This window comes from Dermatophilaceae bacterium Soc4.6 (genome assembly GCA_039889245.1).
Lineage (GTDB): Bacteria > Actinomycetota > Actinomycetes > Actinomycetales > Dermatophilaceae > Lapillicoccus.
In genome coordinates this window covers 2343719-2459061 of sequence record JAZGVH010000002.1, presented here as the reverse complement: position 1 = coordinate 2459061, position 115343 = coordinate 2343719, and the positions used below count along the sequence as shown (strand labels likewise).

100 protein-coding genes and 4 pseudogenes (2 of these 104 running past the window's edge) are annotated in these 115343 nt (G+C 72.2%); 53 read left to right on the top strand and 51 right to left on the bottom strand.

Annotation, left to right across the window (positions count from 1 at the left end; all coding sequences use genetic code 11):
• Together V3N99_11340 and V3N99_11335 are read right to left on the bottom strand one after the other, a co-directional pair.
• A protein-coding gene (locus V3N99_11340) for a DUF6049 family protein (GenBank protein MEO3937339.1) crosses the window boundary here: on the bottom strand, window positions 1-1726 show its 5' portion. Its footprint begins 479 nt before the window's first position; only the first 1726 of its 2205 coding nucleotides appear in the window; it begins with the start codon at window positions 1724-1726; its stop codon lies off the left edge, out of view.
• Window positions 1723-2208 carry an NUDIX hydrolase gene (locus tag V3N99_11335; protein ID MEO3937338.1) on the bottom strand — a complete coding sequence of 162 codons (486 nt, stop codon included), beginning with the start codon at window positions 2206-2208 and terminating at the stop codon, window positions 1723-1725. The genes V3N99_11340 and V3N99_11335 overlap by 4 nt, the downstream gene beginning before the upstream one ends.
• A gap of 164 nt (window positions 2209-2372) precedes the next feature.
• Between V3N99_11335 and V3N99_11330 the strand changes: the two genes are divergently transcribed.
• The 3 genes from V3N99_11330 to V3N99_11320 all read left to right on the top strand — a co-directional run bounded on the left by V3N99_11330 (window position 2373) and on the right by V3N99_11320 (window position 5223).
• Entirely contained in the window at window positions 2373-3815 is a 1443-nt protein-coding gene (locus tag V3N99_11330) for a CCA tRNA nucleotidyltransferase (protein MEO3937337.1), read from the top strand.
• A gap of 314 nt (window positions 3816-4129) precedes the next feature.
• Window positions 4130-4735, top strand: coding sequence for a sigma-70 family RNA polymerase sigma factor (locus tag V3N99_11325; protein ID MEO3937336.1), 606 nt, complete (start codon window positions 4130-4132; stop codon window positions 4733-4735).
• A complete protein-coding gene (locus tag V3N99_11320) occupies window positions 4735-5223 on the top strand; it encodes a carboxypeptidase regulatory-like domain-containing protein (GenBank protein MEO3937335.1) in 489 nt (162 codons plus the stop codon). Before V3N99_11325 ends, V3N99_11320 begins: the two co-directional genes overlap by 1 nt.
• A gap of 16 nt (window positions 5224-5239) precedes the next feature.
• On the opposite strand, the gene V3N99_11315 is transcribed toward V3N99_11320, so the two are convergent.
• Window positions 5240-7891, bottom strand: coding sequence for a CHAT domain-containing protein (locus V3N99_11315; GenBank protein MEO3937334.1), 2652 nt, complete (start codon window positions 7889-7891; stop codon window positions 5240-5242).
• A 58-nt stretch (window positions 7892-7949) separates the two neighbouring features.
• Here V3N99_11315 and V3N99_11310 point away from each other — a divergent pair, with 58 nt between their 5' ends.
• Window positions 7950-9296 (top strand): S8/S53 family peptidase, encoded by a 1347-nt coding sequence (locus V3N99_11310; protein ID MEO3937333.1) that lies wholly within the window; start codon window positions 7950-7952, stop codon window positions 9294-9296.
• A gap of 526 nt (window positions 9297-9822) precedes the next feature.
• Here the strand turns inward: V3N99_11310 and V3N99_11305 are convergent.
• The 3 genes from V3N99_11305 to V3N99_11295 form a co-directional block, all read right to left on the bottom strand.
• On the bottom strand, window positions 9823-10914 hold the full coding sequence (locus V3N99_11305) for an inositol-3-phosphate synthase (protein MEO3937332.1): 1092 nt from the start codon (window positions 10912-10914) through the stop codon (window positions 9823-9825).
• 71 nt (window positions 10915-10985) lie between these two features.
• Window positions 10986-11549, bottom strand: a complete 564-nt coding sequence (locus tag V3N99_11300; protein ID MEO3937331.1) for a PadR family transcriptional regulator — start codon at window positions 11547-11549, stop codon at window positions 10986-10988.
• Window positions 11550-11649: 100 nt separating this feature from the next.
• Window positions 11650-12507, bottom strand: a complete 858-nt coding sequence (locus V3N99_11295; GenBank protein ID MEO3937330.1) for a hypothetical protein — start codon at window positions 12505-12507, stop codon at window positions 11650-11652.
• 327 nt (window positions 12508-12834) lie between these two features.
• Here V3N99_11295 and V3N99_11290 point away from each other — a divergent pair, with 327 nt between their 5' ends.
• The 6 genes from V3N99_11290 to rplI all read left to right on the top strand — a co-directional run bounded on the left by V3N99_11290 (window position 12835) and on the right by rplI (window position 18586).
• Window positions 12835-15063, top strand: coding sequence for a transglycosylase domain-containing protein (locus V3N99_11290; GenBank protein ID MEO3937329.1), 2229 nt, complete (start codon window positions 12835-12837; stop codon window positions 15061-15063).
• A gap of 25 nt (window positions 15064-15088) precedes the next feature.
• A complete protein-coding gene (locus V3N99_11285) occupies window positions 15089-16570 on the top strand; it encodes a hypothetical protein (protein ID MEO3937328.1) in 1482 nt (493 codons plus the stop codon).
• Window positions 16571-16773: 203 nt separating this feature from the next.
• Window positions 16774-17061 (top strand): 30S ribosomal protein S6, encoded by a 288-nt coding sequence (gene rpsF, locus V3N99_11280; protein ID MEO3937327.1) that lies wholly within the window; start codon window positions 16774-16776, stop codon window positions 17059-17061.
• A 31-nt stretch (window positions 17062-17092) separates the two neighbouring features.
• Window positions 17093-17731 carry a single-stranded DNA-binding protein gene (locus V3N99_11275; GenBank protein ID MEO3937326.1) on the top strand — a complete coding sequence of 213 codons (639 nt, stop codon included), beginning with the start codon at window positions 17093-17095 and terminating at the stop codon, window positions 17729-17731.
• A 145-nt stretch (window positions 17732-17876) separates the two neighbouring features.
• Complete coding sequence (rpsR, locus tag V3N99_11270) at window positions 17877-18113, top strand: 30S ribosomal protein S18 (protein ID MEO3937325.1); 237 nt, start codon at window positions 17877-17879, stop codon at window positions 18111-18113.
• Between the two features lie 26 nt (window positions 18114-18139).
• Window positions 18140-18586: a 50S ribosomal protein L9 gene (rplI, locus tag V3N99_11265; protein ID MEO3937324.1), complete on the top strand. Its 447-nt coding sequence runs from the start codon at window positions 18140-18142 to the stop codon at window positions 18584-18586.
• 181 nt (window positions 18587-18767) lie between these two features.
• Here rplI and V3N99_11260 read toward each other — a convergent pair whose 3' ends face one another.
• Entirely contained in the window at window positions 18768-21353 is a 2586-nt protein-coding gene (locus V3N99_11260; protein MEO3937323.1) for a hypothetical protein, read from the bottom strand.
• Between the two features lie 196 nt (window positions 21354-21549).
• On the opposite strand from V3N99_11260, the gene V3N99_11255 reads away from it, so the two are divergent.
• The 4 genes from V3N99_11255 to trpS all read left to right on the top strand — a co-directional run bounded on the left by V3N99_11255 (window position 21550) and on the right by trpS (window position 27977).
• Window positions 21550-23427 (top strand): hypothetical protein, encoded by a 1878-nt coding sequence (locus tag V3N99_11255; GenBank protein MEO3937322.1) that lies wholly within the window; start codon window positions 21550-21552, stop codon window positions 23425-23427.
• A 58-nt stretch (window positions 23428-23485) separates the two neighbouring features.
• Window positions 23486-24379 carry an SMP-30/gluconolactonase/LRE family protein gene (locus V3N99_11250; GenBank protein MEO3937321.1) on the top strand — a complete coding sequence of 298 codons (894 nt, stop codon included), beginning with the start codon at window positions 23486-23488 and terminating at the stop codon, window positions 24377-24379.
• Window positions 24380-24490: 111 nt separating this feature from the next.
• A complete protein-coding gene (locus tag V3N99_11245; protein MEO3937320.1) occupies window positions 24491-26338 on the top strand; it encodes a hypothetical protein in 1848 nt (615 codons plus the stop codon).
• A gap of 484 nt (window positions 26339-26822) precedes the next feature.
• Window positions 26823-27977: a tryptophan--tRNA ligase gene (gene trpS, locus V3N99_11240; protein ID MEO3937319.1), complete on the top strand. Its 1155-nt coding sequence runs from the start codon at window positions 26823-26825 to the stop codon at window positions 27975-27977.
• An 835-nt stretch (window positions 27978-28812) separates the two neighbouring features.
• Here the strand turns inward: trpS and V3N99_11235 are convergent.
• Window positions 28813-29718 carry a hypothetical protein gene (locus V3N99_11235; GenBank protein MEO3937318.1) on the bottom strand — a complete coding sequence of 302 codons (906 nt, stop codon included), beginning with the start codon at window positions 29716-29718 and terminating at the stop codon, window positions 28813-28815.
• A 197-nt stretch (window positions 29719-29915) separates the two neighbouring features.
• On the opposite strand from V3N99_11235, the gene V3N99_11230 reads away from it, so the two are divergent.
• Both V3N99_11230 and V3N99_11225 read left to right on the top strand, forming a co-directional pair.
• The gene (locus V3N99_11230) at window positions 29916-31892 is read left to right on the top strand and encodes a glycosyltransferase (GenBank protein ID MEO3937317.1); all 1977 of its coding nucleotides are present in this window, start codon (window positions 29916-29918) and stop codon (window positions 31890-31892) included.
• A 15-nt stretch (window positions 31893-31907) separates the two neighbouring features.
• Window positions 31908-32153: pseudogene (locus V3N99_11225) on the top strand (helix-turn-helix domain-containing protein).
• Window positions 32154-32761: 608 nt separating this feature from the next.
• Here the strand turns inward: V3N99_11225 and V3N99_11220 are convergent.
• Entirely contained in the window at window positions 32762-33646 is an 885-nt protein-coding gene (locus V3N99_11220) for a hypothetical protein (protein ID MEO3937316.1), read from the bottom strand.
• Between the two features lie 853 nt (window positions 33647-34499).
• Between V3N99_11220 and V3N99_11215 the strand changes: the two genes are divergently transcribed.
• A complete protein-coding gene (locus V3N99_11215; GenBank protein ID MEO3937315.1) occupies window positions 34500-34691 on the top strand; it encodes a hypothetical protein in 192 nt (63 codons plus the stop codon).
• Between the two features lie 217 nt (window positions 34692-34908).
• Here V3N99_11215 and V3N99_11210 read toward each other — a convergent pair whose 3' ends face one another.
• Complete coding sequence (locus V3N99_11210; GenBank protein MEO3937314.1) at window positions 34909-35637, bottom strand: phosphatidylserine decarboxylase; 729 nt, start codon at window positions 35635-35637, stop codon at window positions 34909-34911.
• Window positions 35638-35703: 66 nt separating this feature from the next.
• Window positions 35704-35975, bottom strand: a pseudogene (locus V3N99_11205) (phophatidylserine decarboxylase associated domain-containing protein).
• An 858-nt stretch (window positions 35976-36833) separates the two neighbouring features.
• Between V3N99_11205 and V3N99_11200 the strand changes: the two are divergent.
• Complete coding sequence (locus tag V3N99_11200; GenBank protein MEO3937313.1) at window positions 36834-37313, top strand: hypothetical protein; 480 nt, start codon at window positions 36834-36836, stop codon at window positions 37311-37313.
• 493 nt (window positions 37314-37806) lie between these two features.
• Here the strand turns inward: V3N99_11200 and V3N99_11195 are convergent, their stop codons facing one another.
• Both V3N99_11195 and V3N99_11190 read right to left on the bottom strand, forming a co-directional pair.
• Complete coding sequence (locus tag V3N99_11195) at window positions 37807-38592, bottom strand: tyrosine-type recombinase/integrase (protein MEO3937312.1); 786 nt, start codon at window positions 38590-38592, stop codon at window positions 37807-37809.
• A gap of 24 nt (window positions 38593-38616) precedes the next feature.
• Window positions 38617-38757, bottom strand: coding sequence for a hypothetical protein (locus V3N99_11190; GenBank protein MEO3937311.1), 141 nt, complete (start codon window positions 38755-38757; stop codon window positions 38617-38619).
• Between the two features lie 533 nt (window positions 38758-39290).
• Here V3N99_11190 and V3N99_11185 point away from each other — a divergent pair.
• The 5 genes from V3N99_11185 (at window position 39291) to V3N99_11165 (ending at window position 44815) form a co-directional block, all read left to right on the top strand.
• Window positions 39291-39674 (top strand): hypothetical protein, encoded by a 384-nt coding sequence (locus V3N99_11185; protein ID MEO3937310.1) that lies wholly within the window; start codon window positions 39291-39293, stop codon window positions 39672-39674.
• A 103-nt stretch (window positions 39675-39777) separates the two neighbouring features.
• Window positions 39778-40452: a response regulator transcription factor gene (locus tag V3N99_11180; protein MEO3937309.1), complete on the top strand. Its 675-nt coding sequence runs from the start codon at window positions 39778-39780 to the stop codon at window positions 40450-40452.
• Window positions 40449-41825 carry a HAMP domain-containing sensor histidine kinase gene (locus V3N99_11175; protein MEO3937308.1) on the top strand — a complete coding sequence of 459 codons (1377 nt, stop codon included), beginning with the start codon at window positions 40449-40451 and terminating at the stop codon, window positions 41823-41825. The genes V3N99_11180 and V3N99_11175 overlap by 4 nt, the downstream gene beginning before the upstream one ends.
• Window positions 41826-41978: 153 nt before the next feature.
• The gene (locus V3N99_11170; GenBank protein MEO3937307.1) at window positions 41979-42431 is read left to right on the top strand and encodes a cupin domain-containing protein; all 453 of its coding nucleotides are present in this window, start codon (window positions 41979-41981) and stop codon (window positions 42429-42431) included.
• A 665-nt stretch (window positions 42432-43096) separates the two neighbouring features.
• Window positions 43097-44815, top strand: coding sequence for a sialidase family protein (locus tag V3N99_11165; protein MEO3937306.1), 1719 nt, complete (start codon window positions 43097-43099; stop codon window positions 44813-44815).
• 989 nt (window positions 44816-45804) lie between these two features.
• Here V3N99_11165 and V3N99_11160 read toward each other — a convergent pair.
• Window positions 45805-45999, bottom strand: coding sequence for a hypothetical protein (locus V3N99_11160; protein ID MEO3937305.1), 195 nt, complete (start codon window positions 45997-45999; stop codon window positions 45805-45807).
• 180 nt (window positions 46000-46179) lie between these two features.
• On the opposite strand from V3N99_11160, the gene V3N99_11155 reads away from it, so the two are divergent.
• Window positions 46180-47664, top strand: a complete 1485-nt coding sequence (locus V3N99_11155; GenBank protein ID MEO3937304.1) for a hypothetical protein — start codon at window positions 46180-46182, stop codon at window positions 47662-47664.
• Between the two features lie 19 nt (window positions 47665-47683).
• Here the strand turns inward: V3N99_11155 and V3N99_11150 are convergent, their stop codons facing one another.
• Window positions 47684-47878, bottom strand: coding sequence for a hypothetical protein (locus V3N99_11150; GenBank protein MEO3937303.1), 195 nt, complete (start codon window positions 47876-47878; stop codon window positions 47684-47686).
• On the opposite strand from V3N99_11150, the gene V3N99_11145 reads away from it, so the two are divergent.
• Complete coding sequence (locus tag V3N99_11145) at window positions 47869-48399, top strand: DUF309 domain-containing protein (protein MEO3937302.1); 531 nt, start codon at window positions 47869-47871, stop codon at window positions 48397-48399. The two genes, V3N99_11150 and V3N99_11145, sit on opposite strands and share 10 nt — an antisense overlap.
• A gap of 58 nt (window positions 48400-48457) precedes the next feature.
• Here V3N99_11145 and V3N99_11140 read toward each other — a convergent pair whose 3' ends face one another.
• Both V3N99_11140 and V3N99_11135 read right to left on the bottom strand, forming a co-directional pair.
• Entirely contained in the window at window positions 48458-49348 is an 891-nt protein-coding gene (locus V3N99_11140; GenBank protein MEO3937301.1) for a glycosyltransferase, read from the bottom strand.
• A gap of 39 nt (window positions 49349-49387) precedes the next feature.
• Window positions 49388-50740: an MATE family efflux transporter gene (locus V3N99_11135; GenBank protein MEO3937300.1), complete on the bottom strand. Its 1353-nt coding sequence runs from the start codon at window positions 50738-50740 to the stop codon at window positions 49388-49390.
• 84 nt (window positions 50741-50824) lie between these two features.
• On the opposite strand from V3N99_11135, the gene V3N99_11130 reads away from it, so the two are divergent.
• Window positions 50825-52108 carry a hypothetical protein gene (locus tag V3N99_11130; GenBank protein ID MEO3937299.1) on the top strand — a complete coding sequence of 428 codons (1284 nt, stop codon included), beginning with the start codon at window positions 50825-50827 and terminating at the stop codon, window positions 52106-52108.
• Between the two features lie 9 nt (window positions 52109-52117).
• Here V3N99_11130 and V3N99_11125 read toward each other — a convergent pair whose 3' ends face one another.
• The gene (locus tag V3N99_11125; GenBank protein MEO3937298.1) at window positions 52118-52396 is read right to left on the bottom strand and encodes a DUF2277 domain-containing protein; all 279 of its coding nucleotides are present in this window, start codon (window positions 52394-52396) and stop codon (window positions 52118-52120) included.
• Window positions 52397-52938: 542 nt separating this feature from the next.
• Here V3N99_11125 and dnaB point away from each other — a divergent pair.
• Window positions 52939-54306 carry a replicative DNA helicase gene (dnaB, locus tag V3N99_11120; GenBank protein MEO3937297.1) on the top strand — a complete coding sequence of 456 codons (1368 nt, stop codon included), beginning with the start codon at window positions 52939-52941 and terminating at the stop codon, window positions 54304-54306.
• A gap of 59 nt (window positions 54307-54365) precedes the next feature.
• Here the strand turns inward: dnaB and V3N99_11115 are convergent, their stop codons facing one another.
• Together V3N99_11115 and V3N99_11110 are read right to left on the bottom strand one after the other, a co-directional pair.
• Entirely contained in the window at window positions 54366-56045 is a 1680-nt protein-coding gene (locus V3N99_11115) for a formate--tetrahydrofolate ligase (protein MEO3937296.1), read from the bottom strand.
• 527 nt (window positions 56046-56572) lie between these two features.
• A complete protein-coding gene (locus V3N99_11110; protein MEO3937295.1) occupies window positions 56573-56872 on the bottom strand; it encodes an antibiotic biosynthesis monooxygenase in 300 nt (99 codons plus the stop codon).
• Window positions 56873-56980: 108 nt separating this feature from the next.
• Between V3N99_11110 and V3N99_11105 the strand changes: the two genes are divergently transcribed.
• Window positions 56981-57547 carry a dihydrofolate reductase family protein gene (locus tag V3N99_11105; GenBank protein MEO3937294.1) on the top strand — a complete coding sequence of 189 codons (567 nt, stop codon included), beginning with the start codon at window positions 56981-56983 and terminating at the stop codon, window positions 57545-57547.
• Window positions 57548-57598: 51 nt separating this feature from the next.
• On the opposite strand, the gene V3N99_11100 is transcribed toward V3N99_11105, so the two are convergent.
• Window positions 57599-58240, bottom strand: a complete 642-nt coding sequence (locus tag V3N99_11100; GenBank protein ID MEO3937293.1) for a dihydrofolate reductase family protein — start codon at window positions 58238-58240, stop codon at window positions 57599-57601.
• Between the two features lie 146 nt (window positions 58241-58386).
• Between V3N99_11100 and V3N99_11095 the strand changes: the two genes are divergently transcribed.
• Entirely contained in the window at window positions 58387-60066 is a 1680-nt protein-coding gene (locus V3N99_11095) for a long-chain-fatty-acid--CoA ligase (GenBank protein ID MEO3937292.1), read from the top strand.
• Window positions 60067-60187: 121 nt separating this feature from the next.
• Here V3N99_11095 and V3N99_11090 read toward each other — a convergent pair whose 3' ends face one another.
• Window positions 60188-64378 (bottom strand): putative inorganic carbon transporter subunit DabA, encoded by a 4191-nt coding sequence (locus V3N99_11090; GenBank protein ID MEO3937291.1) that lies wholly within the window; start codon window positions 64376-64378, stop codon window positions 60188-60190.
• A gap of 87 nt (window positions 64379-64465) precedes the next feature.
• On the opposite strand from V3N99_11090, the gene V3N99_11085 reads away from it, so the two are divergent.
• Window positions 64466-64870, top strand: coding sequence for a MarR family winged helix-turn-helix transcriptional regulator (locus tag V3N99_11085; GenBank protein MEO3937290.1), 405 nt, complete (start codon window positions 64466-64468; stop codon window positions 64868-64870).
• Between the two features lie 21 nt (window positions 64871-64891).
• Here V3N99_11085 and V3N99_11080 read toward each other — a convergent pair whose 3' ends face one another.
• Both V3N99_11080 and V3N99_11075 read right to left on the bottom strand, forming a co-directional pair.
• A complete protein-coding gene (locus tag V3N99_11080) occupies window positions 64892-65815 on the bottom strand; it encodes a haloalkane dehalogenase (protein ID MEO3937289.1) in 924 nt (307 codons plus the stop codon).
• Between the two features lie 33 nt (window positions 65816-65848).
• A complete protein-coding gene (locus V3N99_11075; protein MEO3937288.1) occupies window positions 65849-66415 on the bottom strand; it encodes a pyridoxamine 5'-phosphate oxidase family protein in 567 nt (188 codons plus the stop codon).
• Between the two features lie 219 nt (window positions 66416-66634).
• On the opposite strand from V3N99_11075, the gene V3N99_11070 reads away from it, so the two are divergent.
• A complete protein-coding gene (locus tag V3N99_11070) occupies window positions 66635-67006 on the top strand; it encodes a hypothetical protein (protein ID MEO3937287.1) in 372 nt (123 codons plus the stop codon).
• 12 nt (window positions 67007-67018) lie between these two features.
• Here V3N99_11070 and V3N99_11065 read toward each other — a convergent pair whose 3' ends face one another.
• Window positions 67019-67687 carry a GntR family transcriptional regulator gene (locus V3N99_11065; GenBank protein ID MEO3937286.1) on the bottom strand — a complete coding sequence of 223 codons (669 nt, stop codon included), beginning with the start codon at window positions 67685-67687 and terminating at the stop codon, window positions 67019-67021.
• 115 nt (window positions 67688-67802) lie between these two features.
• Between V3N99_11065 and V3N99_11060 the strand changes: the two genes are divergently transcribed.
• The 3 genes from V3N99_11060 to V3N99_11050 are packed head-to-tail and all read left to right on the top strand — an operon-like array spanning window position 67803 to window position 72825.
• Entirely contained in the window at window positions 67803-69542 is a 1740-nt protein-coding gene (locus V3N99_11060) for an L-lactate permease (protein MEO3937285.1), read from the top strand.
• The gene (locus tag V3N99_11055) at window positions 69539-72370 is read left to right on the top strand and encodes an FAD-binding and (Fe-S)-binding domain-containing protein (GenBank protein MEO3937284.1); all 2832 of its coding nucleotides are present in this window, start codon (window positions 69539-69541) and stop codon (window positions 72368-72370) included. The genes V3N99_11060 and V3N99_11055 overlap by 4 nt, the downstream gene beginning before the upstream one ends.
• A gap of 44 nt (window positions 72371-72414) precedes the next feature.
• On the top strand, window positions 72415-72825 hold the full coding sequence (locus V3N99_11050) for an SRPBCC family protein (protein MEO3937283.1): 411 nt from the start codon (window positions 72415-72417) through the stop codon (window positions 72823-72825).
• Window positions 72826-72895: 70 nt separating this feature from the next.
• Here the strand turns inward: V3N99_11050 and V3N99_11045 are convergent, their stop codons facing one another.
• Entirely contained in the window at window positions 72896-73846 is a 951-nt protein-coding gene (locus tag V3N99_11045; GenBank protein ID MEO3937282.1) for a pseudouridine synthase, read from the bottom strand.
• Between the two features lie 154 nt (window positions 73847-74000).
• Here V3N99_11045 and V3N99_11040 point away from each other — a divergent pair, with 154 nt between their 5' ends.
• Window positions 74001-74531: an organic hydroperoxide resistance protein gene (locus V3N99_11040; GenBank protein ID MEO3937281.1), complete on the top strand. Its 531-nt coding sequence runs from the start codon at window positions 74001-74003 to the stop codon at window positions 74529-74531.
• 306 nt (window positions 74532-74837) lie between these two features.
• On the opposite strand, the gene V3N99_11035 is transcribed toward V3N99_11040, so the two are convergent.
• Window positions 74838-75344, bottom strand: a complete 507-nt coding sequence (locus V3N99_11035) for a VOC family protein (GenBank protein MEO3937280.1) — start codon at window positions 75342-75344, stop codon at window positions 74838-74840.
• 223 nt (window positions 75345-75567) lie between these two features.
• Here V3N99_11035 and V3N99_11030 point away from each other — a divergent pair, with 223 nt between their 5' ends.
• From V3N99_11030 to V3N99_11020, 3 genes are all read left to right on the top strand, one after another.
• A complete protein-coding gene (locus V3N99_11030; GenBank protein MEO3937279.1) occupies window positions 75568-77079 on the top strand; it encodes a DEAD/DEAH box helicase in 1512 nt (503 codons plus the stop codon).
• Between the two features lie 66 nt (window positions 77080-77145).
• Window positions 77146-77415, top strand: a complete 270-nt coding sequence (locus tag V3N99_11025) for a hypothetical protein (GenBank protein ID MEO3937278.1) — start codon at window positions 77146-77148, stop codon at window positions 77413-77415.
• Window positions 77416-77456: 41 nt separating this feature from the next.
• Window positions 77457-78449 carry a methyl-accepting chemotaxis protein gene (locus V3N99_11020; protein MEO3937277.1) on the top strand — a complete coding sequence of 331 codons (993 nt, stop codon included), beginning with the start codon at window positions 77457-77459 and terminating at the stop codon, window positions 78447-78449.
• Between the two features lie 122 nt (window positions 78450-78571).
• On the opposite strand, the gene V3N99_11015 is transcribed toward V3N99_11020, so the two are convergent.
• The 10 genes from V3N99_11015 to ald all read right to left on the bottom strand — a co-directional run bounded on the left by V3N99_11015 (window position 78572) and on the right by ald (window position 87777).
• Window positions 78572-79069, bottom strand: coding sequence for a hypothetical protein (locus V3N99_11015; protein ID MEO3937276.1), 498 nt, complete (start codon window positions 79067-79069; stop codon window positions 78572-78574).
• On the bottom strand, window positions 79066-79431 hold the full coding sequence (locus V3N99_11010; GenBank protein MEO3937275.1) for a response regulator: 366 nt from the start codon (window positions 79429-79431) through the stop codon (window positions 79066-79068). Before V3N99_11010 ends, V3N99_11015 begins: the two co-directional genes overlap by 4 nt.
• A 3-nt stretch (window positions 79432-79434) precedes the next feature.
• On the bottom strand, window positions 79435-79938 hold the full coding sequence (locus tag V3N99_11005; protein ID MEO3937274.1) for a chemotaxis protein CheX: 504 nt from the start codon (window positions 79936-79938) through the stop codon (window positions 79435-79437).
• Window positions 79935-80324, bottom strand: coding sequence for a response regulator (locus V3N99_11000; GenBank protein MEO3937273.1), 390 nt, complete (start codon window positions 80322-80324; stop codon window positions 79935-79937). Before V3N99_11000 ends, V3N99_11005 begins: the two co-directional genes overlap by 4 nt.
• A gap of 8 nt (window positions 80325-80332) precedes the next feature.
• Window positions 80333-81223 carry a protein-glutamate O-methyltransferase CheR gene (locus tag V3N99_10995; protein MEO3937272.1) on the bottom strand — a complete coding sequence of 297 codons (891 nt, stop codon included), beginning with the start codon at window positions 81221-81223 and terminating at the stop codon, window positions 80333-80335.
• Between the two features lie 187 nt (window positions 81224-81410).
• Window positions 81411-82643: a chemotaxis response regulator protein-glutamate methylesterase gene (locus tag V3N99_10990; GenBank protein MEO3937271.1), complete on the bottom strand. Its 1233-nt coding sequence runs from the start codon at window positions 82641-82643 to the stop codon at window positions 81411-81413.
• Between the two features lie 83 nt (window positions 82644-82726).
• A complete protein-coding gene (locus tag V3N99_10985; GenBank protein MEO3937270.1) occupies window positions 82727-83650 on the bottom strand; it encodes a hypothetical protein in 924 nt (307 codons plus the stop codon).
• A gap of 155 nt (window positions 83651-83805) precedes the next feature.
• Window positions 83806-84225 (bottom strand): chemotaxis protein CheW, encoded by a 420-nt coding sequence (locus V3N99_10980; GenBank protein ID MEO3937269.1) that lies wholly within the window; start codon window positions 84223-84225, stop codon window positions 83806-83808.
• On the bottom strand, window positions 84222-86486 hold the full coding sequence (locus tag V3N99_10975) for a chemotaxis protein CheW (protein ID MEO3937268.1): 2265 nt from the start codon (window positions 86484-86486) through the stop codon (window positions 84222-84224). Before V3N99_10975 ends, V3N99_10980 begins: the two co-directional genes overlap by 4 nt.
• 175 nt (window positions 86487-86661) lie before the next feature.
• Window positions 86662-87777 carry an alanine dehydrogenase gene (gene ald, locus V3N99_10970; protein MEO3937267.1) on the bottom strand — a complete coding sequence of 372 codons (1116 nt, stop codon included), beginning with the start codon at window positions 87775-87777 and terminating at the stop codon, window positions 86662-86664.
• Window positions 87778-87943: 166 nt separating this feature from the next.
• On the opposite strand from ald, the gene V3N99_10965 reads away from it, so the two are divergent.
• Window positions 87944-89767, top strand: coding sequence for an alkaline phosphatase D family protein (locus V3N99_10965; GenBank protein ID MEO3937266.1), 1824 nt, complete (start codon window positions 87944-87946; stop codon window positions 89765-89767).
• A 28-nt stretch (window positions 89768-89795) separates the two neighbouring features.
• On the opposite strand, the gene V3N99_10960 is transcribed toward V3N99_10965, so the two are convergent.
• Entirely contained in the window at window positions 89796-90632 is an 837-nt protein-coding gene (locus V3N99_10960) for a DNA-formamidopyrimidine glycosylase family protein (GenBank protein MEO3937265.1), read from the bottom strand.
• 109 nt (window positions 90633-90741) lie between these two features.
• Here V3N99_10960 and V3N99_10955 point away from each other — a divergent pair, with 109 nt between their 5' ends.
• Window positions 90742-91317, top strand: a complete 576-nt coding sequence (locus tag V3N99_10955; protein ID MEO3937264.1) for a DUF664 domain-containing protein — start codon at window positions 90742-90744, stop codon at window positions 91315-91317.
• A gap of 110 nt (window positions 91318-91427) precedes the next feature.
• Here the strand turns inward: V3N99_10955 and V3N99_10950 are convergent, their stop codons facing one another.
• Window positions 91428-93773 (bottom strand): transketolase C-terminal domain-containing protein, encoded by a 2346-nt coding sequence (locus V3N99_10950; protein ID MEO3937263.1) that lies wholly within the window; start codon window positions 93771-93773, stop codon window positions 91428-91430.
• Window positions 93774-94005: 232 nt separating this feature from the next.
• Between V3N99_10950 and V3N99_10945 the strand changes: the two genes are divergently transcribed.
• From V3N99_10945 to V3N99_10935, 3 genes are read left to right on the top strand one after another with little or no spacing between them, the layout of a single operon-like run.
• Window positions 94006-94368, top strand: coding sequence for a hypothetical protein (locus V3N99_10945; GenBank protein ID MEO3937262.1), 363 nt, complete (start codon window positions 94006-94008; stop codon window positions 94366-94368).
• Window positions 94369-94422: 54 nt separating this feature from the next.
• The gene (locus V3N99_10940; GenBank protein MEO3937261.1) at window positions 94423-95079 is read left to right on the top strand and encodes a GntR family transcriptional regulator; all 657 of its coding nucleotides are present in this window, start codon (window positions 94423-94425) and stop codon (window positions 95077-95079) included.
• Window positions 95076-96104 (top strand): 1-aminocyclopropane-1-carboxylate deaminase, encoded by a 1029-nt coding sequence (locus tag V3N99_10935; GenBank protein MEO3937260.1) that lies wholly within the window; start codon window positions 95076-95078, stop codon window positions 96102-96104. The genes V3N99_10940 and V3N99_10935 overlap by 4 nt, the downstream gene beginning before the upstream one ends.
• Before the next feature lie 253 nt (window positions 96105-96357).
• Here the strand turns inward: V3N99_10935 and V3N99_10930 are convergent, their stop codons facing one another.
• The 5 genes from V3N99_10930 to V3N99_10910 are packed head-to-tail and all read right to left on the bottom strand — an operon-like array spanning window position 96358 to window position 101377.
• The gene (locus V3N99_10930; protein ID MEO3937259.1) at window positions 96358-97350 is read right to left on the bottom strand and encodes a Gfo/Idh/MocA family oxidoreductase; all 993 of its coding nucleotides are present in this window, start codon (window positions 97348-97350) and stop codon (window positions 96358-96360) included.
• Entirely contained in the window at window positions 97347-98693 is a 1347-nt protein-coding gene (gene ligA / locus V3N99_10925; protein MEO3937258.1) for a protocatechuate 4,5-dioxygenase subunit alpha, read from the bottom strand. The genes V3N99_10930 and ligA overlap by 4 nt, the downstream gene beginning before the upstream one ends.
• A complete protein-coding gene (locus tag V3N99_10920; protein ID MEO3937257.1) occupies window positions 98690-99649 on the bottom strand; it encodes an amidohydrolase family protein in 960 nt (319 codons plus the stop codon). Before V3N99_10920 ends, ligA begins: the two co-directional genes overlap by 4 nt.
• Before the next feature lies 1 nt (window position 99650).
• Window positions 99651-100340 (bottom strand): 4-carboxy-4-hydroxy-2-oxoadipate aldolase/oxaloacetate decarboxylase, encoded by a 690-nt coding sequence (gene ligK / locus V3N99_10915; GenBank protein ID MEO3937256.1) that lies wholly within the window; start codon window positions 100338-100340, stop codon window positions 99651-99653.
• Between the two features lie 11 nt (window positions 100341-100351).
• Window positions 100352-101377, bottom strand: a complete 1026-nt coding sequence (locus tag V3N99_10910; protein MEO3937255.1) for an amidohydrolase family protein — start codon at window positions 101375-101377, stop codon at window positions 100352-100354.
• Between the two features lie 137 nt (window positions 101378-101514).
• Here V3N99_10910 and V3N99_10905 point away from each other — a divergent pair, with 137 nt between their 5' ends.
• Window positions 101515-102258, top strand: a complete 744-nt coding sequence (locus tag V3N99_10905; protein ID MEO3937254.1) for a substrate-binding domain-containing protein — start codon at window positions 101515-101517, stop codon at window positions 102256-102258.
• 106 nt (window positions 102259-102364) lie between these two features.
• Here the strand turns inward: V3N99_10905 and V3N99_10900 are convergent, their stop codons facing one another.
• Genes V3N99_10900 through V3N99_10890 form a run of 3 tightly spaced genes read right to left on the bottom strand, consistent with a single transcriptional unit; the run spans window position 102365 to window position 104347 of the window.
• The gene (locus V3N99_10900) at window positions 102365-103138 is read right to left on the bottom strand and encodes an IclR family transcriptional regulator (protein ID MEO3937253.1); all 774 of its coding nucleotides are present in this window, start codon (window positions 103136-103138) and stop codon (window positions 102365-102367) included.
• Window positions 103139-103157: 19 nt separating this feature from the next.
• Entirely contained in the window at window positions 103158-103520 is a 363-nt protein-coding gene (locus V3N99_10895; protein MEO3937252.1) for a VOC family protein, read from the bottom strand.
• A 35-nt stretch (window positions 103521-103555) separates the two neighbouring features.
• The gene (locus V3N99_10890; GenBank protein ID MEO3937251.1) at window positions 103556-104347 is read right to left on the bottom strand and encodes a DinB family protein; all 792 of its coding nucleotides are present in this window, start codon (window positions 104345-104347) and stop codon (window positions 103556-103558) included.
• 58 nt (window positions 104348-104405) lie between these two features.
• Between V3N99_10890 and V3N99_10885 the strand changes: the two genes are divergently transcribed.
• The 3 genes and pseudogenes from V3N99_10885 (at window position 104406) to V3N99_10875 (ending at window position 106858) form a co-directional block, all read left to right on the top strand.
• Window positions 104406-105035: a hypothetical protein gene (locus V3N99_10885; protein ID MEO3937250.1), complete on the top strand. Its 630-nt coding sequence runs from the start codon at window positions 104406-104408 to the stop codon at window positions 105033-105035.
• Between the two features lie 124 nt (window positions 105036-105159).
• Entirely contained in the window at window positions 105160-105798 is a 639-nt protein-coding gene (locus V3N99_10880) for a LysE family translocator (GenBank protein ID MEO3937249.1), read from the top strand.
• A gap of 118 nt (window positions 105799-105916) precedes the next feature.
• Window positions 105917-106858 (top strand): annotated as a pseudogene (locus V3N99_10875) (LD-carboxypeptidase).
• A gap of 26 nt (window positions 106859-106884) precedes the next feature.
• On the opposite strand, the gene V3N99_10870 reads toward V3N99_10875, so the two are convergent.
• From V3N99_10870 to V3N99_10860, 3 genes are read right to left on the bottom strand one after another with little or no spacing between them, the layout of a single operon-like run.
• Window positions 106885-108327 (bottom strand): amidase, encoded by a 1443-nt coding sequence (locus V3N99_10870; protein MEO3937248.1) that lies wholly within the window; start codon window positions 108325-108327, stop codon window positions 106885-106887.
• Window positions 108324-109286 (bottom strand): agmatinase, encoded by a 963-nt coding sequence (gene speB, locus V3N99_10865; protein ID MEO3937247.1) that lies wholly within the window; start codon window positions 109284-109286, stop codon window positions 108324-108326. The genes V3N99_10870 and speB overlap by 4 nt, the downstream gene beginning before the upstream one ends.
• Window positions 109283-110749: a cytosine permease gene (locus tag V3N99_10860; GenBank protein MEO3937246.1), complete on the bottom strand. Its 1467-nt coding sequence runs from the start codon at window positions 110747-110749 to the stop codon at window positions 109283-109285. The genes speB and V3N99_10860 overlap by 4 nt, the downstream gene beginning before the upstream one ends.
• Window positions 110750-110868: 119 nt before the next feature.
• On the opposite strand from V3N99_10860, the gene V3N99_10855 reads away from it, so the two are divergent.
• The 6 genes and pseudogenes from V3N99_10855 to V3N99_10830 all read left to right on the top strand — a co-directional run bounded on the left by V3N99_10855 (window position 110869) and on the right by V3N99_10830 (window position 115196).
• A complete protein-coding gene (locus tag V3N99_10855) occupies window positions 110869-112452 on the top strand; it encodes a PucR family transcriptional regulator ligand-binding domain-containing protein (protein ID MEO3937245.1) in 1584 nt (527 codons plus the stop codon).
• A 23-nt stretch (window positions 112453-112475) separates the two neighbouring features.
• A pseudogene (locus tag V3N99_10850) lies at window positions 112476-112799 on the top strand (alpha/beta hydrolase).
• 221 nt (window positions 112800-113020) lie between these two features.
• On the top strand, window positions 113021-113326 hold the full coding sequence (locus tag V3N99_10845) for a hypothetical protein (protein ID MEO3937244.1): 306 nt from the start codon (window positions 113021-113023) through the stop codon (window positions 113324-113326).
• Between the two features lie 28 nt (window positions 113327-113354).
• Window positions 113355-113579, top strand: a complete 225-nt coding sequence (locus V3N99_10840; protein ID MEO3937243.1) for an AbrB/MazE/SpoVT family DNA-binding domain-containing protein — start codon at window positions 113355-113357, stop codon at window positions 113577-113579.
• A 1-nt stretch (window position 113580) separates the two neighbouring features.
• Window positions 113581-114000, top strand: coding sequence for a type II toxin-antitoxin system VapC family toxin (locus tag V3N99_10835; GenBank protein MEO3937242.1), 420 nt, complete (start codon window positions 113581-113583; stop codon window positions 113998-114000).
• Between the two features lie 44 nt (window positions 114001-114044).
• Complete coding sequence (locus V3N99_10830; protein MEO3937241.1) at window positions 114045-115196, top strand: acyl-CoA dehydrogenase family protein; 1152 nt, start codon at window positions 114045-114047, stop codon at window positions 115194-115196.
• A gap of 32 nt (window positions 115197-115228) precedes the next feature.
• On the opposite strand, the gene V3N99_10825 is transcribed toward V3N99_10830, so the two are convergent.
• Window positions 115229-115343: the 3' portion of a GNAT family N-acetyltransferase gene (locus tag V3N99_10825; protein MEO3937240.1), read on the bottom strand. The gene runs 179 nt beyond the window's last position; the window shows 115 of its 294 coding nt (coding positions 180-294); its start codon lies beyond the right edge, outside the window; the stop codon is at window positions 115229-115231.

Below are 115343 nucleotides of genomic sequence, written 5' to 3'. Positions count from 1 at the left end.
GCCAGCGGCTCGAGACGACCTGGTCGAGACTGTCCTGCCAGAGCCCGAGCTCTCCCGAGCGCCGCGGGAGCAGCGTCGTGACCGCCTCGACGGCCGTCCGGGTGCCGTCGACGCTGCGGCGCAGGTCGGGGGTCAGGCCGGGCCGGGCGACCTGCCACGTGCTGGCGCCCACCGACGTGAGGGGGTCTCCCGAGGCCACCGCAGCGCTGACGAGGTCATCGGCCGACCCCATCCGCACCCACGGCACCGCCGCCAGACCCGTGAGCATCGAGCTCAGGGCCTGCGCCGACGGGTCGATGCTGCGGGGGATGGCGATGAGGAAGCTGCGGTTCAGACCGGGGCTCTGGCCGAGGAGCGTCGCGGTCTGCGCCACCAGCTCCTGCGTGGCGAGCACCCCGTCGGAGACGGTGCGGGTGCGGGTCGTGAGGCTGCTCATCACGTCGTCCCAGCCCACGACCGGCAGACCGCCGGGTGAGAGGTGGGGCGCGGTGGCGCTGAAGCCGGACGTGCCCGGCAGCGTCGACGACGAGACGAGCGCGCCTCGCAGACCGGGTCCGTAGGCCGTGCGCAGCCCAATCTCGCGGTCGGAGGGCAGGCTCCCGTCGACGGCCCAGGCGATGCCCGTGGTCACCGCTGCGCCACCCAGCTGCCCGCCCAGGGCGCCCGCCCGCCGGATCTCGGCGCTGACGAGCGGGTCCGAGGGGGAGACGAGCGTGGCGGCGAGGTCGGGGTCGGCATACGGCAGGGCCCAGACGGGGTGGCGGGTGGCGCCGTCGCGCAGGCGGGCAGCGAGCCGCTGCTGGGCGCTCGTGACGGGGTCGGGCAGGGTGGCGCCGGGAGCCTGCGCCCCCGCGTCTCCCGTCGGGCTGGTCGGGCTCGAGGTCGGGCTCGAGGTCGGGCTCGGGCTCGGTGCGGGGCCGCCGGAGCCGGTCGAGCCACCGGACGGGGCGCTCGGCCCGGGGCCGAGCACCGCGGGGTCCACCGCCCAGGTCACGGGCGCGCCCGGCGCGTCGGTGCCGCGCAGGAGGCGGTCGAGCCGGCTCCCGCTGCCGAGGTCGCGCTGCCAGGCCCGAGCCCGCACGGTGGCGTCGTCGGCGTAGAGCGAGGTGTCGGCGGGCAGGGTGACGGGTGCGACGACGGCCAGGTCGAGCTGCTCGTACTCCTTGCGGGCATACCACCCGACGAAGGTGTGCACCGACGTCGTGCCCTGGTCGGAGGTCACCTCGAGGGCCACGGGCAGCACGCCGTAGGGAGCGCTGTCGCGCAGCGTGCCCGCCGGCACCGTGAGGGTGAAGGGGATGCTGCCCCCGGACGCCAGGCGGGGCGTCGGGGTCGCCAAGGCCAGCTGGGCACCCGCGGCCGGCGCGCTCGCGGTCGACCAGTCGGTGACGTCCTGACGGGTGGTGAGCAACGAGCCCCCCCGCACGAGGCTGACCCGTGGGGCGACCATCGCGGCGCCGCCCGCCGCGAGGACCCCGGTGACGGTCAGGTCGGTCCCGCGGGTGACCACGCCCGGGCTCATCGACCGCAACGTGAGGCCCCCCGAGGCGGGGACGGCCGCCGCGCCGGTCACGGGTGACCCGACGGGGGAGGCGGCAGCCGCCGCCTCGACGGGTGGAACCGCCGTCACGAGGCCGACCACGACGAGCAGTGCGCTAACGGCGAGCGCGGGTCGTCGCCGCAGGCGCTCCCCCGCTCGGGTCGGCCGGCTGACGACTGGGCTCACGCGGTGCCCGCCAGCCGCTCCCAGGCGACCTGGGCGATGCGCCGCTCGTTGGGGAAGGTGAGGTGTCGGTGCACCTCGGCCAGCGGGAACCACGCGACGTCGATGGCCTCGTGGTCCGGGTCGTTCTCGATGGTGAGCTCGCCGCCGGTGGCCTCGAGCAGGTAGTGGTGGACGAACTTGTGGATGCGGCGGTCGGAGGTGGCGAACCAGTAGTCGATCGTGCCGAGCTCGGTCAGCACCCGCCCGACGATGCCCGTCTCCTCGGCGACCTCGCGCTCGGCGGTCTGCGGCAGGGTCTCGCCGGGCTCGATGTGACCCTTCGGGAGGCACCACTCGATGCGACCGGCCCGGTTGCGTCGCGCGATCACCGCGATGCGGGCGGCTCCTTCGTGCACGTCGATCACGACGCCGCCGGCGGAGCGCTCCTCGACGGCGGGCAGACGTCGGGCCGGCCCGGCCGCCCCTTCCGTCGTCGCACTCATCCCCCCACGATAACCAGCGCAGCCGTGGGTGTCCGCCGCACTGCTCGGGCCCCGGCCGCCACGTCGGTGGGGTGAGGGGGTCGGCTCGCCTAAGGTGGGTGGTCGTGTCCGACACCCCGACTGCTCCCACCCCGGCCCTGCTGCCCGCTGCCACCGCTGCGCGCCTGCAGGAGCAGGCCGTCGCCGGCCTGGCCGCCGACCTGCCGCTGCTGCGTGAGCTCGGCAGCCTCTTCGCGACGGCCGGTCACGAGCTGGCTCTGGTCGGGGGCCCGGTGCGCGACGCCTTCCTCGGCCGCTCGAGCGCCGACCTCGACTTCACGACCGACGCGACCCCCGACCAGATCACCGCCGTCACCAGCGGGTGGGCCGACGCCCGGTGGGACGTCGGACGCGCGTTCGGCACGATCGGGCTGCGGGTGGGGGCCACCCAGGTCGAGATCACGACCTACCGCACCGACTCCTACGACCGCACCAGCCGCAAGCCGGAGGTCGCCTTCGGCACTTCGCTGACCGACGACCTCGTACGCCGTGACTTCACCGTCAACGCGATGGCCCTGCGCCTGCCGTCGCTGGAGTTCGTCGACGAGCACGGCGGCCTGGCCGACCTCGCCGCGAAGGTGCTGCGCACCCCGGCGTCGCCCCACGAGTCGTTTGCCGACGACCCTCTGCGGATGATGCGCGCGGCCCGCTTCGCCTCCCAGCTGGGCTTCGCCGTGGCGCCCGACGTGCAGGCGGCGATGACCGCGCGCGCCGACACCCTTGGCATGGTCTCGGCCGAGCGGGTGCGTGACGAGCTGTCGAAGCTGCTGCTCTCGCGCTCGCCGCGGGAGGGCCTGGCGCTGCTCGTCGACACCGGTCTCGCGGAGGTCTTCCTGCCCGAGCTGCCGGCCCTGCGCCTCGAGGTGGACGAGCACCACCGGCACAAGGACGTCTACGACCACTCGCTGACCGTGCTCGAGCAGGCCATCGAGCTCGAGGGGCCCCGTCGCGTGACCGGGGTGGCCGAGCCCCTCGAGGTGAGCCCCCCCGACCTGGTGCTGCGCCTCGCCGCGCTCCTGCACGACGTGGGCAAGCCGGCCACCCGCCGGTTCGAGGAGGGCGGCGGGGTCAGCTTCCACCACCACGAGCTGGTCGGGGCCAAGCTGACGGCGAAGCGGCTCCGGGCGCTGCGCTACGACAAGGACACCATCACGGCCGTGTCGCGCCTGGTCGAGCTGCACCTGCGCTTCCACGGCTACGGCACCGGAGAGTGGACCGACTCTGCCGTGCGCCGCTATGTCACCGACAGCGGCCCCCTGCTCGCCCGGCTGCACCTGCTCACCCGCTCCGACTCGACCACCCGCAACCAGCGGAAGGCTGCCCGGCTGTCGCGGGCCTACGACGACCTCGAGGTGCGCATCGAGCGACTCCAGGCCCAGGAGGAGCTGGCGGCCGTGCGCCCCGAGCTCGACGGCAACGAGATCGGCGCGCTGCTGGGTGTGCCACCCGGGCGGGTCGTGGGCGAGGCCTACCGCTTCCTGCTGGCCCTGCGCCTCGACGAGGGCCTGCTGGGCCCCGAGGTCGCGGGGCAGCGGCTGCGGGCCTGGTATGCCGCGCGGGGCGAGTGACTGGCATCACCCGGGTGGGCGATCGTGACCCCGCTGTCGTGGTCGCGCTGGAGGGCCTCGACCCTCGGCCCGGGATCTGCGGCCGCCACGAGGGGCCGACCACCCGGCCCGCGGCCTCGTGGCCGGTGCCGGACTGCGTACGCGGTGGCCCTTGCCCCCGGGCGCCGCCCCAGAGGATGCTCGAAGGCACTCCCGACGGCCCGGGTGTATCACGGCCGACCTCGCTCGCTCTTGAGGGAATGAGCCTCTCCGTCGCCCGGCGGTCACCGTCGGCAAGCCACCCCCCGCTCGACCCGTCGTCCCCTGGAGCCTCCGTGCCGACCGACCTGCCGACCGACCCGCCCTCGCTCACGACGCTCGTCCACGCTGCGGCCGCCGGTGACCAGGACGCCTGGGACGCCATCGTCGAGCGCTTCTCGCGCCTGCTGTGGAGCGTCGGCCGCTCCTTCCGGCTCGGGGAGGACGACGCCGCCGACGTCGTGCAGACGACGTGGCTCAAGCTGCTCGAGAACCTCGGCCACATCCAGGAGCCCGAGGCCCTGCCCGGGTGGCTGGCGACGACGGCCCGTCGGGAGGCCCTGCGGGTGGTGCAGCGCAAGGGTCGCGACCTGACCGTGCGCGACGACGACCTGGGGGCGGGGCTCGTGGACCACCGGGCCAGCGAGCTCGACCTCGCCCTGCTCGAGTCGGAGCGCGACGCCGCCCTGTGGTCCGGCTTCACCCAGCTCACGCAGCGGTGCCAGCAGCTGCTGCGGGTGCTGATGGCCTGCGACCGGCCTGCCTACGTCGAGGTCGCCGACTCGCTCGGCATGCCCATCGGCTCGATCGGCCCGACCCGGATGCGGTGCCTCGGCCGGCTCGAGAAGATCCTCGGCAGCTCCACCTATGCCTTCGGGCCCCAGCCGGGAGGGGTGGCGTGATGGCGACCGGACGATCCTTCGGGGTGCACGACGCCGATGCCGAGCTGCTCGCGCGGCTCGGGGTGCTGCTCGACGTCGTCGACCCCGTCCCCGACGACGTCATCGCCTCGAGCAAGGCCCTCTTCTCCTTCCGCGACCTCGACGCCCAGCTGATGCAGGTGGTCGACGGGCAGGGTCTCGAGAGCGCGGTGCGGGGCCCGTCCGCCAGCCGCATCCACTTCTTCGAGCTGGGAGACGTGAGCCTCGACGTCGAGCTGGCCATCCGCGATCCCTTCGCCGAGGTGCTCGGCGCCGTCGTGCTCGTCTCCGGCGAGCCGGTCCCCGCTGGGTGGTCCGTCGTGCTGGAGACGACGTCGGCGTCGTACAGCACCGGCGTCGAGCCCGATGGGCGCTTCGCGCTCTCCCGGGTGCCCCTCGGCCTCGTCCGCTTCCGTATGGAGTGCGGCGAGCAGGCGCCGCTCACGACCCCCTGGGTCGACGCCCGCTGAGCCGACCAGGGCGCGATCAGGCGCCGAAAGCCGTGAAGGCGGCCGTGGTCGCCCGCACCACGGGGCTCGCGGACTCGTCGGTGCGGGCGTCGCGCAGCCCCTCGGCGAGCGTCCCGCCGGAGGCCGCGCCCGCGTGCACGTGGGCCATCACGCTCACCGTGGCCCGGTCGTTGACCGCCGCCACGCTGGCCACGACCGACCGGGTCCCCATCCCGAGCAGGGCGCTGACCAGCCCCAGCGCCTCGTCGGAGGTCACCGCGAGCATCCCGGCGCTCTCGCAGGCGGAGAGCACCATGGCGCCCGGCGGCCGCACCAGACGCTGGAGGTCGTGCACCATCAGGGGTCCGTCGGCGAGGTCGATGGCGGAGAAGAGCGGTGCGTCGGTGCGCAGGTGCCCGTGGGCCGCGACGTGACCCAGGCGGGCACCGTCGAGCACGGCCAGGGCCCGCTCCACCGTCGCGTCACCGCCGTCGAGGGTGACCACCCCCGCATGGCTGCTCCCGACGAGCGAGGCCTCCTGCTGCTCGGTGGTCAGGCCGGGGCCGGTGACGAGCACGACCGGGCCGTCGGGTGCCGTCGCCTCCTGGGCTCGGTGCCACGCCGACAGCGACGGCGCGACCGTGAGCACCGACCCCTGCAGGGCGGGGAGCAGGCTCCACGGTGCGCTGAGCAGGGCGGCCGGCGGCACCAGGACGACCCGCTCACCCACCCCGCCGACCTCACCCAGCAGCGCGGTCTGGAGCCGGTGCCCGGCGGCGACGGTGTCGAGGGGCCGCCCGTGGGCGGCGCGGCGCAGGGCGAAGGTCGCGTAGGCCGCCTCCGACCCGGCCCGGCCGGCCGGCCCCACCACCCGGCTGCGCACCCTGCCGTCGCGGGCGGTGAGGACGAGCAGGGAGCCGTCGACCTCGACGAGGTAGAGCAGGCTGGCGTCGCTCAGGGCGGTGAGCGCCGTTGCGAGGTCGACAGGTCCGGACGCCGCGCCCTCACCGCGGCGGTGGCGCTGGCGACGTCGTAGGGCGGCCTCGAGGCGAGCCTGCTCCCGGGCCAGGGACGGGCCCGCCTCGTCCTGGGCCGAGCCGAGCCGTCTCGTGACGTCGCGCAGGGCCGCGACGTCGGCCGCCAGAGCCGGGTCGGCCCCCAGGCCGACGTCTCCCGCGAGGGCGGTCGCCCGCCACCGCTCGGTCCACCCGAGCACCTCCCGCGGCCGTCCCGCGCGCACGGCGTCGGTGACCGCGAGCCGGGCGAGACCGAGTCCGTGGTCACCGGCGAGCGCCCGCAGCTCGAGGTCGCCGAAGGTCGCCCGGTGCTCGTCGACGGCGTCGAGGCCGCGGCGGCAGGCGTGGAGCAGCGCCCGGCGCTCACCCCGGGCGTCGGCGAGGAGCGCGGCGGCGTACCAGCCGGCTACACGGGCGAGGGGTGGTCCGCTCCGCCGGGTCCGGGCCGCAGCCTGCAGGCTGGCCCGTCCCTCCTCGTGGTGCCCGGCGAGCGGTGCGGCCTGCCCGTGGAGCAGGAGCGCGACGGGTGCCTCGGGCAGCCCCGCGTCCTGCAGCGACGCCGCGACCCGACGCGAGGCCCGGGCGACCCGTGACCACGCGGCGCGCGGGGCGTCCGGCTCGACGAGCAGCTCGTCGCGCTCGGCCTGCAGCCCGAGCAGGCGGGCCCGCAGCGCCCAGGTGGGGCGTCGCTGGCTCCCGAAGAGGTGCGCCGCGAGGGTGGCGCTGACCCTCGCCGCCCCGGGGTCGCCCGACTGGCGCAGCGAGCGGGCGGCGAGGAGCAGGGCCTCCGCCCGAGCCAGGGGTGAGAGCCGCGGGGCGTCGAGCATGCCGCGCGTCATCGTGACCGCCTCGACCGAGAGCCCCGCGACCAGCAGCGCCTCCGCCCGGTCCATACCGAGCTCGGGCGGGACGGCCCCGAGGGCGAGGTACTGGGCCCCGACCTCCTCGAAGAGCGACAGCGCCCGCGGCACGTCCCCTGCACCCATCGCCGCGTAGGCCCGGTTGTGCCGGGCCTCGGTGGCCTCGCGGAGGGACCCGAGTGCGCGGTACTGCTCCTCCGCGACGACCGCGTCGCGGTCGGCCTCGGCGAAGGCCCCGAGGGCGAGGTGCACGATGGCCCGGTTGTTGTGGGCCCTCGCCTCCCAGAGGCGGTCTGCCTGGGCCTGGCTGCCGGCGAGCGCGAGGTCGAGGTTGGCCAGGGCGTCGGTGAAGCGCCCCAGCCGGTACTCCGCGTGGGCGCGGCGCAACAGCAGGCGATGCAGCGCCCGGGGCGGGGTCAACGCGGCAGCCTCGGCGAAGGCGCGCAGTGCAGCGCCGGTCCTGCCGGCGTACTGGAGGGCCTGGGCGTACGTCGCGAGGACGTCGCCCTCACGTGACGCGGTGGCCGCGGGCACGCAGTGGCGCGCGGCCCGTCGGGCCCTCCGCAGGTGGGCGAGCGCGGCGTCGGCGTCTCCTGCGTCCCGGTGGACGATCCCCGCTGCCTGGTGAGCCACCGAGGCGTCGTACGGCGAGGGGTCGCTCGACAGGATCTCCGTGGCCCTTGTCAGCGCGAGACGGGGCTGCGAGAGTGCGAGCGGAAGCAGTGTCTCGGCCAGGTCGGCGGCGCCGTGGTCGTCGCCGTCGCCGTCGCCGTCGGTGCCCTCGGTGTCGGGTCGGGGCGGGAGAGGTATCACGAGCGTCCCGAGCTGCTCTGCCTGAATGTCACACCCCACTGCGCAGGAGGTTTGGTTGATGTCGACTCATGGTGGCAGCCGCGACGTCCCACCGGGTGACCAGCCGCCGTGGGACCCCGACGGCGATATGGCCAGGCAGCTGCGCGCGATCCAGGCGAAGGAGCTCGTCGGGGCCTTCGCCGCGGTCGGTGTGTCGATCGGGATCGGCCCGGACGACGACCGCCCCGACGAGGCGGACTACTTCTACGCCCGCGGGGTGGTGCTGGTGCGTGACCGCGACGTCGAGCGGGTGCGGCGCCTGCTGGGGCTCGAGGGCGACGTCCCGCCCAAGGGCACCGGTCAGGACGACCGGCGCACACCCGAGCGTGGGCGCGGGCGGGCCGCCGGGTCGGCGGGGCTGACGCGGGTCGAGCTCCCGGCCGGCACCGACACGCTGCGGGCACTCGACGGGATCGACCGGGTGCTCGGCGAAGGCGTCGCCACCCCCGACCACGTCGTGCACGTCTGCCCCAAGGCGAGCTCGTGCCCGGCCACGGAGCCGGTGCCCGTGCCAGCGACGGCGCCGCTCGACCCCGGGCCCACGACGGACGAGCGCCTCGGCGAGGGGGTGCGGGTCGTCGTCGTCGACACCGGGCTGATCGCCGACGTGGCCGCCAAGACCCCCTGGCTCGCCGGGGTCACCGGCGACGAGGAGCAGCAGGGCGCGGTGGGTCGCTACCGCGGGCACGGCACCTTCATCGCCGGGGTCGTGCGGTCGATGGCCCCCGCGGCCCAGGTCGACGTCGAGGGCTTCCTCTGGGTCGGTGGCGGCATCCTCGAGTCCGACCTCGTGCCCGCCCTCAAGCGCTCGCTCGAGTCGATGCCCGACATCATCAGCATGTCGGCTGGGGCGACGACTCGTCACGGGCACCCGCTGATGTCGATGGAGGTCTTCTGGGAGAGGTGGCTGCGGCATGTGAAGGGCACGGTGCTCGTGTGCGCGGCGGGCAACGACGGCAACCGGGGGCCCTTCTGGCCCGCGGCCTTCCCGTGGTCGGTGTCGGTGGGGGCGCTCGATGCCGACGGGTCACGCGCCCGCTACTCCAACTTCGGCTCGTGGGTCGACGTGTGGGCGCGCGGTTCCGACGTCGTCACCGCCTATCCCGACGGGGACTACACCTATGAGTGGCCGGCAGACCCTCCCCGCCCCCAGCCGGGCGAGACGGCCACGTTCGACACGGGCCTCGCGAGCTGGAGCGGCACCTCCTTCGCCACCCCCCTCGTCGCCGGTCTGGTGGCCGCGCGGATGTCGTGGTCGGGGGAGTCGGCCCGCGACGCGGCGACCGGCCTACTGCGACAGTCGGTGCGCGGCGCCCGCCGTGGTGTCGGGGCGGTGCTCGGGCCGGGGATGGCCGACGCGCCGTGAGAGGCGGACGGTCAAACAGGCGGAGGAGACCCTCAGGGCGCTTCATACCCGTCTGACGTGGACTTCCTGCTCGCTTCTGCCTGTTTGACTGTCCGCCCACCCCTGTGGACAACCGGCAGGGGAGCGCGCGTCCCGGCAGGCTGGGGCGATGGCCCACGACCGCGTCGTCACCGAGCTCACCCGGCTCGGTGGCTGTGCGACCCGAGGCCAGCTGCAGCACGTGGTGTCCGGCCAGCACCGGAAGGTCGCCCACCGCCTGACCGGGGTCCTGTCGCACCTCAGTGCCGCGATGGCCCACGGGCCGTGGGCCCGTGTCGACCTGGGTGACGAGAGGCTGCGGCTGGCGCTGGAAGCAGAGGGACTCGCTGCTCACAGCAGCCGGGCCGACCTCGGGCGCGACTGTCACCGATACACCGAGCCGGCGGTGTGGTGCCCGCCCAACCCCCGTGCGCACGGATGCCGCGCACCCGGGGTGGGGTGCGCGGCATCCGTGGTCGTGCGGGGTGGTGCGTGGGGACCCGGAGGGTCAGCGCTCCTCGGTGCCCGCGATGTATGCCTCGAGCCTGGCCCGGCCCTCGGTGTCCTCGCGCTGCACGGGCGGCGACTTCATCAGGTAGGACGAGGCGGAGAGCAGGGCGCCGCCGATGCCGCGGTCCTTGGCGATCTTGGCCGCCCGGATGGCGTCGATGATGATGCCGGCCGAGTTGGGGGAGTCCCAGACCTCGAGCTTGTACTCGAGGTTGAGGGGCACGTCGCCGAACGCGCGACCCTCGAGGCGCACGTAGGCCCACTTGCGGTCGTCGAGCCACGCGACGTAGTCGCTCGGGCCGATGTGCACGTTGCGGTCGCTCTTCAGGCCGGCGAGGGGGCCGGTGAGGTTGCTCGTGACGGCCTGCGTCTTCGACAGCTTCTTGCTCTCGAGGCGGTCGCGCTCCAGCATGTTCTTGAAGTCCATGTTGCCGCCGACGTTGAGCTGGTAGGTGCGGTCGAGCGTGACGCCGCGGTCCTCGAAGAGCTTGGCCATCACGCGGTGGGTGATGGTCGCGCCGACCTGGCTCTTGATGTCGTCGCCGATGATCGGCACGCCGGCCGCCTCGAACTTCGCCGCCCACACGGGGTCGCTGGCGATGAAGACGGGCAGGGCGTTGACGAAGGCCACGCCGGCGTCGATGGCGCACTGGGCGTAGTACTTGTCGGCGACCTCGGAGCCCACCGGCAGGTAGGAGACGAGCACGTCGACCTGGGCGGCCTTGAGCGCGGCGACGATGTCGACCGGCTCGGCGTCGGACTCCTCGATGGTCTCGCGGTAGTACTTGCCGAGGCCGTCGTTGGTGACGCCGCGCTGGACCATGACACCGGTCGGGGGCACGTCGGCGATCTTGATGGTGTTGTTCTCGCTGGCGACGATCGCCTCGGAGAGGTCGAAGCCGACCTTCTTGGCGTCGACGTCGAACGCGGCGACGAACTCGACGTCACTGACGTGGTAGTCACCGAACTTCACGTGCATCAGGCCGGGCACGACCGCGCTGGGGTCGGCGTCCTTGTAGTACTCGACTCCCTGGACCAGCGAGCTGGCGCAGTTGCCGACGCCGACGATGGCGACACGAATGGATCCCATGGGTACTCCTTGTGTGTGGTGTCCCCGGCGGGAGGCCGCGGGGCTGGCTGGTCGTGCTGGTGTGGATGGCTTCAGGTGGAGGGCGGGACGGCGCGCTCGGCGTGGATGAGCTCCTCGAGCCAGCGGACCTCGCGCTCGGCCGACTCCTCGCCGTGCCGCTGGAGGGCGGCCGTGTAGGCGTCGGCCCGCTCGCGGTTGCGGGCGGAGGTCTCGCGGATGGTGGCCAGGCGCTCCTCGAGCCGCGAGCGCCGTCCCTCGAGGATCCGCAGCCGCACCTCGGCGGTCGTGCGGGCGAAGAAGGCGAAGTGCACGTCGAAGCCGTCGTCCTCCCAGGCGCTCGGCCCGGCGTCGTGGGCGACCGAGGCGAAGTGCTCCTTTCCGGCGGCGGTCAGCTCGTAGACGATCCGGGCGCGGCGGCTGCCCGCCACCCCCGGCTGCTGCGCGGCCTCGGCCACCCAGCCGGTGGCGAGCAGCTCACGCAGGCAGGGGTACAGCGAGCCGTAGGACAGAGCCCGGAAGGCGCCGAGGGCGGTGTTGAGCCGCTTGCGCAGCTCGTAGCCGTGCATCGGCGACTCGTGCAGCAGCCCGAGGACCGCGAAGTCGAGGAGGTCGGCACGGCGGGCGGTGCGGGCCATGGCTTCCTTCTGCGGTAGGTGACCTGACAAAGTCGAGGTTTGTCAGGTCACCATACACAAAGATGTATCTGCGCGATACATCGAGCCACCCCCGGCGTCATCAGCGGAAGGTGGCGGCCCCGCCGTAGAGGTAGACGACGGCGCCGTTGCCGCCCGTGCAGGTGACGGGCTGGTCGCCGGTGCACGCCATCGGATAGGCCTTGCCGGTCACCGGGCTGGTCGCCGAGACGGTGCGCGGCTGGCCGGGCCGGGGCGAGCCGGCGACGAAGGCCCGCTGCACCGCCAGCGCGAAGGGACAGCTGGTCTGGCTGGTGCCGGCCGCGGTCCGGCTCCACGCGCCGGTCCCGCTGGCCCCACAGGGACTGCCGGCCAGGGACACGGGCGGGTAGGCGGTCGTCGTGGGCGACGAGGTCGCCGTCGGTTTCGCCGAGGTCGTGGCCGTCCCGGGTGTCGCGCTCGCGGCGCCGGCCCCCGGCGGTGGGGTGGCCACCGCGGCGGTGGAGGGCCGGCTGGCGGAAGCGGCGGGCGCCGTGTCGCCCGGCTTGCGCAGCACCCCGAAGACGAGGACGGCGAGGCCGACCAGCACCACGACGGTGGCCGCGACGAGCCCGGCCAGCACCCGCACCGCGATCCGCGAGGGGCTCGGGCCCTCGTCGTCGACGGCCCCGAAGGTGCGCCGGATCGGCGCCTCGCTGGGCTCGGGCTCCTCGCGCCACTGCGCCAGCTCGGGGTCGCCCTGCAGCCGCCAGCGCCCGTATGCCGCCGGGTCGTCGAGCACGCCCGCGCCCAGCGGGCCTGTCGCGGGGCCTGGCACCGGGCCCGTCACCGGGGCCGGGACGGCGAGCGACTCGGTCGGCCCCGGGGTCCATCCGGCGCCGTCGGCCGGCACGACCCGCGTCGCGCGCGGAGTCGGGTCGTCGTCGTCGAGTGCACCCCGCTCGGCGGGGGTCAGCGGCACGGGCGCCTGCCACCCACAGGTGCCGCAGCGCTGCTCTCCCGCCCCGACCGGGGCACCGCAGCGATCACAGGAGGTGGGCAATGGGGGAGCTCCCTCTGGTCGGCTCCGGGGACGGGTGCGCCCGGGGAGGCCGCCCGTGTGTGGACCCCGCAGTCTGGCACGCTCCGGCGCGCGGGGCGCCCTGCCGGCTCGGAGAGAAATCACAGATTTCAGCCGCTCGTGTAGCCCGTCGCATACTTGACGGGCACGTATCGCCGGTCTCCCCGTCAGCGCCCGCTCTCATCCCCGGTCGCGCACCGGCCCGAGCGCACCGACGAAAGCAGGACCGTGAGCAGCCCGAAATCCGCCAAGAAGCCCGAGACCCCGGCCTCCCGCCGCCCCGCGGCCGCCCCGATGTCACGCCGTCGGCGGGTCTGGCGCTGGCTGCGCTGGCCGCTCTTCGCCTCTCTCAGCCTGTTCGCCGTGGCCTGCGTCGCCGTCGCGGTCGCCTACTCCCGTGTCGACATCCCGCAGCCCAACCAGCTGGCCAACGCGCAGGCGTCGATCCTCTACTACGACGACGGCAAGACCGAGCTGGCGCGGATCAGCGCCGCCGACGGCAACCGCGAGAGCGTGGCGCTGAAGGACGTGCCGGTGACGGTGCAGCACGCGGTGCTGGCGGCCGAGGACCGGTCCTTCTACTCCAACCCCGGTATCTCGATCACCGGCATCGGCCGCGCGGTGTGGGACGCCGTCCGGGGCCGCGAGGCGCAGAGCGGGGGCTCGACCATCACCCAGCAGTACGTCAAGAACTACTTCCTCACCCAGGACAAGACCCTGACCCGCAAGGGCAGGGAGATCATCATCGCGGTCAAGATCGACCGCACGACCTCGAAGGACCAGATCCTCGAGGACTACCTCAACACCATCTACTTCGGGCGCGGTGCCTACGGCATCAAGACCGCGGCGAAGGCCTACTTCGGCAAGGACCCGAGCAAGCTGACCGTGGCCGAGGGTGCCGTCCTCGCCTCGGTGCTCAACGCCCCGTCGCTCTACGACCCGGCCCTCGGCACGAAGCAGCAGCAACGGCTCTCCGACCGCGTCACCTACGTGCTCGACGGGATGGTGTCGCAGGGCTGGCTCTCGGCCGCCGACCGCGCCAAGATCACCGGTGTCCCCAAGACCGTCGCGCCGCCCACGCGCAAGGCGCTCTCGGGCACCAACGGCTACCTCGTGGCCACGGCCCGCGACGAGCTCACGTCAGTGCTCGACCTCAGCGTCGACGACATCGACCGCGGTGGGCTGCGGGTGACGACGACGATCAACAAGGCCGCGCAGGCTGCGGCGGTCGCGGCGGTCGCCGGTGAGATCCCCGCCTCGGCGACCGAGAAGGGCGTGAGTGCCGGTCTGGCTGCCGTCCGCCCCGGCGACGGCTCGATCGTGGCGATGTACGGCGGCTCCGACTACAGCAAGCGCCCGCTCAACTCCGCGACGCAGGCGAACCTGCTGGGCGGGTCGACGTTCAAGCCGTTCGGCCTGATCGCCGCTCTCGAGCAGGGCATCAGCACCAAGACCCGCTTCTCGGGCTCCACCCCGTACGCGGTGCCCGGCACCACCGAGACGGTGCCCAACGAGTTCAACGAGTCGTTCCCCCGGGTCACCCTGCGCTACGGCCTGGCCAAGTCGATCAACACGGTCTACATGCGGCTCAACGAGCAGATCGGGCCACAGAAGACGCTGGACGCCGCCGTCGCCGCCGGCATTCCCCTGAAGACCGTCGGTCTGGTCCCGGTCCCGTCCGACGTGCTCGGGGTCGCGGCACCGCACGTCCTCGACGTCGCCAACGCCTACGCGACGATCGCGGCGGCCGGCAAGCGCGCCACCCCCCACATCGTGGCCCGGGCCACGTCGCCCATCCTCGAGGTCGACTACACCGCCCCCAAGCCGACGGTCCAGGCCTTCTCGGCCGAGGTCGCGGCCGACACCCTCGACGCCATGCAGGCCGTCACCGAGCCCGGGGGCACCGGTGAGCGCGCCTCGTCCCTCGGACGCCCGGTGGCGGGGAAGACCGGCACCACCGACAGCCGCAAGTCGGCCTGGTGGACCGGCGTGGTGCCGCAGCTCTCGGTCTCGGTCGGCATGTACCGGGACGTCGGCGGCAAGCAGGACTCCCTCTCCGGCATCCCGGGACTCAACAGCGGCCTCGCGCTCAACGGCAACTCGGTTCCCCTGTCGATCTGGCTCGACTTCATGCGGGTCGCCACCCAGAACCTCCCGGTGCAGGGCTTCCCGGCCCGCGCCGGCATCGGAGACGACAAGATCGCGGTGGCGCCGACCCAGACCTTCACCCCGCCACCGGTCACGAGCTCGACGCCGCCGCCGACGACCTCCACCCCGCCGCCGACGACCACGACGTCGAGCCCGCCCCCGGCTCCGCCGTCGTCCACGACGACGACGCAGACCCGGACCCGCACCAGCCCGCCCACGCCCAAGCCCACGCCCAAGCCCACGCCGTCGACCGCGACGACGAGCACGGGACCGGGTGCCGCCGACCTTCCGGCCGCACCCGGTGGGTAGCCCTGACCGCGGCTAGGCTGCCGACGTGCCCACGCGCCCCCCGAGCCCCGACCTGGTGACGCGCCCCTCGGAGCAGGATCCCGTCGTCCACGCGGCCTCCGAGGTCGTCGGCGGACCCATCGGCCGGTATGCCGCGCCACTCGTCCACGGCGTCCGCCAGACCGCTGCCCTCCTCGCCGCAGCCGCCGCGCTGCCGATGGGGCTGGCCGTGGTGGAGCGGGCCCACTGCCTCGGCTCGGGCTGGTCGACGCCCGACCAGTTCTGGCACCTGTGCTTCTCCGACCTGCCCGCGACCTACAAGGACAGCGGGCTCAGCGTGGGGCTGGGTCCGTTCCTCACGGGCGGGTCCGGGGCGCCGTCGGTGGGGCAGCCACCGCTGACCGCGCTCGTGATGTCGGGCCTGGCTCAGCTGGTCCCCGACGGCACCAGCGCCCAGCGGATGCTGTGGTACTTCGGCCTGTGGGCAGCGCTCGCGGCCGTGCTCATCGCGGTCAGCGTCTGGTGGACCGCCATGTCGGTGCCGCGCTTCCCCCTGCGGGCGGCCCACCTGGCGCTGTCCCCGGTCGTGGTGCTCACCGTGGTGGTGGCTCCCGACGTGCTCGGTGTCGCCCTCGTGGCCGGGGGCCTGTGGGCGTGGGGGCGCAGCCGACTGGTGCTCGCCGGGGTGCTGCTGGGGCTCGCGGTCTCAGCCCGCACCTACCCGGTGCTGATCCTGCTCGCCATGCTCCTGGTCAGCCTCCGGGCGGGCCGCCTGCGGCCGTGGCTCCAGAGCGCCGGGGCGGTGCTCGCGACCGTGGTCGTCGTGGTCGGCGGCCTGCTCGTGCTCAACCCCGCGGCCGCGCTGGCCGCCTACCGGGGCTGGGCCGGTGCGGGCGCCGGGTTCGGCTCGCTCTGGGTGCTGCCGCAGCTCGCGGGCTATCCCCTTCCCCCCGGCGCGGTGACCACCTTCGCGGTGCTGGGGTGGGTGGCCGCGCTGGTCACCGGGGCGCTGCTCGCGCTCGCTGCGCCGCGGCGGCCCACCGTGGCCGAGGTCAGCCTCGTGATGGTGACCATCGTGCTGGTCACCGGCAAGTCGGTGCCGGTGCAGAGCTCGCTGTGGCTGGTGCCGCTCGTCGCCCTCGTGGGCCTCGCCTGGCGCGACCACCTCGTGTGGGCCGGGGCCGAGACCCTGCACTTCGTCGCGGTGTGGCTCTACGTCGCCGCCATCTCGGTCCCCGACCGCGGCCTGCCGGCAGGGTGGTACGCCTTCTTCCTCGGCCTGCGCCTGACCGGGATGCTGTGGCTGGTCAACCGCACCTGGCGGATCTCGCGCAGCCGCTGGCCCGACCTGCGCGAGGAGGCCGACGGCCTGCGTCGGTCGGCGGAGCAGCAGGGCTCGAGCCTCGACCCCGGGCTGCTGGCCGCCCTCCAGGCGGCCGACGAGCAGTCGGCCCTCCAGCTGGAGCCCGACGAGCTGGCCGGTCCGCTGCGCGGGGCCCGGGACCAGCTCATCGTCCGGGTCGGCTGACGGATTTCGGGCCGGAGCCCGGCCCCGGTAGTCTGGGCCGGTTCGCCGTGCCTTGCTCGCCCTCCACTCGCGTCACCTGTGGATGACGAGAGTCGCCTGTCGCCTCTGCGTGGCAGGCTCTGGGTCACGGCGGGCTACGCAACAGCAACCCTCCTGTCACGGAGAGACCGTGACCGCCAAGACCGAAGGAGGTGGGTCACCGCATGCGTCAGTACGAACTCATGGTCATCCTCGACCCCGAGCTGGACGAGCGCACCGTCGCCCCGTCCCTGGACAAGTTCCTCGCCGTCGTGACGAAGGACGGGGGCACCGTCGACAACATCGACATCTGGGGCCGCCGTCGTCTCGCCTACGAGATCAAGAAGAAGGCCGAGGGCATCTACGCCGTCGTCTCCATGTCGGCCGAGCCCGCCACGGCCCAGGAGCTGGACCGCCAGCTCGGGCTCAACGAGTCGGTTCTTCGCACCAAGCTCCTGCGCCCCGGCGCCTGAGCGAGCCACCTTCACGAGCGGATAAGGATCCATGGCAGGCGACACCGTCATCACGGTCATCGGCAACATCACCGGCGACCCCGAGCTGCGTTTCACGCCGTCCGGGGCAGCCGTCGCGAACTTCACCGTGGCCTCCACGCCACGCGCGTTCGATCGCCAGAGCAACGAGTGGAAGGACGGCGAGACGCTGTTCATGCGCTGCTCCGTCTGGCGTGACGCTGCCGAGAACGTCGCCGAGTCGATCCAGCGGGGCACCCGCGTCATCGTCTCCGGCCGACTGAAGTCACGCTCCTACGAGACCAAGGAAGGCGAGAAGCGCACCGTGGTCGAGATGGAGGTCGACGAGATCGGCCCCTCGCTGCGCTACGCCTCGGCGAAGGTCACCAAGACCCAGCGCAGTGGCGGTGGCGGCGGCGGAGGCTTCGGTGGTCAAGGCGGTGGCGGCGGTGGTGGCGGCTGGAGCGGAGGCTCCGGTGGCGGCAACGGCAGCCCGGCCGAAGACCCCTGGGCCACCGGTCCGAGCTCAGGCTCTGGTGGCGGAAGCCCCCAGGGTGGCAGCTGGGGCGGTGGGGCACAGCCGGCTCCCGCTGGCGGTCAGGGCAGCCCTCGCGAGGGTGGCCAGGGCGGCTGGGGTGGCGGCGCGCCGAGCTATGACGAGCCCCCCTTCTGATCGACGGTCGCCGTTGATCCTGCTTTTCCCTCACGCCTGAGGTGACCTGCCGTGAGGCAGGCGCTGCACGGCCTCCTGCAAGACCAGCACCACCCCATCCCGGGGCACCCCCCCGGGCTCTCACGACACGAAGGAGAGCACCACGATGGCCAAGCCCGTTGTGCGTAAGCCCAAGAAGAAGGCGAACCCCCTCAAGGCCGCCAAGGTCGAGAACATCGACTACAAGGACACCGCGCTGCTGCGCAAGTTCATCTCCGACCGGGGCAAGATCCGGGCGCGCCGCGTCACGGGTGTCTCTGTCCAGGAGCAGCGCCTCATCGCCACGGCCGTCAAGAACGCCCGTGAGATGGCCCTGCTGCCCTACTCGAGCTCAGCTCGCTGAGACCCGAGCAGAGATAAGGACACACCATGAAGCTCATCCTCACCCACGAGGTCTCCGGCCTCGGTGCCGCCGGTGACGTCATCGACGTCAAGGACGGCTACGCCCGCAACTACCTCATGCCCCGCGGCTTCGCCACGCCGTGGACCAAGGGTGGTCAGAAGCAGGTCGACGCCATCATCAAGGCGCGCTCGACCCGCGCGATCCACGACCTCGACGCCGCGAAGCAGCTCAAGGGCCGCCTCGAGGCCAAGCCGGTCACGGTGACGGCCAAGGCCGGCACCGGTGGTCGCCTCTTCGGCGCCGTCAGTGGTGGCGACGTCGCCGCCGCGGTCAAGGCCGGCGGCGGTCCCGAGCTCGACAAGCGCAAGATCGAGGTGCTCGGTCACGTCAAGACGACCGGCACCTACCAGGCCACGGTCCGCCTCCACGCGGAGGTCTCCGCGACCGTCAACCTCGAGGTCGTCGGCGCCTGACGCCTGCACCACGAGCAGCACGACGCACGACGCCCCACCCGGTCACCGGGTGGGGCGTCGTCGTGTGTGCGGGCCGAGCCAGGCGTCCCACCGCGTTCCGGACCAGGGAAACCCGTGGTTCTGAGGGTCGGCCGCATCCCGAACAACGGGTTTCCCTAGTTTGGAACGCAAGGTCAGGGGCCTACCTCACCTGCGGCACCCACGCGGCGCCCGGGGCAGCGACGCACGTGACGACGCAGGGACTGCGCAGCAGCACGTCGGCTGAGAGCGCCCGACCGCCGGAGCGGACGGCATACGGGCTCACGAGCAGGCACCCGCCCGACCAGCACCCGACCTGGGCGGCCCCGCCCCCGCCCTCGACGTAGTCGGGGGGTGTCGGTGCGGCGCCGACGGTCCACGCGCCGGCCGTCAGGTCGAGGACGACCCCGCGGTCGTCCACCACACCCGACAGCATCGGGGCAGCGCCGGTGCACCAGTCCCTCGGGCAGGCCAGCGAGCCGAGGACGCCCGGCCGCGGTGCGTGGGTGGTCGCGAACGTGACGGGACCGCCACCGGGCACGGCTCCCAGCGACTGAGCGGCGGTGGCGCTGGCCCAGCAGCCGGTGCCGAGGCGCTGGCACGCCAGCTCACCACCGGTGAAGCCCGCCTCGGAGACGGTCGTGGCGCTCCAGGTGCCACCCGAGCGGACCGCGGTGTAGCGGGTGGTTCCGGTGCCAGGGCTGCCCGCGAGGGTGCCGGTGAGCGTGTAGTCGCCCTCGCCCCCGGCAGCCACCCGCACGGCACTGGTCGCGCCCGTCGAGCCGGGGACCGACAGCGTCTGCGTCGTCCAGACCGTGCCGTCCCAGGTGGCCACCAGGCTGGTGCCCACCGAAGCGTCGGTCGTCGACCCGACGGCCACGCACGAGGAATCGGAGGCGCAGTCGACGTCGCCGAGCGAGCCGGGCCCCGCGGTGGTCACGGGGAGCGACTGCCACCCGCCGGGCCCCCGCTGCGCGACGTAGGGGTGGGCGGTCGACGAGCCGGTCGCGTGGGCGCTGCCGCTCGCCACGCAGGTGGTGCCCCCGGGAGCGCACGCCACGGCCGTCACGTCGGGGATGCGGCCCTCCGCATCCACGGGGGGCGCCTCGACGACCCACGCACCGTCGGCCCCGCTGCTGGCGACCTCCGAGGTCGTGCCGACGGCCACGGTCGCGACACAGAGCCCGCTGTCCGAGCAGGCGGTGGCGCCACCGGGGTCGGGCTGAGGAGTGAGGGCCACGGTGGGGCCCCAGGTCGTCCCGTCCCACCGGCGCACCTGCGTCGAGAGCACGCCGTTGCCCCCCTGGGAGGTGCTGAGCACGGCGCACGTGGGGCCGTCGGCGCAGGAGACGTCGACGACGCCGGAGCTCGGCCCGGCCCCGAGGTCTGATCCGGGCACCTGCTCCGACGACCATCCGGGCGCGTCCACGATCGTGGCGCCCAGCACGATCCCCTCGAGGTCGACCACGACGTGGGTCGAGCCGCCCGAGCCGTTGCGGAGCGAGATCGTGCCGTCGGCGCCGACCGGCACGATGACCGCGGCCGAGACGGTCTGGCCGGCGAGCCAGTTGATCGCCGAGGTGTGGGGGTCTGCGGTGCCGCTGGCCCAGGCAGTGAGGTAGCCGGCCGCGGTCGGCGCGGTCACGGTGACGTCGACCACCACGGCACTGATGTCCCCCGGCAGCAGGGGCTGGGTGGGCAGGCCGGAGGGGACGGCGAGGGTCGCGAGACCCGCGAGCGGTCCTGCGCCGAGACGGGTGTCGACCAGACGGTAGGGCCGGTCCCGCGTGCTCGTCGCCCCGGCCTGCGCGAGGGGTCCGTCGGTCATGAAGCCGACGAGGTCGGCGACCAGGTGCGCCGTGCCGCCGGGCACCGTCACCTGCAGGGCGACCGTGCCGTCGGGGTCGACGGGGGCGAGCACGAGGTTGGCGACCGTCTGGCCCGTGCGCCAGTTGAGGGCCGAGCCGCCGTACGGCAGCGCCAGCGGGCCACCGACGGTGACGTAGCCGCCTCTGCTGGGCGCGGTGACGGTCAGGTTGAGCACGACCGCTCGCGCTCCGGCCGCGGCCTGGCCCCGCGTCCCCACGGGCACGTGCACCGAGGCCAGGTTGGCGAGGGGACTCGCGCTGGGCACCCCGACGAAACGTCGGGTGTCGAGGACCCGGGTCGCTGTCGTCGGCGAGAAGGCGCCCGCGACGCTCGGCTTGCCGCTGCGGTAGTAGCCCGTGACGTCGACGACGACGTGGGTGGCCCCGGTCGAGCCGTTGCGCACGACGAAGCGGCCGTCGAGCGAGACCGGCACCACCGCGCCGTTGCCGACGGTCTGACCCGCATCCCAGCTGAGGTTGCTCGTGCCGGGGTTGCCCGCACCGTCGGCGTATGCGGTGAGGTAGCCCGCGGCGCTGCTCTGCGTCACGGTGACGGTCACGGCCAGCGCCCCGATGCCCGACGCGGGCAGGTCGGCGGTGCGTGCGGCCGCGGTCACGACGACGGAGGCACCGCCGCCGACCGGGGCCGTGCCGTTGGTGCCGGTGGCCCGGCGCGTGTCGAGCAGCCGGTAGGGCGTGATGGGCACGTAGGTGCCGGCGCTGTCGGTCCCGGGCGCGCCCGCAGAGACCGCCGAGACCGCCGGCGTGGTCGTCACCGACGCGGCGACCGACGCTGATGCCGGGCCGGTCACTCCACCGACCACGAGGGCGAGCACGGCCACGGCCGCTAGGAGGTTGACCCGACGTGTGGCAGCAACCACCGTGACCTTCTCTCTGATGGGTGACGGCAGGCCGTCACGGGCCGGTCACCCTCGATGGCGGCGGCCCTCCGATTATGGGTCAATCCCGGCACGGATCGCGCCGTGTGGACCGTCCGTCACCGGGGCGCGTGCGTCCGGGGGCGGATTCCTCGCAAAGCACCGGTCGCGGTCGCCTCCGCCCCGCATCATGGGAGGCGTGTGCGACCACGACGACTGCCCTGACATCGACCTGCTGACGCTCGGCCTGAGCGATGCCGAGATCTCGGCCGCCCGGTCGGTCGGTGGCCCCTTCTCGCGGCGCCAGCTCCTGGGCGCCGGCTCGGCCGCCGCGGCGCTCGCGTGGTTCGGCTCCCGCGCCCTGCCCCGCGCGGCGGCCGCCACCACCGCGTCGACGCCCGCCGCCGGTGGTGGTCTCGTGCTGCCCGACGGCACCCGCAGCTGGCGGCACGCGATGCACGTGCACTCGTCGGCGTCGGAGGGCCCCGGCTCGTTCTCCAACCAGGCCTCCCTCGCCGACTCTGCCGGGTGCGACTGGATCTGGGCCACCGAGCACGACTGGCGGATGTTCGCCGTCCCCGGCGACGCGCGGGTCTCGCGCGGATACACCTTCACCTCGCTGGTCTCCGGCGGCTGGCGCTGGAAGCCGGTGGGCTCCGGCTCGGCGAGCAGCTCGCGCGCCGAGGTGACGCCGTATGCCGGTGGCTCGGCGCTCGCGCTCGAGGTGGCGAGCACCGGAACGGCGAGCACGGGCGTCAAGGCGACGACCGCGACGCACCTCTTCGAGGGCTCGGTGATCGGTCGGCAGGTGCTCGCGCCCGCCACGGTGACCACCCTGTCGGGCGCCGCGTGGTTCGAGGTCGTGCTCCAGCTGAGCAACCAGGGCACCCGCCCGCTGCGGCTGGTCTACCGCTACGGCGCCACCCCCGCCAAGCGCGTGAAGCAGAACGCCGTGACCGGCTACGTCTACGTCCCGGTCGGTGTCGGCGACACGATCGCTGCGCCGGTGACCCCGCTCGACGACATCCGCTACTTCTTCTCGGACGTGTGCGTGCCCGAGGACAACTCGATCCTCGCGATCCAGCTGCAGGTCACCTCGTCAGGCGGGTCGGTCGGCGTCCGGCTGCCGCGCCTCGACCTGCCCCGCACGGTCACGGGCCAGGCCGCCTTCGACGCCGTCGTCTCGATGTACGACCAGGTCATGCTCGCCCACCCCACCCTCGGCCGGCGACTCGGCGTCGAGGTCTCGGGCACCGACAAGCACCACCTCGGGTGGTACGGCGACGACGCCACCAACCTGCCCTTCACCGAGACCACCAACAGCCTCGAGGCCGCGGTCGCGCAGATCCGCGCCGGCGGGAGCATCGCGAGCTTCAACCACCCCTACGGCGTCTCCACCTCCACAGGGGTGCGCGACCCCGCCAAGATCCTCAAGGCCTACAAGGCGATCGGGCCGGTGGCGGCCTACGGCGCGGACGTCATCGAGCTCGGCTACGACCAGCGCGGGGGGATGACCACGGAGGACCACCTGGCCCTCGGTGACCTGCTGTGGTGCGACGGCCTGGTCATCACCGCCAACGGCGTGAGCGACGACCACAACGGCAACACCTGGAAGGAGACCTTCCTGACCCAGCTGTGGGGCGACGGCACGCAGACCGGCGAGCTCGACGCGCTGCGCTCGGGCCGGGTCACGGTGAGCCGGGTGGGCTGGGGGAGCGACCTGTGGCTGACCCTCGACGGCCGCCCGATGGGGTCGGTCCCCTCGACGCAGCAGCCCGGGCCCGCCGAGCTGGCGATCACCGTCACCGACCTGCCGGGCACCGCGTCGATCCAGGTCGTCCGCGGCGACATCCAGGTGCTCGGCCGCAAGCGCACGTCGGCCGCGCTGACGGTGACCACCATCCCCGCCTCGGCCGTGGTCGGCGGGGTCGCGCGGATGACAGTCAGCGGTGGCAACGCGTTCTACCGGGCGGCCGTGCTCGACAGCAAGGGCTCGATCCGCCAGTTCACCAACCCGGTGTGGTCGGGGCTGCCGAGCCTGGCCGCCGTCGGTGGGAGCAGGCTCGTCACGGTGTGACGGCGGCTCGCCCGGGCCCGGCTATCCGCAGGGCTGTCCTACGGCATACGGTCGGGGTATGGCCGACGACGTCCGCACGATCCTGACCGACCTCTCCTACACCGAGTGCCCGCGCTGGCACGAGGGGAGGCTCTGGTTCGCCGACTTCTACACGTATGCCGTCTACTCGGCGGCCGCCGACGGCAGCGACCGGCGGGTGGAGGCGCAGGTGCCGAACCAGCCGTCGGGGATCGGGTGGCTGCCCGACGGCCGGCTGCTCGTGGTGTCGATGCGCGACGCGAAGCTGCTGGTGCGCGAGGCGGACGGCAGCATGGTCGAGCACGCCGACCTCGCGCCCTTCGTCACCGGGCACCCCAACGACATGGTCGTCGACGACCGGGGTCGCGCCTTCGTCGGCAGCTTCGGCTTCGACCTGATGGCCGGGGCCGACATCGCCCCGACCGGCCTGCTGCGGGTCGACCCGGACGGCACGGTGACCCAGGTCGCTGACGACCTGTGGTTCCCCAACGGGTCGGTCATCACCCCGGACGGGACGCTGCTGGTCGACGAGACCTTCGGCAACCGCATCACCGCGTTCGACATCGGGGTCGACGGCTCGCTCGTCAACCGGCGGGTCTGGGCGCAGTTCGGTGAGATCCCGAGCAGTCGGGACATCGCCGAGGCGCTGCCGCACCTCGTCGTCGCGCCCGACGGCTGCGGTCTCGACGACGAGGGCTGCCTGTGGGTCGCCGACGCCGTGCACGGCCGGGTGATCCGGGTGCGTGAGGGCGGCGAGATCCTCGACGAGGTCGTGCCGGGCACGGGGGTCTTCGCCTGCATGCTCGGCGGCGACGACGGCCACACGCTCTTCATGTCGTGCGCGCCCGACTTCGACGAGCACGCCCGCAGCGCAGTGCGGGAGGCCGAGATCCGGGTGGTGACGGTCGCGGCCCGGCACGGCGGGACGCCCTGAGGCGGTCCCCGTCCGGCGCTGACCCCACCGTCATCCACCCTCGTCGCCCCGCCCCGTGCTGGCTGCCCCGCTCGGTGCCCACGGGGGCTGAGCAGTCGGCATACTCGTGACGTGTGCGACGACGAGACCTGCCAGCCGACCATCGACCTGGGGGCACTGGGCCTGCACCGTGAGGCGCAGCTGGCTGCGACGGTCAGCGACCCCTTCTCCCGCCGCACCGTGCTGCGCGTCGGGTCCGTCGCCGCGGCTCTCGCCGTGCTCGCGAGGGGGACCACCCGCCCGGCCGAAGCGGCGAGTGCACCGGCCGGCCGGCGCGGGCTCACCCTGCCGGACGGCGCACGCAGCAGTCGTCACGCGATGCACGTCCACTCCGTCGGCTCCGAGAAGAGCGGCTCCGTCTCGGCGCAGGTGGGGCTCGCCGAGCAGGCGGCGTGCGACTACCTGTGGATGACCGAGCACGACTGGCGGCTCTTCGCCCTGCCGGACGAGCGCAGCCCGCGGGAGTACGTCTTCACCAGCCTGACCTCGCTGGGCTGGGACTGGAAGCCGGTGCGGCTCGGCAAGGCCTCCGTGTCGCGAGCCGGGGTGAGCACCACGGGGGGTTCGACCTCGTTGTTCCTCGAGGTGGCCTCGTCCGGCGCGGCGACCGTGGGGGTGGACGCCACCACCGTGCAGAACGTCCTCGAGGGCTTCGTGGTCGGCCGCGAGGTGGTGCTGCCCCTGCAGGTCGAGAAGCTGTCGGGCACCGGCTACGTCGAGCTGGTCGTCTCCCTCAGCGTGCACGGCGGCAACCAGATCTTCCTCGTCTACCGCTTCGGCACCCACGCCGACGGACGCGTGCGGGCCACGCCCACGGTCGGTCACGTCTACCGTCGGGTCGCGGCGGGCGACAGCCTCGAGGTGACGCTCACCCCCCTCGACGACATCGAGGCGCTGTTCGGCGGCGAGCTCCCTGCGGCTGACAACTCGATCACCGGCCTGACCCTGCAGGTCACGGCCGAGCAGGGAGCGGTGCGCGTGCGAGTGCCGCGGATCGGCCTGCCCCGCCTGGTGACGGGGGTGGATGCGCTCAGTGCCCTCGTCTCGGTCTACGACCAGGTGTTCGCCACCAGCCGGGTCACCCGACGGCACGGGATCGAGGTCTCCGGGGCGGGTGACCACCACATCGGCTGGCTCGGGCCGGACGCGACCAACCTCCCCGAGCCCGGGCTCGCGGCCGCAGTCGCCCGGATCCACACCGGGCCGGGCATCGCCAGCTACAACCACCCCTTCGGGACGGTGCCGAAGCCGCGCACCGACGCCCGCTTCCTCAACATCGTCGCCAGCCTCGCCAGGAGCCGTGTCTACGGCGCCGACGTGCTCGAGCTCGGCTACGTCGAGCGAGGGGGGATGTCGCTCGACGACCACCTGCTGCTCGGTGACCTGCTGTGGAATCGCGGCTTGGTCTTCACCGCCAACGGCGTCAGCGACGACCACGGCGGCAAGACCTGGGCCGACACCTTCCTCACGCACCTGTGGGGGAGCCGCACGCAGTCCTCCGACCTCGCCGCGCTGCGCAGCGGGCGGGCGACCGTGACGCTGCTGTCCTGTGTGGGTGACCTCGCCGTCACCCTCGACGGACGACCGATGGGGTCGGTCCCGTCGACGAGCGTGCAGCGACCGGGCGAGCTGACGATCTACACCGCCGGTCTGCCGATCGGGACCACGCTCGAGGTGGTGAGCGGGCTGACCACCGTGACCGGTGGCTACGACCTCACCGCGCGCACCACCACGACCACCGGCGTGCAGGCCCCGCCGACCGGTACGGGGACGGTCTCCGTCGTCGTGCCCGGTGGTGACCGCTACCACCGGGTCGTGGCCCGCGACGGCGCGGGCACGATCATCGCCTTCACCAACCCGGTCTGGTCAGGGGTGCCCGACCCGACGAGCGTCGACCCCAGCCGTCTGGTGACGGTCTGACGCGGCCGCTGAGGTCGATGGGGGCCGGCTGGGCCCCGATGGGGCCCGGATGCGTCCGGGGAGCCGGTGGGGGCAGCTCGACCCGGACGCGTCCGGATGGGGAGGTACGACGTCCCGCTCCGCGCTGTGTCAGCGGCCCCACCGTCATGGTCCCTCCTGGCCGTGGCCGTGTGGTGTCCGTTGCGGTGGCCGCCATCCGTTCGTGGGTCTCCGTGGCTCTTCGGCCATGTTTTCGCCGTTCTGCTCAGATCCCGGCCGGGGGCGGGCCCGCCGGATGGGCCCGCCGGACCGGCCCGCAGGGTGGAGTAGCATCGCGGACGTGACCACGACCTGCCTCCCGACGCGGCCCCCCGCGACCAGGAGCTGGTGGCCGCCCTGACGGGCGGCCTACCCACGAGCACGACCACGAAGCCGCCCCGCGAGGGCGGCTTCTGCGTGTCTGCGCAGGGTCCCCCTCCGGGGCCCGACCCCGACGGAGCACGTCATGAGAGCCACCGCGACGACCACCACCGAGAGGACCGACGTGACCAGCGACGTCACCGCCGCCCCCACCGCGCAGGAGGCACCCCGCACCCGGGAGTCGGCGCCGCGCAAGCGGATGCTGACCGGCGACCGCCCGACGGGCAAGCTGCACCTCGGCCACTACGTCGGCAGCATCGAGAACCGGATCCGGCTGCAGAGCGAGTACGACGCGTTCTTCATCATCGCCGACCTGCACATGCTGACCACCAAGAACACCCGGGCCGACATCGACCAGGTGAGCAAGAACGCCCGGGACATGGTGCTCGACCAGCTCGCCGCGGGCATCGACCCGGCCCAGGCGACCTTCTACCTGCAGTCGGCCGTGCCCGAGGTGATGGAGCTCAACACGCTCTTCCAGAACCTCGTGACGGTGCCGCGGCTCGAGCGGGTGCCGAGCCTCAAGGACATGGCCCGCGCGGCGGGCAAGGACGAGATGCCCTACGGCCTGCTCGGCTACCCCGTGCTGCAGGCGGCCGACATCCTCTGCGTGAAGGGCAACGTCGTGCCCGTCGGCAAGGACAACCACGCCCATGTCGAGGTGACGCGTGAGATCGCCCGCCGCTTCAACCACCTGTATGGCGACGTCTTCCCCATCCCCGAGCTCGTGGTCTCCGAGATCACCACCCTGATCGGCACCGACGGCCAGGCCAAGATGAGCAAGTCGCTCGGCAACGGCATCATGCTCGACGACGACCCGGCCACCGTGCGCAAGAAGGTGACCGGGATGTATACCGACCCCAACCGGGTGCGCGCCGACATCCCCGGCACGGTCGAGGGCAACCCGGTCTTCATCTACCACCGCGCCTTCAACGACGACCAGGCGCAGGTCGACGACTTCGAGACGCGCTACCGCGCCGGCCGGGTCGGCGACGTCGAGGTCAAGGGGGCGCTCGCCGAGGCGATCAACCGCTATCTCGACCCGATGCGCGAGCGGCGGGCGCCCTACGAGGCGCAGCCAGGTCTCGTGGACGAGATCATCGTCGAGGGCACCGAGCGCACGCGCGCTGAGGTGCGCGTAGTGGTCGCCGAGGTCAAGAAGGCGATGGGGATCACCGGCGCCTACAACCAGCTGCGACGCAAGGCCGAGCAGGCGAGGAAGAAGCGCGGCGACGCCTGAGCCGTATGCCGGTGGCCTCCCCCTCGGCGATCTGAGTGTGACGTCTCGGCGGTGCTGGGGAAGCCGGCGCTGCCGAGCCCGAAGGTCACGAGCGGCCGGAGGCGAAGCCGAGGCAGGTGCGGCGGTCGCCGTCCGCGCACCAGGCCCCCGGTTGCCGGCGCATTCGCGGCCACCGCGCCTCGCGGCCTCCTGGAGGTCGCCGGGACGCGTGCGTCATTGGTCGGAACGAGCTCGGCCCGCGAGGTGTTGCAGGACGAGTGGATCGCAGGTGGTGAAGCGCTCGACCTCTTCCCCGCCATCGCACCGACACAGGCAGATTGTCACCCGGCCGCGAGTCCGCGAGACGGCCTTCCAGAGCCCGCCGGCATGCTCCCACCGCGTCAGCCGCTGTAGGTCCTCGGAGTCGTCCGCAGCGGCAACTGGACAGGTCACGGCACCGGTGTGACGACCGTGAGCAGCGTCACCGCGTCCTCGAGCGCGACCAACTCGTGCCTCGCGTCCGGGATAGCTTTGTGCTCGTCGACCCCGCCCTCCATAGCCACACCTCCTCCCGCGACCGTACCCGGCCACGGCTCACAGGGCTCCCCCGCCGCTCTACGAGGGGATCCCCACCCCTGAGAGCATTCGCCGAGTCACGCAGACGGTGACTTCACCCCCTACCGCCGCCGAGCCCGGACGCTCTCTTCTGCGCGCACGGGGCGCTCGGCGTGCCATCGCCAGCACGCGGCGGTGAGACGCAGCCGCTTGCGCGGCGAGAGGACACAAGTTCCCGCACCCGGGTCGAGGCGGAATCGACATGATCGGTGGGTGACGGTTGGGGCCCGCCTAGGACCTGTCAGCCCGCGGCCCGCTTGAGGATGTCGGGCGGGAACGCGCCGGCCTCGATGCAGCGGGTCGACCACTGCTCGAGCTGTGCGCACACCTGGTTGACCCTGTCGCCCAGCGCATCGACGATCGAGTGCTCCTGCGCGTCGGTGTCGGCCTCGATCGAGGCTCGCAGCGCCCGCCCGCTCTCGGTGAGCTGGTCGCCGTTGATGCAGCCGCGTGCCGTGAGCCCCTCGATGGCCGCCTGCATGGCCTCGGGCGACCAGCCGCGGGTGGCGGTGTAGGACAACAGTGGCATGCCGACCCACAGCTCGGTGAGGACGTTCATCTCGACCGGGCCGAGGCAGGCGCGGTTAGCGGCCGCAACATGGCTGTCGCCCCGGTGCTCGCGGACCAGGTCGCAGGCCCACCACAACCGGTGCACCGGGTCGCTGGGTCGACCACGCTGGAGCAGGCCGCTGAACAAAGGCCGGCCGGCGCCCTCGGCGCTCTCTGCGGCCGCCGCCAGCAGGTCGGCCTCCTGAGAGGGGTCATCGACACCCAACGCGGCGCGCAGGCTCGCGACGGTTGCCTCGTCGCGGATCGAGACCAGCTCGGCGTGGGGCAGGGCGGCGGCTGCTGCGTCATACAGCGTCGCGACCAAGGTTGGCTCGAACCACGCGAAGGCGCTGGCAACCACAGCGCCGTTCGGCTGGCCCAACGAGGTCGCGCGTCCACCGACGTAGCTGCTCATGAAGTCGAGTCCGTGCGCGGCCAGCGCGGCGTTGGTGCCGGCGCTCCACACGGCGTGCATGGCCACCGGCTCGCACGCGTCACGCAACCGCCGGGCTGGGCCGCCCCCCGAGACGACTTCAGGAACGGGGATGCCTGCCGGCCGCGGGAGGAAAGCCGTGGCAATGACGTCGCTGTAGTCCATGTCGCACTGTCTCAGAGTGGCGTCGACGCTGCCACCACAATGACCACGTCGGCAGTGCCAGACGTTGATCATGGCCAATCGGCGCCACATCCCTATCCGGGGATCACGCGTCGGGCGGGCGGCGACAGGACGCCCGACATGGATCCCAGCCCACGAGAACTTCTGCAAATTGCCGGGGCGTGGCCGATTACCGCGTCATGACCTTCACCACCCCAGCGCGGTCTGTTGTGCTCACCTCGGTATCCGTGTCGCACCAGGTCGGTCGGGCCTCGGGCCCCCGGTTGGAGCTGGCGCGCCCGGTCTCCGACACGGTTCCCACGCCGGAGTCCCACGGGCGGCGCCTGGCCGTCCGCACGGTGGCCTGTGCCGCCATCGCCGTGTCAGTCCTCTACCTGACCTGGCGTGTCCTGGCCACCATGGCCGGTGCCACCTGGTATCTGGCCGTGCCGCTCCTGGTGCTGGAGGTGCACGCCTTCCTCAGCCTGGTCCTCTTCACCCATGACCTGTGGGACGTCGACGCCCGTCCCGACCTGGGCAACATCCCCCGGGAGCACCAGCGGGACGCCTCCGACCTGCGGGTCGCGCTGCTCATCCCGACCTACAACGAGCCCCGCTCCATCCTTCTGCCCACCATTGCCGCGGCGGTGGCCACCCGGCACCCGCACGAGACGTGGGTCCTGGACGACGGGGACCGCCCTTGGCTACGGGACCTGGCCGCTGAGCTCGGCGCCCGGTACCGCTGCCGCCACCACGGCGCGCACGCCAAGGCCGGCAACCTCAACGAGGCCCTCGACGAGGTGCGCGCCGACCTGGTCGCGGTCGTCGACGCCGACCACGTGGTCACCGACCGCTTCCTGGAGGCCCTGGTGCCCTACTTTGCCGACAGCCGCACGGCAATCGTCCAGACGCCGCAGGAGTTTTACAACGACTCGTCCTTCGAGCATGTCCGTAAGCCCGACGGCGGCCTGTTCCAGGACCAGGAGATGTTCTACCGGGCGATCCTGGCCGGCCGGAACCGCTGGCAGGCCGCGTTCTGGTGCGGCACGGGCGCCATCGTCCGGGTGGAGGCGCTTCGATCCGTCGGCGGCGTCGCCACCGACAGCGTCACCGAGGACATCCAGACCACATTGCGGCTGCACCGGCACGGGTGGCGGAGCGTGCACCATAACGAGGTCCTGGCCCGCGGCCTGGCCGCCGACGGCCCCGAGGCCTTCTTCATCCAACGACGCCGTTGGGGGGCGGGCGCCATGCAGGTGCTGCGGCGCGACAACCCCTTGACCGGCCCGGGGCTGTCCCTGCACCAGCGCGTGTCCTTCTTGTCCACCCTGTTGGGCTGGTTCGACTCCTGGCGCACAGTCGGCATGGTGGTCCTGCCCATCGCCACCGTGATCTCCGGCGGCACGCCCATCGCCGCCAACTGGCGGGCCTTCCTGGTGGCGTTCGGCGGCGCGTTCTTCGCCCAACGCCTGGCCCTGACCGCCCTCAGCCGGGGCCGTGCACCGCAACTGCAAGCGATCTTCTTCGAGTTCGTGCGGCTGCCCGCCACCTTGGCCGCCACGATGTCCCTGTTCACGCGGGGGCCGGCCGGGTTCGCCGTGACGCCCAAGGGCGCGCGCGACGACCGTCGGCGGGCCGGTACGCCGGTGACCCTGACCGCGCTGATCACCCTGAGCGCGATCGGCCTTCTCTGGTACCTCCTGATCCTGAAGGGCTGGGTGCCGCTGCATCGCCCCGCCGGCTGGGTCGAGCACGCGGCCGCCGTCTGGCTCGTGATCAACGCCGCATTCCTGGTGGCCGCCCGGCGCCGGATCACCCGGATGGACTTCGCGAGCAACCGCCGCTCCGCGTGGCGCTTCCCTACCGAGGACCTACAGGTCGCGGTGAGCGTCGGTGGAGAGCAGGTCACCGCGACCCTGCTCGACCTGTCCATCACCGGGGCGTGCCTACGCTTTCGTCCAGAAGACGCCCGGCGCCTTGACGAGGGCGGCACGGTGGTCCTGGACCTACCCGTGCGCGACCAACGCGGTGACACTCTCCTGCCCGCCAGCGGAACGATGCGGACCCTGACCCTCGAGCCGGACGACCAGGTCGTAGCCGGCGTCCTGCTTACCTTGAACAGCCCCGACCAGGCACGCCTGTCCCTGGCGCTCTACCAGACGGTGGACCACCGCTAGTGTCCTGCACCGGAAATTCGCAAGTGGCGTCGTCGTTTCGTTGTGGAGCGTCTGGACGGGCTGGTCGACGAGCCGCGACCGGGTCGACCACCCTCGATCTGCGTCGATCAGGTGGAGGAGATCGTGGTCGCGACGTTGGAGTCGATCCCGACGAACGCCACGCACTGGTCGCGGGCCTCGATGGCCCAACGGTCCGGGCTGTCCAAGACGACGATCGGGCGGATCTGGAAGGCCTTCGAGCTCAAACCCCACCGGGTCGACGGGGGGTCGGCGTGCGCGTGGTTACGTGTGGACGGGCGGGTCTCGTCCGCCGCGATCGCGGTCAGGGAGGGGTTGGAGACGAACCGTGATGACGCCAGCTGCTGAACAGCTCCCCCTTGCCTGGTAGGCACCAGCGGCTGTCGCGGACGTTGAGGTGCCGGAGACGGCCCACCACCAGCCGGCAGCGCACCTCCTTCGGGGCGGACGTAACCGCGGTGAATGTGGCGACCTGCGCGACCTGCGCTTCCGGAGATCCACCGCATCTTGTCCTCGTCCCAAATTACCAGCGGCTACCTGATCCTGGTCCCCGCGTCCTCCGGGATGCCCGCACGCCCACAGGATTCATCCTCCACATCGCCGCCACCCGACATCAAGCCCAACACCCCGCCCTACTCGCCCTACCCGGGCTGACCTGCCGAAGCGCGACGTTGCCGGGGCCCTGGAGGTAGGTCGAGGTGGGCGCGGCGAGCCGGTTCGAGCGCGCAGAAGCCTGGCCCGACCAGACGCGGGTGTCCCCCTCTTCCGGCGGGTGCGAAAGAGGGGGACACCGTGGTCAGGCGTGGTTAGGCGGGTCAGATAGCCAGGTGCGATACGGCACCCATCTCGGGTCAGAACGAGAGCAGGCCCGCTGGTGTGCCGAGACCGGTCGGACCGTCCCAGCCCGTGCCGCTGGTGCACCACACCGGCGTCGGGCAGGTGCCGTTGGAGCCGCTGGTCACGTCGTTGAGGCCTCCGGTGTGGCTCCACGTATACGCGGCGGGGTAACCGGACAGGTTGCCGGCGAGGGCGTAGACGCTGGCGATGATGGGCGAGGATGCGCTCGTCCCGCCATAGACCTGCCAGCCCTTCCGGCCCTGGTAGGAGGTCGAGTCGTAGACCGCGACGCCCGTGTTGGGGTCGGCGACGGCCGAGACGTCGGCGTTGGCTTTGCCGGAGCACTGGGTGGCGGGCGTCTGCCACGCGGGCTTGGCGTTGATCGTCGAGCAGCCGCTCCCGGCGCCGCTCCACGCGGTCTCGGTCCAGCCCCGGGCGGTGCTCGACCTCTTCAGGCTGGTGCCGCCCACGGCCACGACGGAGCCGAACGACGCGGGGGACTCGATGCCGTAGCCGGCGTCACCGGTCGAGGCGGTCACCGCGATACCGGGGTGGTCGTATGCCGGGGTGCCGGCTGAGTCCGAGCCGCCGTAGCTGTTGCTGATAGCGGCCACGCCTTGGGTCGCGGCGTAGTTCACGGCCAGACCAAGGTCGCTGAAGCTGGCCGAACTGGCCTCGACAAGGAGGATCTTGCACGAAGGGCAGGCGGCCGAGACCATGTCAAGGTCGAGGCTGATCTCCGTCGCCCAGCCGGCGTTGGTGCGCGGCAAGGATGTAGTCGAGCCGGTCTGGCTCACCTTCCGGAAGCAGCCGTTCGCGGTCGTGCACGCCGCGAGACCGTACTGGGTGCGGTACACACCGAGGTCGGCCTCGGCCGTCGGGTCGTTGTAGGCGTCCACGATCGCCACGGTCGGCGTCGACGTGCTGGCGAGACGATACGCCGATTGGATGTCTGCTGGGCCTAACCCTGCCGGGGTGGCGGTCACCTGAGGCTTCCCCGTGGCGTCGACGCGGACCAGTGCGTGGCATGCTGCGCTGCCCGCCGCTGGCTTCGCGCAGGTGCGCATCGAGTGAGCCGTCCCGGTCGTCGACGGCTGGGCTGAGGCGGTCACACCTCCAGCCAGCATCAGGGCCGGGGCCGCAACGGCAGCCAAAACTGTCAGCGTGGTGCGTCTCATCAAACCTCCAACAAGGGTCGCCAGCCGGCGCGGACAGCGTTGCAAGAACCCCCTGGTAGGGGATTCCGACTGCGGCGGCGGCCGACGATGACGGATCGGACAAAACCGAACCTACGCCAGACGTCGGGATCTTGCTGCGTGAACCGACGGCGACGGCGACGGCAGCTCGGCGACGGTTGCGGGGACGTCAGGTGGTGACGGGTTGGTAGCGCGCGCGCCGTCCGTCGATGTCTGGTGCCTACCATCTGGGGGCGGCGAACCCCTCGCGGTTGTCCATGCCGCCGACGGCCTGAGAAACGCCGGGTTCAGCAGCCTTCATTCGGTGAGCCAACTAGTAGGAGGCGACGTTCCCTCTGCGGCCGGCCGACGCCGGGTCTAACAACGGGGTGCGGACCTGCGCGAACGGCAGGAAGCTGGCCCGGTGCCATGCACCCGACTATCGGTTCGGGTACACCCGGCTGGAGGCCGGTGGCGCCCCTGCCGACACGGGATCTCGCAGACCGATGTGCGGGGCGCCAACGGAAAGCGGTTCGTCGTCACAGGCAACGGGATCTTCAAGGAGTCTCAGGCCAGGATGACCGGTGACATCGCCACGTTCAACACCCGCGGGGCCGGCCAGCCGTTCGTGGTCGAGACCAGCTCCGGCAAGGTCGTCTTAAGAGACCGCGGGCTCATCGTGCAGCGCTCGTTTGTCTTCGACACCATGGGTGACAGCCAGATCGGCGGTCATGATCGTTGCCATTGTGGGCCTGCTCCGGGCCTTTAGCCTGCACGTCGTGTTCGGGACGCACGGGGTCGTGGTGATGGGCTGAAGGGCCATGCTCGCCGCGCCCTCTCGACCTTCTGACCTCAGGGACGGCGACCTTCTTCCTGCTCGCAGGACGACGACGCCATTCCACCCTGGGTCGGCAACCCCTGCGGTGACCGTGGTGAACTGCGAAGTGCAGTTCGCCGCCCCGACCGATCGCGCCCCGTGTCGAGTGTCAGGCCCGGGTGGCGGTGGCGATGGGGGAGTGGAGGAGGACGAGTGGGGCCTTGGGGTCACCGGGGAGCGGGACCGCTTGGAGTCTCACGTCGGTGATGACCCCGGGCCGGAACACGAGGCAGTGGGTGGAGCCGCCGAACTGGAAGTAGCTCAGCTCGTCGCCCTTGTCGAGGTGCTGGCCGGTTTGCACGTCGATGATGTAGGACGAGACGTCCGACATCCCCACGGCGATGAACGCCATGAGCCCGATGGCCGGGTTGTCGGCCTGGAGGAGCACGATGGCCCGGGTCGCGACGTGGGCAAGGTAGGACTGGGAGTTAGGGGACTCCGTCTCGCCTTGGCCGACGGTGTCGGCTTCGGAGTAGTAGGTGCCGTCGACGACTCGGGCGCGGACCACGGTGCCCGCGACGGGGCTGTGCCACCGGTGGTAGTTCGTGGCACTGAGGAAGGCCTGGTAGACGGTGCCGCCGGCGAACTCGGCCGCCGCTTCGTCGTGGTCGAGCATGTCATGCAGGGAGTAGGGCTGGCCCTTGAGCCAGAACCGGTCGTGCAGGCTCACGTCGGTCCGCAGGCCGCAGGGGGTGGACTCGCAGGCGCTGACGATGACCGCGTCGTCGTCCGGTGCGGCGACCGGGCGGGCACCGTCGACGAAGCGGCGGGTGAAGAAGTCGTTCCAGGAGGTGAAGCCCCAGTGCTCGTGGGTCGGGTCGTGCTGGAACTGCTCCATCGCGACGTCCGTGCGGGCCTTCGCGCTCTTCCACCCCTGTGGCGAGTCGTTGAGCACGTACAGCGAGGCGGGCGTGTTCAAGAACTTGCACCACTCCCGCAGGATCGCCTTCAGCGCGCCGTTGATGCGGCTATCCCGGTAGGCGGCTTCCCCGCCGGGGTACCCATGGTCCAGTCCAGGACCGCACCCATCGGCAAGGTAACGTTCTCGTCGTCGTACTCGGGGGCGAGGTCCAGGACCCCGTCGACCAGCGCCAGCAAGTGCTCGACGTCGCGCACATGCCGCTTGGTGTACGTCCGGGTCGCCGGTACCTGCTCGATCATCCGGTGGACCAGCATTCCCACGACGGGGTCGCTGTCGATCGGGTCCCTGAACGCGGCCACCGACGGGCGCAGCGTGCGAGGGTCACGGCCCTCGACCCGCTCCACGTGGCCGGCCAGCGACCTCTCCAAGTGCTCCTGGGCGGGAGGCAACCAGCCTGCCAACGCCCGAACATCGGTCCCGTCGGTAGACATGATCCGACTACGCGGCACAGCAGATCACATCCGCACCGCCCTCGAGAAGGAGACCCGCCGACTCGGTCTAGGAGCAGAGCTACGCGCGCCCAAGGGCGCCGCCCCGACGCGCTACTGCTGCGCAGCATGTGTGGCCAGAGCCCCCACGGCACGCACTGAGACGCGTCAAAGGGAATGACGCCATCAGCGCTGACCTACCAGGGCAACACGAGCCCGGCCCCGAAGGCGAACAGTCCCAGGTGCTCCGAGACTTCCAGCGAGCGGCAAAACGCATGCAGCGACTCGTCGCGCTCACCGCGCTGCTGAGCGGCCAAGCGCACGGCCCGCCACGCAGCGCCGGTCCAGCCCCGGTGACCATTCCGCGTAGCGGTCGTAAGGGCCCCGCTGCATCCCGCGTGGCCTCCTCGCCACGTCCGAGTGCGGTGAGCGCCTCCACGCGGTGTGGTAGCACGTATGCCTGCCCTTTGGTAGACCCACTGTCGGCGCGAGCTCCAGGGCCGACGTCGCCTCAACCGGGCCCTACTCGGGCCGCCCGGCACACACCGACGCGCGACCGGTTCTCGAACGGGAATTGCCGACCCCCACACAGATTTTCCGATACCTCAACGGGAGGCCTTGCGCCGGCGGACGATCAGGAGTTTAGTCGGGCGTACTCGCGGCAAACCCTGCTCGAGACACCTCGTGGAGGTCTACATGCTCCGCAAGCATTGGGGTCGGTCAGTGGTCGTGCTGTCTGCCGCTCCGCTGGTCCTGGGGGGGTCGGCAACGGCGCAAGCCGACCAGGTCTTTCACACCACCCGGTACACGTTGACGTCAGTGGTGGACGGGTCGGCGCACGGGTCTGTCATCGACATCCACACGCAAGGCCCACGCATCTACGCTCAGGAGCGATATTTGCTGAGTAAGGTCCGGCCGGGACAGACGTATGTGATGAACCTCTACGCCTACAGCAACCCCGGCTGCACAGACCTTGTGGTCCCCATCCCGGGTACGGCGACGATGACGGCCAACGCCGCCGGCATTGCGCACGGCGCCACGACGTTCCTTCCCGCTGCGGTGGAGGGCTTGCCTCGAACGACATACCACCTGCGTTGGCAGGTCACGGACAGTACCGGAGCCGTGGTCTATCAGACCGCGTGCGTAGCCGTGGCGCTCGACTGAAGAGCGTTGTCGGAGCTACAACCCCACCGCGATCGTCCGAACGTCCGGCGTGGCCGAACAGGACACTGGGGCAGCGTGAAATTGTCCCAGGACGCGAGTGCACTCGCTGGCGAGCTTGGTGGTGACGTCGGTGACGTCGAGAACGGCGTCGAGGCCGCGACGGTTGGTGTCGCGGATCAGGCGATCGGACCGCCCATATGTGGGGGTAACCGGCGCTGTGTGGAGGGCACGGTCAGGCAGCTGCCGACGTCGGCGGTAAGAATAGGTCGTATCGGCCGAGGTTGCCGCCGGGGCGGTCGCAGTGCTCGGTGGCGCGCGGGTGGGCGTGGCGGCCGAGGATTTGGGCGTCGCGCAGGGGGTCGCCGGTGTCGAGGGCCGTGGTCGGACCGCTCGGCGCACTGCAGGGGTCCCTCACGATCGACCCTGCCAGAAGGCTCGGTCGTGAAAGGGCGCCACAAACCGGCTTACCCGACTAGATATCCACTGCCCGCGTCTATTGGGCGGAACGGACGCTGTTGCGGAACATACCTTCAGACGCCTGCGACGTCGGCGGTGAGGAAGTGGACGCCGTGGCGGTCGAGGTTGCCGCGGGCGCGGTCGTAGTGCTCGGTGGTCCGGGGTCGGCGTGCCGGGCCAGGATCTGGGCGTCGCGCAGCGGGACGCCAGCGTCGAGGGCGTTGGGGATCGCGGCGTGCCGCAGCGAGTGCGGGCTGATGTGCCGCGGGAGGCCCGCGGCGGTGGCGATCCGGGTGACCATCCGGTAGACGTCGCGCCGGTCGACCCGGTTGCCCGAGACCGGCCACAGCACCAGCGGCCCGCTGGTGCGCTGTCCGCGGCACGCCTTGAGAACGCGCAGGACCGGGACCGTGACGGGCATCGTGGCCGGCTTGTTCCCCTCGCCGACCAGGTGCAGCACGCGGTAGCCGCGCAGGGTGTCGGCGTAGTCCTCGATCCGCACCGCGGCTGCCTCCGACGCGCGGAGGGCGTTGATGCCGAGCAGGTAGGCGAGCGCTCCGCGGTGGACCGTGAGGGTCTGGGCAACCTGGAGGAAGCGGATCAGCTCAAGCCGGTCCAGCCCCTGGGTACGGGACTCGTCACGGTGGATCTTCGGCAGCCGGGCCTGCACGGCCGGGTCGGAGCTGATGAGGCCGTCGATGTGGGCGAGACGGAAGTAGCCGCGGACGGCGTGCATCATCGTGTTGACCGAGGAGTCCATCAGCGGTCGCTCGCCGAGCTGGCGGATGTATAGCTCGACGTGGGCGCGTTGGATCCCGACCAACGGGTCCAGCCCGCTTGTCTCGCACTAGGTGAACCACTGCTGCAGCTGGTAGGCGTACAGGGCGTAGGTTCGCCCGACATAGCGGGCCAGGTAGGACGCCGCGGCCAGCTGCGCGGTGGACATCGTGGACGGTTGGTAGGGCAGGGCGGTTGTTGGTGCGGACATGGGGGCCACCTCTCGCGGCGACCTGACAGCGGCCCGAACCCCGCCCGCCGCTGTCGCGGCCGGGTACTTGGACCGCATCGACGCTAGCCCCTCCCGCAGACGTCCGCTCGCGGCGGTAGGACGCAGGGTGCGGTGCGCGTTGCTCCGCACTGGTGCATCGGTCGACGCAAGTACAGCGACACCTGCGGCCAGAGCCAACCCTAGGGCAACTGAGCCTGACTGCATCATCCGCTTCAACCCGTGGAGGGTGGGCGCTTCGAGTGTGGGGGCGCGTCATTGAGGGCCAGACGCGAGGTTGGTAGCTCCGGCGTCGGGTGAGGACACTCCTACGCCCTCCGGTCGTCGGTCGCGCTGTCCGTGTCGGTCCAGCGGCACCCTCGAGGTGGATCAGGCCGCGACCGCGCCTCGGGGTGCGCGTGGGATGGGCGCTGTGGGCAAGCCTGAATGGATCGTCAGGTGTGGTCAGGTTCCGATCAGGGGTGGGACCGCACAGTGGGGTTGTTCGCACGATCCCCAGAGAAATGGAAGACCCCATGAACATCAAGAAGATCGTCATCGGCGGCGCCGCAGCCACCGCCCTCGGGATTGCGGCTCTGGCCGGAAGCGGAGCGGCCCACGCGGCCGGTACCGCCCCGGTCGCCACCACCCAGAGCAGCAACGTCCAGCAGGGCAACCCCGACACCCCCGACACCGGGGCGGCGGCCGAGACGGCCGGCAGCGAGACCGGCGTCGCGGATGGTCCCGGCGGGCACGCGGACGCTGCGGGAGTCGACGTCCAGCAGGGTGACCAGAGCACCCCCGACACCGGGGCGTCGGCTGAGAAGGCCGGCAGCGAGACCGGCGTCGCGGATGGTCCGGGCGGGCACGCGGACGCTGCCGGTAGCAATGTGGACCACCAGTTCGAGGGCAACGAGTAACGAGAACTGAACTGTGGGCGGCCGAGCTGTTCCTCGGCCGCCCACAGACCTGTCCCCGGGCGTTTACTATGACGTCCAGCAAGCCAACGGAAGAGAGACGACGGTGCGGGTCCTGGTGGTGGAGGACGAACGCCCCCTGGCCAGAGCCCTGCGTCGCACCTTGGAGGCCGAGGGCTTCCAGGTGGTACTGGCGGCCAACGGCATCGACGGCGACTGGGCGGCCCGCGAGCAGGACTTCGACGTCATCGTCCTGGACGTGATGCTGCCAGGACTGTCCGGCTATGACATCTGCCGGAATCTGCGAGCGGCCGGCAACAACACACCGATCCTGTTCTTGACCGCCAAGGACGGCGAGTACGACCAGGCAGACGCCCTGGACATCGGCGCTGACGACTTCGTGTCCAAGCCGTTCTCCCCGGTCGTCCTGGTGGCACGGCTACGGGCCCTGCTTCGCCGCAGCAGCGCCGGCCCGGACGTCTCGCTGACGGTCGGGTCGCTGCGGGTCGAGCCCGAGCGGCACCGGGCCTGGCTGGGCGAGCAGGAGCTGCACCTGACCGCCCGGGAGCTGGGCCTGCTCAGCTATCTGGTGCACCGGGTGGACCATGTGGTGAGTAAGACCGAGATCCTCGAGCACGTCTGGGACCAGGCCTTCGAGGGAGACGCGAACGTCGTGGAGGTCTACATCGGCCGCCTGCGACGCAAACTCGCGTCGTCGGACGACGTGAGCATCGACACCGTCCGGGGCGTCGGTTATCACCTGAGCGGGCGGAAACGATGAGGTGGAGCCGACCTGGCGTTCGCGGACGTATCACGCTGGCCACCACGGCCGCGGTCGCGATAGTCCTGGCGCTGGCCGGCGTCGCGCTTGTCCTGCTGCTGCAGCGCGATCTGCTCGCCGGTGTGGACGCGTCGGCAGTGACTCGCGCCCAAGATATCGTGGCGCTGAGCAACGGCACCCTCCCTGCGGCGCTGCCCGCGAACCAGGACGACGCCAGCCTGGCGCAGGTGCTCGACAGCAACGGGCGAGTCCTGTCAGCCAGCGCCAACATCCAGGGCGAGAGCGCGCTGGTCCAGCCGAACGCGGGTCAAGGCGGCCCGCGGATCGGGACGCTGTCCGGACTGCCGATTGGCGGCGGTGAGCGCTTCCGCGTCCTGCAGGAGATCACCGGGCCCCCATCTGCGTCCCGCACGATCGTCGTGGCTGTGTCGTTGGCCCCCGTCGACGACGCCGTCCAGAGTGCGCGATCGCTACTGTTCCGCGTCCTGCCGGCGGCCCTCCTGCTGACCGCGCTGGTGACCTGGCTGGGTGTGGGCCGCGCGTTGGCGCCGGTCGAGCGCATACGCCGCGGGGTCGCCGCGATCGGCGGCGGCGACCTGTCCAAGCGGGTGCCCCTGCCGACTGCGCGCGATGAGGTACATCGCCTGGCCGAGACCATGAACTCGATGCTGGACCGGCTAGCAGCCGCCGCGGGGCGCCAGCGTCGATTTGTCGCCGATGCCTCTCATGAGCTACGCAGCCCCTTGGCCAACATCCAGGCCTCCCTCGAGGTGGCTCTTACCCGACAGGACCTCGACCTGTGGCAGGAGACCGGCCACGAGCTCCAGGGCGAGTTCGAGCGCATGCGTCGCCTGGTCGAGGACCTACTACTCTTGGCCCGCCTTGATGGCCGAATCCCTTTGGTTCACGAGGAGGTCGACCTCGATGACGTGGTCCACGAAGAAGCCGAACGGCTGCGCAGACACCCCCAGGTGATAGTCCACGTGCAGCCGTTACCGGCCCTGCGGGTCAGCGGAGATGGCGCCAGACTGGCGCAGGTCGTGACCAACCTCGCCGACAACGCGGCCCGCCATGCGACCACAACCGTGTCATTGTCGCTACACCGCGACGGCGACTGGGCGGTCGTGCACGTCACCGACGACGGCCCCGGTGTGCCGCTGGAGGACCGCATGCGGATCTTCGACCGGTTCACTCGACTCGACCACGCCCGGGCCCGCGACAACGGTGGCAGTGGGCTGGGCCTGGCAATCAGCCGGGAGATCGCCCAGGCCCACGGGGGCACGCTTGCACTGCTTCCCGGGGGCGCGGAGGCGGGGGCTGTCTTCGAGCTGCGACTGCCCCTGATACCCACAAAAGGGTCAGACCTAGCCTGACGGCGTCAACTTCCACGGTAGACAACCGTCAACGTCACCCCCGCCATACGCCAAGTCATGGCTAGAAGCCAAAGGTCTGAGAGAGTGTTGACGTGGGCTGGCGCAAAACCGCGACCATGCACGCGAGCTGCCTTCGTTGACCGGGAGAGAAGCGTGACCATCAAGGACATCGGGCCCGAACCTCAGAGCTTCGACCTCGAGCAGGCGACGCTCGAGAACACGAGCTATCGCGCCGTCGCCTGGTCCGGGAAGTACCTTCAGCTGACACTCATGTCGATACCCGTGGGTGAGGAAATCGGCCTTGAGGTGCACCCGGAGACTGACCAATTCCTCCGGCTCGACGCGGGCCGGGGCCGCGTCCAGATGGGCCGCACGAAGGATCGACTGGACTTCGACCGGGAGGTCGAGGACGGCTGGGCCATCTTCGTGCCCGCCGGTACTTGGCACAACGTCACCAACATCGGTGACGAGATCCTGCGGCTCTACGCCGTCTATGCGCCGGTCCACCACGCGTCTGGCAAGATCCATGCCACGGCCGCCGACGCGGAGCGCGACGAGGACTCAGGCGACGACGAGCCACCAAGCTGGTCGGTCCAGCCTGCCTAACAGCCGTCGGACGAGCACGCCCGACCAGCGAGGGCTTGCTCGTCGCGTCAACGTCGACCTTCGACGTCGTTCTGCCGCGCTGACGCGGCGGTTGGCCCGGAGATTCTGGCGTCGACGAACTCTTACTCCCCCAGGGCCACGTGAACCACGGCGCACCATCCCGGTTCCAGGATCACCGCCTGCACCGAGCCCTCGTTCGGCCTCGGTCGGCGTCGGTCACTGCTACCTCTCGGTCTTCCTCGGCGTCGAGCCCCTCCACGGCGAAGGCCATGGTCACCGCGTCTCGGAACGGCTCCACACTTTCGCCGCCGGCCTACGTGACGTCCAGGGGCCATGTCGGCCGGATCGAGACCGGATTCACCACCAAGGGACGTCCCGACCGCCGCCGTCTGCATGAGGCAAGGATTCTTACAGGGGCAGGCGCGGTGCAGGGATCGGCGCGCGCGCACCTTGGAGGAACGAGCACCTCGTTGCCGTGGGTCGACGGGTTGCCTGGGCCCGGCGTCGGCCACAGGTCGACCTCGTAGCACTCGCGGTTCGGACCCTCTTTCCACGAAGCGTCGCTGGGCATACGGTGATCGGGACGCCCCATCTTTGTGGGACGCAAGCGCATCGCCGTGGGCTTCGACCCGGAGCCGCGGGTCATGTCACCGTGGAGGTCTCTCATGCGTATGCACCGTCTTCTCACCGCCGGGGCCGTCGCCCTGGTGGTATCCGTTCCGGCAGGGATGGGCGTGTCGTTTGCGGCGTCGGAGCCCGATACCAGTACCCGGGTCAACGTGGGCAGCCCGACTTACCCCTTCTCCCAGAATAAGCAGAACGAGCCAGGCCTGGCCTTGGACGCCAACCGTCCCACCGTGCTGGCCGCCGGCTCGAACGACGAGATCGACATGGAGGGCTGTAACGCCGGCGCTCCCGACACGTGCCCGTTTACGCCCGGAGTCGGGGTCAGCGGCATCTATTTCTCCTTCGACTCCGGTAAGACCTGGAGCCAGCCGACCTACCAAGGTTGGACGGCCCGTGACTGCCTTGGGCCGGCGCCGTGCACTCCGCACGTGGGCCCGATCGGCACTCTGCCGAAGTACTTTGAGAACGGGCTTGTCTCCAACGGTGACCCGGAGCTGGCGTTCGGGCCCAAGCGTGGCGTGGATGGCACGTTCTCTTGGTCTGCCGGCTCGCGGTTGTACTACGCCAACATCGCCACCAACTTCGGCTCCACCCGCGATGACCAGACGTTCAAAGGCTCTGGGGCGATCGCCGTCTCCCGCACCGACAACGTGGCCGCTGCCGCGGCCGGCGATGCCAACGCCTGGCTGGACCCCGTCATCGTCACCCGGCAGAGCTCCGCGACGTTCAGCGACAAGGAACAACTGTGGGCCGACAACGCGGCCACCAGCCCCTACTTCGGCAACGTGTACGTGTGCAACGTCAGCTTCCGCAGCAACGGAAAGGGCGGTGCGCCGGAGCCGGTGATGTTCCACCGGTCCACGGACGGCGGAGACACCTGGCGCACCAGCCAGATCTCGGCGGCCACCGACAACGCGCAGACCGGTGGCCGACAAGGGTGCGCGATCCGCACTGACAGCACCGGACGCATCTACGTCGTGTGGTCCGGTTACAGTCAGCAGCTGGGTAGCGGCGTGTTTTACCAAGAGACTTCCGACAACGGGGGCGCCACCTTCACCCGCCCGCAGGTCATCACGACCACGGCAGGCATCGGCCAGCTCGACCCCGTCACCGGGCGGTTCACCATCGACGGCGTCGCGGGATCGCGCACCGACGTGTTCCCCAGCATCGACATCGCCAACGGCGCCCCAACCGGTCTGGCCGCGCCGAATACCATCGCGCTGGCGTGGTCGGACAACCGGGCCGGTCTCAACAACGAGAAGGCGTACCTGAGCTACTCACGGGACCGGGGAGCCACCTACAGCCTCGCACAGCCGGTGTCCACATCCGGCGACCGAGCCAACCAGCCGGCGGTCGCCATCGCCCCCAACGGTTCAACCGTCTACCTGACGTACAACGCGTGGCACCAGCCGTGGCAGACCACCACGGCCAACCCGCGTCCGATGGAAGGCGTCGTCCTCAGCGGACCCGCAGCAGGACCGCTCACCGAGGTCAACCGTGGACAGAGCGGAGACGCCCGCGGATCCAGCGCGAACTCGCTGACCGCCGAATTCCTCGGTGACTACAACTACGCCGTCGCGTCGAACGGCTACGGTGCCGCCGTGTGGAACGACGTCCGCAACGCGACCGACTGCCCGGCCGTAGACCTCTACCGGCAGTCCCTGGCCGGCACTCCGACATCCCGCCCGTCCCCGTGCCAAAACCCGCCCACGACGTTCGGGAACACGGACATCTTCGGCTGGTCGTCCGCATCCTGAGCCACGTGGCGCTCGGCTTCAGACGGCCGAGCGCCACGCGCGGGCGGGACCGCGGCAGGCGTTTCGAAAGGTCGGGATTGACACCTAAACGCATTCGGCTTGATGCCAGCGTCTGACGCTCCCCTGCGGTTGGGCGGCGTTGCGCCGCAATGGCGGTGTTCCGGTGGACCGAGGTGCTATGGCACCGTCTCCGACAACGCGGGACGGATTCCAGTCTGAGTCGGCCACACTCAAGGCTAGGTGTGTCCTGCCAGACCCTCACAGCCGAGGGCGAGCAGGCGGGCGAGCAGAAGGGGGATGAGGAGGGCTTCCGGATCACGCCGAGCAGGAGTCCGCGGAGGACGGTGACGGTGGTGGGACCGGCGGTCATGGCGAGTACGAAGGGCTCTACCAGTTCATGGTGCTGATCCACGTGTGGTCCGGCCCTCGCTACGAAAACCGCATCTTCCGCTCCCTTGTCGACGCACTCCTCCCGGACCAACGTTGATAGTTCCGCGAAGGAGACACACCCATCGATGCGCGACACGGCCAGCCTCGCGGCGCCTGCGACCGTGATAAGCCGGTTCGGCTACATACCGTCATCGGCTATGAGCGGTCGAGCGGAGCCGCGGTCGAGGTGCGTCTCAGTGGGCGGAGTGACGCGCTCACCAGCCGGCGCGTGACCGACCATTCCCGGGTCCAGGACTATGTCCGTACAACGGACGACCACTGACTCCGCGACGCGACGACTTCACGCCACCCGCCCCCGGCTGCGACGGATGTCGCGGTGGACACACCCTGGCCCTGGCGGGTGCCGAGTGCCCTCCTGGGCGGTCACCGCGAGGAGTGACACCACGACGGCGTCCGCCCGAGGTAGCAGCCAGACGACGGACCTGCCCGTGGACATGAGACCTCTGAGACTGCTCCGGTCGGGGCCGGTTCCAGGCCAACAGGCAACGGATGTCGCCGGATCGGGCCGAGCCCGGAGGGCCCACGGGTGGGGGGTCGGCTCAGGCCTCCGAATCGCGCGCGTCGGGCACGGGCTCGTCCTCGGGCAGCGTCATCGCTCCCGGAGCCATGGCGCGCAGGTCGGCTTCGGCTTTTTTGGCGTCGTCGATCGAGTGCTCGACGCCGTCCATCGTGCGTTGCTGCTCGTCGGTCAGGTCGTCGGAGGGGGTGGTCGGGGTGATCGGCTGGTCAGACATGGGTCTCCTGGTGGGGGATCGAGGGTGATTGGACACCTGTGTCCTGTCTACCCCCTTGTGTCGCCGACCACCACGGAGCACAGTCCCTGATGCGGAGCCCCGGCCCGCTAGCGTGTGTGCAGCCCGGCGGTGCATCTCGACCGAGAGCGCCGCCGCCGTCCCCGAAAGGATCACTCTCCGATGCCGTCCTGGCTCTGGTTCCTCCTGCTCGTCGTCGTGGCCTCCGCGGCCGTCTACCTGCTCATGCGCTCGCGCGCGGCCGGCCCCACGGGTCGCGCCCCCCGGGCCACCACCGATCCGTATGCCGCGACCTCCGGTCCGAGTGGCTCCGCCCCCACCACGGGTGGGGCCTCCGCCGGAGCCGGTGCGGCCCGGGCCTCGGAGTCGAGCGAGCGAGCTCAGGAGCGCGCGACCGACGCGGACCCGTCGGTCGGAGCGGCTGCGGTGTCCGGGGCTGCTGCAGCAGCCGGGGTCGCGGGTGGGGTCGGTGTGGCCGCGGCTGCGGCCGCGGCGTCCTCAGCGGCGGAGGCGCCCGAGCCCGCGGCGGAGGCGACCGGGGGCGACTGGGACGAGACCCCAGCGTCGGGTGGGGATGACTGGGACGAGACCCCGGCGTCGAGTGGGGATGACTGGGACGAGACCCCGGCCCCCGTGGTTGCCACGTCGGGTGGAGATGACTGGGACGACGCGAACTCTGAGGCTGCTGCTCCGGTTGCCACCTCGGGTGGGGACGACTGGGACGACGCGAACTCTGAGGCTGCTGCTCCGGTTGCCACCTCGGGTGGGGACGACTGGGACGACGCGAACTCTGCTCCTGCGGCCGAGGACGGGGCCACGCCCGCACCTGAGCCTGTGTCGGGTGGGGATGACTGGGCGGAGGCGAATGCTGCGCCTGCGGCCAAGCCCGAGCCCGAGCCCGAGCCTGTCTCGAGCGGCGACGACTGGGCAGAAGCGAACGCCGCGCCTGCGGCCGAGCCCGAGCCTGTGTCCGGTGGTGACGACTGGGCGGAAGCAAACGCCGCCCCGGCGGCCGAGCCCGAGCCCCAGCCCCAGCCCGAGCCCGAGCCTGCGTCGAGCGGCGACGACTGGGCAGAAGCGAACGCCGCCCCCGCAGCGGTGACGCCCGCCGGTGGGGACGACTGGGCTGAGGCGAACGCCGAGCCCCTGCCTGCTCCCGCCCCGGACGCGCCGAACGAGCCGACCATCTCGGCTCCCCTCTCCGAGCGCCTGACCTCGGCGTCCGCCGTCGACTCCGCTGACCCGCTCGACGCCGGCCCGTCGCAGGACCAGGCCGAGGTCCCCGCCACCGACACCGCCCCGGCCGGGGAGTCCGCGCCCGAGACCGAGGCGCGGGCGCTCGAGACTGAGGGTGTGGCCGACGACGAGGGAGCAACCGTCGGTGACACGGACCCCGACCCGGCGCCGACCGCCGACCTCGCCGACGACACCCCGGAGGGCACGACCGAGTACGGCGCGGGCTCGGCGCTGGCCACCGACGATGGCCTTGCCCCGCAGGGCTGGGAGATCAAGGGCAACGCGGACTCCATGCTGTTCCACACCCCGCAGTCGCCCTCCTACGAGCGGGTCGGCGCCGAGGTCTGGTTCCGCGACGAGGCGTCGGCCCGGGCTGCCGGGTTCCAGGCCTGGGACGACAACCGCCGCTAGCTACCGCGCCTGACCTGCCTCAACCGCGGGCTCGGGCCCGGTGGACGACGACGGCCAGGGTGAGCCCGGCGAGCAGGAGCACGACGCCGAGCCCGAGGAGCCACGCGGGGCCCCGCAGGCCCGCGGCGATGCGCTCCACCCCGGCCGCGGCGAGCAGGACGGCGGGCAGGTAGAACCGGCGGGAGAGTCGGGGAGGTGGAGGTGGTGACGTCACACCCGATGATCTACCCCGGGGGCGTCGACGCGACCCGCGACGCAGGCGGGAGCCAGCGCGGTCGCGGCTCCTTCTGGGAGGCTGAGGTCGTGACGGGATCAGAGCGGGACCGAGACCTCGAGGGCCGTGCGCGCCAGGCACGGCCTCGAGACGCGTTGGGCCGGCCGCTGCCCTATGGCGCCGAGGGGGTCGAGCCGGTGTCGGAGGAGCCCCTGCCACCGGACGAGGCGCTCGAGAAGGCGAGAGAGCTCCTCGCTGCTGGCCGCCCCTTCGCGGCCCACGAGGTCCTCGAGGCACGGTGGAAGGCCGGACCGACGTACGAGCGGGACCTGTGGCAGGGGCTGGCTCAGGTCTGCGTGGCCCTCACCCACGTGGCCCGCGGAAACCCGGTCGGGGCGGAGCGGCTCTTCGAGCGTGCCGGGGACACGCTGGCCGCGTTTGCGTCGACGGGACGCGAGTCCTACGGGGTCGACGTGACCGAGGCTGTCCGGCGGGCCCGACACCACGAGGGCGGCTTCTAGGCCCGACGACTCGCGCCTCAGTGTCGTCAGGCCCGCATCCAGCTCCCCGCTGCCGAGCTCAGGCGCCACCGAGCGCGTGCCGCCCCAGCACCGCCAGCCCCGACCACCGCCGCGCACCCGCCGCTCCCGGCACCAGCGTGAGCGCGTGGAGGCGCGACGTCGCCCGCCACCGCGCCGCGCGAGCGGCCCGCTTCCACCCCAGCGCGAGACACTGCTGCGCCGCAAGGGTGAAGTAGGCCCGCTCCGCCGCGAATCGGCTGCCGTCGACCAGCGCCGTCGACGACGCGCTCGCGCCGTGTCGGCGGTAGTGGAAGCACACCATGGGCTCGAAGACCAGCTGCTCGCCGCGGCACACGAGGTCGATGACGAGGGCCAGGTCTTGGGTGACCGGGAAACCATCACGGAAGTCCACCTCCCGCAGTGCGGCGGTGCGGAACGCGAGCGACGGCCAGTAGAGCCAGTCCCCGTGCAGCAGCGACGTCACGAGCGACTCGCCGCCGAGCACCACGGCGGCCTCGGCGCGCGGTCGCACCAGCCGCTGCTTCACCTCGTCGGCGAGGGTGCGCACGACCTGCCCCGTCTCGTCGACGACCTGCACCCCGGGCTGGATCACCGCGGCGCCGGGGAAGCGCCGGTGCGCAGCCAGCACGACGTCGACGTAGCCGGGCAGCAGCAGGTCGTCGCACCCGAGGAAGACCATGACCTCCTCCGTCGCGAGCGCCACGCAGCTGCGGTAGTTGTCGGTGATGCCGAGGTTGGTCCCGTGCCGCACGTAGCGCACGCGCTCGTCGTCGACGGTCTCGAACCACGCGGCGACGGACGGGTCGGGGTAGGCGTCGTCGACGACAGTGAGCAGCCAGTCCGGGTTGCGTTGCGCCAGAACGCTGCTCACCGTCTCACGCAGGAGCTGCGGGTCGCCCCAGTAGGGCACGAAGATGTCGAGAGCCACGATCCCACCGTATGCCGTGGGCTCCCTCCGGCAGCACCCTCACCGCTGCGCCCCGGTCACCGCCCACGCGTCGCCTCGGAAGCGCCACCACAGCCCGACCGCGCGCAGCGCCATGAAGCCGACCCCGAACCACACCCACAGCCCCGCGACCGGCGCCCCGAGGCCCCCGGGGAGCACGGCTCCCGACCGGGACAGCAGCAGCACCGACGGTGCCCACACGACCAGGGCCGTGACCATCGCCACCGCGAGCCAGAGGGTGTCACCCGCCCCCATCAGCACGCCGTCGACGACGAAGACGTAGCCCGAGAGCCACTGGGCGACGGCGATCACGACGAAGGCCCCGGCCGCCGCCGACACCACCCGCGGGTCGGGGCTGAAGGCCCGCCCGATCACCGGGCTGAGCAGCAGCACGACCGCGCCGGTCACGACGCCGGCTCCGACACCCCACCGGGCCATGGTGGCGGCCGCCTCGCGAGCCCCGGCGACGTCACCCGCCCCGAGAGCCCGGCCGGTGAGCGCCTGCGCGGCGATGGCGAGGGCGTCGAGGGCGAAGGCGAGGAAGCTCCATACGGTCAACGCGACCTGGTGCGCCGCGAGGGACTCCGAGCCGTAGCGGGCCGCGATGAGCGTCGTCGCGACGATCGACGCGCGCAGCGCGAGCGTGCGCACCAGCAGCGGCAGCCCGCCGACCGCGGCCCGCAGCACCCGCCCCGGGTGGAAGCGCAGGGGCGCCTCGAGCCGGCGGGCCGCTCGCAGCACCACGACGACGAGCGCGACCGCCATGCCGGTCTGGGCGATCACCGTGCCGAGGGCCGAGCCGGCGATGCCGAGCCCCAGCCCGTAGACCAGCACGAGGTTGAGCACGATGTTGGCGCCGAAGCCGAGCACCGCGGCGACCAGGGGAGTCCGGGTGTCCTGCAGGCCGCGCAGCACCCCCGTCACAGCGAGCACGACCAGCATGCCGGGCAGGCCCATCGCCGAGACGCGCAGGTAGGTGGCCGCCTGGGCCGCGACGTCGACGTCGGCGCCGAAGCGGGCCACCCACCAGGGGGCCGCCGCCCCGACGGCGACGGCGCTCGCGAGCCCGAGCAGCAGGGCCAGCCACAGGCCGTCGACGCCGGCAGCCACCGCGCCGCGCGGTGACCCCGCACCGACCTGACGGGCGACGACGCTCGTCGTGCCGTAGGCGAGGAAGACGAAGATCCCGGCGGCGGTCAGCAGCACGGACGACGCGACCCCCAGCCCGGCGAGCTCGGCGGTGCCGAGGTGCCCGACGATGCTCGAGTCGGCCAGCAGGAAGAGCGGCTCGGCGACGAGGGCGAGGAAGGCCGGCACGGCCAGGCGCAGGATCTCGCGGCGCACGGCGAGCGGGGTCGCGCCAGGGGTCTCCACGTCGGGAGCCTAGATGGACCGACCCCGGCGGTGCGCATCCCGGATGCCGCGCGCCGACGCCATCCGGCGGGGGAGGATGGTGGGGTGCCGACGACGCCCGCGCCCGCGAGAGCCGTGCGCCCCGTGCCCGCGCGGCTGCGGCGTCTCGCGGCCGGTCTGGCGGCGGGGCTGGCCGCCGCCGGCCTCGCCGGGTGCGGCGCCGGCGGCGCTCCATACGGTGTTCCGATCGTGGGCACGTGCCGCGGTTTCGTCTCCCAGGGGCTGGCCCTGCCCGACCGGGTGCTGCTGCTGCGGGCGCTCGGTTCCTGGCAGCACGAGGGTGGGGCGATGGCGCAGCCGGTGCCGATCGCGCCCCCGGTGGGGCCGGTCTGCGTCATCGACGCTCACCGCACGCCGGGGTCGGCGGTCGTGACCCTGGCCGACGGCAGCCACCTCGCGACCTACCGCGAGGGCGCGACCGGTGTGGTGACGCTGTCCACCGATGCGATGCCTCCCAGTCCGTCGCACGTGCTGCCGATCGTCCCCATCGGCGACGGGCGCTGGCTGCTCGCGCGGGCCGTGACCTCGGCGACGGTGCTCGTCGCCGCGCCGGGCCTGGAGTCCGTCGCCACGCCCGTGCCTGCCGGCCAGCGGGTGATCGACGTCGACGCAGCCGTCAACCGCTACGCCGTGGCCAACCCGGGGGCGCTGCCGCACCTGCTGGTGCTCGCGCATGCCGCCGGCCGCCTGTATGCCGCGACCGGTGGCGCGCCCTACGCTCCCGACCACGCGCAGGTGCTCATGGCCTCCCTCGGTCCCGACCAGGAGGAGCGCGTGGCGCAGTGGCAGACCGTGCTCGACCAGCCGTCGGGTGTGCCGCTGCTCGCCCAGTCGGTGGGGTTCACGACGACCGGGGGGTTGCAGGCGCCGGAGCAGGTCGACCGGCAGCTGACCCTCGTCGGGGTGACCTTCGTGCGGTCGGGCACGGTGCTGGTGGTGCGTCAGGAGCCGGACGACGGCAGCCACCTCGCGCCGGAGGTCGTCACCGTGGCCCAGCTCAGCCGGGCCGGGGCCGACGTGCAGCCGGCCGGGATGGTCACCAGCCCGACGGGGTCGTGGGTCGCGTCGGTGTGGTTGACGCCAGCACTCGAGGGGCTGGCCGAGGGGCGCGAGCTGCTGGTCATGGGTGAGCCGGGCAGTCTCGGGTCGATGATCGAGATCCAGGCGTCGGTCGGGTCGGACGCTCTCGTGACGAGCGGCCCGCTGCAGGTGCTCTCGAGCGCCCATCTGCCCTGGCTCGACGCGGGGAAGACCCGCCCCGAGGTCACGGTCGTGGGGCGGGTCGGCAACGCCGACGTGCTGGGCCTGACCCCGCTGGGGCTCTCCTGAGGTGTCGCCTCAGGGCTCGCGGCCGTAGCGCACCGCCGCCCGCGCTCTCGCCTTGACCGCCTCCTCCTCGCGGTTCTTCGGCGGCGCGCTCGTCGTCAGGTGCTCCAGCAGGTGCGTGGTCGCCTGCGCCACCTGCTCGACCGCCTCGGCGAAGGCGGCCTCGTTGGCCGCCGACGGCTTCTGGTTCACCCCCGCCACCTTGCGGACGTACTGCACGGCGGCGGCGCGGACCTCGTCGGTGGTCGCCGGCGGCGCGAAGTTGTTCAGCGGGCGGATGTTGCGACACATGCGACGACGGTATGCCGTCCGTCCGCCTCTCGGGGAGGGCTCAGGAGGACGACCCCGTGACGGTGGCTGGCCGCTGCTCCGGATGATGGGCGCGGCCCCGGCGACGCCCACGGCGCGTCGAGGCAGACACGCCGGGGGCTGCGGCCGCCGGACGGAAATGTTTCGTGAAGGTCACTGTCCACACGCTGTGCACAGACGTCGTCGCACGTCACCATGCTCGATGGATGGGGCCTGTCCGAGATGTCCGCTTGACTGTCCACAGGCAGTACACACCCGCACACGCTCAGGCAGGCCAAGTTGTCCCCAGGTTGTCCCCAGGTACGGGTTTGGCGGAGGGGCCTGCCCGGGCCTAACGTGACATCGCTGGCCAGCCGCTGCGGTCACCGGCTGTGCTGAGCCCGGGCACCCTCGGTCTGCCGCGGGAGCACCTCTGGGGCGGCCCTGGGCTACGGCCCTGTCGGTGGTCGATGGTGTGCTGTCTGCACACCCGTTCGAGCAGGTTCATCAGTCGGGGCGTCGAACGACGCCAGGAGAGGCGTGGCGTGACGATCCAGGAGCTGTTCCCCGGGTCCTCCCAGTCGCCCCCCGACGACCGGCTCCCTCCGCAGGACCTGCACGCCGAGCAGTCCGTCCTCGGCGGCATGCTCCTGAGCAAGGACGCCATCGCCGACTGCGTCGAGGTGCTTAAGGGCGCCGACTTCTACCGCCCGTCGCACGAGGCGATCTACGACGCCGTGCTCGACCTCTACGGGCGCGGCGAGCCGGCCGACGCGATCACCGTCGCCGACGAGCTGACCAAGCGCGGCGACCTGACCCGGGTCGGTGGCCAGGCCTTCCTGCACGGCCTCATCGCCCAGGTCCCCACCGCCGCCAACGCCGGCTACTACGCCCAGATCGTCGCCGAGCGCGCCGTGCTGCGTCGCCTCGTCGAGGCCGGCACCAAGATCGTGCAGCTCGGCTACGCCCAGGGTGGCGGCGACGTCGAAGACATCGTCAACGCGGCCCAGGCCGAGATCTACGCCGTCGCCGACAAGCGCGGCGGTGAGGACTACGTCAAGCTCGGCGACGTCCTCGAGCCCACGGTCGACGAGATCGAGGTCGCCTCCGGCAAGTCCGGCGAGATGACGGGTGTGCCCACCGGCTTCACCGACCTCGACGCGCTCACCAACGGGCTGCACCCGGGGCAGATGATCGTCATCGCGGCCCGGCCCGCGATGGGAAAAAGTACGATTGGTCTGGATATAGTGCGTTCTGCGGCGATCAAACACGGTCAGGCCGCGGTGGTCTTCTCGCTCGAGATGAGCAAGACCGAGATCACCATGCGCCTGCTCTCGGCCGAGGCCAGCATCCAGCTCCAGCACATGCGCAAGGGCACGATGCGCGAGGAGGACTGGGGCCGTCTCGCCTCGACCATGGGCCGTGTCTCCGACGCCCCGCTCTTCATCGACGACTCGCCCAACATGTCCCTGATGGAGATCCGGGCCAAGTGCCGCCGGCTCAAGCAGCGCCACGACCTCAAGCTCGTCGTCATCGACTACCTCCAGCTGATGTCGTCCGGCAAGCGTGTCGAGAGCCGCCAGCAGGAGGTCTCAGAGTTCTCCCGAGCCCTCAAGCTGCTCGCCAAGGAGCTCGAGGTGCCGGTCATCGCCATCTCCCAGCTCAACCGTGGCCCCGAGCAGCGCACCGACAAGCGTCCCGCGATGAGCGATCTTCGTGAGTCGGGCTCGATCGAGCAGGATGCGGACATGGTCATCCTGCTCCACCGTGAGGACGCCTACGAGAAGGAGAGCCAGCGCGCAGGCGAGGCCGACCTCATCGTGGCCAAGCACCGCAACGGCCCCACCGACACCATCGTCGTGTCCTTCCAGGGCCACTACTCCCGCTTCAAGGACATGGCCACCAACTTCTGAGGCCGCACCCCTCGCACCCGATGTCACCCGTGACGACGGCGCCCTCACCTCCACGCCGGTCAGCTCAGCCCCGTGACCAGCCCTGCGTCGTCGATGTCGATCCGCTCCGAGGCCGGGTGCCGGGGCAGGCCTGGCATGGTCATGACGTCACCGGTGATGAGCACGATGAAGCCGGCGCCGGCGCAGAGCCGCACCTCCCGCACGTCGATGACGTGCCCGGTGGGTGCGCCGAGGGCGGTCGGGTCCGTGGAGAACGAGTACTGCGTCTTGGCGACGCACACGGGCAGGTGTCCGAAGCCGTCCGCCCTGACCTGCGCGAGCTGCCGGCGGGCCCGGGCGCTGAAGGTGACCCCTGCGGCACCGTAGACGCGGGTCGCGAGCACCGTGACCTTGTCCTCGACCGAGCCGCTCTCCTCGTAGGCGAACCGGAAGGTCGACGGCTGGCCGGCGTCGAGCACGTCGAGGACCCCTCGGGCGAGCCCCGTGGCACCACCCCCGCCGTCCGCGACATGGGTCGTCACGTATGCCGAGAACCCGAGGTCGGCGGCTATCTGCTCGACTCGCTCGAGCTCGGCCGGTGTGTCGCTGGGGAAGCGGTTGACGGCGACGACCACGGGCAGACCGAACACATCGGACAGCGTCGCGAGATGCCTCGTGAGGTTGACGCTCCCACGATCGAGCGCGTCGAGATCCGGGGTCTGTAGGTCGGCGACCGCGACGCCGCCGTGGTATTTCAGGGCGCGCACGGTGACGACGACGACGGCGACGTCCGGGCGCAGACCACTGGAGCGGCACATCAGGTCGAGGAACTTCTCGGCTCCGAGGTCTGCGCCGAAGCCCGCCTCCGTCACGACGACGTCGGCGAGACCGAGAGCGGTGCGGGTCGCGATGACGGAGTTGCACCCGTGCGCGATGTTGGCGAACGGGCCGCCGTGGATGAACGCGGGTGAGTGCTCCAGGGTCTGGACCAGGTTGGGCGCGAAAGCCTGTCGCAACAACACGGTCATGGCGCCCTCCGCGACGAGGTCACGGGCGCGGACCGGCTCCTTGGACCGGGTGTGGGCCACGACGATGTTGCCGATCCGTCTTTTGAGGTCGGCCAGCGAGTCGGCGAGACAGAAGATCGCCATCAGCTCGGAGGCGACGACGATGTCGAATCCGTCCTCGCGGGGGTAGCCGTCGGTCGGGCCGCCCAGCCCGACGACGACCTGTCGCAGGGCCCGGTCGTTGAGGTCGACGGCCCGTTTCCACGTCACCGAGCGGACGTCGATGTCGAGGGAGTTGCCGTGGTGGACGTGGTTGTCGATGAGCGCGGCCAGGAGGTTGTTCGCGGCCCCGATGGCGGCGAAGTCGCCGGTGAAGTGGAGGTTGATGTCGGTCATCGGCACGACCTGCGCATAGCCGCCGCCCGCCGCTCCGCCCTTCATCCCGAAGACCGGCCCCATGGACGGCTCCCGCAGCGCCGCCGCCGCCCGGGTGCCGAGCTGCCGCAGCCCATCGGTGAGCCCGATCACCGTCGTCGTCTTGCCCTCACCGGCCGGGGTCGGGGAGAGGGCGGTGACGAGCACGAGCCGCGAGCCGGGCCGTGGGGTGAGCGACACGGCATACGCGAGATCGATCTTGGCCTTGTCGTGCCCGTAGGGGACAACCACCTGCTCGTCGAGGCCGAGGCTCTCGCGGGCTACTTCGGTGATGGGCAGCAGCTGCGCCGCGTTCGCGATCTCGCCGTCCGACAGCATCGTCACCCTCTCGTGGGGGCTCCCGCCGGTGGGCGCCTCCGCCCGAGCGTATGCCGAGCCCGTCGCCGCGAAAGCAGGGATCGCTGTTGTCGTGCGGACCTTCTCAGGCCCAGCACCGTCAGAACACGCGCCGAGTCGGTGGCGCACCACCCTGCGGCGCAGGGTGGGCGAGGCCTCGACCTCGTAGCCGGCCTCGAGGAAGACCTGGAGCAGGCCGACCGACGCCTCGTCCCAGATCACGGTCTTCCCCGGGATGGGCTCGGTGGGGTAGCCCTCGAGCACGCGAGCGCCGACCTGCCTGCCGTAGTCGACGGTGGCGGCGGCGAGCCCGTACATCAGTCCCTGACGGCGGAAGCCCTTGCGCACGACGAAGCAGGTGACCGACCAGACGCCCTCGAGGTCGGGGTCCATCCGCATCCACGACTTCTGCCGGGCCCAGATCCTCGGGTAGCCCTCCCGCGGCTCGACCGCGACCCAGCCGGCCGGCTGGCCGTCGACGTAACCGATGAGGCCCGAGGTCGGGCCGCTCAGGTCACCTTCTCGGCGAGGATGTCCGCCGGCATGATCTCGGGTGCGACCGCCAGCAGCGCGTCGGCGTGCTCCATCAGGGCCGCGGCGATGGGCCCGGCGAGATGGGCCTGGCGCTCGGCGTCGCTCGGGAAGGCGTCGACGATCCAGAAGGTCGTCTCGTCGGTGCGCAGGGCGAACCAGACGGCAGTGCCGGGCTCGGCGTTGGCGAGCTCGAGGGCGCCCGCGAGGAACTGCGCCACCTGCTCCTCCGCTCCCGGCTTGGCGACGAGCTTGACGACCAGGGCAACAGTGTTCATGACGCTCCTCCGTGGGATCTGTGGCCCGACCGTAACCCATGACCCCCAGCTCTTGACTGCGCCCGGGTGACCTCGCAGGCTGGTGCCCTCATCACGTCGGAGGGCTCCATGGGCAAGCTGGTCTACGCGGCCAACGTCTCGCTCGACGGCTTCGTCGAGGACGAGACGGGTGCGTTCGACTGGTCCGTGCCGGACGAGGACGTGCACGCGTTCTGGAACGAGCACGAGCGGCACATCGGCACGTCGCTCTACGGGCGACGGATGTACGACACGATGCGCGTGTGGGAGAGCGACGACTGGTTGGCGGACGAGCCGCCCGTGGTGCGCGACTACGCCAGCATCTGGCGTGACACCGACAAGGTCGTCTACTCCTCCACGCTCACCGAGGTGTCGACCGCGCGCACGAGGATCGAGCGGCAGCTCGAGCCGGAGGCCGTCCGACGGCTCAAGGAGACCTCCGACTCGGACCTCAGCATCGGAGGCGCGTCTATCGCGGCCGAGGCCTTCCGGCACGGCCTGGTCGACGAGTGCGTGCTGCTGATGTCCCCGGTCCTCGTCGGCGGCGGCAAGCCGGCGCTGCCGCGGGGCATGCGCGTCGACCTCGAGCTGCTGGACCACCGACGGTTCCCGGGCGGTGTGGTCTACCTCCGCCACGCGGTCCGTCACCCAGTCTGAGGGCGCTCGCCCTGGCCGTCGGGGCAGCCGCGATCGCAGGTCGCAGCGGGGTCAGCGCCGAAACGTCACGTGGATGGTGCCGCTCTCGGCCGTCTCGCTCGTCGCTGTGTAGTCGCTCCCGAGCAACCGCAGGTCGTCCCAGAGCCGCCCGCCCCGGCCCAGCACGACCGGCGCGATCGCGACGTGCAGCCGGTCGACGAGCCCAGCGCGTAGGAAGTCGCGCACGACCCCGGTGCCGCCGCCGACGCGCACGTCGTGCCCGTCCGCGACCGCGACGGCCCGCGCGAGAGCCTCTGCAGGGCTGACCGAGAGGAACTCGAACGACGTCCCGTTCCCCGTGGTCAGCGTCGGCCTCGCTGTGTGGCTCAGGACGAAGACGGGGCACCGGAACGGCGGCTCGTCACCCCACCACCCCGCCCAGTCGGGGTCGTCGGGGAAGGTGTGCAGACCGAACATCGCGGCCCCCATGATCTCGGCGCCGACACCTTCGAAGTAGGCGGCGGCATACGCGTCGTCGAGGCCGGACGTGCCCGCCCCGCTGGTGTCGCCGAGCACCCGCTCGCGGAAGGTGCGGGTCGCGGTGTAGGCCGCGGTCAGCAGGCCCCAGTCGGCGCCCATGGGGTTGTCCGGGGTCGGGTCCGACGGCGACGCCACGCCGTCGAGGGAGATGTTGAGGTCGACGCGCACAGACATGGGGAGACTCCTCGGGGTCGGTGCCCCATGCAAGCACACGGGACGCCCGGCGTGTCGCCCCCAGATCGGGAGGCGATGGTCGTCGACCCGCGCGGTAGCGTGACACCGTCCGCGCACCCCCAACCGCGGCAGTGAGGAAACCCGCCATGTCGGCTGACGAGCCCCGCTGGGCGGCGTCGTACGGGGCGGGTGTGGCGCTCCACCTCACCCACGACGGCACCACGCTGACCGACCACCTCGATGCGACGGTGGCCGCGTGGGGGGACCGGCCGGCGCTCGACTTCCTCGGGGCGGCGACGAGCTGGGCGCAGGTCGGCGAGCAGGTGAGCCGGGTCGCGCAGGGGCTGCGCGAACTCGGCGTCGGACCCGGCGACACCGTCGCCGTGCTGCTGCCGACCTGCCCGCAGAACGTCGTCGCGTTCTTCGCCGTGCTGCGCCTCGGCGCCACCGTCGTCGAGCACAACCCGCTCTACACCGCCGGCGAGCTGCGCCACCCCTTCACCGACCACGGCGCCCGCGTCGCGATCGTCTGGGACAAGGTCGCTCCGGTCGTGGAGGAGCTGCGCGACACCTGCGCCGTGGAGCACGTCGTGGCCGTCGACCTCACCACGGCGATGCCCCGGATGAAGCGTCTCGCCCTGCGGCTCCCCATCCCGAAGGCCCGCGCGGCCCGCGCTCAGCTCACGAGCCCCGCACCCGGCGCGATCGCGTGGGGCGACCTCGCGGCCTCCCCGTCGCTCGACCCCTCGCACCCGCGGCCCGTCGCCGACGACGTCGCCCTCCTGCTCTACACGTCGGGGACCACGGGGGTGCCCAAGGGCGTGCCGCTGCGTCACCGCCACCTCGTGGCCAACGTCGAGCAGGGCCGCGCATGGGTGCCCGGCCTCCAGCCGGGGCGCGAGGTCTTCCTCCTTGCGCTGCCGCTCTTCCACGCCTACGGCGTCACCATCGGGATGCTCGTCGGCACCCGCCTCGGCGCCACCCTCGTCCTGCTGCCCCGCCCCGAGATCGGTCTACTCATGGAGGCGATCGAGCGCCGGCCGCCGAGCTTCATCCCCGCCGTGCCACCGCTCTACGAGCGCATCGTCACCGAGGCCGAGCGAAAAGGCCTGTCGCTGCGAGGGATTCGCTACGGCCTCTCGGGTGCGATGCCCCTGCCGGCCGCGCTGGTGCAGCGCTGGGAGGCGGCGACGGGCGGCCTGCTGGTCGAGGGCTACGGCCTCACCGAGACCTCTCCGGTCATCGTCGGCAACCCCATGTCGAGCGACCGTCGCCCCGGGTGCATCGGTGTGCCGTTCCCCGACACCGACGTCCGCGTCGCCGACGCCGACGACCTCGACCGCGAGGTCGCGCTCGGCGAGCGCGGTGAGCTGCTCGTCCGCGGCCCGCAGGTCTTCGACGGCTACCGCGGTATGCCGCAGGAGACGGCCGCCGCCTTCCACGACGGCTGGTTCCGCACCGGCGACATCGTGACGATGGACGAGCGAGGCTTCCTCACCGTCGTCGACCGGCTCAAGGAGATGATCATCACCGGCGGCTTCAACGTCTACCCCTCCGAGGTCGAGACCGTGCTGCGCGCCCACGACGCGGTCGCCGACGTCGCGGTCGTCGGGATCGCGCAGGCCAGTGGGAGCGAGGAGGTCGTGGCCGCAGTCGTGCTCGCCGACGGCCACGACCGCGTCCCCGACGACCTCGCCGCCCACGCGCGGTCGTCGCTCACCGCCTACAAGGTGCCGCGTCGCTTCGTCGTCGTCGACGAGCTGCCGGTCAACGCGATGGGCAAGGTCGTGCGCCGCGAGGTGGCCAAGACGCTGTCGCTGCCCTGAGCGCGCCCACCGACTGGCACGAGTCCGGTTCTGGCGCCGATCGGTGGTGCACCGGGCTCGTGCCGTTTGGTCGGTGCAGGCGAGCTAACCCCAGCCCGGGTGGGTGCCCGGCGACATCCGGTCAGCGGTCGTCGTGCTGCGACAGCAGGGCCGCGTCGACCGCCGGCACCGCCTGCGCGGCGCTGGCGAGCCACCTGCCGTCACGAGCTCTGGTCAGGATGCGCCCCCCAACCGGCTCCACGGCCGACAGGGTGATCCACCCGCCCGCCACGAGACGGGCCACCGACGGTTGCCGGGCGAGGATGCGCTCGATCGTGGCCGGCTCGGCGCACACGATGGCCAGCAGGCGGACCGGCTCGTGGTGGGTCGCCGCCCGCCAGGGGTCGACGTGGCCTCCGCGCTCGGCTCTCGGGGCGGTCGCCGAGACGGCCTGCCAGGGGAGGCCGATCCGCAGGTCGCCGTGGGCCCCGGAGAGCACCGCCGACAACGCGTGCCCGTCACCGACGATGTTGTGCGTCGTCTTGTCCCCGGCGCCGAATCGGTGGGGGTCGACGGTCGAGGCCCAGTACTGAGCCGTGATCCACTGCGCCACCACGACCGGGGCCGCGAGCAGCTGCTCCAGGACGGTGCCGTCGGGGTCCAGGTCAGACCGGTAGGACTGGAGGAACACCCGCCCCTGCAGGTGGATCCCCGCCGTGAGTGCGCGCGGGCCGACGACGATGGCCGCCGCCCCGGCCAGCCCCCACTCCGGCCGCGGCTGGGCCCAGTCGGCCGAGCGGTGCTCGACCTCCCGGCGCAGCCGGCGCGCCGTGCCCCACCGCACGTCCGGCAGCTGGCTCAGACGTTCCGACCGCACCTGCGCTCCTGCGTGGCGCAGGTCGTCCTCGAGCCGCCGGAGGGTGTCCCGCAGGCGATCCGGCACCAGCGCGCGGTCGAACACCTCGACGAGGTCGCGGGTCGTGTCGTGCAGAGCCGCGGCGAACCACGTGTCCTCGGGGACGACCACCCCCTGGTGGCGCAGGGTCGCCCGCACGCCGGGGTCGTTCAGCGCCGACACCATGGCCCGCGCGTTGACGTCGCCGGCGGAACCGCCACAGGCACCGCAGTCGTAGGCGGCGACGTGGGGGTTGTTGGTCAGCCGGCCGCCGTGTCCGGCGACGACCACCAGTGGCGCCAGGGCGTCCGTCCCGAGGGTGGCGACGAAGGCCGCCGCCGCCTCCGCGAGGACGTCGCCTCCGACGTCGGCGACGGCATCCAGGTCTCCGCGGCGGGGAGCCCGCAGCGCTCGCTGTGCTCCATCACGGAGCATCCGCGCACCCCGCGGCACGAGGGTCCCCGCGACGACGAACGGGCCGTAGATCCAGCCCGCCGCCTCGGCCCACCCGAAGGGCAGACCCGGCATCGCCTCGAGGGTGCGTACTGCGGCCCGCAGGCAGTCCTCCGTCCCCGACAGGGGTCCGCCGGGGCGGGCGCGCTCCGAGACCCTGGGCACGGGACGCAGCAGGGCAGGCGCCCGCTCGGTGCTGACCCCGGTGGTGGCGACGTAGCGCAGCGGGATCCCGAAGAAGCCTGCTGCGCCGAGGGTCTCCCACGGCCCGAGGGGCTCCAGGTGGCGGCGCAGGCGTTCTGACCGGGTGTCGATGCACGTGACGAGCTGCGCAGCGGGCGCGGACGCCGTGCTGCCGCCGCCCTGACCCTCGCCTGCGGCGACCTGCCCGAGCAGCTGACGTCGAAGCGCACGCTCGAGCACGTCGGTCCGCAACAGCGCGAGTCGCCCACCCGCCAGGGGCTCGAGGGCTCGCGCGAGGCGGCGCACCTCCTCGGGGGAGGGCTCGGCTCCGACGAGTCCCGCAGCCACCACCGCCGCAAGGGCTCGCGCCTGCTCCTCGCGGCAGTCGACCAGCAGGTCTGCGGCTGCCAATGGCCGACCGAGCAGGCGCGGCGCCTGCGCGGTCGTGACGAGCACCTCGATCGCGAGGCGGGTGGCCACGAGCTCTTCGATCAGGCCGTCGGCCACGCCCTCGGTCGACGGGTCCTCGAGGCCTGCCTCCCGACCCAGCCGTGCGTGCCGGCCACGCCAGACCAGGTGCGCCGGCCAGCCGGGGTCCCGCGCGAGCAGTCGTCCCAGCAGCCCGAGCCGGTCCTCGGGCGGGACACCGAGGTGCTCGAGGAGGGCGGCGATCGCTGCGGGCGCAGCAGGAGGCAGGTGGGACACGAGCTCGCCGGCGCCGTCCACCCGCAGGATCGTGTCCAGCGCGGTCGCGGTGGCCCGCAGCTCCAGCCACGGCCCTCGGGCGCCCGGCCAGCTCGGGCCCGCCAAGGACCGGGCGCACAGGTGATGCACGACCTCTCGGGCCCTCCGGTCGATCTCCTCGTAGCCCACCGGCAGCACCTGCAGGGGCGTCCTCAGGACGCGCCTCGGCTCGACGCCGGCGCGCTCGAGGTGGCGGGTCACCGCGGCCACGAGGTCGCGCTCCGGCTCGTCGGCGAGCAGCAGGACCCGGGCCAGTGAGGCCCGGTCGTCGCAGGCCCCCGTGCCGTCGGCGTGGCGGGCCCGGCAGAGGGCCTCGTGGATCGTGGCCTCGACGTCGGCGTCCTCGACCCGACCGGCGGTCAGGGCCTGACGCAGTGCGTCGGCCGAGGGCCCCGAGGCGGCGCCCCACACCTCGGCGGCGATGTGCATCGCGTCCTCCACACCGAGGTCCTCGAGCCCGGCCACCGGGTTGCTGGCGACGAACCCGTCGAGCGGGTAGAGGGTGGCGCACGTGCGGGCGGTGAGGTGCACCAGGCGGCTCGCCGCTGCCGCGTCCTCGCCGGAGACCGGCGGGATCGCGATCGCCACCGACGGCCGGTGGGTCAGGCGCTCGCGCAGCGTGCGGGGCCGGACGGACGAGCGGGCCATCCGTCGGGCCATCGACGGATGCGCTCCACGCCGGGACGCCCGGTCCACCCGTGCGCCGACGATCCCGACCGCCAGCAGCACCGCGACAGCGGCGGCGGCCAGCCACCCCTCGGCGCTTCCCCAGGGAGCTGCCTCGCCGACCGGGCCGTCGAGCGCGTGGCCGAGGGCGCGCAGACCGATGACGTACCCGATCCCAACACCCAGGACCACCGCTGCCGCCAGGAGGCGAGCCGTCCGCGGTCCGCGGTGCCGAGTGACGGCCAGCAGGGCCACGGCGCCGACCCCGGTCGCCATCACGAGCGGCAGCAGCTCGGCGGGTGCCGTCAGCGTGGGCCAGGACGCGGGCAGGACGGCAGCGGACCCGACCGCCACGGCCGCTGCGGCCCCTGCTCCGAGGGCGCCACGCCGGGTGCGCGCTGCCGCGGGGGTCACGTCGCGACCGAGGCTGCGTTCGACGGCTCCACCCGCGCCGAGGAAGAGCGAGGCCTTCCAGATGCCGTGCCCGATGACGTGGGCGAGCACGGCGGCGGGGATGCCGAGGGCCGCCTGCACCGCCAGGTAGCCCATCTGCGAGGAGGTCGAGGCCGCGAGACGCCCCTTCACGTCGGCCCTGGTCCTCATCTGGGCTGTGGCCACGACCGCGGTGACCGACCCGAGCACGAGGAGCAGCACCCGGGCAGCCGGGGCCCCCATGACCAGCGGCCAGAGCAGCAGGACGAGCACCCCGACGCCGTTCACCAGGCCGGCGTGCAGCAGCGCACTGACCGGCGACGGCGCCTCGGCGGTCTCCGGTAGCCACCGGTGCGCCGGGATCAGGGCACTGCGCACCACGCCCGCCCCCACGACCAGCAGGGCTGCGAGCGTCACCGCGCCGGCAGGCGCAGCGCCCACCCTCTCGGCCAGCGCTGCCCTGTCCAGCGTGCCGACCCCGACCCCGGTGACGACCACGCCCGCCCAGAGCAGCACGTCCCCGCTCAGCAGCCGGAACAGGATCTGTCGCGCAGACCTGGTGGCGGGCCCGGTCCCCGCGTGGCCCACGAGGCCCGAGAGGCTCGCGCTCGCCACGGTCCACCCCAGGGCGAGGACGGGCAGCGAGGTGGCCGTGACCGCCAGGGCCAGCGCGGCGACGGTGACGGTCACCAGGGAGGCGTAGCGGACGAGCCCGTCCTGTCCGACCAGGTTGCGCGCACTGTAGGCCGCCACCACCAGGCCGATCCCGGTCACGAGCAGCAGGAGGAGGGTCTCGACCACGCCCAGGTGCACCCCGACCTCCGCGGACCCGAGCCACCCCAGGTCCACCCGCCCCGCGGACAGGCCCACCGGGGAGCCAGACAGGGCACGAGGGAGGGCGAGCAGGGAGAGCAGCACCAGCGCGGCGAGGGGGAAGCGGACCAGCCTGAGGGCAAACATGAGAAAGAAAATACATGAAAAAAACTTCAGGTCAAACGGGACCCCGTACCACCCTCTCCGCTGTCCCCGGTCGGGCAAGATGGACCAGTGCCGACACCACCGCGTCCGCGACCGGCCGGGGCTCGAGCCGCCGGCACCGGCACGGGGGGCACCGCGGGAGCTGACGACGGTCTCGTCACGGCCGCGCAGCCCGCTCCGGGGTGGACCCTGCTGACGTCCCACGGTCGGGTCCTGCTGCTCATCGCCCGGACGCCTGACCTGCGACTGCGGGACATGGCCGCGCTGGCCCGCATCACGGAGCGGTCCGCCGCCGGCATCGTGCGAGACCTCGAGCAGGCCGGCTTCCTCACGAAGGTGCGGGACGGCCGACGCAACAGGTACGTCGTCCACGACGAGGTCGCGTTCCGTCATCCCGCCGAAGCCGAGCACCAGGTGCGTGAGCTCATCGAGATCTTCGCCGACGACGCCGGGGGCACCTCTCCGCGCGGTTGACGGGCCAGGGTCTGGCTCGGCTCAGGCAGGTCGCGGAGACCCCGCCCACCTGAGCGACGCCACGAAGGCCGCGACCACCTCCGCGAAGCGTTCCGGCTGGTCCTCCTGGAGGAAGTGCCCTGCCCCCTCGATGGTCGTATGGGGCTGACCCACCGCGCCGGCGATGCGCTCCCGCATCCACCGGTCACCTCCGCGGGTGATCGGGTCGCCGTCGCTGAAGGCGGTGAGGAAGGGGACATCGATGTGCGAAAGCCGTTGCCAGGCAGCGCGGTTGGCGGCCGACGCCGGGTCGTCGGGGGTGTTGGGCACGAGCCCCGGGAAGGACCGCACCCCGGCCAGGTGCGCGCTCGAGGGGAAGGGGGCGTCATACGCTGCCCGTTCCTGCGGGGTGAGCTCGCGCTGGCAGCCTGAGTCGACGAGGCGGGCGACGTCGAGCCGCTCGGCGGTCTGCACGGCGACGCGGAAGCGCTGCCAGACCTCGGGCATCGGCACGTCGCCCGTGGGCAGTCCGGTGTTGGCCATGACCGCCCCGGCGAAGCGCTCGGGGTGCTCGGCGAGCAGCCGCATCCCGAGCAGGCCGCCCCAGTCCTGACCCACGTAGACGATGTCGCGCAGGTCGAGCGCGTCGAAGAGGGCGGCCCGCAGCCACTCCACGTGCGCGGCGTAGGAGTAGTCGCCCACGTCGGTCGGCTTGTCGGAGCGGCCGAAGCCGACGAGGTCGGGCACGACCACCCGCAGTCCGGCATCGACGAGCGGGCCGATCATGTGGCGGTACAGGTAGCCCCAGGTCGGCTCGCCGTGCACGAGCACGACCGTCGGCGCGTCGGGCCGGCCGGACGCGACGTACGCCATGCGCACCCCGTCGGCGAGCGTCACCCACCGCGGCTCGTGGGGGAAGTCCGCGAGATCCGCGAAGCGGTCGGCCGGCGTCCGTGCGAGGTCCATGCCCCGCAGTATCGCTGGGCCGCTCGCCCGTGGCTACGACTCGTTGGTCACACCGGCGGGGAGCCCGGGCAGGCCGTCGAGGCTGACGGCGTTCCTCTCGGCGCGGTAGTCGGCCAACCTGGCCTCGCCCTTCTTGGCGTTGGCGAGGTCGAGAACCTCACGGTCGGAGACGTGGTCCATCAGGGGCACCGCGTAGCCGCAGGAGTCGGCCACCCGCTCGACGTCGACCACGATGACCGAGCGCACTCCGGGGTGTGCGGTGAACCCCGTTACGAGGGAGTCGAACTCGGCGTCACCCGGCAGCACCGCCGTCCCGCGGCCGTGCAGCCGCACGATGGTGGGCCGGCCCTCGAAGGCCATGAACATCACGATGATCCGGCCGTTCTCGCGCAGGTGCGCGATGGTCTCCACCCCGCTGCCGGTGAGGTCGAGGTAGGCCACCCGGTGCTCGTCGAGCACGCGGAACGTGCCGACCCCACCCTTGGGTGAGGCGTTGATGAGCCCGTCCGCACCCAGTGGCGCGGTCGCGACGACATACAGGGGCTGCCGCTCCAGCCAGAGGGCGAGGGTGGAGTCGATGCCGGGGTAGACGGTGCCCATGCGCCGAGCGTAGGCCGCGGGTGGTCGCGCCAGGCCCGGAAGCGGGAGACGACGCAGGTCGGCCCCGCACACTGGAGCCATGCCCGACCGCCTCGCCGTCCGCAGCGACACCCACGGGGTGCTCCCCACGCTCGAGGCCGTGCTGGCCGAGCCCGACGTGCGCTCCGCCGACCTCGTCGTCGTCACGGCGACCTCGCCGCAGGCCCACAACCAACCCAGGTGCTCGACCGCCTCCTCACCCTCGGCGACCGGCTCCGTCTCGTGCGCGGCAATGCCGATCGGGACCTCGTCACGCTGGCCCGCGGGGGCACGCTCCCCGAGGGCACACCGCCGATCGACCGCTGGGCGGCAGCCCAGCTGCGGCCCGACCACGTCGGGCTGCTCGCCGACCTGCCCCACCCGCTCGTGCTCCCGCTGACCGGTGTCGGCGACGTGCTCTTCTGCCACGGCACCCCCGCGACGACGACGAGGTCGTGCTCGTCGACACCCGGCCGTCGCGCTGGCAGCAGGTGCTGGCGGATGTCGCGCCTGACGTGCGCATCGTCTGCTGCGGTCACACGCACACGCCGTACGCCGGGCTGGGACGCCTGAGCCGGAGCGACCTCAGTCCGTGGCCGGCGCGCCGATCGTCGCCGCGAGCGCTGCGCAGGCGCCCTCGAGGTGGGTCTGCATGAGGCGGCCGGCGAGGGCACCGTCGCGCTGGTGGAGCGCGTCGAGCACGCCCTGGTGCTCGCCGGCGATCCGGTCGCGGCCGAGGGCCCACCGCGACTGCACCATCGACAGGTGGATCTCGCCGCTCAGCCCGCCGTAGAGACGGGTGAGCCGCGGGCTGCCCACCGCCGCGACCAGGGCCCGGTGGAACCCGAGGTCGGCATCGACGAAGTCGCTCGTCAGCGCCCCCTCGGGCACCGCCGAGAGGTCGGCGATGGCTCGGGCGGCCGCCTCCAGCCCCGGCTGCGTGAGCGCCGGCCCGCGCTCGGCCAACGCCACGACCACGCTGACCTCGAGCGGGATGCGCACGAGGAAGAGGTCTTCGACGTCGGCCCGTGAGAGGGCTGGCACGTGGGCCGTCTTGTGCGGCTCGCGGTGCAGCAGGCCCTCCTGCACGAGCATGGCGATCGCCGCCTTGGCGGTCGGGCGCGACACGTCGTAGTCGGCGGCGACCTCCTGCTCGGGCAGGCCGACCCCGGGGGCGATCTCGCCATCGAGCACGCGCCGCCGCAGGGTGGCCGACAGCGCGTCGACGAGTGACACCGTGTGGAGCTTGATCACCTGCCCCACTCTACGTGAGCCGTAAGACACACAGGTTGTCAGATTGACATACAAGTACACTTGTCATACGTTCAGGCCACCCGGGGCCCCCCGCCCCCCGCACGAAGGAGTGCCGATGTTCCAACCCGTCGCCGATCCTGTGGCCGGCTCGCTCGCCTGGTCCGCTCTGGTCGCCGCCCTGCCGCTGATCACGCTCTTCGTCCTGCTGGGGGTCATGCGCTGGAAGGCGTGGCAGGCCGGGCTCGCCTCTCTCGTGGTAGCCCTCGGCGTGGCCGTCCTCGCCTTCGGGATGCCGGCTGGGCAGGCCCTGCTCTCCGCCTCCGAGGGCGCGGCGTTCGGGCTCTTCCCGATCATCTGGATCGTGCTCGCGGCGATCTGGATCTTCCGGCTCACCGAGCTGACGGGCTACGACCTCGTGCTGCGCCGCGCCTTCGGGTCGGTCTCGCCCGACCAGCGCATCCAGGCCATCCTCATCGCCTTCTGCTTCGGCGCGCTGCTCGAGGCGCTCGCCGGCTTCGGCACCCCGGTGGCGGTCACCGCCGTCATGCTCATGGCCGTCGGCATCCCCCGCATCAAGGCTGCGTCGGTGGCGCTCGTCGCCAACACGGCCCCGGTCGCCTTCGGCGCCGTCGCGGTCCCCATCACGACGCTCGGCAAGATCACCGGCCTCGACCCTGACACCCTCGGCGCGATGGTCGGGCGCCAGACGCCGGTCCTCGCGGCCTTCGTGCCCCTGCTCCTCGTCGGCATGGTCGACGGTCGCCGCGGTCTGCGCACCACCTGGCTGCCGGCCCTGGTCGGTGGGTTCGCCTTCGCGATCGGTCAGTTCCTGAGCTCGAACTTCTTCAGCTACCAGGTCGCCGACATCATCGCCGCCGCCGCTGGAGCCCTCGGCGTCGTGGTCCTGCTCCGCGTGTGGCAGCCGGCCGAGGTCCTCGTCGGCACCCCTGTCGGTGACGACGACCTCGTCCCGGTCGCCGTCGGTGCTCCTGCCACCGCCTCTGGTACGACGGGCCGCCCCGTCCCCGCCGCGGCCGGCGGCCCGTCCCGCCGCCCGGGCTCCTCGACCGGCTCGGATGAGTCCGGCGACGCCGGCTCCGTCCCGGTCGCACTCCGCGAGGGACTGATGGCCTTCGCGCCGTACCTCGTGGTCGTCGCCTTCTTCACCGCCGTCTCCTTCGGCCCGCTCCAGACCTTCCTCGTCACGCACTCGGGGTGGAAGCTCGCCTGGCCCGGTCTCCACGTGGCCGGCAGCTCGGGCAAGCCCCTGGCGGCCGCGACCTTCAACGTCAACGTCTTCTCCGCGGCCGGGACGGTGCTGCTCCTCGCCGGCATCGTCACGGCGGTCGTCTACGGGGTCTCGGCGGCGGGGGCCGCCTCGGCCCTGCGCAAGGTCGTCGTGCAGTTCCGGTTCACCATCCTGACCGTGACCGCGGTCCTGGCCCTGGCCTACGTCATGAACTTCTCCGGCCAGACCGTCACCCTCGGCCTCGCGCTCGCCGCGACCGGCTCGCTCTTTGCCGTGCTGTCACCCGTCGTCGGCTGGATCGGGGTGGCGGTGACGGGGTCTGACACCTCGTCCAACTCCCTCTTCGGCCTGCTCCAGGTGACGGCCGCCGAGAAGACCGGCCTCGACCCCTATCTGCTCGCTGCCGCCAACACCTCCGGTGGGGTCCTGGGAAAGATGATCTCTCCGCAGAACCTCGCGATCGCCGCCGCGGTGGTCGGCATGGAGGGCAAGGAGAGCGAGCTGCTGCGCAAGGTGCTCGGATGGAGTCTCGGCCTGCTGGCCGGCATGTGCGTGCTGGTCTACCTCCAGTCGACCCCCGTGCTCGGGTGGATGGTGGTGAGGTGACCACCACTGCCTACGGGCTGGCCGACTTCGCGGCTGCGCTCGCCGACCCCAGCCGGCTGCGCACGGGTCTCACCGACCGACTCAAGATGGCCCACGACGCGTCACACTACGCACTGACCCCGCAGGCCGTCGCCATCCCCGTCGACGCCCGAGAGGTCGGTCGGCTCTTCGCCGCGTCCGGTCGCTCGCAGGTGCCGCTCACGTTCCGCTCCGGCGGCACCAGCCTCAGCGGTCAGGCCGGCACCAGCGGCGTGCTCGTCGACAGCCGCCGCTACTTCCGCGAGATCGAGGTCCTGGACGGCGGCGCGCGCGTGCGGGTCGGGCCCGGCGCCACGGTGCGCGCGGTCAACGCCCGGCTCGTGCGCCACGGCCGCAAGCTCGGGCCCGACCCGGCCAGCGAGGTGGCCTGCACCCTCGGGGGAGTCGTCGCCAACAACTCCAGCGGGATGGCCTGCGGCACGCAGGCCAACACCTACGCCACCCTCGACTCGCTCGTCGTGGTGCTGCCCAGCGGCACGGTCGTCGACTCGGGTGCGCCCGACGCCGACGAGCGCCTGCGCAGCCTCGAGCCCGCGCTGCACGAGGGGCTGGGCCGCCTGCGTGACCGGGTGCGGGGCAACCCCGACTCGGTGCGGCGCATCGAGGCGCAGTTCTCGATGAAGAACACGATGGGCTACGGCGTCAACGCCTTCGTCGACCACACCCGCCCGGTCGACATCCTCGCCCACCTCGTCGTGGGCAGCGAGGGCACGCTGGCCTTCATCGCCTCGGTCGTGCTGCGCACGGTGCCGCTGCTGGCCCACGCGGTGACGGGGCTGCTCGTCTTCGACGACCTGGCCGGAGCGACCGGTGCCCTGCCCACCCTGCTGCAGACCGGGCCCGCGACCGTCGAGCTGATGGATGCCGCGTCGCTGCGTGTGGGCCAGGCCGATCCCGCTGCCTCGGCCGTGCTGCGCGGCATCGAGGTCGTGCGTCACGCCGCCCTGCTGGTGGAGTACCAGGCCGACTCGCGCGAGGCGGTCACCGCGCTCGCCGACGGTGCGGTCCCGACGCTGGCCCGCCTCCTGCCGCACGCGCCTCCTGCCCTGACGGCCGACCCAGAAGAGCGGGCCAGTCTGTGGCACACCCGGAAGGGGCTCTACGCGACCGTCGCCGGGGCCCGTCCGGCGGGCACCACCGCACTGCTGGAGGACGTCGCCGTCCCCGTCGAGGCGCTGCTGCCGACGTGCGAGAGCCTGATCGGGCTCTTCGCGCGCCACGGCTACGACGACGCCGTCATCTTCGGTCACGCGAAGGACGGCAACATCCACTTCATGCTCACCGAGCGGCTCGGCGGAGCCGACTCCGACCGGCTGCAGCGCTTCACCGACGACATGGTCGACCTCGTGCTGGGGGCTGACGGGTCGCTCAAGGCCGAGCACGGGACCGGCCGGATGATGGCGCCCTATGTGCGGCGGCAGTACGGCGACGAGCTCTACGACGTGATGTGGCAGGTCAAGCGCCTCTGCGACCCGGGCGCCGTGCTCAACCCCGGCGTCGTCCTCAACGACGACCCGCAGGCGCACCTGCGTGACCTCAAGGCCGCGCCGACGGTCGAGGCCGAGGTCGACCGGTGCGTCGAGTGCGGCTACTGCGAGCCCGTCTGCCCGAGCCGAGACCTCACCACGACCCCGCGCCAGCGGATCGCGATCCGGCGCGAGATGGTGCTCGCCCGGGAGCGGGGTGACCTCCAGACCCTCGCCCAGCTCGAGGCCGACGAGGCCTACGAGTCGGTCGACACGTGCGCCGTCGACGGCATGTGCCAGACCGCCTGCCCGGTGCACATCAACACCGGCGACCTGATGAAGCGCCTGCGCAGCGAGCGCGCCGGCCCGGTCGTGCAGCGCGGGTGGACGACGGCCGCCCGCCACTGGGCCGGAGTGACCCGCGTCGGCGCGACCGCGCTGACGGCGACGTCGGCCCTGCCTGCGGCGGTCGTCACCGGCCCCAACCGGCTCGCCCGCCGGCTCCTGGGCGACGACGTCCTGCCGCTGTGGGCGCCGGACCTTCCCGCCGGGGGCCCGCCCCGACCGACGGGCGGGGCGCGCGTCCCCCGGGGCACGTCCCGGGTGGAGGTGGTGGCCTTCTCGGCCTGCGTCGGCACGATGTTCGGCCCGAGCACTCCCGGCGGCGGCGTCGGCTCCGCACTCGAGCGGCTCTGTGCTGCGACAGGGGTCACCCTGCGCTACCCCGACGACCTGCCCAGCCTGTGCTGCGGCACGCCGTGGCGCTCCAAGGGCATGACGCAGGGCGCGAGGGAGATGGAGGCCCGGGTGCTGGAGTCGCTGTGGCGGGCCAGCGACGGCGGTCGCCTCGAGGTCGTCTGCGACGCCTCGTCGTGCACCGAGGGGCTGCGCGAGACGGTCGCCAAGGCGGTGGCCGAGCCCGGCTCGCCGTACGGCGCACTGCGGGTGGTCGACGCCGTGACCTTCGTCGCCCGCGAGGTCCTGCCGGTGCTGCCGACGGTGCGGCGGATCCCCTCGCTGGCCCTCCACCCCACCTGCTCCACAGCCCGCATGGGCATCGACGGTGACCTGCGCGCGGTGGCGGCAGCCGTCGCCGACGAGGTCGTGGTGCCCGACTCGTGGGGCTGCTGCGCCTTCGCCGGCGACCGCGGGATGCTCCACCCCGAGCTCACCGCGTCGGCGACGACGGCCCAGGCCGCCGAGGTGCTCGCCTCGGGCGCCGGGGCCCACGCCTCGTCGAACCGCACGTGCGAGCTGGGGATGTCGCGCGCCACGGGCAAGGACTACCGCCACGTGCTGGAGCTGCTCGCCGACGCGCTGTAGCCCGTCGGCCACGGGGCGGTCGGACCCCGTGGCAGAGTGGACCGATGCGCAGCCGGCACGTCAGCCAGGTCTTCGCCTGCCCACCACAGCAGGTGTACGACGTCGCGTCCGACCCCGACCTGCTGCCGCGGTGGGCGGCTGGTCTGGCGGCCGGTGAGGTGGGTCGTGACGGCGACGCCCTGGTCGTCGACTCGCCGATGGGCGCGGTCACCGTCCTGTTCGTGCCCCGCAACGACCTCGGCGTGCTGGACCACGACGTCACCCTCCCGTCGGGTGAGACGGTGACCAACCCGATGCGGGTCGTCGCCCACCCCGACGGCGCCGAAGTGGTCTTCACCATCCGGCAGCTCGACCTGACGGACGCCGAGCTCGACCGTGATGCCGCAGTGGTGGCCGCTGACCTGCTCCGGCTGATGGTGCTCGTCGAGTCGGGCGGACGCACGAACAGGCAGTAGTCACCGGAGGCGGCTCCACACCGGTATGAAGCGGGCGCAGCCCAGACGTCTGCCTGTTGCCCCGTCCGTCTCATCGGGCCAGTCTCCACGTCTCCCCGGTCGCGGGCTCTGCCTCGAGCAGCAGCCGCAACCCACTGACGAACCGGCGCGCCACCCCGTCCACCGGGTCGGTGAAGGTCAGCGTGCTGGCCAGCAGCGGCAACGGCGCGCTGAAGTCGTCGAGCGCGACATGCCGGTCGACCGGGTAGAGGGGATCGTCCACGATCGGTATCCCCAACGACCACAGATGGATTCGCAGCTGGTGGGTGCGGCCGGTGCGCGGGGTCAGGCGGTAGAGGCCCAGATCACCTTCCCGGGAATCGAGCTCGACGAGCGTCTCGGCGTTGACCGGTGCATCCGGCACCACGTGCGCCCGGACCCCGAACGGGGTCTTGGCGATGTGGTTGCGCACCCACACCGGCAGGGCGAGGTCGTCCCTGAGCGGAGCCAGCGCCAGGTAGGTCTTGGTCATCGCGCCGGTCTCGAAGAGCCGCTGATACGGCGCCCGCCACCGCCGCTCGGTCGCCAGCACGAGCACCCCCGACGTCACCCGGTCGAGTCGGTGCAGCGGTGACAGCTCCGGCAGCCCGAGCTCGTCGCGCATCCGCACCACCACGCTCTGCAGCACGTGCCGCCCGCGCGGGATGGTCGACAGGAAGGCCGGCTTGTCGACGACCACCAGTCGCTCGTCGCGGTGCAGCACCACCACCTCGCCGGGCACCGGCACCTCGTCCGGCAGGTCGCGGTGGAACCAGACGAACGTGCACGCCCGGTACGGAGCCCCACCCTCGACCACTCGCCCGTCCTCACCGACGAAGCGCCCCTGCCTGAGCAGCGCGTCGACGTCGACCCCGGGCCCCAGGCGCTCGAGCAGCCAGGCCCCCATCGTCGTCCGATGTGCATCACCCGGTCCGGCGTCGGGGGTGCGCACCCACGCCGCCGACAGCCCGTGGCGCAGCGGCAGGGGTGAGCGGGGCGGCACCCGGCGATCGTAGGCCGTGCGCTCCGAGGCCCGCCGTCTCCCGCGACCGACCCCACGACGGGACCGCTCTTCGAGTCGTTGGCGACCCTCGGCGTCCGGTTCGCGGCCAACTCTGGCGAGGCTCGGGCACCTGCGCAGCGGCAACGGCGACCGGGTGGCCGTGGTCCCCCTCGCCCTGCTGGGCCCTGACCCGGCGGCGACGCGGGCGGCTCGTGGGAATGACGGCAGCACGGTGCTCGTTGGCCCGGACATGACTAATACCCCCGAGAAGATCGTCTACACCGCGCACGCCACCACCATCGGTGGTCGTCAGGGCACCGCCAAGACCGACGACGGCATCCTCGACCTCACGCTGACCGCGCCGACCGAGATGGGTGGCCCGGGCACCGGCACCAACCCCGAGGCCCTCTTCGCCGCCGGCTACGGCGCCTGCTTCACCGGCGCGATGGGTCTCGCCGGCAAGGAGCTCGGTGTCGAGACCAAGGGCGCGCAGGTGCGCACCCACGTCGGCTTCGGCCCCGAGGGCGAGAGCTACTCCATCATCGTCGACATCGAGGCGATCATCCCGGGCGTCGACCTCGCCAAGGGCCAGGAGCTGCTCGAGCGCACCCACCAGCTCTGCCCCTACAGCAAGGCCACCCGCGGCAACGTGCCCGTCACCGTCAAGGCCGTCGAGTCCTTCTGACGAGATCTGGCTGACGCTCCGGCGTCATCGGTAGACAGAGAGTCACCCCTGGACTGCGGTCCGGGGGTGACTCTCTGACTACCCGAGGGTGGGGAGTCGCCCACCTCACCCGCCTGCGGTACGGAGCCCTCTGACCCCACCCCCTGGGGTCCGGGCTCCCCGGGCGGCCGCCCCGTCGCCGGCTGGGTAGGCCGTCGTCCAGATCCACGTGGACGTCGGCAGGGGCGCTGGAGGACCGCAGGTTCGTCGTGAGCCTCCTGCGCGAGCACACTGTCCCCGCGTGGGGGCAGCCCCTCACCGCACTCCTCAGAGCACCTGCTCGCCGTACATCTCCCCCAGCGGGTCGGCGATGAGCTCGATCCGGGCGCCGTCGGGGTCGCGGAAGTAGACCGAGACCCCCGAGTGCACCTCGTGCTCCACGCCGGCCTCCTCCAGCCGCTCGACCAGCTGCGCCCACAGAGCCGGGTCGACCGAGATGGCGCAGTGGTGCAGACCGCCCAGCACCTCGGCGTACGGCCCGACGTCGAGACCGGGGAAGTCGAAGAAGGCCAGCAGGTTGCTGTTGCCGATGTCGAAGAAGAAGTGCGACGAGCCGGGGTAGTCGCGGTTCTCGATGAGCTCGGTCAGGGGGAAGCCGAGCACCCCCTGGTAGAAGGCGATCGTGGTCTCGACGTCGCTGCTGACCAGGGCCGTGTGGTGCAGGCCGCGCGCGGTCGAGGCCGGTCGCTCGCCGGTGGGGCGCAGGTGCGTGGCCCGCAGCTCGGCGCGGGTGGCGGAGAGGGCGTCGAGGTCGGGGCCGGGGTCGGAGGTCATGAGGATCAGCCTAGGTCGCGTCCACCCGCCCCGCTGGGCCGTGGTCACAGCCGAAGTGGTCGGGAATGATCCGGGGCCGGGTTACGCTTGCAGGGACAGATGCGCATTCTGCGCGTCCCAGGTCGTCTGCTTCGCTGCCCTTTCCTGAGGCGGCGCACCTCTCATTGACACGAGTGGTCCGGCAACCACGGCCACATCCCTCGAGTCCGTGAAGGTTTCTCCTGTGCCCAGCATCACCTCGTTCGCCGATCTCGGCGTGCCCACCCCCCTCGTCACCGCCCTCGCCCAGGGCGGCATCACCGAGGCGTTCCCCATCCAGTCGGCCACGCTGCCCGACTCCCTCGCCGGCCGCGACGTGCTCGGCCGCGGGCGCACCGGCAGCGGCAAGACCGTCGCCTTCGCGCTGCCGACCATGGCGATGCTGGCCAAGACCGGCCGTCCCCGCGAGGCCGGCAAGCCGCGGGCCCTCGTGCTCGCCCCGACCCGCGAGCTGGTCAACCAGATCGCCGAGACCTTCGCTCCGCTCGCCGCCTCCATGGGCCTGCGCGTGATGACGATCTTCGGTGGCGTGGGGCAGAACCCGCAGGTCTCCGCCCTGCGTCGCGGCGTCGACGTCGTCATCGCCACCCCCGGTCGGCTCGAGGACCTCATCCAGCAGGGCCACTGCCGCCTGGGTCAGGTCGAGATCACGGTGCTCGACGAGGCCGACCACATGGCCGACCTCGGCTTCCTGCCAGCGGTCAAGCGCCTGCTCGACGCGACGCCGTCCGACGCGCAGCGGCTGCTCTTCTCGGCCACGCTCGACGGAGCCATCGACCAGCTGGTCAAGCGCTACCTGCACAACCCCGTGACGCACTCGGTCGACAGCGCCGCCTCGCCGGTGCCGGCCATGACCCACCACCTCTTCAACGTCACCCGCGACGCCAAGCCCGCCGTCGTGCGCGGTCTGCTCGCTGGCCAGGGCCGCACGCTCGCCTTCACCCGCACCAAGCACGGCGCCAAGCGACTGGCCAAGGAGCTGACGGCATCCGGCATCCCTGCCGTCGACCTGCACGGCAACCTGTCGCAGGCCGCCCGTCAGCGCAACCTCGCCTCCTTCGGTGAGGGCACGACGCGAGTGCTCGTCGCCACCGACATCGCCGCCCGCGGCATCCACGTCGACGACGTGACGCTCGTCGTGCACGTCGATCCCCCCACCGAGCACAAGGCCTACCTCCACCGCTCGGGCCGTACGGCGCGCGCCGGTGCCGAGGGCGTCGTCGTCACCGTCAGCACGCCCGACGAGCGCGCCGACGTGCGCCAGATGATGCGCAAGGCCGGCATCAACCCCAAGGCGGCCGACGTGGGCGCCGGCCACCCGGCCATCGGTGAGCTGTCCGGCCCCGCGGCCGAGCTCGTCACACCCCCGCCAGTCACCGCGCAGCCGCAGCGCAGCGCCGGTGGTGGCGGTCGCAGCGGCGCCGGACGCGGCCGCGGGGCACAGGGCGGTGGCGCCCAGGGTGCTCGTCGTCCGAGCGCCGGTGGCACCTCGGGTCGCAGCGGCGGCTCCGGACGTGGCGGATCCTCGCGTGGCTCCGGCTCGCCGTCGACCTACAGCACCTCGACCCCGGGCAGTGGCGGCGCGCAGTCGCCCCGCCCCGCCGGTGGTGGCGGCGGTCGCGGCGGTGGCGCCGCGGCTTCCGGCTCGACCGGTGGCGCTGCCGGCTTCTCGTCGCGTCCTCGTCGCGGTCGCTGACCGCGAGCGCGGTCTCCAGGACCGGCTAGCCCGGGGTAGCTCGCACAGGGAACTGCTCATTCTCGGATGACCGCGGCCGATTGGTCGATCATGACGAATCTTGTGGCTGCAATACCTCGTGGTGCCCGGTTGTCCAAGGAGTCGTGGGCAGCGCGACACGCGATCGTCCTGCGGTTGGTGTGGCTGCACGTGCCGGGCCTCGTGATCGTCGGGCTCGCCGGACCGCAGCCGTGGTGGGAGCGACTGGCCCTCCCCGGCGTGATCGCCGTGCTCGCCGCAGCAGCCGGCCTGGCCCGCACCGAGCGGGCCCGGCCGAGCTGGCCAGCCTCGGCCTGATCGGCTCGACGTTCGTCGCGATCGAGCTCTCCGGCGGTCGGATGGAGTCGCACATCCACCTCTACGCGATCCTGATCTTCGTCGCGCTCTATCAGCAGTGGACACCGTTGGTGTGGGCGGTGGCGGTGGTGCTGGTGCACCATGGCGTGCTCGGCCTGCTGCAGCCCGCACGGGTGTTCGGGATGCCGATGGACACCGGCGCGGCCCTGGTCATGGTGGGCGTCCACGCGGGCCTCGCCACCCTGGAGGTGGTCGGCATCCTGGTGTTCTGGCACTTCGCCGAGATGGCCGAGCACGAGGTGGAGGCGATCGCTGAGGCCGCCCGTGAGGGGGTCGAGGAACGCGATCGTGCCGAACAGCTCGCGGCCGAGGACGAGAGGGTCGCCGAGCGAGGCCGCGCCACCGAGGCTCAGGAGCGCGCGCACCGGATCGGCCTGGCCGCTGCCGAGGTCGCCGCCGACGCCCGTCTGGTCGTCGAGGCGGTCACCGCGGTCGACGCCGAGCTCAGCAACCTCACGCACGCCGTCCGCGACATCGCCCAGCGCTCTGGCCAGGCCGCCTCGATCGCGGCGTCCGGGCAGGGCGCCGCCGTCTCGGCCACGGCCCGGATGCACGAGCTGCAGCAGTCGGTCACCGAGATCTCCGAGGTCAACGCGATCATCGCCCAGCTGGCCGGGCAGACCAACCTGTTGTCGCTCAACGCCACCATCGAGGCGGCTCGCGCCGGCGAGATGGGGAAGGGCTTCGCGGTGGTGGCCAACGAGGTCAAGCAGCTCGCGACCGAGACGGCGCACTCGGCCAGCAAGGTCACCGTGGTGATCAACGCGATCACGGGTCAGACGCAGGCCGCTGCGAGCAGCTTCGCGGTGACCTCGGACGTGGTCCGCGAGATCAACGACGTGCAGATCGCCATCCTCGCCGGCCTCGAGGAGCAGTCCAGGGTCCTCAGCGAGGTCACCCGTCAGCTGGCCAGCGCCTCCGACGCCACCCGCGGCATCCTGACCGGCCTGGACCGGCTCACCGGCCAGGTCTGAGCACCTCCTGGCAGACCGCGGTCCGCGTATCCCGAAACGGCCCCTGCGCCGGCTGCGGGCATGGCAGAGGGGCCGCAGCCCCACGGCTCGCGGCCCCTCTGACTTCTGCCCGGGTGCTCAGCTCAGGCGATGACGACCAGCGAGAGCCGCCCGCGGCCGTAGCCACCGACCGTGAGCTCGAGGTCGAGGCGCCGACCGAGGATGCGGGTCATGGCCACCACCTGCGGGGAAGCCTGCTCGCCCGTCCCGTGCACGACGTGCAGCTTGACGTGGGGCATGCCCTCGGCGTTCATGAGGGACGCGAAGATGTTGAGCAGCTCGGAGAAGTTCTCCTCGATCGCCGGTGAGAGCACCTTCTGCCCGACGGCCTCCTGGATGCCGGCAGGGGGCACGAGCCCGAGGGCCCCACCGGCATACGCCGAGAAGGGCAGGTCGGCGACGGCGACGGCCCGCATGGCCAGCCGGTCGTCGACGAAGGTGGCGTAGGTCGCCCGCTCACCGGCCTCGAGGACCAACGGGGTCCCGAGCGCCAGGTCGATCGGCCGGTCCAGCAGGAGGGTCAGCAGGTCGCGCACCTCCTTCGCCTCGGGCAGCTTGGTCCGGGTCGACACGGTGGTCATGCGCCCAGCACCCCTTCGAGCTTCTCGCGGAAGCTCTCCGGAGTGAACGGCTTCGTGATGACGAACATCGCGCCCGCGGCCTCGGCCCGGCTGATCATCTCGGGCGAGCCCTCCGAGGTCACGAAGCACAGGGGCACGTCGAGGCCCCGGCTGCGCAGGGTCTCGAGCATGTCGATGCCGCTCATCTCGGGCATGTTCCAGTCCGAGAGCACGAGCTGTGGCGAGTGCTCGATGACGGCCGCGAGCCCGTTCTCGCCGTTGTCGGCCTCGACGACCTCGTGGCCGGCGAAGCCGGCCTGCCGAAGGGTGCGAGTGACGATCTGTCGCATGACGCGACTGTCGTCGACGATGAGGATCTTCATGGTCTATCCGTTCCGTTCGCGGTGGTTCTTGGCCCAGACGCTGACGCGCACCGTGGAGTCGGCCCAGCCGAGGAAGGCCCGGCAGACCTGGACGGTGTCGCTGCCGGGGGTGTGGGCGACGGCGCCCTGCACGACCATCGGCAGCCCGAGGTGGCAGGGGGTCGGCAGCAGGCTCTTGACGTTGCCGCCGACCATGTTGCTCAGCTCTTCGAGGGCGTCCACGATCTCGTTCTCCGTGACCGACTCGACGTCGAGCATCCGCCTGGCTGCGGTCTCGGCACCGGCCAGGGGCAGCTCGAGCAGCACGTGACCACCCCAGGTGCCGGTGATGCCGACCGACGCCAGGACCGACTCGTCGTCGAGACCCGGGGTGCTCTCGGGGACGCGGTAGACCTCCTCGCCGAGGAAGCAGGCCCACACGTCGGTCGTGATGGCCACGATGTCGTCGGCGCTCACCTCCCCGCGGAGGTAGGTGGACGCGACCACCGCCTCGGTGGAGGTGCTCATGCGACACACCCAGAGGGGTTGAGGCCCAGGATGTCGAGCTTCTCGATGAAGGCCTCCGGGGGAAACGGCTTCATGAGGTACTCGTGCGCACCCGCGGCGAGCGCCCGCACCAGCTGGCTGTGCTCGCTCTCGGTCGTGACCATCATCAGCGTGATACCACGCCACTGCGGGCGCTTGCGCACCGTCTGCACGAAGGTCAGGCCGTCCATCACCGGCATGTTCCAGTCGATGGTGCACAGGTCGGGCAGGTCACCCCCCACCGACTCGAGCACGTCGAGCGCCTTCTGGCCGTCCTCGGCCTGCAGCACCTCGAAGCCGGCCGTCTTCAGGTGCCGCGTCAGGAGGGTGCGCATGACGCGCGAGTCATCGATCACCAAAGCACGCATGGGCGTCATCACCTGTTCCTGGCAAGGGTCATCACAGATGCGGCGGGTGCCGCGAGGGAGGGGGCGGCCGGTGGCCTGGGGCCACCGGGCGCCCGGTTGAGGGTGAAACGGCCCAGGGGCACGCGCTCCCAGGCGTCGTCGATCCCCAGCGTCGTCTCTGCGGCACCGAGGAACATGTATCCCCCGGGTGTGAGGCACTGACGCACCTGACGCATGATCCGCGCCTTGGTCGGCGCGTCGAAGTAGATCAGGACGTTGCGCAGGAAGACGATGTCGAACGCCGGTCGGGCGGGGAAGGGCTGGGTCAGGTTGAGTGGGGCCACGGTCACCATCGAGCGCAGGTGGTCGTCGACCTGCCACTGGGTGCCGACTCGACGGAAGTGCTTGAGCAGCATGGCGTCGGGCAGACCGCGGGCCACCTCCAGCTGCGAGTAGGTCCCGGTCCTGGTCCGCTCGAGCATCGTGGGGGAGATGTCGGTGGCGACGATCTCGACGCTCCAGTCGAGGGGCAGCAGGTGCTCGGTCATGAGCATCGCGATCGAGTAGGCCTCCTGCCCGCTCGAGCAGGCGGCGGACCAGATCCGCAGCGTGCGTCGGGGGGTGGGCCGTCCGACCACCTCGGGGATGACGACGCGGGTCAGGGCCTCGAAGGGTTCCTGGTCGCGAAACCAGAACGTCTCGTTGGTGGTGAGGGCGTCGACGACCGCGCGTCGCCCCTCGAGCGTCGGGCGGGTGCGCAGGGCCGCGATGTAGTCGGCCGTCGAGGCGAGGCCGGACAGGCGGGCCAGGGGGAGCAGCCGTGACTCGACGAGGTACTCCTTGCCGTCCTCGAGCACGATGCCGGCCTCCTGCCGCACGAGATCGCTGACGAAGTGGAACAGGTCAGGGGGCAGGGCCATCGGGATTCGCCTCCGATCGGTGGGGACGCCGGTTGGAGGGCCCCTCAGGCCCGTGGCGATCGAGTGTCGTCTAGGTGGTGGTCCCGCTGTTCCGGGCCACCGCCACACCCTGAGGTTCGGCCGCGGCACCCCTGACGTGAGGACAATGACGACGTCGTCGGTGAGCCCCGGCGAGTGCCGTGCGCGGTCAGCGTCCGACCCGGCTGCCGACGGGGGCGGCCGAGCGCGTCAGGCGGCGGGCCAGGGTCTGGCCCAACAGCCCGATCGGGAGCACCTCCTCGGCCGACCCATCGTTCGTCACGGCCCCGGGCATCCCCCACACGACCGAGGACGCCTCGTCCTGCGCCAGCACGCTGCCTCCGGCGGCGACGATGTCGATCGCCCCCCGCCGGCCGTCCTGGCCCATGCCGGTGAGGACGGCTGCGAGCACGTCGCGTCCGTAGGTTGCGACGACGGAGCGGAACAACAGGTCAACCGCCGGCCGGCAGAAGTTCTCCGGCGCCCCCCGGTCGAGCTCGGTGCGCCCGCCTCCCGCAGCGGGGGTGATGCGCAGGTGGAAGTCACCGGGCGCGAGGTAGACGTGGCCGGGCCGCAGCACCAGCCCCGCAGTCGCCTCGACGACCGTCAGGGGCAGCGCCCGGTCGAGCCGGGCGGCGAACTGGGCCGTGAAGACGGGCGGCATGTGCTGCACGACGACCACGGGCACGCCCAGGTCGGCGGGCAGGCCCGCGAGCAGCGTGCGCAGGGCGTCCGGCCCTCCGGTGGAGCACCCCACGGCCAGCACGCGGTAGGGAGAGCTCGCTCTGCGTGGCGGCGCGAGCCTCGGCCCAGGTCCCGGTCCCGGACTCCACGACGATGCCCGGGGGGGAGCGGCCGTGGTGCCCGGTGCCTTGCCGGTGGTGCCGGTTCCGCCAGTCCCCCCGATCCCGCCGATCCCGCGGGTGGCAACGGTGGCGACCGTCGCGACCCTGGCAACCGGAGGCGGTCGGCGGGCGACGACGGGCGGTCGGCGGGCCGCGCAGAGGGCCTTGATCTTGGGCACGAGTGAGCTGCGGACCTGGGCCAGCGACTCGGTGACGCTGCCGACGTTGGCCGGCTTGGTGACGTAGTCGCTGGCCCCCGCGTCCAGGGCGTCGAGGGTGGCGGAGGCGCCTCGCTCGGTGAGGGTGCTGAACATGATGACCGGCATCCGCCGGCCCGCTCGACGCAGCGCCCGGACGGTCTCGATGCCGTCCATGATGGGCATCTCGATGTCGAGGGTGATGGCATCGGGCATCAGGGCCTCGACCTTGCTCAGCGCGATCCGCCCGTTGGCCGCGGTGCCGACGACCTCGATGTCGGGGTCTCCGGACAGGACGTCGGTGACGAGCCGACGGATCACGACCGAGTCGTCGACGACCAGTACGCGGATCGGGGGCACGGTGTCTCCTCGAGATCACGCACCACGATGCGCGGCGCATCGACTCTGATCGGCCGATCGACCTGCGTCCTGAGGCGAACCGGTCAGTCCGGGGTGGTGCGCCCGGCCCGGGGGTCGCTCCCCTGCGCGAGCAGCCAGGGCTGCAGGAGCTCGTCGAGGTCGTCGGCAGCGAGCAGGTCCTCGACGACGAGCGCCTGCACCACCCCGCTCACGGCGTTCCAGGCGCCACTGGCGGCCTCCGTCGTGGAGAAGCCTGCAGAGCGGAAGGCGAGGACGGCCTGCAGCTGCGCGACCGCTGCCCTGCGGGTGCGGCCCGACAGGTGGGCGGCCCATCCGGCCTCGTGCATCGCACCGGCCCACCGGGAGGTCTGCGACCGGTTGGCGTCGACGGCGGTGGCCAGCGCCTCGCGCTCGGCCCGACACCAGGCGCTCACGGTCGCGAGCACCGCGCCCACGGTGCCCGTGGTGGGCTCGACGGGATGCAGGGTCCCCGATCGGCGGACCTGCAGGTAGGGGCTGGCGAGGCGGCGCCGTTCGTCGGCCTCGAGCAGGTCGGAGCAGTAGGCGGAGGTGGCGGCGTCGACGAGCACGTCGCTGGCCAGCTGGGCCCGGAAGTCCTGCAGGGCCATCCCGCCGACGCGCGTCCAGGTCGCCTCGAGCGCCTCGTGGCGCACGAAGGACGAGAGGGAGTCGAGGTCGCCGAGGGGTGCCTCCGCGATCCGGGTGAGCAGCTCCGACCCGCCGTCGGTCGCGTCGAGGGCCGCGCTGCGGAGCGCGGGCTCGGCGAGGTCGCTGGCCGACAGCACGGGTCGTCGCACCTGGGTGCGCTCGCGCACCGAGTCCCACCGCGGCTCCCGGCCGAGACCGGGGTGGACCCCGGCGAGGTGGCTGAGCTCGGCCGGTGAGGCCTCGCAGGCCGCAAGCAGCACCTCGGCCGTGCGGATGCCCCCGGGCAGCCGCACCAGGTCGAAGCCCAGTGCCGACGCGTTGACCAACGAATAACGCATGTGTCTCCCCCTGTGTCATCAGGTGATCAGACGATCCGGAGATCGGTTGATCAGATGACCAGCCTGCGGCATCCGGGGTACGGGTGGCGAGGGAAGACCGCAGACGTGACGTGCATCACATGTCGGGGTGGCGTCCGGTCGGCGCTGGGGTTGTCTCAGACGGCGACCGCGCGGTCGGTGTCGAGGGCCAGCAGCAGGTGGTCCGCCATCTTGTAGGCGCCCGTGATGAGCTCTCGACCCGCGTCCGAGAGCGTGTCCGGAGGCGGCTCGAAGGTGTCGGAGTCGACGTCGACGACGTCCCCGATCGAGTCGACGAGCAGGCTGACCGGCTCACCGCCGATCTGTACGACGACGACCATCGGCTCGACCCCTGCCGGGCGCTGGGTCAGGCCCAGCCGCGAGCGCAGGTCGATGGCGGTGAGCACCTGACCGCGGAGGTTGACCAGACCGGCGACGGCCGGCGGCGCCAGCGGGATCCGCGTGCGCGACTGCTGTCGCAGCACCTCCTGCACCACACCCACCTCGATGCCGTACGTGCGTCCGGCGAGCTGGAACGTCGCGAGCTGGACCTTCATGAGTACGACCCTTCGAGCGCTGAGGGGGAGGACCGCGAGGCATCGACGAAGAAGTAGGGGTCGGCGGCCAGGATGGCCGAGCGGACGTCGAGCATCTCGACGACCTTGTCCCTGATGACGGCGGAGCCGGTCAACCCGGCGTCGTCGATGTCGCTGCGGACCCGGGCGCCGTCGACGATGTCGCGCACCTCGTCGACCACCAGCGCGATGCTGCGACCGGCGCTGGTGTAGACCACGAGCAGCAGGTGCGTGGGATTCTCCTCGCCGTAGGAGCCGAGGTGCTGCTGCAGCCGCAGCAGCGGCAGGATCGCGCCGCGGTACTGCACGACCTCACGAGTCCCCACCCGCTCGACCCGGTCGACCGGGACCTGCTCGAGGCGGGTGACCATCGACAGCGGGATCGCGACCTCACGACCGCCGCCGGCCCCGACGAGCAGCACGCGCTCCACCTCGTCGGGCACCTCGGTCTGGTCCACCACGACCCGCTCGCGCTCCAGGACGCCTGCCCGCAGCGCTCCCTTGGCCAGGGCCTGCACGTCGAGGATGAGCGCCACGCACCCGTCGCCGAGGATCGTGGCGCCGGAGTAGACCCCGATCGACTTGAGCCGCGACGACAGGGGCTTGACGACGATCTCCTCGGTGTTCAGCACCCGGTCGACGACCAGCCCGAAGCGTCGTCCGTCGGACTGGAGGACCGCGATGACCGTATGCCCGTCCGTGCGCTCGGTGGCCACCTGGAGCACGTCGGCCAGCCGCACCAGCGGCAGCAGCTGACCACGCAGGCGGTAGACCTCGGCGCCGCCGACGTCCTCGATCTGGGTGCCGGCCCGGTCGGTGTCGAGGGTGACGAGCTCCTGCAGGCTCACCTGAGGGATCGCGTAGCGGTCACCGGCGCACTCGATGATCAAGGAGGCCACGATGGCGAGGGTCAGCGGGATCCGCAGCCGGCAGGTCGTGCCGATGCCGAGGGTCGAGACGATCTCGATCGTCCCGCCGATGGCTTCGATGTTGGTCTTGACGACGTCCATCCCGACGCCCCGCCCGGAGACGTTCGTGACCGCCGTGGCCGTGGAGAAGCCGGGGGCGAAGACGAGCTGGAGCAGCTCGGTCGGGCTCATCTGCGCGAGCTCGTCACCCCGGCGGCGCATTCCCTTCTCGCGGGCCTTCTCGCGGATCCTCTCGGTGTCGATCCCGGCGCCGTCGTCCGAGACCTCGACCACGACCTGACCGCCCTCGTGAAAGGCCTTGAGGGTCAGGACCCCCTCGGCCGGCTTGCCGCAGGCCACCCGGTCCTCCGGGCTCTCGAGCCCGTGGTCGACGGCGTTGCGCACGAGGTGGGTCAGGGGGTCCTTCACCGCCTCGAGCAGGGTGCGGTCGAGCTCGGTCTCGCGCCCGACCACCTCGAGGCGCACCTGCTTGTGGCACAGCGCGCCGAGGTCGCGCACGACGCGTGGCAGCTTCGACCAGATGTGGTCGATCGGCTGCATCCGCGTCCTCATCACACCTGCCTGCAGCTCAGAGGCAATGAGGCCGAGACGCTGCGCGGCGCGCAGCAGGTCGGCGTCGTCGAGCAGCCCGGCCTGGCGCACGATCTGGTTGCGGCTGAGCACCAGCTCGCCGACCTGGCGCATCAGCGAGTCGAGCAGGTCGACATCGACCCGGATGGAGGAGTCGGCGACGCCGCGGCGACCACTGTCAGCCACCGGTGTCTCGGTCCCGCCCGCAGCCGGGGGCTGTGGGGCAGGGGGGGCAGGCGGGGCAGGCGGGGGCGCGTCGACGACCGTGGCGGCTGGCTCGGGCTCGGGCTCGGCATGCGGCTCCTGGGGCTCAGCCTGCGCAACCGGCTCCGGCACGACCGGGTGGGCCTCGGGCACCGTGCCGTCGAGCAGCTGCTGGATGACGTCCACGACCGCTGAGACGTCCACGACGCCCTCGGTGCCGTCCGCCTCGATCGAGGTGAGGATCTCGCGCACCGAGTCGACCATCGCCAGCAGACCGTCCGCGATGGTCGGGGTCATGGTCATCTTGCCGTCGCGCAGGCGGGCCAGCAGGTTCTCGCCCACGTGCGTGAGCGACTCGAGCTTCGAGAAGGCGAGGAAGCCGCTCGTGCCCTTGATGGTGTGGATCGTGCGGAAGACGCTGGCCAGGAGCTCTCGCGACCCGGGCTCGCGCTCGAGCTGGACGAAGTCGCGGTCCAGCTGGTCGAGGTTCTCGTGGCTCTCGACCACGAACTCCTGGACGATCTCGTCCATCTCGTCCATCGAGGGCCTCCTGTGGTGCGGCGTGATCCGGTCGGGAAAGGAATGTATCCTCCTCACATCGGCGGTCGAGGCCGCACCTGAGGGATCAGCCGTGCCGGATTCTGCCCACTGACCGACGAGAAGGTCGTGGAGGTGGCGGGGCCGTCCGACTCAGGTCCCGCGGACGTGCGCGCACTCAGCCGAGCACGTCCTCCACCGGCACCGCCGAGATCCCGGTCGCGTCACCCACCGGCCCGTTGGTCAGGTGGCCGGCGTGGGTGTTGAGCCCGAGGGAGAGCGGCCGGCTGATGCGGGCCGCGGCCTGCCAACCGCGGTCGGCGAGGGTCACGGCATACGGCAGGGTGGCGTTGGTCAGGGCGTAGGTCGAGGTGTTGGGCACGGCACCAGGCATGTTGGCGACGCAGTAGAACGTCGAGCCGTGCACCCGGTAGGTCGGGTCGTCGTGCGTGGTGGCGTGGGTGTCCTCGAAGCAGCCGCCCTGGTCGACGGCGATGTCGACGAGCACCGAGCCCTCCTTCATCTGGGAGACGAGCTCGTTGCTGACCAGCTTGGGTGCTGCGGCCCCGGCGATGAGGACGGCGCCGATGACCAGGTCGGCCTCCATCACCTGCTGGCGCACGGCCAGCTGCGACGACGCCAGGCCGTGCACGCGGTTTCCATAGCGCCAGAACGACATTCGCAGCTTGTCGAGGTCGGTGTCGAGCAGGGTCACGTCGGCGCCCATGCCGACCGCGATGTTGGCGGCGTTCTGCCCCGACACCCCCGCGCCGAGGATGACCACCTTGGCGTTGGCGACGCCACCGACGCCGCCCATGAGCACCCCGCGACCACCCTGACCGCGCATCAGCGAGTAGGCACCGACCTGCGGGGCCAGGCAGCCGGCGACCTCCGACATCGGGTAGAGCAGGGGCAGCGCGCCGGACGGCAGCTGCACGGTCTCGTAGGCGATGGCCGTGATCTTGCGCTTCAGGAGCTCGTCGGTGAGCCGCTTGTCGGCGGCGAGGTGCAGGTAGGTGAAGAGGGTGAGCCCCTCACGCATGCGGTGGTACTCCTCCTCGACCGGCTCCTTGACCTTCAGGACGAGGTCGGCCTCACCCCACACGTCGTCGGCGGTGTCGACGATCCGCGCGCCCGCGGCTTCGTACTCCTCGTCGGGGATCTGCGAGCCGAGCCCGGCGCCGCGCTCGACGAGCACCTCGTGGTTGTGCGCGGTGAGCTCGTGCGCGCCGACGGGCGTGAGCGCCACCCGGTACTCGCGGTTCTTGACTTCCTTCGGCACACCGACGCGCATGGGTCCTCCTCGACTCCGGGCAGCCCGGTCCGGGCCTGCACGTGCAGGCTAACGGGCACTGTCTCGGGAGAGCGGGGCGCAGTGCCCGAAGACCTCCCCGATGTTCACCCCGTGCCTGCCCGGTGTTCACCCGTCGGACGGTCTCGCTGGGGCAGGATCACTGCTCGTGACCCCTCCCTCGAACGCCCTGTCCCGCCGATCGGTGCTGCGGGGCGCCGCTGCCGGTGCCGCCGCTGTCGCCGCGAGCACCCTGCGCCCCTTCGACGAGGCCGTGGCCAGCGCCCCGGCCTCCGACGGCATCTTCGGCTACGGGGTGGCGAGCGGTGACCCGACCGCCGACGCGGTGGTCATCTGGACCCGCGCCACCCCGCCGACCGTGCCGGGTCGTCCGGTCGCGACGCCCGGCAGCGGGCTGGGCCGACCGGTGAGCGTCACCTGGGAGGTCGCCACCGACCGCCTCTTCCAGCACGTCGTGCGGCGCGGACTCGTGCGCACGAGCGCCGCCAGCGACCACACGGTCAAGGTCGACGTCACGGGGCTCGCGACCTACACGCGCTACTGGTACCGCTTCAGCGCCCTCGGGCAGAACAGCGCGACCGGTCGCACGTCGACGGCTCCGGACGAGGCCGGCGTCACGCACGCCCTTCGGCTCGCCCTCGTGTCCTGCAGCAACTACACCGGGGGCTACTTCGCCGCCTACCGGGCCATCGCCCAGCGCACCGACCTCGACATGGTGCTGCACGTCGGCGACTACATCTACGAGTACGGCAACGGCGACGACCGCTACGGCCCCGACGCCCTCATCGGGGTGCGCGACGCGCAGCCGGCAACGGAGACCATCGACCTGCGGGGCTACCGCCTGCGGCACGCGCTGCACAAGGCCGACCCCGACCTGCAGGCCGCACACCGCCGCTTCCCCTGGGTGACGATCTTCGACGACCACGAGGTGGCCAACAACGCCTGGGACCGCGGCGCCGAGAACCACACGGGTGGGGTGGAGGGCCGCTTCCTGCAGCGCCGGCGGGAGGCCTACGAGGCCTACCTCGAGTGGATGCCCTTCCGCCTGCCCGACCAGCGGTCGGTGCCCCACCAGGGCACGCGGTTCTTCAAGCGATTCACGTACGGCGACCTCGCGGACCTCTCGGTGCTCGAGACCAGGCAGAACCGCAGCCAGCAGATCGACGTCGCGCCGTTCACCAGGACCGGGGGCGGCTTCATCCCCGAGGGTGTCCCGGCCGTCGACGCGCAGCTCGCCGACCCGAGCCGCCACCTGCCCGAGCCCGAGCAGCTGTCGTGGCTCAAGGACGGCGTCGCCGACGGGGCCCGCTCGTGGCACCTCGTGGGCAACCAGGTCGTCATCACGCCCGTGCACTTCCCCGGGGCGTCGCTCGGCATCAGCGGGGTCGACGCCCTCGTCAACTCCGACCAGTGGGACGGCTACCAGGCCGACCAGACCGACCTGCTCGCCCACCTGTCCGCGCTACCCGTGGCCGCGGGCGACACGGTGGTGCTCACCGGTGACATCCACTCGTCGTGGGCCATGGAGCTGCCGTCGGTGCGTGATGGTGGCGCGTCGTACACGCCCGGTGGGGTCGAGCTGGTCTGCCCGTCGGTGACGAGCGACGGCTTCTACGAGGGCTTCTCGAGCGCGCTGACGGGAGCACCTCCGGAGACGGTGGTCGCTGCCGTGGGCGGGGCGACGGCCGCTGTGCGCCAGCGCAACCCGTGGATCAAGTACCTCGACGGGGTCGGTCACGGCTACGTCGTCGTCGACGTCACGCCCGAGAGGGTGCAGGCCGACTTCCACCTCACCGCCGTGCCGACCACGGCGCAGCCTGACCCGCGGGTGGTGCCCGGGGTGCTGCCGGTCTACGCGACGAGCTGGGTCACGGCGGCGGGTACGCGTCGGCTGACCGCGGGGACCGGCCCGGTCGGCCCCCGCTCAGACTCCCCCCGCGGCGCGAGCAGCGTCGACGACGCCGACGTCTGAGCTGATCGCCCGGGCGCCGTCTACCTGCTCACGAGGGGGTGACGGGCTGGCACCCCGGGCACCAGAACAGGTTGCGCCCGGTGAGGACGCGGGTGCGCACCGTCGTGCCGCAGAGCCGGCAGCCCAGGCCGACGCGGCGGTAGACGTAGTAGCGGCTGTCACGGCGGCGCTCGTCGGAAGCGGGTCGGGACTGACCGCTCGGGCGGTCCTCGTCGCGCAGGGTCTCGATGCGGCCGCGCCGGACCCCGACCGCCATGAGGGCGACGAGGTCGTCCCACATCGCCCGCCAGGTTCCCTCGCCGAGCGCCTTGCCCGGAAGGGCGGGGTCGACTCCGTGCCGGAAGAGGATCTCCGCGCGGTAGACGTTGCCGATGCCGGCGACGACCGACTGGTCCATGAGCAGGGTCGCGACGGCCGAGCGCGAGCGGCGGATGCGCTGCCACGCCCGGTCCGGGTCGGCGTCGGCGCGCAGGGGATCGGGTCCGAGCCGGTCGAGCAGCGCGTCGACCGCCTCGGGTGCCAGCAGCTCGCAGGCCGTCGGTCCGCGCAGGTCGGCGAGGCTCGTGTCGCTCACCAGGCGCCAGCGCACCTGGCCGACCGGTGGCGGCACCGGCCCGTCGGGCTCGAGGTTGCGGTAGCCCATCTTGCCGTAGAGCCCGAGGTGGACGTGCACCCGCTCGTCGAGGTCGTCGAAGCGGACGAGCAGGTGCTTGCCCCAGGCCTCCCCCCGGCGCAGGACGAGCCCGTCCAGGCGCTCGGCGCCAGCCGCGAACCGGCCCTGGGGGCTGCTCGACGAGACCTCGTGACCGCCGAAGCGGCGGGTGACCGATCGAGCCAGGCGGTGAACGGTGTGGCCCTCAGGCACGGCCCGGCCCAGGCGGAGAGCTGGTCACAGGGCGACGCTATCCCGGTTGCGGCGTGATCGCAGTCCTCGGGCACTCGAGCCCGTGGCACCCCCTCCCTACGATGGGGTCATGACCACCGCCCCGTGGGAGCCGCCCCTCGCCGGCACCGAGCCCCAGGCGCTGCTCGGCGCCCTCGAGCGCCTGCGGTCGACCTTCCGCTACAAGGTCGACGACCTCGACGCCGACGGGCTGGGCTTCCGCGCCGGCGTCTCGAGCCTCACCCTCGGGGGGCTGCTCAAGCACCTCGCGCTCGTCGAGACCATGCACACGACCTCCCGGCTCGACGGGTCGCCGATCGGGGAGCCCTGGGCGTCGGCGCCGTGGGACGACGACCCCGACTGGGATCTCACGTCGGCCGCCGGCGACACCGGCCCGGTCCTCTACGCGCTCTACGACGAGGCCGTCGCGGCCGCCCGGTCCCGGATCGACACCGCCCTGGCCGCGGGAGGTCTCGACGCGCCGGTCGAGGCGCACGACGAGGCGGGTCACCACGCCAACCTGCGCCGGCTGCTGCTCGACACCGTGGAGGAGTACGGCCGTCACACGGGCCACGCCGACCTGCTGCGCGAGGCCGTCGACGGCCGGGTGGGCGAGGACCCGCCGCAGGAGTGGCGTCCGGTCAGCGGCCACTGGACCTTCGCCTGAGGCCCCGTACCCCGACCGTCGGGTGGGGTTGACTCAGCAGGGGTACCCCTACCGAGTCGACCTCGGCGCCAGCACCCAGCAGCACCCCAGAGGGCGCACTCCCGCCCGGGTCAGTCGACGAGGTCGAGCGCGGCCCCGACGATCGCGTCGGTGTCGATGCCGTGGTGGCGGTAGACGGAGGCGAGGTCGCCCGACTGCCCGAAGCGGGTGACGCCGAGGTGCGCGGCGCGCACCCGGTGCAGTCCGGCGAGGAAGGCGAGGGTGTGCGGGTGGCCGTCGAGCACGGTGACCATCGGCGCCGACCGGTCGGCGGGGAAGACGGCGTCGAGCAGTCCCGGCTCGAGCGGCGGGACGGCGACGTCGTCGAGGCCGCGCCGCGCCTGGATCGCCCGGAAGAGCAGACCGGGGCTGGTCACGCACACGACATCGGCGGGGAAACCCTGTGCGGCAAGACGATCGGCCGCCTCGAGCGCCTCGGTGACCATCGCCCCCATGGTCACCAGCGTGACCGCTGGCGTCGTCACCCGACGCAGCGCGTAGGCCCCGCCCACGACCTGTCGGCGCCGCCGGTCGCGCGCGGCGACGTCGGTGGGCACGGCAGCCAGCGACTGGTCGACCGACCGCGTCGACAGCCGCAGGTAGGCCGAGCACCCGTCCGCGCGCCCGAGCCGGCCCATCGAGGCGAGCAGGCACCACTCGGTGTCGAGGGCGAACGCCGGCTCGTAGGTCACGACCCCCGGCTGCTCCAGCCCGATCGACGGCGTCGTGATGGACTGGTGCGCACCACCTTCCGGCGCCAGCGTCACCCCCGACGGTGTGCCGACGAGGATCGACTGCCCACCCGCGTACACGCCGTAGGACCAGGGCTCGAGCGCACGCGACACGAAGGGGTCGTACATCACGCCGATCGGCAGCAGCGGCTGGGCCCACCGGCTCCAGGTCGCGCCGAGCTCACCCATCAGGCCGACGAGGTTGACCTCGGCGATCCCCAGCTCGATGTGCCGGCCGCCGGTCTGCTCGCGCCAGTGCAGGATCGTCTCGCGGTCGTCGGAGAACCAGTTGCGTCGATCCTGCGCCGACCACACGCCGACCTTGTTGACCCAGCCGCCGAGGTTGGTCGACGAGCTGACGTCCGGGCTGACCGTCACCACGCGCGCGCCGACCGCGGGCGCGGCCCGGTTGAGGTCGAGCAGGGTGCGCCCGAGCGCCGCCTGGGTGGTCGCGGTGCCCGATGGGGTGCGGCCCAGGTCGGTGGGCACCGACGCGACCGCGTCTTCCGTATGGAGAGCCCGCACGAGCCGGGCGGCTGCCGCACCGAGCAGACGCCCGGGCTCGCTGTCGGCGTCGAAGCGGGCCCACGGGTCGTCCGGGTCGACCCCGACCCGGGCCGCGAGCTCGTGCAGCTGCTCCGGGCTGAGCAGGGCCGAGTGGTTCTGTGGGTGGCCCTCGGTCGCGAGCCCGTAGCCCTTGAGGGTGTAGGCGAGCACGACGGTCGGTCGGGTGTCGTCGATCGCGGCGAAGGCCGTGCGCAGCGCCTGCAGGTCGTGCCCGCCGAGATTCCGCACGGCGGCGACGAGGTCGTCGTCGGCGACTGACTCGATGAGTGCGGAGACGTCGGCGGCGCCCGCGCCCTCGCCGGGCAGGTGCTCGCGCAGCTCCGAGGCGGTGCGGCGCAGCATCCGCTGGTACTCCGGGTTGGTCATCTCGTCGATCCGGGCCCGCAGCGCCGGCCCACCGGCGCGGGTGAAGAGCTCCTCCAGCAGCGCGCCGTACTTCACGGTCAGCACCTGCCAGCCCGCCGCGGCGAACATGCCCTCGAGCCGCCGCCCGCCCATCGTCGGCACGACCCGGTCGAGCGACTGCCGGTTGAGGTCGACGACCCACACGACCTCACCGAGCTCGGCGACCATGGGGTCGACCACGGCCTCCCACACCGCGCCCTCGTCGAGCTCGGCGTCACCGACGAGCGACCACTGGCGGCCGGCGCGCACCTGCGCGTGCGTGGCGAAGTGGGTGTCGACGTAGCGGCGGGCGATGGCCCCCCAGACCGGTGCGGTCGCCCCGATGCCGACCGACCCGGTCGAGTAGTCCGCCGGCACGGGGTCCTTGAGCCGCGACGGGTAGGACTGCAGCCCGCCGAACTCGCGCAGCGTCGTGAGGTACGCCGCCGGCAGCTGGCCCAGCAGGTACTCCAGGGCGTGCAGCACCGGCGAGGCGTGCGGCTTGACCGCGACACGGTCCTCGGGCCGCAGGGTCTCCATCCACAGCGCGGTCATGATCGTCGTGATCGACGCGCTCGACGCCTGGTGGCCACCGACCTTGAGCCCGCTGGGGTTGGGCCGCACCCGGTTGGCGTGGTCGACGATCGCCGAGGCCAGCCACAGCACCCGCTGCTCGACCGCGCGCAGGGCGGCATCCGGTGAGAGGGCGGTCGGGTGGGGGACGGTGCTGGTCACGAGGGCTCCTGCGGGGGTGGGGAGTCGGGGGTGAGGGCGTCGGCGGTGGCCTGCCGCCACGATGTCACCGGCGGTGCGGTGGGGCAACGGGGGTGTGGGACGGGCGACCGGGGGGAGGAGGGTCCCGACCTCGTTTCGTGACCTCGGCGTCCCTGTTGCTGACCGACTTCACGTGATTAGGTAGTTTTGTCCGACGGGCCGGAGACCCTGGCCGCGCGACGCAGGAGATGCGATGACGCCCACCCCACCCGAGTCACCCGAGTCGACCCGCGCACCCCGAGCGGCTGGTCCCGCCCCGACGACCGGGGTGTCCACCGCCGACGAGCACGTTCGGCAGGACGCCGATCGTCGGCGTCCGTCCGCGGGCTCGTCCCGGGTCTGGCGGGGGGCCGGCGCCGGGCGCGGCCTCCACGTCGGCACGCTGCCCTCGCGGTGGTTCCCGGCCGACCGCGACAAGCTGATCTACCTCGCCATCGCCGCTCACCTGGCGCCCGCCGTGCTCACCCAGCTCGTCAGTGCCCCCACAGGCGCGTGGTTCGAGGACCGCAACGCGCTGGTGACCACTCTCGAGCAGCAGGAGTCCGACCGACCCTGAGCCGTCCCCCTCGGGCGGCCGCTCCGACCTCTGGTATGCGATATATTGCATGCCATGATGCTCGCGCCTCTCGCTCGTGGTCTGCTGCGCGACGACGTCTACGTACGCCTGCGTGACGCCATCGTCGACGGCACCCTCGCCCCCGGGGCGACGGTGCGCGACGTCGACCTCGCCGAGCAGCTGGGGGTCAGTCGCACGCCGGTGCGCGAGGCCCTGCAGCGTCTCGCGTCGGGCGGGCTCGTCGAGACCGCACCGGGCCGCTCGACCCACATCGCCCCCATCGACTCCCGGCAGGTGCACGACGCCCAGTCGGTGGTCGCCGCCATGCACCGGCTGGCGGTGGAGGAGGCCGTCCCGGTGCTCAGCCCCACGCACCTCGCGACGATGCGGGCCGCCAACGCCCGCTTCGCGGTGGCGCTCGCGGCGGGCGACGTCGACGCCGCCCTCGCCGCCGACGACGAGCTGCACGCGGTCCCGGTCACGGTCTCCGGCAACACCGCCGTCGCCGGGGTCCTCGAGCAGCTGACGCCTGCGGTGCGCCGACTCGAGCGCCTGCGCTTCGGCTCCCTGGCCGGCCGTGACTCGGTCGCGCTGCACGCGCGGCTCGTCGACCTCTGCGAGGCCGGCGACGTGGCCGCGGCGGCCGACGTCTCCCACCGCACCTGGCTGACCCTGCGCGAGACCCCCTCACCCGAAAGGCCATCCGTATGAAGCTCCACGACTTCGAGCGCTATCCCCTCACCTTCGGGCCGAGCCCGGTGCACCACCTGCGCCGGCTGTCGCAGCACCTCGGCGGCGCCCAGGTGTGGGCCAAGCGCGAAGACGTGAACAGTGGTCTCGCCTACGGAGGCAACAAGATCCGCAAGCTGGAGTACATCGTGCCCGACGTGCTCGCCTCGGGCGCCGACACGCTCGTGAGCATCGGCGGCTACCAGTCGAACCACACCCGGCAGGTCGCCGCCGTCGCCGCGCACCTCGGGCTGAAGTGCCGCCTGGTGCAGGAGAAGTGGGTGCCGTGGGACGACCCCACCAACGACCAGGTCGGCAACATCCTGCTCTCGCGCATGATGGGCGCCGACTCCCGGCTCGACAGCCACGGCTTCGACATCGGCATCAGGGACTCGTGGAAGGAGGCGCTCGCCGACGTCGAGGCCAGTGGCGGCACTCCGTACGCCATCCCCGCGGGGGCGTCCGAGCACCCTCTCGGGGGTGTGGGTTTCGCGCACTGGGCCTTCGAGGTGGCCGAGCAGGAGCGGGTGCTGGGGGTGCACTTCGACACCGTCGTGGTGTGCACCGTGACGGGCTCGACCCACGCCGGCATGATCGCCGGCTTCGCGGCGCTCGAGGACCTCACCGGTGTGCGTCGCCGCGTCATCGGCATCGACGCCTCGGCGACGATCGACAGGACGCGTGACCAGGTGGCCCGCATCGCCCGCCACACCGCCGACCTGATCGAGCTCGGTCGCGACCTGCGCGACGACGAGATCACCGTGCTCGAGGGCTGGGCGGGCGACCTCTACGGCCTGCCGGTCGAGTCGACGATGGAGGCGATGGCGATGGGCGCCCAGCTCGAGGCGATGATCACCGACCCGGTCTACGAGGGGAAGTCGCTCGCCGGGCTCGCCGACCTCGTGCGCACCGGCGACATCCCGCGCGACTCCACGGTGCTCTACGCCCACCTGGGCGGGCAACCGGCGATCAACGCCTACCACCGCCTGTGGGACCCGACGTCCTGAGCGTGAGGCAAGCGCTCACGGGGGCGCGTGCTGCAGTCGCCTTCACGTGAAGCCATCTGCAGCCCGACCTGGCAACCAGCCGCGCATTCGCCTTCACGTGAAGACGTATGCAGGCTTCAGCCGGCGACGGGGAAGGCCTCGGTGTCGATCTCGGCCCGGGTGGCGACTCACTACGCATGGCTGAGGCTCATGCAGCCCAGACCCAGGGTGGGGACCTCGACCGGGCCGACCCGGCGCGTGGTGGTCAGCACCGTCACGTGCCCGCCTGCCCGGCCAGCTGCTGCTCCAGCGCGTCCAGCGTGCGGTAGCACGGCATGACCTGCGCGATCGACGCGTTGGGCTCGCGACCCTCGCGGATGGCCGCGACGAACTCGCGATCCTGCAGCTCGATGCCGTCCATCGAGACGTCGACCCCGCTGACGTCGACCGGCTCGTCCCTGCCGCTGGGAGTGCGGTGGGACCGGAAGAGGTCGTCGTAGCGCGCGAGGTAGGTGCCCGTGTCGCCGATGTAGCGGAAGAACGTGCCGAGCGGGCCGTCGTTGTTGAAGGACAGCGAGAGCGTGCAGATCGCGCCGCTCTCGACCCGCAGCTGGATCGACAGGTCCATCGCGATGCCGAGCTCGGGGTGGATCGGCCCCTGCAGGGCGTTGGCCGCCACGATGGGCGAGCCGGTCTGGTAGGCGAAGAGGTCGACCGTGTGGGCCGCGTGGTGCCACAGCAGGTGGTCGGTCCACGACCGGGGCTGCCCGAGGGCATTCAGGTTCTGGCGCCGGAAGAAGTAGGTCTGCACATCCAGCTGCTGCAGGTTCAGCTCGCCCGCGGCGACCCGTTGGTGGACCCACTGGTGGCTGGGGTTGAAGCGGCGGGTGTGCCCCACCATCGCGACGAGCCCGGTGCGCTGCTGCGCCTCGAGGCACGACTCGGCGTCAGCCAGCGAGTCGGCGAGGGGGATCTCGACCTGCACGTGCTTGCCGGCGTCGAGCACCGCCCTGGTCTGGTCGGCGTGCATCGGCGTCGGGGTGGCGAGGATGACGGCGTCGACGTCGTCCATGGCCAGCACCTCGTCGAGGCTGGCCACCCCTCGGCCCACGCCCTGCTCGGCGGCGAAGGCCTGGGCGGTCTCCCGGGTCGAGCTGACGACCGTCGTCAGCTCGACGCCGTCGATGCGCTTCAGGGCGGCGGCGTGCTTGGCGCCGAAGGCGCCCCCGCCGGCGAGGGCGATGCGGATGGGCTGGACCGTGGTCACGTCATTCCTTCTCGGGGGTCATCGGGGGGCATCGGGGGGTCGCTGTCGGGCGCGCCCGCGGCGCGCGGGTGGTTCTCCAGGATCAGGTGTCCGACCGCGGTGTTGGACGCGGGCACATGGTAGAAGCGGTGCTTGACGTCGACGTCGCCCGACGCGTCGATGTCGCTCATCGCGCCCCTGGCGATGAACCACATCACGAGCTCGATGCCCTCCGACCCCGCCTCCTGCACGTAGTCGAGGTGGGGGAGCTGCGACAGACCGGCGGGGTCGGTGACGAGCCGGTCGAGGAAGGCGTTGTCCCACGGCTGGTTGATCAGTCCGGCGCGAGGCCCCTGCAGCTGGTGGCTCATCCCCCCGGTGCCCCACACCTGCACCCGTAGCGGCCGCTCGTAGGACTCGATGGCCGCGCGCAGGGCCTGGCCGAGCTTGAAGCACCGAGCGCCGGAGGGCACAGGGTACTGAACCACGTTGACGTGAAAGGGAATCACTCTGCACGGCCACTGCTCGACGTCACCGAACATCAGTGACAGCGGCACGGTCAGCCCGTGGTCGACCGCCATCTCGTTGACCAGGGTCAGGTCGAAGTCGGCTTGGATCAGGCTGTGCGCGATGTGCGCGGCGAGGTCGGGGTCTCCCTGGATGCCGGGGACGGGCCGCGGCCCGTAGCCCTCGTCGGCGGTGGGGTAGGACACACCCGTACCGAGCACGAAGGTCGGGATGATGGAGAGGTCGAATGCGGTCGCGTGGTCGTTGTAGACCAGGAAGACGACGTCCGGCACGTTGTCCGCCTCCCACTCGCGGGAGAACTCGTAGCCGTCGAACACGCCCTTCCAGTAGGGCTCCTGCGTCTTCCCGAGGTCCATGGCCGCGCCGATCGCCGGCACGTGGGAGGTGAAGACGGCCGCGGTGATGGTGGCGTGCTCGGCCGGCGGGGTCGTGTCGGCGTGTGCGGCCTCGAGCACCTGGTGGTCGATGCGGTTGCCCTCGATGCCCCGGCCGCCGTTGATCATCATGTCCCGGTAGTCCGACTCGGACATGCCCGTCATCGAGCCCGCCATCTGCTGGAAGGACAGGCCCAGGGTCGCCCCCCACTTGGCGAGGAAGTAGATGTTCCCCCCCTCGGCGATCGCCGCGTTGAGGTCGCGTCCGAGCAGGGCCTGCTTCTGTGCATCGGTGAGCGGCCACTCGTCGAGGTAGGCGCGCTCGTCCGCGAGGTAGCGAGCCCGGTTGTCGGCCTTCATGAACGACATGCAGAGCTGGTTGAGGTGATACCCCTTGGCCGACTGCTCGGCGTCGAAGATCGTGGTCCCGGGGACCAGCTTGTAGGTCTTGTCGAGGCTCATCGTGGGCTCCGTCCGTCGAGGCCGGACTCCGGCCAGTAGAGGCGCATCGGGTTGTCGACGAGCAGGGCCTGCTGCAGCTGCGGCGTCGGCGCGATGCGGGGGATGACGTCGACCAGCAGGCCGTCGTCGGGCATGTGGTCCGTGAGGTTGGGGTGCGGCCAGTCGGTGCCCCAGAGCACGCGGTCGGGGAACTCCTCGACCACGCGACGGGCGAAGGGCACGACGTCGCCGTAGGGGGCGGCCTCCCCGTCGAGCGCCGGGGGCCCGGAGACCGAGAGCCGCTCGGGGCAGGTGACCTTGCACCAGGTGTCGGGCTTGACGCGCATCAGGTCGAGGAACGACTCGAACTCGGGGCCGTGCGGGTCCTTGGTCACGTCGGGGCGACCCATGTGGTCGACCACCAGCGGCAGCGGGATGGAGAGGAAGAAGTCGCGCAGGTCGGGCAGGTCGGGGGCCTCGAAGTAGATGACGACGTGCCAGCCGAAGGGGGTGATCCGCTCGACCACCTCCCTCATCGCGTCGGTCGGCGCGGCGTCGACGAGGCGCTTGACGAAGGTGAAGCGCACCCCGCGCACGCCGGCCTCGTGCAGCTGCGTCAGCTCCTGCTCCGAGACGGTCGGTGTCACCGTCGCCACCCCCCGCGCCCGACCGTCGGAGGCCCGCAGTGCGTCGACCATCGCGGTGTTGTCGGCGCCGTGACAGGTCGCCTGGACCACGACGTTGCGGGTGACGCCCAGGCGGTCGCGCACGGCGAAGAGCCGGTCCTTCGACGCGTCGCACGGGGTGTACTTGCGCTGCGGCGCGTAGGGGAACTGCGCGCCCGGTCCGAAGACGTGGCAGTGGGCGTCGACGGCGCCGTCGGGCAGCCGGAAGCGGGGCGTGCTCGGGTCGGCACACCAGTCGAGCCAGCCGGGGGTGGTGGTGAAGGTGGTCGTCTCAGTCGGGTCAGCGGTCATCTCAGTCCTCGTAGCGCAGGCCGAGCGCGGCCAGCGGGCCGCGCATCCCGTACATGTCCAGGCCCAGCTCACCGGCGCGGAACCGGGCTCGCTTGCCCTCCTCGTTGGCCTCGCGCGTCGCGGCCGCCTCGGCGACGTCGGCGGCACGCTCGCGTGGCACGACGACGACCCCGTCGACGTCGGCGACGACGACGTCACCCGGCCGCACCAGCGCGTTGGCGCAGACGACCGGCACGTTGACCGAGCCGAGGGTCGCCTTGATCGTGCCCTTGGCGTTGATCGCGCGGGAGAAGACGGGGAAGTCCATCTGCTCGAGGTCGGCGACGTCGCGCACGCCCCCGTCGATGACCAGCCCGCGGCAGCCGCGGGCCCGCAGCGAGGTGGCGAGCAGGTCGCCGAAGAAGCCGTCCTCGCTCTCGGTCGTGCAGGCGGCGACGAGCACGTCGCCCTCGCGCACCTGCTCGGCGGCGACGTGCATCATCCAGTTGTCACCGGGCTGGAGCAGCACGGTGACGGCCGGCCCGCAGAGGCGTGCGCCGGCGTAGGCGGGCCGGATGTAGGGCCGCAGGAGGCCCATCCGACCCATCGCCTCGTGCACGGTGGCGACACCGAAGGCGGAGAGGGCCTCGACGGCGGCGGGTTCGGCGCGAATGATCGCCGTGTGCACGACGCCGAGCTCGGTGTGGTCCATCGGTGCTCCTGTCAGTGACCGGCCGCGGCGAGGCGGGCGGCCAGTCGGGGGTAGACGCGCAGGGCGTTGCCGGCGAAGACGGCCTCGCGCTCGTGGTCGGTGAGGTGGGCGGTGGCGTCGACATACCGCTTGGTGTCGTCGAAGTAGTGGCCCGTGCGCGGGTCGATGTCGCGCACGGCTCCGATCATCTCGCTGGCGAAGAGGATGGCGCTGCTCGGCACGACGTCGGTCAGCAGGTCGATCCCCGGCTGGTGGTAGACGCAGGTGTCGAAGAGCACGTTGCCCAGCAGCGTCTCGGGGTCGGGCTTCTTCATCGCCATCGCCAGGCCGCGGAAGCGCCCCCAGTGGTAGGGCACGGCGCCGCCCCCGTGGGGGATCACGAAGCGCAGCGTCGGGAAGTCGGCGAAGAGGTCGCCCTGGAGCAGCTGCATGAACGCGGTGGTGTCCGCGTTGAGGTAGTGCGCCCCGGTCGTGTGGAAGGCCGGGTTGCACGAGTTGCTGACGTGGATCATCGCGGGGATGTCGTAGTCCACCATCGCCTCGTAGAGGGGGTACCAGCTGCGGTCGGTCAGCGGCGGCGCGGTCCACCTCCCGCCGGAGGGGTCGGGGTTGAGGTTGACCGTCACCGCGCCCAGCTCCTCGACGGCCCGGCGCAGCTCGGGCAGGCAGGTCGCGGGGTCGACCCCGGGTGACTGCGGGAGCATCGCCCCCATCGCGAAGCGGTCGGGAAACAGGGTGCTGACCCGGTGCACGAGGTCGTTGCAGATGCGCGCCCAGGTGGACGAGACCTCGAGGTCACCGATGTGGTGCGCCATGAAGCTGGCTCGGGGGGAGAAGATCGTCACGTCGCTGCCGCGCTCGTCCATGAGCCGCAGCTGGTTGGTCTCGATCGCCTCGCGCAGCTCGTCGTCGGTGATGACGAGGCCGTCGGGGTCGGGTGCGTGCTGCGGCCGGCCGGCGGCGGCGACCTGGCGGTCGCGCCAGGCGCCGAGCTGGGCGGGAGCGGTGGTGAAGTGGCCGTGGCAGTCGATGATCACGCGTCGGTCCTCTCTGACCCGAGGCGCGCCGACGTCGGCGCGGGTCCAGCCCCAACCTCGCACCGGACGGGTGCTGAGTCACCATCGCTTCCGTCAGGCGGAAGCCTGGGGGTGAGCGGCCGCGGCCATGGCCTAGCGTGACGCGCAGGACGCCAGACGACCAGGAGGGCACGACCATGCACCGGTATGCCGCCAGCGGCCTGTCGTCGATGGCGACCAGGGCCGTGCTGGCCGAGCTCGCCGCCAGGGTGAGCGCCGACGGCCCCGCCGACCTGGCCTTCGCTGCCGCCGGGGGCGTCGAGGTGGCCCGCCGGGTGCGAGAGGGCGAGGCCGCCGACCTGCTCGTCCTCGCCAGCGGGGCCGTCGAGACGCTGGTCGCGCAGGGGCACCTGGTGGCTGACACCGTGCGGCCGCTCTTCCTCTCGGAGGTCGTCGTGGGTGCCCCGCAGAGCGGGCCAGCCCCCGAGGTCGACTCGGTCGAACAGCTGCAGGCCGCGCTCGCAGGGGCCGGTCGCATCGGCTACTCCACCGGCCCGAGCGGGGACGCGGTGCTGCGACTGCTCGACGACTGGGGCCTGCGGGCCCGGCTGGCCGACCGCCTCGTGCAGGCTCCCGCGGGCGTGCCGGTCGGGCGGATGCTGGTGGAGGGTGGGGCCGACCTCGGCTTCCAGCAGCGCAGCGAGCTGACCGGCCTCCGGGGGGTGCGCGTGCTCGGGTCGATGCCACCGGGAGCCGAGATCACCACGACCTTCACCGGCGCCGTCCTGATCCGCGCCGGCGACGAGCAGGTCGCCCGAGGCCTGCTGCAGGCCCTGGCCGCGCCGGCCTTCTCGCCGGTCGTGGCCGGGCACGGGATGCGGCACGCACCAGCCTTCACGTGAAGGCGTGTGCGCGGGATTCGGCCGTGCGGCACGCATGAGCCTTCACGTGAAGGCGTATGCGTGGAGCTTGGCCCGCCGGCGCTCGCCGAGGGCCCCGCGTGTCGGCTCAGCCGAGTGACTCCCCGGCTCGTCGCCCGAGCTCGACCGAGATCCCGCGGGCAGCCTGTAGCAGCGGGTCGCGTAGGGCCCGCACCCGGGCCGGGCCGCGGGCGGCGACGACGATGCCGAGGGCCGCGTGGACCGGTCCGGTCGCGCCGATCCGCACCGGGGCGGCCACGGCAACGGTGGTCTCGCTGAGCTGGCGGTTGCTGACGATGTGCGCCTCCTTGCGGATGCGGGTCAGCTGGGCCCGCAGCACCTTCGGGTCGGTGACGCTGTGCGGCGTCCACCTCTGCAAGGGCGAGGAGAGCACCGCCTCCTGGATGTCGAGCGGGGCGTGGGCGAGCAGCACCCGCCCCATCCCGGTCGCGGCGAGGGGGAAGCGGGCGCCGACCATCGTGAGGAGCTCGACCGAGCGGTGCCCGGCGATGCGCTCGACGAAGACGAGCTCCGTGCCCTCGCGCACCGCCAGCTGGATGTTCTCGTGGGTCGCCTCGTAGAGGTCCTGCATGAAGGGCAGCGCGGCGTCGCGCAGGATCGGCCCGCGCGGGCACGCTGCGCCCAGCTCCCAGAGCCGCAGGCCGATGTGCCACGCGCCGTCGGTTGTGCGCTCCAACGCGCCCCACGTGGCCAGCTCGGCCACCACCCGGTGGGTGGTGCTGAGGGCAAAGCCGGTGCGCTGGGAGATCTGCGTCAGGCTCTGGGCCGACTGGTCGCGACCGAAGGTGGACAGCACGGCCATGACCTTGCCGGCCGCCGACGTGCGGTCGGTGGTGTCCACCCCGGTCACGATGATCGCGTCAGCGTGAGATCTGTTGCAGCGCCCACGAGTTGCCATCGGGGTCGCTGAAGTAGGCGTAGAGCACCCCGCCCAGGTCGGAGACGGCGGAGACCTCGACCTCTCGGCCCAGCAGCTCGCCCCGGGCGGCCTCGATGTCGTCGACCACGAGGTGCAGGCCCTGCACCGGGGCGCCGGGCTCACCCATCCCGGCCATCACGACCACCGAGCAGGCCGACCCGGGCGGTGTCAGCTGCACGATGCGCATGCCGTTACCGGGCTGCACGTCGTGGTCGAGCACGAAGCCGACCCGGTCGACGTAGAAGGCCCTGCTGCGTTCGACGTCGGTCGAGCGAAGGGGTACGAGCTCCAGACGCATGTCCACGGGGCCAGCATGGCACCTCCCCTCCAGCCCGGGGATCAGGCCGGTGGCGCCGGGGCCGCTCGCGCCTCGAGGACGGCCAGGTCGCGCTCGGCGAAGAGCCGGTGCAGGTGGTCCTCGTGGATGACCGCCCGCAGGCACCGACGCACCGGGTAGGCCTCCGACGCGGGGTAGCCCGGCTCGGGCACCGGCTCGGTGGTCTCCTGGAGCCGCTCGTCGGTGAGAGCCGCCACATAGGCCGTCATCGCCGCCACCCGCTCCGCCCGCACGGCCAGCACCTCGTCGAGGCTCGGGTGGGCGTCGTGGTCGAGCGGCACTGGGGTCTCGTCTCCCATCTCGTCGTGGGTGATCCCGAGCGGCGAGTAGGGCGAGGGGTCGAGCACGACCGCCCGCAGCAGCCAGGCGTCCACGCAGAAGACGAGGTGCCGCAGCGTCTGCAGGAAGGACCACTCCGTGTCGACCTGGTCGTCGAGCAGGGCCGGCGGCAGCGCCCGAGCCCGTGCGATGAGCGGCTCCCAGGCCGCGGTGACCGCCGCCCAGGCGTCGCGCACCTCCTGCGCGTCGCGCAGACCGAGCAGCCTCCGCTCAGGGTGGCGACGGTCGAGCTCTGCCTCGACCAGCGGCCCGACGTCGACCCCGTTGACCCGCAGACCCCTGACCTCGCCGTCGATGTCGACGTCCTCCAGCCAGGCCCCCCGCAGGCGCACCCCCGTGAGGTCGACGTTGCGCAGGAAGGACCCGCTCAGGTCGACCTGCTCGAAGGTGGATCCCCGCAGGCTCACCCGCTCCAGCCGCGCGCCGTCGAGGTCGGCTCCCGTGAGGTCCGTCATGTCGGGGAGCCTGCCACCCGCCGCTGACACCCGCACCCGGTGCAGCGAGACTGGGCGGGTGCCAGCCCCAGCCCGTCGTACGGTGTCCCTCGCGGTGGCTACCGCCGGTCTCAGCGCGGCCTACGTCCGCTGGGTGCGCCCGTGGGCCCTGACCTGGGGTGCGACCGCCGACGAGGCCCGTGCCCGGATGCCGGGGGACGGGCTCATCGACCGGCCACCGCTCTCGGTCACGCGCGCCCTCACGGTCGGCGCCCCGCCCGAGGCGGTCTGGCCGTGGCTGGTGCAGGCGGGCACAGGTCGTGCGGGCTGGTACAGCTACGACCTGGTCGACAACCTCGGTCGCCGCAGCGCCGACCGCATCCTGCCGCAGTGGCAGGGCCTGGCCGTCGGCGACCTCGTGCCCCTCACACCCAGCGGCAGGCTTGGCCTGCGGGTGCACTCGATGGCCGCGCCGGGGGCCATGGTCTGGGGAAGCCCGGGGGAGACGACGTGGGAGTGGCAGCTGCACGCCGTACGAGGTGCCGACGGGTCACCGTCGACGCGTCTCGTGACGCGCTTCCGCTCGGCCTCCGTCGCTGGCTTCCCCACCTGGCCGGTCGCGCTCCCGCTCGAGCTCGGCGACGCGGTGATGATGCGCAAGATGCTGCTGACGATCAAGGGTCGGGTCGAGCGAGCGGGAAGGCTGTAGCCCTCGTCATCGCGACGAAGGTCCTGTGCAGGCAGTGTGGTGAAACGTCGCTCTCCATCGCGACCCTTCACCCCCTCCTGCGAAATGGAGCGGGGGTCGGTGGGTCGCCGGGGATACTCGAGGCATGCCTACCGCCAGCTCGTGGATCACCTTCATCATCGCGTCGATCCTCTTCATCCAGGTGCCCGGCCCGAGCCTGCTCTTCACCATCGGGCGGGCCCTCACCGTCGGCCGCCGCGACGCGCTGCTCTCGGTGGTGGGCAACGGGATCGGGGTAACGGTGCAGGCGCTCACGGTCGGGCTCGGGCTCGGGGCGGTCGCGGCCGCCAGCGTCGCCGCCTTCACGGTGGTCAAGCTGGTCGGCGCGGTCTACGTCGTCTGGCTGGGCGTGCAGGCCATCCGCCACCGCGCCGATGCGCGACTGGCCATGACGGGGACTCGCACCGCGGACGTCGGGCGCGGCCACGCACTGCGCACCGGGGTCGTCGTGGGCCTGACCAACCCCAAGACGCTGGTCTTCTTCGCAGCGTTCCTGCCGCAGTTCGTCAACCCGACCGCGGGGCACCGTGGCGTGCAGATCGCCGTCCTGGGAATGGTCTTCGGCATGCTGGCGATCTGCTCCGACAGTGTCTGGGCGGTCGGAGCCAGCCGGGCCCGCGACTGGTTCGCCCGCCGCCCGCAGCGTCTGGACGGGCTGGGTCTCGCGGGCGGGGTCATGATGATCGGCCTCGGCACGACGCTCGCCGTCTCCGAGAGGGGCTGACCAGCAGGATGGAGCCCCGTGCGTCCAGCCGCGCAAGGCCCGGGCGGGTGACCGGATCGCGGTCCTCTCACCGTCCTTCGCTGCGCCCGGCGCCTTCCCCGCCATCCACGAGCAGGCCATGACGCGCTTGGCGGAGGTCACCGGGCTGGTGCCGGTGTAGTACCCCACGACGCGCCAGGTCGGGGCATCGGCCCGTGACCGTGCCACCGACCTGAACTCCGCATTCGCCGACCCTGCGATCCGCGCCGTGCTCGCCAGCATCGGGGGTGAGGACCAGATCACCGTCATCCCGCACCTCGACCCCGAGGCCGTGCGCCGTGACCCCAAGCCCTTCCTCGGCACGAGCGACAACACCAACCTGCACCAGTGGCTGTGGTCGCTCGGCGTCGCCAGCTTCTACGGCGGCTCGTCGCAGGTGCACCTCGGCCCCGGCCCGGGCGTCGACGACGTCCACGCCCGGTCACTGAGGGCGGCGCTGCTCACCGGGGAGCGGCTCGAGGTCACCGACCCCGGTGAGTCCGAAGACGTCGGCGTGTTGTGGGATGACCCGCTGGCGTTGACCTCATGCGGCGAACGTGAGCCGACAGAGGGGTTTTCGTGGCACGGGCCGGCTCGCGTGGTCACGGGGCCCACCTGGGGCGGATGCCTCGAGGTGCTGCAGTGGGTGCTGGCGGCCGGGCGGTACGACGCGCCCGCGTCGGCACTCGCGGGGGGAGTGCTGGTCGTCGAGACCAGCGAAGAGCTCGTGCCGGCGCGCGAGGTCGGGTGGATCCTGCGCGCGATGGGTGAGCGTGGGCTGCTCGCGGCCGTCGACGCCGTGCTGGTCGCGCGACCGCCGGTGTCGGACCACACGCGCCGCCCCGACGGGGCCGAGCGCAGGCGCCTGCGGGCCGAGCAGCGTGACACGGCCGTCGGCGTGATCGCCCGCTACAACCCCGAGGCCGTCGTCTGCGTCGGCATCCCCTTCGGCCACACCAGGCCGCAGTGGATCCTGCCGCACGGGGGCACGATGACCGTCGACGGCGTCGCGCAGCGGGTGTGGGCCGACTACGGCGGCTGAGGCGGGCGGGGGGAGCAGGCCAGACCTCAGCCCACCGTGAACGCGTCGAACCCCGGTGCGTTCCGCGCCCACGGGTGCGCCTGCTCCCACGCCGCGGCGAGGTCGAGCAGCCAGCCGTCGGCGTACCGCGGGCCGGTCACCTGCAGACCGAAGGGGAGCGCGCCGCACTGGCCGGCAGGAAGGCTGATGGCCGGGTGGCCGGTGAGGTTCTGCAGCTCGGTCGAGTAGGCCGACGACGGCAGCGGGCCCGAAGCGGCCCCCGGGTGAAGCAGGCCCTCGGCCGTGAAGCTCGCGGCCGCCACCGTCGGCGTCAGCAGCACACCGTCACGCTCCAGCAGGTCGTCGAGCGCCGCGACCAGCCTGAAGCGACGCCGCCTCGCCGCGAGGTAGTCGTCGACCCCGACCCGCAGGCCGTATCGGAGGAAACCACGGGCAGCAGGCGTCATGCGGTCCAGCCCGGCCTCCACCCACGACCGCCCCAGTGCGCTCACGTGCTCGGCCGTGCACAGCGTGAGCCAGTCGTCACCCGGGTCGAGCCCCAGCCCGGCGGGGTCGAGGTGCACGATCTCCGCCTCGGGCCACCGGGCCGCGAAGGCCTCGGTCGCCGCCGCGAAGGCCGCCGCCACGTCGTCGGGCAGCGGCCCCACCTCAGCCGTGCGCTCGGCGACCAGGATCCGTCTGGGAGCCAGCGGCCCGTTGTAGGAGGGGATTCCGCGCCCGGGCCACGCCTCGGCGTCACCGGAGGCACCGCCTCCACCGATGACCGACAGGAGCAGCCGCAGGTCGCCGACCGTCGTGGCCATCGGCCCGTCGGTCGACAGGTCGATCCAGTCGGGCGCCGAGCGTCGGGGCACGACACCGCGGGTCGGCTTGAGACCCACCAGACCACAGAACGCCGAGGGGATGCGGATGGAACCGCCCCCGTCGGTCGCCGTCGCGACCGGCACGAAGCCCGCCGACAGCGCAGCCGCCGACCCGCCGCTCGACCCGCCGGGCGACAGCGACCGGTCCCACGGGTTGCGGGTGACACCCGTCAGCAGGCTCGCGGTGAAGCCCTCGGTGGCGAACTCCGGCAGCGTCGTCTTGCCGACCACGACCGCCCCGGCCGCCCGCAGCCGCGACGGGACGAGACCGTCCGCCGCCGCCGGAGCAGCGTCGGCCAGCAGCAGCGAGCCCTTGCGGGTCGGCAGCCCGGCCACGTCTTCGAGATCCTTGACCAGGACAGGAACGCCGGCGAGGGGTCCGACGGGTTCGCCGGCCGCCAGGGCTCGGTCGACGGCCTCGGCCGCGGCCAGCGCCTCGTCGGGGCAGACCACACAGACGGCGTTGAGGGCCGAGTCGACCGGGCCGCCGTCGCCCGTCTCGATCCGGCGCAGGGCCTCGGTCACGGCGGCCACCGCCGAGACCCGGTGCTTCGCCACCGCGGCCGCGACGGCGACCACGGGACCGTCGGTCGACGTGCCGCTCACGAGCCCACCTGCAGGGCGAGCAGCCCCAGCAGCTCGTAGACGACGTTGGCCGCGGCCACCGTCGTCAGCTCGGCGTGGTCGTAGGCCGGGGCCACCTCCACCACGTCGGCACCGACGATGCGCGCGCCCGTCAACCCCCGCAGGATCATCTGCAGCTCGCGGGTGGTCAACCCTCCTGGCTCGGGCGTGCCCGTGCCCGGCGCGTGGGCGGGGTCGAGCACGTCGATGTCGATCGAGACGTAGACCGGCCGCGAGCCCACCCGGTCGAGCACCCGGTCGAGCGCCGCGTCGACCCCCTGCCGCGCGATGTCCATGGTGGTCACCGTGGCGAAGCCGAGGTCACGGTCCTGGTCCAGGTCGCCGGTGGAGTAGAGCGGGCCGCGGGTGCCGACGTGCGCCGACGTGCCGAGCTCGAGCAGGCCCTCCTCGACCGCCCGGCGGAAGGGCGTGCCGTGGGTGAACGGCATGTCGAAGTAGGTGTCCCACGTGTCGAGGTGGGCGTCGAAGTGGAGGAGCGACAGGGGCCCGTGCTTCGCCGCCGTGGCCCGCAGCAGCGGCAGCGACAGGGTGTGGTCGCCGCCGATGACCACCAGCGTGTCGGCGCGGGTCAGCAGGTCGGCCGCCCCTGCCTCGACCTGCCCGATGGCCCGACGGATGTCGAAGGGGTCGGCCACCAGGTCGCCTGCGTCGACCACCTGGTGCCGGGTGAACGGCTCGACGTCGAGCCCCGGATGGTAGGGGCGCAGGAGCTTGCTCCCGGCGCGGATCCCCTGCGGCCCGAAGCGTGCTCCCGGTCGGTAGGACACACCCGCGTCGAACGGTATGCCCGCGATCGCCACCGCAGCCCGGCTCACCTGGTCGAGCCGGGGCAGGCGGGCGAAGGTGTCGGGGCCGACGAAGCGCGGCACGGCGCTCGCGTCGGGTGGACCGAGCGGCGGCGGCGAGTGGGTGGGGCTCATCGAGCCGTCCCGGTCTCGGCGAGCACGCGCTCGCTGCGGGCGACGGCCTCCCGCTCGGCCGACACCACGTCGGCGTGGGAGCGCCCGCCGACGTCGCGGCGCAGCAGCGCGGCATACAGGCCGCCGCCGACGACCATGCCGACGATCCATGAGACGTCGACGCCCTGCAGCGCCTGCGCGCCCCAGCTCTCGTAGTAGGGGGGCAGGTAGGCGAGCGGCACCTCGACGACGATCGCCACGACGTAGCTGATGACCCCCGCCCGTCCCCACAGCCCGTAGATGCCCGAGGGCGTGAAGAGGTCGGTGACGGCGTAGTGACCGTGGCGCACCAGGAAGAAGTCGAGCAGGTTGATCGCCGTCCAGGGGGCCAGCAGGTAGAGCATCGCGATGAGGGCGCTGTTGAGGGCGGCGACGGAATCGGCGAGGGCGAGGCCGGCGACGAGCCAGACCACGGCGAGCACGACGATCGTCACCACCCGCACCCGGGCGGTGGGCTGCACGGGCCGGACGATGTCGATGGCGGTGATGACACTCAGCATCCCGCTGTAGGCGTTGAGCCCCATGGTGGCCACGAGAGCCAGCACCGACAGCACGGCGAGGATGCTGCCGATCGTGGGCACGACCGCGTTGCCCGCGTCGTGGATGCCGGCGAGCGCGTCGGTCGCGCCGAGCCGGGTCGCCAGCCACGCGCCGAGGGGGATCAGCCAGATCGGTGAGGCCGAGGCGCCCACGAAGACCGAGGTGATGATCGCGCGGGTCGAGGTCGTCCGCGGCAGGTAGCGGCTGTAGTCGGAGACGTAGGGCGCGTAGGTGATGTTGTACGACGCCGCGACGGTGAACATCGCCAGGAAGCCCGACCAGGTGAACTCCGATGTGGGAGCGGCCCCGCCGCCGGCGTGCCCGACGAGCACCCCGATGGTCAGCACGACCCAGAAGGGGATCGAGACCACGAAGAGCACCTGGAAGACGCGGTGCAGCCAGTCGTGGCCGTAGATCGCGAGCACCGTGGCCAGCACGGTGACGACGACCGCGACCAGCGTCGCGTTCCACCCGAAGATGCCGGCGAGGCCCTCCTTGATGATGATCGTGTCGACGACGTTGAAGGCGAGGTAGGTGAAGCCGGTCGCGACCAGCGGCAGGATGACGCCGCGGTAGCCGAACTGCGCCCGCGACTGGATCATCTGCGGCAGCCCGAGCTGCGGGCCCTGAGCGGCGTGGGCGGCCATGAAGAGCGTGCCGAAGAGGATTCCCAGGATCGAGGCGACGGCCGTCCACCCGAGGCTCAGCCCGAGCAGCGGCCCCACGAAGCCGATGGCCACCGTGAAGGGCTGGAAGTTGCCCAGGAACCAGAACGGCCCCTGCATCCAGACCTTGCCGTGGCGCTCGGTCTCGGGCACGTAGTCGATGGAGCGGGTCTCGATGGCGCTGCGGACGGCGGTGTCCGTGAGCATCGGGTCTGACATGGGGGCCTGCTTCCGGTCGGGTGCGGTCCACTCTGGTGCCGCACCGACCCGGTGACCATTGGCTCGCGCCTGAGAGACAGCCCCTTCACTTGTGCTGGACCACAAGGCACGATGGAGCGATGGCGCACCCCCTCACGGTCGACGAGCTCGTGCGCAGCCCCGCGCTCCAGCTGTCCGTCATCGCCGGAGAGGGGGGTCTGGGGCGGCGGGTCGGGTGGGCCCACGTGAGTGAGCTCGAGGACCCCAGCCCCTGGCTCCTCGGCGGGGAGCTGCTCATGACGACCGGGATCGCGGTGCCACGCTCTGCCGCCCGCCAGGCGGACTACCTGCGGCGGCTCGACGACGCCGGGGTCAGTGCCCTCGCCGTCTCGGAGGGCCTGCACGTGCCCCCCCTCACCGCCGCGATGCTCGCGGTGGCGCGGGAGCGCTCCATACCGCTGCTGCGGGTGCCGTTGCCCGTGCCCTTCGTCGCGATCGCGCAGGAGGTCGCGGGGGCGGTGCAGAGCGAGATGCACCGGCGCCTCACCGCCCAGCTGCACGTGTTCGGCGCCCTGCGCACGCTGGCCGCCGACGACCTCTCCGTCCACGAGCTGTTTGCGCGGCTCGAGCGGCTGAGCGGCTACCGGCTCTACCTGTGCACGGCGAGCGGTCGCCCGCTCCTGCCCGGGGTGCCCAGCCCCCCGGACGAGCTGCTGCACCTCGTGCCGCACACCTTCTCGGCCCCACCGGTCGTGCCCGGCGGCCACGTGCTGCCCGTCCCGGCACCCGGGGGCCCGGCCGGCTTCCTGCTGGCCCTCGAGCGCGCGGGGAGCGAGCCGTCGGGTCTCGCGGTGGTGCAGCACCTTGCGACCGTCGCCGCGCTCCAGCTGTCGATCCGGCGGCACGAGTTCGAGACGGTGCGGCGCGAGGGGGCCGAGACCCTGGCCGAGCTGCTGCAGGACGTGCTCGAGCCCGCCACCGCGGTGAAGCGACTGGTGCGCAACGGGTTCGACCCAGATCGCGATGTCGCGCTCGCCGTGGTGCGCCTCGCCGAGTCGGCCGGTCGCGACCACGACGTCCTCCGCGAGCTGACGGAGCCACCCGACGCCCCCGGCTCCCCCGGCTCCATCGACCCCACCGACCCCACCGACCCCACCGACCCCACCGACCCCACCGACCCCACCGACCCCGACGGCAGCCGTCCCGTGCTGATGCTGCGCCAGCAGGACGACCTCTTCGCCCTGGTGCCTGCCGGTCTCGATCTGCAGCGACTGCTGGACGGGCACCCCGACGTCGCCGTCGGCCGCAGCCGGCCCTTCCGACCCGGCACGCGCCTGACCGTGGCCCGCCGAGAGGCGGTGTGGGCCGTCTCGCGGGCGGTCGACGCCGGCGGGGGTCTCGTCGTCTCGGGTCGTGATGCCGTCGACCGGTGGCTCGTGCCCGACCGGGCCTCCCTCTCGGCTCTGGTCGACACGGTGCTGGGGCCGGTGCTCGCCTACGACGCCGACCACGGTGACCTGCTCGTGCCGAGCGTGCGGGTCTGGCTCGAGCGCGACCGGCACACGGCGCAGGCTGCGGACAGCCTGCACGTGCACCCCAACACGCTGGCCTACCGGGTGCGTCGCTTCGAGCAGCTGTCGGGTCGGGACCTGCGCTCCACGCCCGACCTCGCCGAGGTCTGGCTGGCACTGCGCGCGGTGGCTCCCGTCGACCGCCACCCGTGACGGAGGCGTCGTACGGTGAAGGCATGACCACCGGCCCGACCTCCGCAGACCTGGCCCTGCCGGGCGGTGGGACGCTGCGGGTCCACGACACCGGCGGTGACGGCTTCCCCGTGGTGTGGCACCACGGCACCGGCAACACCGGTGAGCCGCCCCGTCCGCTGCTCGCCGCGGCCGCGCGGCTCGGCCTGAGGCTCGTCGGCTTCGACCGCCCGGGGTACGGCGGCTCCTCGGCCTTCCCCGGTCGCAGCGTGGCCGACGTCGCTGGCCTCGCGGCCGCCGTCGCCGACCACGTGGGCTCGACCCGGTTCGCCGTCATGGGCCACTCCGGTGGCGGACCGCACGCCCTGGCCTGCGCGGCTCTGCGGCCCGACCGCGTCACCGCGGTCGTCGCGGTCTCCGGGCCCGCCCCCCTCGCGCCGGTCGTCGCGGAGGCCGCGACTGGTACTCCGGTTTCGCACCCTACGGCGCAGCCTCCCTGCGGGCCGCGGAGCGCGGTCGCGCGGCTCGGGAGGCCTACGAGGAGTCGGGCGCCGAGGACGACTTCGGTTTCCTTTCCCAGGATGAGGAGATGTTTGCCGGGGAGTGGGGATGGCTGGTCGAGGTCGTGCGCACGGGTGGCGCCAACGGCCCTGGCCCGTCGATCGACGACGACCTGGCGACCGTGTCGGCCTGGGGGTTCGACGTCGAGGACATCGCGGCTCCTGCCCTGCTCGTGCACGGCTCGGCCGACCGCGTGGTGCCGGCCGCCCACTCCCAGTGGGTCGCTGAGCACCTGCCCGGCGCGACCCTGTGGCTCGAGCCCGGAGCCGGCCACATCAGCGTCCTCACCCGCGCCGTGGATGCTCTGACCTGGATCTCCGTCCAGCACGAGTAAGAGTAGGAATGGTAGGATTCCTACTGTGATGGTGACGGAGAAGGGGCAGGTGACGATCCCGAAGCACCTACGCGACCAGCTCGGGATCGGTCCCGGCACGACGGTCGAGTTCGAGAGACAGGGCGACGCGCTCATCGTGCGACGCTCCGTGAGCGCTCCCACCCGGGGCCAGACCCTCGTCGAGCGACTGCGAGGGCGGGGTGACGTCTCCATGACCACCGACGAGATCATGGCGCTCACCCGAGGCGACTGAGGTGGCGACCTTGGTCGACAGCAACGTCCTCCTCGACGTCCTCACCCAGGACCGCGTCTGGGGTGGCTGGTCGTCCACAGCCCTCGCGCGGGCCGCCGACGCCGGGTCGCTGGTCATCAACCCCGTCGTCTACGCAGAGGTGTCGACGCGCTTCGAGCGGATCGAGGACCTCGAGCGGTCCCTGCCGGCGTCGGACTTCCGGCGCGACGCGATCCCGTGGGAAGCGGCCTTCCTCGCCGCCAAGGCGTTTGCGGCCTATCGACGACGTGGTGGAATCCGCACGTCCACCCTGCCGGACTTCTTCATCGGCGCCCATGCAGCGGTCGCCGGACACACGCTCCTGACCCGAGACGTCGCCCGCTACCGCACGTCCTATCCCGCGTTGGTCCTCGTGAGTCCGCCCGCCCCTGGCGGCGACTGACGGGTCCGCCGCCTGACATCCCCACCCCCGACGAAGGAGAACCCGTGGTAGACCTCGCCCTCAGCGACGACCAGCGCGCGTGGCAGCAGGCCGCGCGCGACTTCCTCGAGAGGGAGGTCGTGCCCTACCGCATGGAGTGGGACAGGAGGGAGTCGGTCGACACCGCCATCATCCCGATGATGGGCGAGATGGGCTTCTTCGGCCTGACCATGCCGGAGGAGTACGGCGGCCTCGGTGGCGACTACATCACCTACTGCATCGGCATGGAGGAGCTCGGCCGCGCCGACTCCGCCGTGCGCGGCATCGTGTCGGTGTCGCTCGGCCTCGTCGGCAAGATCATCCTCGACCACGGCACCGAGGAGCAGAAGCAGGAGTGGCTGCCGGGCATCACCTCCGGCACCAAGCTCGGCTGCTTCGGCCTCACCGAGCCCGACAACGGCTCCGACGCCGGCCACCTGCGCACACGGGCCACCCGCGACGGCAGCGACTACGTCATCAACGGCAGCAAGATCTTCATCACCAACGGCACCTGGGCCGACGTCGCCCTCGTCTTCGCCCGCACCTCCGACGAGGGGGCCCGCGGGGTCTCGTGCTTCCTCGTGCCCACCGACACCCCCGGCTTCGAGCGCACCGAGATCCACGGCAAGCTCGGCCTGCGCGGTCAGGCCACGGCCGAGCTCTCGTTCGCCGACGTGCGCGTCCCCGCGTCAGCCCTCGTCGGCGAGGAGGGCAAGGGATTCCGGTACGCCATGGCCTCGCTCGACAAGGGCCGCGTGTCCGTCGCGGCGGGCTGCGTCGGCATCGTGCAGGCCTGTCTCGAGGCGTCGGTCGACTACTCGGTGCAGCGCAAGCAGTTCGGCAAGGTCATCGCGTCCTACCAGCTCGTGCAGGACCTCATCGCCCAGATCTCCGTCGACGCCGACGCGGCCCGGCTGCTGACCTGGCGCGCGGCCGACCTCATCGAGCGCCACCAGCCCTTCACGACCGAGGCCAGCAAAGCGAAGTACTTCGCCTCCGAGGCCGCGGTCCGGGCCGCCAACAACGCGATCCAGGTCTTCGGCGGCTACGGCTACGTCGACGAGTACCCCGTCCAGAAGCTCATGCGCGACGCCCGCGTCATGACCCTCTACGAAGGCACCTCGCAGATCCAGAAGCTGATCATCGGGCGGGCTGAGACGGGCATCAGCGCGTTCTGAGCCCGGACGCGCAGACCGTCGGTCGGCGCGGGTCAGCCGACGACGAGGTCCGCGTAGTCGGGGTGCCGGTCGATCCAGGACCGGATGAAGGGGCACAGCGGCTCGACCGCCAGCCCCCGCGATCGCGCGTCGTCGAGGGCCGCCCGG

Bases quoted from the DNA above. Each gene is read 5' to 3' on its own strand.
- V3N99_11105 (MEO3937294.1), top strand. From the start codon at position 56,981: ATGGGCAAGCTGGTCTACGCGGCCAACGTCTCGCTCGACGGCTTCGTC.
- V3N99_11175 (MEO3937308.1), top strand. From the start codon at position 40,449: ATGAGGTGGAGCCGACCTGGCGTTCGCGGACGTATCACGCTGGCCACC.
- V3N99_11320 (MEO3937335.1), top strand. From the start codon at position 4,735: ATGGCGACCGGACGATCCTTCGGGGTGCACGACGCCGATGCCGAGCTG.
- V3N99_11300 (MEO3937331.1), bottom strand. From the start codon at position 11,549: ATGGCCCGCACCGCCCGCCGTGCCGACCTCCTCGACTTCGCGGTCCTC.
- ligK (MEO3937256.1), bottom strand. From the start codon at position 100,340: ATGGACCACACCGAGCTCGGCGTCGTGCACACGGCGATCATTCGCGCC.
- V3N99_10920 (MEO3937257.1), bottom strand. From the start codon at position 99,649: ATGACCGCTGACCCGACTGAGACGACCACCTTCACCACCACCCCCGGC.
- V3N99_11305 (MEO3937332.1), bottom strand. From the start codon at position 10,914: ATGGGATCCATTCGTGTCGCCATCGTCGGCGTCGGCAACTGCGCCAGC.
- V3N99_11005 (MEO3937274.1), bottom strand. From the start codon at position 79,938: ATGAGCACCTCCACCGAGGCGGTGGTCGCGTCCACCTACCTCCGCGGG.
- V3N99_11010 (MEO3937275.1), bottom strand. From the start codon at position 79,431: ATGAAGATCCTCATCGTCGACGACAGTCGCGTCATGCGACAGATCGTC.
- V3N99_10840 (MEO3937243.1), top strand. From the start codon at position 113,355: ATGGTGACGGAGAAGGGGCAGGTGACGATCCCGAAGCACCTACGCGAC.
- trpS (MEO3937319.1), top strand. From the start codon at position 26,823: ATGAGAGCCACCGCGACGACCACCACCGAGAGGACCGACGTGACCAGC.
- V3N99_10855 (MEO3937245.1), top strand. From the start codon at position 110,869: ATGGCGCACCCCCTCACGGTCGACGAGCTCGTGCGCAGCCCCGCGCTC.
- ligA (MEO3937258.1), bottom strand. From the start codon at position 98,693: ATGAGCCTCGACAAGACCTACAAGCTGGTCCCCGGGACCACGATCTTC.
- V3N99_11275 (MEO3937326.1), top strand. From the start codon at position 17,093: ATGGCAGGCGACACCGTCATCACGGTCATCGGCAACATCACCGGCGAC.
- V3N99_11060 (MEO3937285.1), top strand. From the start codon at position 67,803: ATGTTCCAACCCGTCGCCGATCCTGTGGCCGGCTCGCTCGCCTGGTCC.
- V3N99_11165 (MEO3937306.1), top strand. From the start codon at position 43,097: ATGCGTATGCACCGTCTTCTCACCGCCGGGGCCGTCGCCCTGGTGGTA.
- V3N99_11160 (MEO3937305.1), bottom strand. From the start codon at position 45,999: ATGTCTGACCAGCCGATCACCCCGACCACCCCCTCCGACGACCTGACC.
- V3N99_11185 (MEO3937310.1), top strand. From the start codon at position 39,291: ATGAACATCAAGAAGATCGTCATCGGCGGCGCCGCAGCCACCGCCCTC.
- V3N99_11025 (MEO3937278.1), top strand. From the start codon at position 77,146: ATGACCGCGGCCGATTGGTCGATCATGACGAATCTTGTGGCTGCAATA.
- V3N99_10890 (MEO3937251.1), bottom strand. From the start codon at position 104,347: ATGACGGACCTCACGGGAGCCGACCTCGACGGCGCGCGGCTGGAGCGG.
- V3N99_10975 (MEO3937268.1), bottom strand. From the start codon at position 86,486: ATGGACGAGATGGACGAGATCGTCCAGGAGTTCGTGGTCGAGAGCCAC.
- V3N99_11015 (MEO3937276.1), bottom strand. From the start codon at position 79,069: ATGACCACCGTGTCGACCCGGACCAAGCTGCCCGAGGCGAAGGAGGTG.
- V3N99_11155 (MEO3937304.1), top strand. From the start codon at position 46,180: ATGCCGTCCTGGCTCTGGTTCCTCCTGCTCGTCGTCGTGGCCTCCGCG.
- V3N99_11115 (MEO3937296.1), bottom strand. From the start codon at position 56,045: ATGCTGTCGGACGGCGAGATCGCGAACGCGGCGCAGCTGCTGCCCATC.
- V3N99_11215 (MEO3937315.1), top strand. From the start codon at position 34,500: ATGACCGGTGACATCGCCACGTTCAACACCCGCGGGGCCGGCCAGCCG.
- V3N99_10995 (MEO3937272.1), bottom strand. From the start codon at position 81,223: ATGGCCCTGCCCCCTGACCTGTTCCACTTCGTCAGCGATCTCGTGCGG.
- V3N99_10860 (MEO3937246.1), bottom strand. From the start codon at position 110,749: ATGTCAGACCCGATGCTCACGGACACCGCCGTCCGCAGCGCCATCGAG.
- V3N99_10945 (MEO3937262.1), top strand. From the start codon at position 94,006: ATGACGCCCACCCCACCCGAGTCACCCGAGTCGACCCGCGCACCCCGA.
- V3N99_11020 (MEO3937277.1), top strand. From the start codon at position 77,457: ATGGAGTCGCACATCCACCTCTACGCGATCCTGATCTTCGTCGCGCTC.
- V3N99_11075 (MEO3937288.1), bottom strand. From the start codon at position 66,415: ATGGGCACCGTCTACCCCGGCATCGACTCCACCCTCGCCCTCTGGCTG.
- V3N99_10940 (MEO3937261.1), top strand. From the start codon at position 94,423: ATGATGCTCGCGCCTCTCGCTCGTGGTCTGCTGCGCGACGACGTCTAC.
- V3N99_11190 (MEO3937311.1), bottom strand. From the start codon at position 38,757: ATGTCCGCACCAACAACCGCCCTGCCCTACCAACCGTCCACGATGTCC.
- V3N99_11230 (MEO3937317.1), top strand. From the start codon at position 29,916: ATGACCTTCACCACCCCAGCGCGGTCTGTTGTGCTCACCTCGGTATCC.
- V3N99_11110 (MEO3937295.1), bottom strand. From the start codon at position 56,872: ATGAACACTGTTGCCCTGGTCGTCAAGCTCGTCGCCAAGCCGGGAGCG.
- V3N99_11095 (MEO3937292.1), top strand. From the start codon at position 58,387: ATGTCGGCTGACGAGCCCCGCTGGGCGGCGTCGTACGGGGCGGGTGTG.
- V3N99_10980 (MEO3937269.1), bottom strand. From the start codon at position 84,225: ATGAAGGTCCAGCTCGCGACGTTCCAGCTCGCCGGACGCACGTACGGC.
- V3N99_11235 (MEO3937318.1), bottom strand. From the start codon at position 29,718: ATGGACTACAGCGACGTCATTGCCACGGCTTTCCTCCCGCGGCCGGCA.
- ald (MEO3937267.1), bottom strand. From the start codon at position 87,777: ATGCGCGTCGGTGTGCCGAAGGAAGTCAAGAACCGCGAGTACCGGGTG.
- V3N99_11090 (MEO3937291.1), bottom strand. From the start codon at position 64,378: ATGTTTGCCCTCAGGCTGGTCCGCTTCCCCCTCGCCGCGCTGGTGCTG.
- speB (MEO3937247.1), bottom strand. From the start codon at position 109,286: ATGAGCCCCACCCACTCGCCGCCGCCGCTCGGTCCACCCGACGCGAGC.
- V3N99_10985 (MEO3937270.1), bottom strand. From the start codon at position 83,650: ATGCGTTATTCGTTGGTCAACGCGTCGGCACTGGGCTTCGACCTGGTG.
- V3N99_11080 (MEO3937289.1), bottom strand. From the start codon at position 65,815: ATGGACCTCGCACGGACGCCGGCCGACCGCTTCGCGGATCTCGCGGAC.
- rpsF (MEO3937327.1), top strand. From the start codon at position 16,774: ATGCGTCAGTACGAACTCATGGTCATCCTCGACCCCGAGCTGGACGAG.
- V3N99_11100 (MEO3937293.1), bottom strand. From the start codon at position 58,240: ATGTCTGTGCGCGTCGACCTCAACATCTCCCTCGACGGCGTGGCGTCG.
- V3N99_10955 (MEO3937264.1), top strand. From the start codon at position 90,742: ATGACCACCGCCCCGTGGGAGCCGCCCCTCGCCGGCACCGAGCCCCAG.
- V3N99_11125 (MEO3937298.1), bottom strand. From the start codon at position 52,396: ATGTGTCGCAACATCCGCCCGCTGAACAACTTCGCGCCGCCGGCGACC.
- V3N99_10880 (MEO3937249.1), top strand. From the start codon at position 105,160: ATGCCTACCGCCAGCTCGTGGATCACCTTCATCATCGCGTCGATCCTC.
- V3N99_11000 (MEO3937273.1), bottom strand. From the start codon at position 80,324: ATGCGTGCTTTGGTGATCGATGACTCGCGCGTCATGCGCACCCTCCTG.
- rplI (MEO3937324.1), top strand. From the start codon at position 18,140: ATGAAGCTCATCCTCACCCACGAGGTCTCCGGCCTCGGTGCCGCCGGT.
- V3N99_10935 (MEO3937260.1), top strand. From the start codon at position 95,076: ATGAAGCTCCACGACTTCGAGCGCTATCCCCTCACCTTCGGGCCGAGC.
- V3N99_10845 (MEO3937244.1), top strand. From the start codon at position 113,021: ATGTTTGCCGGGGAGTGGGGATGGCTGGTCGAGGTCGTGCGCACGGGT.
- rpsR (MEO3937325.1), top strand. From the start codon at position 17,877: ATGGCCAAGCCCGTTGTGCGTAAGCCCAAGAAGAAGGCGAACCCCCTC.
- V3N99_11210 (MEO3937314.1), bottom strand. From the start codon at position 35,637: ATGGAGCAGTTCCAGCACGACCCGACCCACGAGCACTGGGGCTTCACC.
- V3N99_11310 (MEO3937333.1), top strand. From the start codon at position 7,950: ATGTCGACTCATGGTGGCAGCCGCGACGTCCCACCGGGTGACCAGCCG.
- V3N99_11035 (MEO3937280.1), bottom strand. From the start codon at position 75,344: ATGACCTCCGACCCCGGCCCCGACCTCGACGCCCTCTCCGCCACCCGC.
- V3N99_11335 (MEO3937338.1), bottom strand. From the start codon at position 2,208: ATGAGTGCGACGACGGAAGGGGCGGCCGGGCCGGCCCGACGTCTGCCC.
- V3N99_11250 (MEO3937321.1), top strand. From the start codon at position 23,486: ATGGCCGACGACGTCCGCACGATCCTGACCGACCTCTCCTACACCGAG.
- V3N99_11050 (MEO3937283.1), top strand. From the start codon at position 72,415: ATGCGCAGCCGGCACGTCAGCCAGGTCTTCGCCTGCCCACCACAGCAG.